The sequence below is a fragment of the Streptomyces sp. RKAG290 genome (genome assembly GCF_023701695.1).
Taxonomy (GTDB): domain Bacteria; phylum Actinomycetota; class Actinomycetes; order Streptomycetales; family Streptomycetaceae; genus Streptomyces.
Window position 1 is genome coordinate 6,026,900 of sequence record NZ_JAJOZC010000001.1, and the last position, 115,343, is coordinate 6,142,242.

General features: G+C 71.9%; 87 protein-coding genes and 11 pseudogenes (2 of these 98 running past the window's edge). 70 read left to right on the forward strand and 28 right to left on the reverse strand.

The genetic code is table 11. The annotated features are described in order from the left end of the window. Both LNW71_RS26655 and LNW71_RS26660 read left to right on the forward strand, forming a co-directional pair. Positions 1-120 carry the 3' end of a hypothetical protein gene (locus tag LNW71_RS26655; protein ID WP_374119454.1) on the forward strand. The gene continues 663 nt to the left of window position 1, outside the view, so only the last 120 of its 783 coding nucleotides appear in the window; the start codon falls outside the window, past its left edge; the stop codon is at positions 118-120. Between the two features lie 181 nt (positions 121-301). Continuing rightward, the gene (locus LNW71_RS26660) at positions 302-1,399 is read left to right on the forward strand and encodes a glycosyltransferase family 4 protein (RefSeq protein WP_250970529.1); all 1,098 of its coding nucleotides are present in this window, start codon (positions 302-304) and stop codon (positions 1,397-1,399) included. An 87-nt stretch (positions 1,400-1,486) separates the two neighbouring features. Here the strand turns inward: LNW71_RS26660 and LNW71_RS26665 are convergent. Beyond that, positions 1,487-3,111: pseudogene (locus LNW71_RS26665) on the reverse strand (PucR family transcriptional regulator). A 295-nt stretch (positions 3,112-3,406) separates the two neighbouring features. Here LNW71_RS26665 and LNW71_RS26670 point away from each other — a divergent pair. Next, the gene (locus tag LNW71_RS26670) at positions 3,407-4,261 is read left to right on the forward strand and encodes a sulfurtransferase (protein ID WP_250970530.1); all 855 of its coding nucleotides are present in this window, start codon (positions 3,407-3,409) and stop codon (positions 4,259-4,261) included. 223 nt (positions 4,262-4,484) lie between these two features. Here the strand turns inward: LNW71_RS26670 and LNW71_RS26675 are convergent, their stop codons facing one another. Continuing rightward, positions 4,485-6,287, reverse strand: coding sequence for a glycoside hydrolase family 15 protein (locus tag LNW71_RS26675; RefSeq protein WP_250972161.1), 1,803 nt, complete (start codon positions 6,285-6,287; stop codon positions 4,485-4,487). 406 nt (positions 6,288-6,693) lie between these two features. Here LNW71_RS26675 and LNW71_RS26680 point away from each other — a divergent pair, with 406 nt between their 5' ends. The 14 genes and pseudogenes from LNW71_RS26680 (at position 6,694) to LNW71_RS26745 (ending at position 22,321) form a co-directional block, all read left to right on the forward strand. Further along, positions 6,694-8,367 (forward strand): CTP synthase, encoded by a 1,674-nt coding sequence (locus LNW71_RS26680; protein ID WP_250970531.1) that lies wholly within the window; start codon positions 6,694-6,696, stop codon positions 8,365-8,367. A gap of 88 nt (positions 8,368-8,455) precedes the next feature. After that, positions 8,456-9,082, forward strand: coding sequence for an NUDIX hydrolase (locus tag LNW71_RS26685; protein WP_250970532.1), 627 nt, complete (start codon positions 8,456-8,458; stop codon positions 9,080-9,082). 194 nt (positions 9,083-9,276) lie between these two features. Further along, positions 9,277-11,340, forward strand: coding sequence for a tetratricopeptide repeat protein (locus LNW71_RS26690; RefSeq protein ID WP_250970533.1), 2,064 nt, complete (start codon positions 9,277-9,279; stop codon positions 11,338-11,340). Positions 11,341-11,483: 143 nt separating this feature from the next. After that, positions 11,484-12,599: an alanine dehydrogenase gene (gene ald / locus LNW71_RS26695; RefSeq protein ID WP_250972162.1), complete on the forward strand. Its 1,116-nt coding sequence runs from the start codon at positions 11,484-11,486 to the stop codon at positions 12,597-12,599. Between the two features lie 368 nt (positions 12,600-12,967). Continuing rightward, positions 12,968-14,085, forward strand: a pseudogene (locus LNW71_RS26700) (ParA family protein). Beyond that, the gene (locus LNW71_RS26705) at positions 14,082-14,678 is read left to right on the forward strand and encodes a hypothetical protein (RefSeq protein WP_250970534.1); all 597 of its coding nucleotides are present in this window, start codon (positions 14,082-14,084) and stop codon (positions 14,676-14,678) included. The pseudogene LNW71_RS26700 and the gene LNW71_RS26705 overlap by 4 nt, the downstream one beginning before the upstream one ends. A 176-nt stretch (positions 14,679-14,854) precedes the next feature. After that, complete coding sequence (locus tag LNW71_RS26710) at positions 14,855-15,988, forward strand: ScpA family protein (RefSeq protein WP_250970535.1); 1,134 nt, start codon at positions 14,855-14,857, stop codon at positions 15,986-15,988. Further along, on the forward strand, positions 15,985-16,632 hold the full coding sequence (scpB, locus tag LNW71_RS26715) for an SMC-Scp complex subunit ScpB (RefSeq protein ID WP_250970536.1): 648 nt from the start codon (positions 15,985-15,987) through the stop codon (positions 16,630-16,632). Before LNW71_RS26710 ends, scpB begins: the two co-directional genes overlap by 4 nt. Next, positions 16,632-17,903: a pseudouridine synthase gene (locus LNW71_RS26720; protein ID WP_250970537.1), complete on the forward strand. Its 1,272-nt coding sequence runs from the start codon at positions 16,632-16,634 to the stop codon at positions 17,901-17,903. The genes scpB and LNW71_RS26720 overlap by 1 nt, the downstream gene beginning before the upstream one ends. Before the next feature lie 131 nt (positions 17,904-18,034). Continuing rightward, positions 18,035-18,688, forward strand: a complete 654-nt coding sequence (pnuC, locus tag LNW71_RS26725; RefSeq protein WP_250970538.1) for a nicotinamide riboside transporter PnuC — start codon at positions 18,035-18,037, stop codon at positions 18,686-18,688. After that, on the forward strand, positions 18,685-19,764 hold the full coding sequence (locus tag LNW71_RS26730; RefSeq protein WP_250970539.1) for an AAA family ATPase: 1,080 nt from the start codon (positions 18,685-18,687) through the stop codon (positions 19,762-19,764). The genes pnuC and LNW71_RS26730 overlap by 4 nt, the downstream gene beginning before the upstream one ends. Further along, on the forward strand, positions 19,761-20,495 hold the full coding sequence (locus tag LNW71_RS26735; protein ID WP_250970540.1) for an NUDIX domain-containing protein: 735 nt from the start codon (positions 19,761-19,763) through the stop codon (positions 20,493-20,495). Before LNW71_RS26730 ends, LNW71_RS26735 begins: the two co-directional genes overlap by 4 nt. Further along, positions 20,492-21,514 carry an ADP-ribosylglycohydrolase family protein gene (locus LNW71_RS26740; protein WP_250970541.1) on the forward strand — a complete coding sequence of 341 codons (1,023 nt, stop codon included), beginning with the start codon at positions 20,492-20,494 and terminating at the stop codon, positions 21,512-21,514. The genes LNW71_RS26735 and LNW71_RS26740 overlap by 4 nt, the downstream gene beginning before the upstream one ends. 3 nt (positions 21,515-21,517) lie before the next feature. Beyond that, positions 21,518-22,321: a DNA polymerase beta superfamily protein gene (locus LNW71_RS26745; protein ID WP_250970542.1), complete on the forward strand. Its 804-nt coding sequence runs from the start codon at positions 21,518-21,520 to the stop codon at positions 22,319-22,321. Here LNW71_RS26745 and LNW71_RS26750 read toward each other — a convergent pair. Beyond that, the gene (locus LNW71_RS26750) at positions 22,310-23,023 is read right to left on the reverse strand and encodes a DNA polymerase beta superfamily protein (RefSeq protein ID WP_250970543.1); all 714 of its coding nucleotides are present in this window, start codon (positions 23,021-23,023) and stop codon (positions 22,310-22,312) included. The genes LNW71_RS26745 and LNW71_RS26750 overlap by 12 nt on opposite strands. A 102-nt stretch (positions 23,024-23,125) precedes the next feature. Here LNW71_RS26750 and LNW71_RS26755 point away from each other — a divergent pair, with 102 nt between their 5' ends. From LNW71_RS26755 to der, 8 genes are all read left to right on the forward strand, one after another. Further along, positions 23,126-23,557: a YidB family protein gene (locus LNW71_RS26755; protein WP_250970544.1), complete on the forward strand. Its 432-nt coding sequence runs from the start codon at positions 23,126-23,128 to the stop codon at positions 23,555-23,557. Positions 23,558-23,644: 87 nt separating this feature from the next. Continuing rightward, on the forward strand, positions 23,645-24,007 hold the full coding sequence (locus LNW71_RS26760) for a DUF1304 domain-containing protein (protein ID WP_250970545.1): 363 nt from the start codon (positions 23,645-23,647) through the stop codon (positions 24,005-24,007). Between the two features lie 4 nt (positions 24,008-24,011). Continuing rightward, positions 24,012-24,644, forward strand: a complete 633-nt coding sequence (locus LNW71_RS26765; RefSeq protein WP_250970546.1) for a TetR family transcriptional regulator — start codon at positions 24,012-24,014, stop codon at positions 24,642-24,644. Between the two features lie 54 nt (positions 24,645-24,698). Then, a complete protein-coding gene (gene aroH, locus LNW71_RS26770) occupies positions 24,699-25,061 on the forward strand; it encodes a chorismate mutase (protein WP_250970547.1) in 363 nt (120 codons plus the stop codon). Beyond that, on the forward strand, positions 25,058-26,143 hold the full coding sequence (locus tag LNW71_RS26775) for a prephenate dehydrogenase (protein ID WP_250970548.1): 1,086 nt from the start codon (positions 25,058-25,060) through the stop codon (positions 26,141-26,143). The genes aroH and LNW71_RS26775 overlap by 4 nt, the downstream gene beginning before the upstream one ends. 124 nt (positions 26,144-26,267) lie before the next feature. After that, on the forward strand, positions 26,268-26,984 hold the full coding sequence (cmk, locus tag LNW71_RS26780; protein WP_250970549.1) for a (d)CMP kinase: 717 nt from the start codon (positions 26,268-26,270) through the stop codon (positions 26,982-26,984). Beyond that, positions 26,981-27,646, forward strand: a complete 666-nt coding sequence (locus tag LNW71_RS26785; protein ID WP_250970550.1) for a lysophospholipid acyltransferase family protein — start codon at positions 26,981-26,983, stop codon at positions 27,644-27,646. The genes cmk and LNW71_RS26785 overlap by 4 nt, the downstream gene beginning before the upstream one ends. Positions 27,647-27,710: 64 nt before the next feature. After that, positions 27,711-29,180: a ribosome biogenesis GTPase Der gene (gene der / locus LNW71_RS26790; RefSeq protein WP_250970551.1), complete on the forward strand. Its 1,470-nt coding sequence runs from the start codon at positions 27,711-27,713 to the stop codon at positions 29,178-29,180. 124 nt (positions 29,181-29,304) lie between these two features. On the opposite strand, the gene LNW71_RS26795 is transcribed toward der, so the two are convergent. Together LNW71_RS26795 and LNW71_RS26800 are read right to left on the reverse strand one after the other, a co-directional pair. Continuing rightward, entirely contained in the window at positions 29,305-29,658 is a 354-nt protein-coding gene (locus LNW71_RS26795; protein ID WP_250970552.1) for a hypothetical protein, read from the reverse strand. A 137-nt stretch (positions 29,659-29,795) separates the two neighbouring features. Beyond that, a complete protein-coding gene (locus LNW71_RS26800) occupies positions 29,796-30,578 on the reverse strand; it encodes a hypothetical protein (protein ID WP_250972163.1) in 783 nt (260 codons plus the stop codon). A 660-nt stretch (positions 30,579-31,238) separates the two neighbouring features. Here LNW71_RS26800 and LNW71_RS26805 point away from each other — a divergent pair. Then, a complete protein-coding gene (locus LNW71_RS26805) occupies positions 31,239-31,454 on the forward strand; it encodes an I78 family peptidase inhibitor (RefSeq protein ID WP_250970553.1) in 216 nt (71 codons plus the stop codon). A gap of 160 nt (positions 31,455-31,614) precedes the next feature. On the opposite strand, the gene LNW71_RS26810 is transcribed toward LNW71_RS26805, so the two are convergent. Next, complete coding sequence (locus LNW71_RS26810) at positions 31,615-32,652, reverse strand: phosphatase PAP2 family protein (protein ID WP_250970554.1); 1,038 nt, start codon at positions 32,650-32,652, stop codon at positions 31,615-31,617. Between the two features lie 555 nt (positions 32,653-33,207). Between LNW71_RS26810 and LNW71_RS26815 the strand changes: the two are divergent. Next, positions 33,208-34,946: pseudogene (locus LNW71_RS26815) on the forward strand (MFS transporter). A 96-nt stretch (positions 34,947-35,042) separates the two neighbouring features. After that, on the forward strand, positions 35,043-36,254 hold the full coding sequence (locus tag LNW71_RS26820; protein WP_250970555.1) for an acyl-CoA dehydrogenase family protein: 1,212 nt from the start codon (positions 35,043-35,045) through the stop codon (positions 36,252-36,254). Positions 36,255-36,491: 237 nt separating this feature from the next. Here the strand turns inward: LNW71_RS26820 and LNW71_RS26825 are convergent, their stop codons facing one another. Beyond that, positions 36,492-36,935 carry a cell division protein SepF gene (locus LNW71_RS26825; RefSeq protein ID WP_250970556.1) on the reverse strand — a complete coding sequence of 148 codons (444 nt, stop codon included), beginning with the start codon at positions 36,933-36,935 and terminating at the stop codon, positions 36,492-36,494. Between the two features lie 367 nt (positions 36,936-37,302). Here LNW71_RS26825 and LNW71_RS26830 point away from each other — a divergent pair. Beyond that, positions 37,303-38,502: pseudogene (locus LNW71_RS26830) on the forward strand (DUF5685 family protein). A 7-nt stretch (positions 38,503-38,509) separates the two neighbouring features. Here the strand turns inward: LNW71_RS26830 and LNW71_RS26835 are convergent. After that, positions 38,510-39,451, reverse strand: coding sequence for an ABC transporter substrate-binding protein (locus LNW71_RS26835; RefSeq protein WP_250970557.1), 942 nt, complete (start codon positions 39,449-39,451; stop codon positions 38,510-38,512). A 495-nt stretch (positions 39,452-39,946) separates the two neighbouring features. Here LNW71_RS26835 and LNW71_RS26840 point away from each other — a divergent pair, with 495 nt between their 5' ends. The 8 genes and pseudogenes from LNW71_RS26840 (at position 39,947) to LNW71_RS26875 (ending at position 48,741) form a co-directional block, all read left to right on the forward strand. Then, a complete protein-coding gene (locus LNW71_RS26840; RefSeq protein WP_250970558.1) occupies positions 39,947-40,813 on the forward strand; it encodes an amino acid ABC transporter permease in 867 nt (288 codons plus the stop codon). After that, a pseudogene (locus LNW71_RS26845) lies at positions 40,810-42,641 on the forward strand (FAD/NAD(P)-binding protein). Before LNW71_RS26840 ends, LNW71_RS26845 begins: the two are co-directional and overlap by 4 nt. A gap of 174 nt (positions 42,642-42,815) precedes the next feature. Continuing rightward, on the forward strand, positions 42,816-43,568 hold the full coding sequence (locus LNW71_RS26850; RefSeq protein ID WP_250972164.1) for an amino acid ABC transporter ATP-binding protein: 753 nt from the start codon (positions 42,816-42,818) through the stop codon (positions 43,566-43,568). Positions 43,569-43,713: 145 nt separating this feature from the next. Beyond that, positions 43,714-44,781 (forward strand): LLM class flavin-dependent oxidoreductase, encoded by a 1,068-nt coding sequence (locus tag LNW71_RS26855; protein WP_250970559.1) that lies wholly within the window; start codon positions 43,714-43,716, stop codon positions 44,779-44,781. Next, a pseudogene (locus LNW71_RS26860) lies at positions 44,778-46,078 on the forward strand (NtaA/DmoA family FMN-dependent monooxygenase). Before LNW71_RS26855 ends, LNW71_RS26860 begins: the two are co-directional and overlap by 4 nt. Positions 46,079-46,082: 4 nt before the next feature. Continuing rightward, positions 46,083-46,882 (forward strand): annotated as a pseudogene (locus tag LNW71_RS26865) (DUF1684 domain-containing protein). Between the two features lie 252 nt (positions 46,883-47,134). After that, positions 47,135-48,034, forward strand: coding sequence for a S1 family peptidase (locus LNW71_RS26870; RefSeq protein WP_250970560.1), 900 nt, complete (start codon positions 47,135-47,137; stop codon positions 48,032-48,034). Positions 48,035-48,261: 227 nt separating this feature from the next. Next, positions 48,262-48,741: a hypothetical protein gene (locus LNW71_RS26875; RefSeq protein WP_250970561.1), complete on the forward strand. Its 480-nt coding sequence runs from the start codon at positions 48,262-48,264 to the stop codon at positions 48,739-48,741. Between the two features lie 30 nt (positions 48,742-48,771). Here LNW71_RS26875 and LNW71_RS26880 read toward each other — a convergent pair whose 3' ends face one another. Continuing rightward, positions 48,772-49,698 carry a DUF4231 domain-containing protein gene (locus LNW71_RS26880; RefSeq protein WP_250970562.1) on the reverse strand — a complete coding sequence of 309 codons (927 nt, stop codon included), beginning with the start codon at positions 49,696-49,698 and terminating at the stop codon, positions 48,772-48,774. A gap of 225 nt (positions 49,699-49,923) precedes the next feature. Here LNW71_RS26880 and fxsA point away from each other — a divergent pair, with 225 nt between their 5' ends. The 4 genes and pseudogenes from fxsA (at position 49,924) to fxsT (ending at position 57,892) form a co-directional block, all read left to right on the forward strand. Beyond that, complete coding sequence (fxsA, locus tag LNW71_RS26885; protein ID WP_250970563.1) at positions 49,924-50,091, forward strand: FxSxx-COOH cyclophane-containing RiPP peptide; 168 nt, start codon at positions 49,924-49,926, stop codon at positions 50,089-50,091. A gap of 74 nt (positions 50,092-50,165) precedes the next feature. Further along, a pseudogene (gene fxsB / locus LNW71_RS26890) lies at positions 50,166-52,405 on the forward strand (radical SAM/SPASM protein FxsB, inactivated metallohydrolase extension form). 233 nt (positions 52,406-52,638) lie between these two features. Then, a complete protein-coding gene (gene fsxC, locus LNW71_RS26895) occupies positions 52,639-53,973 on the forward strand; it encodes an FxsC protein (RefSeq protein ID WP_250970564.1) in 1,335 nt (444 codons plus the stop codon). After that, a complete protein-coding gene (fxsT, locus tag LNW71_RS26900) occupies positions 53,957-57,892 on the forward strand; it encodes an FxSxx-COOH system tetratricopeptide repeat protein (RefSeq protein ID WP_250970565.1) in 3,936 nt (1,311 codons plus the stop codon). The genes fsxC and fxsT overlap by 17 nt, the downstream gene beginning before the upstream one ends. A gap of 47 nt (positions 57,893-57,939) precedes the next feature. Here fxsT and LNW71_RS26905 read toward each other — a convergent pair whose 3' ends face one another. Then, positions 57,940-58,812 carry an alpha/beta fold hydrolase gene (locus tag LNW71_RS26905; protein ID WP_250970566.1) on the reverse strand — a complete coding sequence of 291 codons (873 nt, stop codon included), beginning with the start codon at positions 58,810-58,812 and terminating at the stop codon, positions 57,940-57,942. Between the two features lie 420 nt (positions 58,813-59,232). Between LNW71_RS26905 and LNW71_RS26910 the strand changes: the two genes are divergently transcribed. After that, the gene (locus LNW71_RS26910) at positions 59,233-60,318 is read left to right on the forward strand and encodes a S1 family peptidase (protein WP_250970567.1); all 1,086 of its coding nucleotides are present in this window, start codon (positions 59,233-59,235) and stop codon (positions 60,316-60,318) included. Positions 60,319-60,375: 57 nt separating this feature from the next. Here the strand turns inward: LNW71_RS26910 and LNW71_RS26915 are convergent, their stop codons facing one another. Next, positions 60,376-61,416 (reverse strand): DUF3533 domain-containing protein, encoded by a 1,041-nt coding sequence (locus LNW71_RS26915; protein WP_250970568.1) that lies wholly within the window; start codon positions 61,414-61,416, stop codon positions 60,376-60,378. Positions 61,417-61,522: 106 nt separating this feature from the next. On the opposite strand from LNW71_RS26915, the gene LNW71_RS26920 reads away from it, so the two are divergent. The 3 genes from LNW71_RS26920 (at position 61,523) to LNW71_RS26930 (ending at position 67,127) form a co-directional block, all read left to right on the forward strand. After that, positions 61,523-65,050 (forward strand): DNA polymerase III subunit alpha, encoded by a 3,528-nt coding sequence (locus LNW71_RS26920; RefSeq protein WP_250970569.1) that lies wholly within the window; start codon positions 61,523-61,525, stop codon positions 65,048-65,050. Beyond that, positions 65,047-66,045 carry a hypothetical protein gene (locus tag LNW71_RS26925; protein ID WP_250970570.1) on the forward strand — a complete coding sequence of 333 codons (999 nt, stop codon included), beginning with the start codon at positions 65,047-65,049 and terminating at the stop codon, positions 66,043-66,045. The genes LNW71_RS26920 and LNW71_RS26925 overlap by 4 nt, the downstream gene beginning before the upstream one ends. Before the next feature lie 188 nt (positions 66,046-66,233). Beyond that, positions 66,234-67,127 (forward strand): triacylglycerol lipase, encoded by an 894-nt coding sequence (locus LNW71_RS26930; RefSeq protein WP_250970571.1) that lies wholly within the window; start codon positions 66,234-66,236, stop codon positions 67,125-67,127. Between the two features lie 148 nt (positions 67,128-67,275). Here the strand turns inward: LNW71_RS26930 and LNW71_RS26935 are convergent, their stop codons facing one another. Next, the gene (locus tag LNW71_RS26935; RefSeq protein WP_250970572.1) at positions 67,276-68,316 is read right to left on the reverse strand and encodes a lytic polysaccharide monooxygenase; all 1,041 of its coding nucleotides are present in this window, start codon (positions 68,314-68,316) and stop codon (positions 67,276-67,278) included. A 204-nt stretch (positions 68,317-68,520) separates the two neighbouring features. Here LNW71_RS26935 and LNW71_RS26940 point away from each other — a divergent pair. After that, a pseudogene (locus LNW71_RS26940) lies at positions 68,521-69,998 on the forward strand (trifunctional class I SAM-dependent methyltransferase/NUDIX hydrolase/VOC family protein). A 36-nt stretch (positions 69,999-70,034) separates the two neighbouring features. Here LNW71_RS26940 and LNW71_RS26945 read toward each other — a convergent pair. Next, entirely contained in the window at positions 70,035-70,532 is a 498-nt protein-coding gene (locus tag LNW71_RS26945; protein ID WP_250970573.1) for a DUF402 domain-containing protein, read from the reverse strand. After that, complete coding sequence (locus LNW71_RS26950; protein ID WP_250970574.1) at positions 70,513-71,433, reverse strand: GNAT family N-acetyltransferase; 921 nt, start codon at positions 71,431-71,433, stop codon at positions 70,513-70,515. The genes LNW71_RS26945 and LNW71_RS26950 overlap by 20 nt, the downstream gene beginning before the upstream one ends. A gap of 69 nt (positions 71,434-71,502) precedes the next feature. Here LNW71_RS26950 and LNW71_RS26955 point away from each other — a divergent pair, with 69 nt between their 5' ends. Further along, the gene (locus tag LNW71_RS26955; protein WP_250970575.1) at positions 71,503-71,877 is read left to right on the forward strand and encodes a GntR family transcriptional regulator; all 375 of its coding nucleotides are present in this window, start codon (positions 71,503-71,505) and stop codon (positions 71,875-71,877) included. A gap of 242 nt (positions 71,878-72,119) precedes the next feature. Here LNW71_RS26955 and LNW71_RS26960 read toward each other — a convergent pair. Further along, a pseudogene (locus LNW71_RS26960) lies at positions 72,120-73,225 on the reverse strand (DUF5925 domain-containing protein). A 226-nt stretch (positions 73,226-73,451) separates the two neighbouring features. Between LNW71_RS26960 and LNW71_RS26965 the strand changes: the two are divergent. The 3 genes from LNW71_RS26965 to LNW71_RS26975 all read left to right on the forward strand — a co-directional run bounded on the left by LNW71_RS26965 (position 73,452) and on the right by LNW71_RS26975 (position 75,588). Further along, complete coding sequence (locus LNW71_RS26965) at positions 73,452-74,261, forward strand: SGNH/GDSL hydrolase family protein (RefSeq protein ID WP_250970576.1); 810 nt, start codon at positions 73,452-73,454, stop codon at positions 74,259-74,261. Positions 74,262-74,538: 277 nt separating this feature from the next. Beyond that, positions 74,539-74,802: a hypothetical protein gene (locus LNW71_RS26970; RefSeq protein ID WP_078598324.1), complete on the forward strand. Its 264-nt coding sequence runs from the start codon at positions 74,539-74,541 to the stop codon at positions 74,800-74,802. A 177-nt stretch (positions 74,803-74,979) separates the two neighbouring features. Beyond that, entirely contained in the window at positions 74,980-75,588 is a 609-nt protein-coding gene (locus LNW71_RS26975; RefSeq protein ID WP_250970577.1) for a TetR/AcrR family transcriptional regulator, read from the forward strand. A gap of 69 nt (positions 75,589-75,657) precedes the next feature. Here the strand turns inward: LNW71_RS26975 and LNW71_RS26980 are convergent, their stop codons facing one another. Next, the gene (locus LNW71_RS26980) at positions 75,658-76,494 is read right to left on the reverse strand and encodes an ABC transporter permease (RefSeq protein ID WP_250970578.1); all 837 of its coding nucleotides are present in this window, start codon (positions 76,492-76,494) and stop codon (positions 75,658-75,660) included. Continuing rightward, positions 76,491-77,468, reverse strand: coding sequence for an ATP-binding cassette domain-containing protein (locus LNW71_RS26985; RefSeq protein WP_250970579.1), 978 nt, complete (start codon positions 77,466-77,468; stop codon positions 76,491-76,493). The genes LNW71_RS26980 and LNW71_RS26985 overlap by 4 nt, the downstream gene beginning before the upstream one ends. 63 nt (positions 77,469-77,531) lie before the next feature. Here LNW71_RS26985 and LNW71_RS26990 point away from each other — a divergent pair, with 63 nt between their 5' ends. Further along, positions 77,532-78,242: a TetR/AcrR family transcriptional regulator gene (locus LNW71_RS26990; RefSeq protein WP_250970580.1), complete on the forward strand. Its 711-nt coding sequence runs from the start codon at positions 77,532-77,534 to the stop codon at positions 78,240-78,242. A gap of 10 nt (positions 78,243-78,252) precedes the next feature. Here LNW71_RS26990 and LNW71_RS26995 read toward each other — a convergent pair whose 3' ends face one another. The 3 genes from LNW71_RS26995 to hmgA all read right to left on the reverse strand — a co-directional run bounded on the left by LNW71_RS26995 (position 78,253) and on the right by hmgA (position 81,785). Then, on the reverse strand, positions 78,253-79,470 hold the full coding sequence (locus LNW71_RS26995; RefSeq protein ID WP_250970581.1) for a type ISP restriction/modification enzyme: 1,218 nt from the start codon (positions 79,468-79,470) through the stop codon (positions 78,253-78,255). A gap of 158 nt (positions 79,471-79,628) precedes the next feature. Beyond that, positions 79,629-80,429, reverse strand: a complete 801-nt coding sequence (locus LNW71_RS27000) for a GntR family transcriptional regulator (protein ID WP_250970582.1) — start codon at positions 80,427-80,429, stop codon at positions 79,629-79,631. A gap of 27 nt (positions 80,430-80,456) precedes the next feature. Further along, on the reverse strand, positions 80,457-81,785 hold the full coding sequence (gene hmgA, locus LNW71_RS27005) for a homogentisate 1,2-dioxygenase (RefSeq protein WP_250970583.1): 1,329 nt from the start codon (positions 81,783-81,785) through the stop codon (positions 80,457-80,459). Positions 81,786-81,908: 123 nt separating this feature from the next. On the opposite strand from hmgA, the gene LNW71_RS27010 reads away from it, so the two are divergent. The 8 genes from LNW71_RS27010 to LNW71_RS27045 all read left to right on the forward strand — a co-directional run bounded on the left by LNW71_RS27010 (position 81,909) and on the right by LNW71_RS27045 (position 94,025). Then, the gene (locus LNW71_RS27010; protein WP_250970584.1) at positions 81,909-84,077 is read left to right on the forward strand and encodes a right-handed parallel beta-helix repeat-containing protein; all 2,169 of its coding nucleotides are present in this window, start codon (positions 81,909-81,911) and stop codon (positions 84,075-84,077) included. Positions 84,078-84,307: 230 nt separating this feature from the next. Next, positions 84,308-85,126 (forward strand): cupredoxin domain-containing protein, encoded by an 819-nt coding sequence (locus LNW71_RS27015; protein ID WP_250972165.1) that lies wholly within the window; start codon positions 84,308-84,310, stop codon positions 85,124-85,126. A gap of 29 nt (positions 85,127-85,155) precedes the next feature. After that, positions 85,156-86,439 carry a hypothetical protein gene (locus LNW71_RS27020; RefSeq protein WP_250970585.1) on the forward strand — a complete coding sequence of 428 codons (1,284 nt, stop codon included), beginning with the start codon at positions 85,156-85,158 and terminating at the stop codon, positions 86,437-86,439. A gap of 241 nt (positions 86,440-86,680) precedes the next feature. Further along, positions 86,681-87,301: a TetR/AcrR family transcriptional regulator gene (locus LNW71_RS27025; RefSeq protein ID WP_250970586.1), complete on the forward strand. Its 621-nt coding sequence runs from the start codon at positions 86,681-86,683 to the stop codon at positions 87,299-87,301. Between the two features lie 161 nt (positions 87,302-87,462). Further along, positions 87,463-89,715 carry a molybdopterin oxidoreductase family protein gene (locus LNW71_RS27030; protein WP_250970587.1) on the forward strand — a complete coding sequence of 751 codons (2,253 nt, stop codon included), beginning with the start codon at positions 87,463-87,465 and terminating at the stop codon, positions 89,713-89,715. A 120-nt stretch (positions 89,716-89,835) separates the two neighbouring features. Beyond that, entirely contained in the window at positions 89,836-91,284 is a 1,449-nt protein-coding gene (locus tag LNW71_RS27035) for a citrate:proton symporter (RefSeq protein ID WP_250970588.1), read from the forward strand. 3 nt (positions 91,285-91,287) lie between these two features. Next, positions 91,288-92,544, forward strand: a complete 1,257-nt coding sequence (locus LNW71_RS27040) for an MFS transporter (protein ID WP_250970589.1) — start codon at positions 91,288-91,290, stop codon at positions 92,542-92,544. A gap of 128 nt (positions 92,545-92,672) precedes the next feature. Beyond that, positions 92,673-94,025: an ABC transporter ATP-binding protein gene (locus LNW71_RS27045; RefSeq protein ID WP_250970590.1), complete on the forward strand. Its 1,353-nt coding sequence runs from the start codon at positions 92,673-92,675 to the stop codon at positions 94,023-94,025. Between the two features lie 166 nt (positions 94,026-94,191). Here LNW71_RS27045 and LNW71_RS27050 read toward each other — a convergent pair whose 3' ends face one another. After that, positions 94,192-97,554 carry an AAA family ATPase gene (locus tag LNW71_RS27050; RefSeq protein WP_285802206.1) on the reverse strand — a complete coding sequence of 1,121 codons (3,363 nt, stop codon included), beginning with the start codon at positions 97,552-97,554 and terminating at the stop codon, positions 94,192-94,194. 241 nt (positions 97,555-97,795) lie between these two features. Between LNW71_RS27050 and LNW71_RS27055 the strand changes: the two genes are divergently transcribed. Both LNW71_RS27055 and LNW71_RS27060 read left to right on the forward strand, forming a co-directional pair. Continuing rightward, entirely contained in the window at positions 97,796-99,190 is a 1,395-nt protein-coding gene (locus LNW71_RS27055; protein ID WP_250970591.1) for an aldehyde dehydrogenase family protein, read from the forward strand. Positions 99,191-99,274: 84 nt separating this feature from the next. Beyond that, the gene (locus tag LNW71_RS27060; protein ID WP_250970592.1) at positions 99,275-100,354 is read left to right on the forward strand and encodes a Zn-dependent alcohol dehydrogenase; all 1,080 of its coding nucleotides are present in this window, start codon (positions 99,275-99,277) and stop codon (positions 100,352-100,354) included. Positions 100,355-100,455: 101 nt separating this feature from the next. Here the strand turns inward: LNW71_RS27060 and ppk2 are convergent, their stop codons facing one another. From ppk2 to LNW71_RS27075, 3 genes are all read right to left on the reverse strand, one after another. Beyond that, entirely contained in the window at positions 100,456-101,415 is a 960-nt protein-coding gene (gene ppk2 / locus LNW71_RS27065) for a polyphosphate kinase 2 (protein ID WP_250970593.1), read from the reverse strand. Next, entirely contained in the window at positions 101,342-102,367 is a 1,026-nt protein-coding gene (locus LNW71_RS27070; RefSeq protein WP_250970594.1) for a DMT family transporter, read from the reverse strand. The genes ppk2 and LNW71_RS27070 overlap by 74 nt, the downstream gene beginning before the upstream one ends. An 87-nt stretch (positions 102,368-102,454) precedes the next feature. After that, a complete protein-coding gene (locus LNW71_RS27075; RefSeq protein ID WP_250970595.1) occupies positions 102,455-103,120 on the reverse strand; it encodes a TetR/AcrR family transcriptional regulator in 666 nt (221 codons plus the stop codon). Between the two features lie 63 nt (positions 103,121-103,183). Here LNW71_RS27075 and LNW71_RS27080 point away from each other — a divergent pair, with 63 nt between their 5' ends. The 3 genes from LNW71_RS27080 (at position 103,184) to LNW71_RS27090 (ending at position 105,425) form a co-directional block, all read left to right on the forward strand. Further along, positions 103,184-104,335, forward strand: a complete 1,152-nt coding sequence (locus LNW71_RS27080; protein ID WP_250970596.1) for an acyl-CoA dehydrogenase family protein — start codon at positions 103,184-103,186, stop codon at positions 104,333-104,335. Between the two features lie 92 nt (positions 104,336-104,427). Next, a complete protein-coding gene (locus LNW71_RS27085; protein ID WP_250970597.1) occupies positions 104,428-104,718 on the forward strand; it encodes a YiaA/YiaB family inner membrane protein in 291 nt (96 codons plus the stop codon). 83 nt (positions 104,719-104,801) lie between these two features. Further along, on the forward strand, positions 104,802-105,425 hold the full coding sequence (locus LNW71_RS27090) for a TetR/AcrR family transcriptional regulator (RefSeq protein ID WP_250970598.1): 624 nt from the start codon (positions 104,802-104,804) through the stop codon (positions 105,423-105,425). Positions 105,426-105,477: 52 nt separating this feature from the next. Here the strand turns inward: LNW71_RS27090 and LNW71_RS27095 are convergent, their stop codons facing one another. Further along, a complete protein-coding gene (locus tag LNW71_RS27095) occupies positions 105,478-105,939 on the reverse strand; it encodes a MaoC family dehydratase (RefSeq protein WP_250970599.1) in 462 nt (153 codons plus the stop codon). A gap of 130 nt (positions 105,940-106,069) precedes the next feature. Here LNW71_RS27095 and soxR point away from each other — a divergent pair, with 130 nt between their 5' ends. After that, positions 106,070-106,570 carry a redox-sensitive transcriptional activator SoxR gene (soxR, locus tag LNW71_RS27100; RefSeq protein WP_250970600.1) on the forward strand — a complete coding sequence of 167 codons (501 nt, stop codon included), beginning with the start codon at positions 106,070-106,072 and terminating at the stop codon, positions 106,568-106,570. A gap of 72 nt (positions 106,571-106,642) precedes the next feature. Here the strand turns inward: soxR and LNW71_RS27105 are convergent, their stop codons facing one another. After that, positions 106,643-107,254 carry a hypothetical protein gene (locus tag LNW71_RS27105; RefSeq protein WP_250970601.1) on the reverse strand — a complete coding sequence of 204 codons (612 nt, stop codon included), beginning with the start codon at positions 107,252-107,254 and terminating at the stop codon, positions 106,643-106,645. A 230-nt stretch (positions 107,255-107,484) separates the two neighbouring features. Between LNW71_RS27105 and LNW71_RS27110 the strand changes: the two genes are divergently transcribed. Then, positions 107,485-110,325, forward strand: coding sequence for a penicillin acylase family protein (locus tag LNW71_RS27110; protein ID WP_250970602.1), 2,841 nt, complete (start codon positions 107,485-107,487; stop codon positions 110,323-110,325). 125 nt (positions 110,326-110,450) lie between these two features. On the opposite strand, the gene LNW71_RS27115 is transcribed toward LNW71_RS27110, so the two are convergent. Then, positions 110,451-111,728, reverse strand: a complete 1,278-nt coding sequence (locus tag LNW71_RS27115) for a DUF1343 domain-containing protein (protein ID WP_250970603.1) — start codon at positions 111,726-111,728, stop codon at positions 110,451-110,453. 184 nt (positions 111,729-111,912) lie between these two features. On the opposite strand from LNW71_RS27115, the gene LNW71_RS27120 reads away from it, so the two are divergent. From LNW71_RS27120 to LNW71_RS27130, 3 genes are read left to right on the forward strand one after another with little or no spacing between them, the layout of a single operon-like run. Then, positions 111,913-112,677: an SDR family oxidoreductase gene (locus LNW71_RS27120; RefSeq protein WP_250970604.1), complete on the forward strand. Its 765-nt coding sequence runs from the start codon at positions 111,913-111,915 to the stop codon at positions 112,675-112,677. Continuing rightward, positions 112,674-114,332 (forward strand): class I adenylate-forming enzyme family protein, encoded by a 1,659-nt coding sequence (locus LNW71_RS27125; RefSeq protein WP_250970605.1) that lies wholly within the window; start codon positions 112,674-112,676, stop codon positions 114,330-114,332. The genes LNW71_RS27120 and LNW71_RS27125 overlap by 4 nt, the downstream gene beginning before the upstream one ends. A gap of 39 nt (positions 114,333-114,371) precedes the next feature. Continuing rightward, the gene (locus tag LNW71_RS27130; RefSeq protein WP_250970606.1) at positions 114,372-114,965 is read left to right on the forward strand and encodes a TetR/AcrR family transcriptional regulator; all 594 of its coding nucleotides are present in this window, start codon (positions 114,372-114,374) and stop codon (positions 114,963-114,965) included. Here the strand turns inward: LNW71_RS27130 and LNW71_RS36575 are convergent. Beyond that, a pseudogene (locus LNW71_RS36575) lies at positions 114,904-115,248 on the reverse strand (LysR substrate-binding domain-containing protein); the annotation flags it as partial. The gene LNW71_RS27130 and the pseudogene LNW71_RS36575 overlap by 62 nt on opposite strands. A gap of 73 nt (positions 115,249-115,321) precedes the next feature. On the opposite strand from LNW71_RS36575, the gene LNW71_RS27140 reads away from it, so the two are divergent. Beyond that, on the forward strand, positions 115,322-115,343 hold the 5' portion of the coding sequence (locus LNW71_RS27140) for a hypothetical protein (protein ID WP_250970608.1). 143 nt of this gene lie beyond the right edge of the window; the window shows 22 of its 165 coding nt (coding positions 1-22); the start codon lies at positions 115,322-115,324; its stop codon lies beyond the right edge, outside the window.

The following is a 115,343-nucleotide window of genomic DNA, read 5'->3' on the forward strand; positions in this document are numbered from 1 at the left end:
GTCGCCGTCGCCGCGACCGCCGGCCGGCCCGGGCTCGCCGTGCACGCGGCGGCGCTCGTCGCGGCGGCGGTGCACGGCCACCGCGTCACCCGGCTCGCCGAGGCGCTGGGAAGGCGCTGAGTTCGGTGTCCGGGCGCGGTCATGGCCCGTGGATTGTTCACCCGTGCGAGTGGTGCGCCACGCCCGGTTTGTTGCGGTGCGCACCGGCGTCACGGTCCGGCCGTGCCGGAACGTGCGTACGGAACTGGCATCCTTGGCGGTGTACATACCGCCGACTCGGGAGCCCCGGGAGTCATTCAACGTGTCACAGCTGCGTACGGTCCAAGTGCTGGGCGGCGGCAGTGCGGGCAGCAGCGCGCATGTCAGCTCGCTGGCTGCCGGACTGGTCGCGAGAGGCGTGCAGGTCACGGTCTGCGCGCCGGCCGAACTGGACCGCGCCTACGATTTCTCCGCCACGGGTGCCCGCTTCGCCTCGGTGCCCAGGCGCAGTGATCCCGCCGCCGTCGCGGCGCTGCGGGCCGCCTGCGCCGGCGCCGATGTCGTCCACGCGCACGGACTGCACGCCGCCGTACGGGCCACGCTGGCGCTCGGTGGCCGCCGCGTCCCACTGGTCGTCACCTGGCACACCAGGGCGCACGCCGAAGGCGCACGCCGACAGGTGCTGCACCTGCTGGAGCGAAGGGCCGCCCGGGCGGCTGCTGTTGTGCTGGGCACCTCGTCGGACCTGGTCGACCGGGCCCGGCAACGGGGAGCGCGTGACGCCCGGTTCGCGCCCGTCGCCACGCCCGCACCGCGTGTCCCCATGATGCTGCCCGACGGCAAGGTGCGCGCCGAACTCGGAGCGGTGGAGCGGCCGTTGATCCTCGCGGTCGGCAGCCTCGTGCCGCAGCACGGCTACGGCACCCTGCTCGACGCGGCCCGCGTGTGGCGCCGGCTCGACCCCGTCCCCCTGCTGGTCATCGCGGGCGAGGGGCGGGAGCGGGCAGCTCTGCAGCGCCGGATCAAGGCCGAGGACCTGCCCGTCTCGCTGATCGGCAGCCGCACCGACGTCACCGAACTCCTGACCGCCGCCGACCTGGCCGTGCTGCCGAGCCGCTGGGAGTCCCGCTCGCTGCTGGCGCAGGAGGCGCTGCGGATCGGTGTGCCGCTGGTCGCCACGGCGGTCGGCGGAGTGCCCGAACTCGTGGGCGACGCCGCGGAACTCGTGCCGTACGACAACGCGGAGGCGCTCGCCCGCACCGTGGTCCGGCTGCTCGGTGATCCGGTGGCGCGCCAGCGGCTGTCCGCCGCGGGCCTCGTGCAGGCGGCGAGTTGGCCGACCGAGGACGACACGATCGCCCAAGTCCTCAGCGTGTACGACGAGTTGGTCCAGCCGTCGGCGGTGGCCCGCAACCGCTGACGCGGGGCGTCCGGAGCGCGGCTGACGGCAACGCCGCGAGGTGCGGTGCCGGGGCACGCGAGCCCGGCGTGATCCGAACGAGAGGCCTCAGGAGGCGTGGCGGCGGGCCCGCAGGGCCAGGCTCAGGGCCAGCACCGCCTGCGGGTCGTCCAGATCGGTGCCGAGCAGCTCACCGATGCGGGCCAGCCGGTTGTACAGCGTCTGACGGTTCAGATGCAGTTCGCGCGCCGTCTCCGCCTTGCGGCCCGCATGCGCCAGGTACGTCTCCAGCGTGGGCAGCAGCGGCGGGCGCGAGGTGCGGTCGTGCTCGCGCAGCGGGCCGATCGCCCGCTCCACGAAGGCCGCCAGGTCCGGGTGGTCCCGCAGCCGCCAGAGCAGCAGATCGATGTCGAGGCGCCGGGCGTCGTACCAGGGCCGGTCGCTGAGTCCCTGCGCAGCCGTGGCCGTCTCCGCCGCATGCCGCAGCCCCGCGCCGGCCGTCCCCCAGCCGCCCGCCACCCCGACCACGACGACCGGGGGATGGGAGCCGGCCCGCTCCAGACCGGCCCGCTCCACCCCGGCCCGCAGTGCCGCGGCCACCCGGTCGGCCACCGCGGTGCGCTCCGTCTCGGTCCGCAGCCCCAGCAGCAGCGGCACCCGGCCCTCCACCGGCCGCACGCCGAGCAGCACCGGCACTCCCACCGAGGACAGCTCCTCCAGGACCGCGCGCGCCAGCAGCGCCCAGTTGCCCGAAGGGGACAGCTCGGGGGCCAGCCGCATCACCACGGGCAGCAGGGGCATCTCGCCCGGCTTGAAGCCCAGCACCCGGGCCTGCGCAGGCGCGTCATCGGGTGCGATCCGGCCCTCGGCGAGATCCGTCAGGAAGTCACCGCGGCCGCGCGCCGCGAGCTCCTCCTCCTGACGGGCCTGCATCAGCACCACGGCCAGGATGCCCGCCGCCCGCTCCGCCGCCATCCGGTGCACCGTCACCAGCGGCCCGTCCACGGCCAGCAGAACCAGCCGGGCCCGTACCGAACCGGCCCCGGGCCGCCGCCCGGCACATCCACCAGCACCGCGCTCGCCGGCGGCGACTCGCGGGCCGCCCGGCCGCCGCGCATCCCGTCCCACACCTGGAGCGGGTCGGCCGAGACCGGGCCGGACTCGGTGCCAGCCGCGTACAGCAGCTGGCCGTCGGCCGTCTCCAGGAAGACCGGATTGGCCGTGAAGTCCGCCAGGATGCCCAGGACCTGCGGCACGCCGCCCCCGCCGAGCAGCGCGTGCGTGCAGCGCCGGTGGACCTCCTCGGCCTGCTGCAGGAGCGCGTAGTGACCGTTGACGATCTCGGTGTGGACCTCCTCCGTCACCGTCACGAACGGCACCTCGCGGTGCAGCTGGACCAGCGGCAGCCCGGCCGCACGCGCGGCGTCCACGATGGACGCGGGCAGCCTGCTGAAGCGCGGGCCGAGCTCCACCACCAGGGCGGCGATGCCGCGGTCGGCGAGCCTGCGGACGAAGGCACGCTGTTCGGCGGGGCGGGTGCCGAGCCCCAGACCGGTGGTGAGGAGCAGCTCCCCGCCCTTGAGCAGCGAAGCGATGTTGGGGACCTCGCCCGCGTGCACCCAGCGGACCGTACGGCCGAGCCGTTCGGCGCCGGACACCACCTCCGGAAGTCCGCTGCGCAGTCCCGGCAGCTCAAGGGCTCGCTGCACGGTGATGCCGCCTTGGGTCTCCACTGGCTCTGGCCTCGCGCTTCGGTTCGGTCGGATCGGGCGGTCGCCCTGATCAGGAAGGTACCGGCCCCGGACGCAGTCGGCGCCGGTGGGGCAGCACGACCGCACCGCCCGCTCAATCCACCGTACGGGCCGCTGTTGACAGGCGCCGAGTGCCGCTGCGATCTTGAAAATCCTGTGCGGTGCACACACGAGGGACCGCACCTCGGGGACTGGGGGAACAGTGCGCGACGAAGCTCCGCCTCACACGGACCGGACGGATCACGACGGTGCCGCGGTACCCGGCCGAGAGGCGCCCGTGACCGGTCCTGCGTCTCTTCGGCCGCCCGGTCCGCTGGTCGACCCGGCGTGGCTCGCCGAGCGGCTGGGCGCGCCGGGGCTGCTGGTGCTCGACGCCTCGGTCGGTGCCCACCGGGACTCCGGGCAGCGGATCCCGGGGGCGCGGCCGTTCGACATCGACGGTGCGCTCAGCGATCACACGGTCCCGCTGCCCCACGCGATGCCCGGCGCGGACCGGTTCACCGAGGAGATGCGCTCCCTCGGCCTGCACGCCGGAGACACCGTGGTCGTCTACGACGGGGCAGGCGTCTACTCCAGCGCCCGGGCCTGGTGGATGCTCCGGGCGATGGGCTTCGACCGGGCGGCCGTGCTCGACGGTGGTCTGCCCGGCTGGTCCGGCGCCGGACTGCCGCTGGAGAGCGGTGCGCCCACGGCCGCAGCGGAGCGCGGTGACTTCACGGCCGCGCCGCGCGCGGGGCTGATCGTGGGCGCCGACGAGGTGGCGGACGCCCTGGCCGACCCGGCCTGCGCCGTCTTCGACGCCAGGACCCGGGAGCGGTTTCTCGGTACGGCCCCCGAGCCGCGTGCGGGGCTGCGCGGCGGCCATATGCCCGGGGCGGTCAGTCTGCCGTTCGGCGAGATCCAGCGGGAGGGCCGGATGCGCCCGGCGGGTGAGCTGCGCGACGCGTTCGCCGCGCGGGCGGACGGCCGTGAGCGGCTGTTCTTCAGCTGCGGGTCGGGTGTCACCGCCTGCGTGCTGACACTGGGGGCAGAGCTGGCCGGATACCGCGAACTGGCGGTGTACGACGGCTCCTGGAGCGAGTGGGGGATGCCTTCGGAGCGGCCTGTCGTGACGGAGCCGGAGGACGGCTGACAGCCGGTGGAGGTTGCTGTGACGGGGCCGGGAGAGAGGCTGACGGCCAGTGGGGGCGTCGTAACCGGCCCGGAGGACGGCTGACAGCCGGTGGGGGTTGCTGTGACGGGGCCGGGAGAGAGGCTGACGGCCAGTGGCGGCCGGCGTCGGCGGGGCCGGTGCGTGTCCCGGCGGCCCCGCGGGCCCGCCGCGGTGAGCCGTCCGGCTCACCGCGGCTTCGCCGTCACCCCACGTACGCCCCGCTCGCCGTCAGCCGCAGTGCCGTGTCGATCAGCGGCACGTGGCTGAAGGCCTGCGGGAAGTTCCCCACCTGCCGCTGCAGCCGCGCGTCCCACTCCTCGGCCAGCAGGCCCAGGTCGTTGCGCAGCGACAGCAGCCGCTCGAAGAGCTGGCGGGCCTCGTCGACCCGGCCGATCATCGCCAGGTCGTCCGCCAGCCAGAACGAGCACGCCAGGAACGCGCCCTCGTCGCCCTCCAGACCGTCCACGCCCGCGTTCTCGCCCGAGGTCGGGTAGCGCAGCACGAAGCCGTCCTCGGTGGACAGCTCCCGCTGGATCGCCTCGATCGTGCCGATGACGCGCTTGTCGTCCGGCGGCAGGAAGCCCATCTGCGGAATCAGCAGGAGCGAGGCGTCGAGCTCCTTCGACCCGTAGGACTGGGTGAAGGTGTTGCGCTCCTTGTCGTAGCCGCGCTCGCACACGTCGCGGTGGATGTCGTCGCGCAGCTCGCGCCACTTCTCCAGCGGCCCTTCCGCGTCCCCGGCCTCGATCAGCTTGATCGTCCGGTCGACCGCCACCCAGGCCATCACCTTCGAGTGCACGAAGTGCCTGCGCGGACCGCGCACCTCCCAGATGCCCTCGTCCGGCTCCTCCCAGTGCTTCTCCAGGTACTCGATCAGCTTGAGCTGGAGGCCGGTGGCGTAGTCGTTGCGGGTCAGGCCCGTCATGTGCGCGAGGTGCAGCGCCTCGGTGACCTCGCCGTACACATCCAGCTGGAGCTGGCCCGCGGCGCCGTTGCCGACCCGTACCGGGCCCGATTGCTCGTAGCCCGGCAGCCACTCCAGCTCGGCCTCGCCCAGTTCCCGCTCGCCCGCGATCCCGTACATGATCTGCAGGTTCTCGGGGTCGCCCGCGACCGCCCGCAGCAGCCACTCGCGCCAGGCGCGGGCCTCCTCGCGGTAGCCGGTGCGCAGCAGCGAGGACAGGGTGATCGCGGCGTCACGCAGCCACGTGTAGCGGTAGTCCCAGTTGCGTGAACCGCCGATGTCCTCGGGCAGGGAGGTGGTCGGCGCGGCGACGATGCCGCCGGTCGGCGCGTACGTCAGGGCCTTCAGCGTGATCAGCGAGCGGACCACGGCCTCGCGGTAGGGCCCGTGGTACGTGCACTGCGCGACCCACTCCTGCCAGAAGTCCGAGGTCGCCTCCAGCGCGCCCTCCGGGTCCGGGAGCGCGGGCGGTTCGCGGTGCGAGGGCTGCCAGCTGATGGTGAACGCGATCCGGTCGCCGGGGGCGACGGTGAAGTCGGAGTACGTCGTCAGGTTCTCGCCGAAGGTCTCGGCCGGGGTGTCCAGCCAGACCGAGTCGGGGCCCGCGACGGCGACCGTACGGCCGTCCACCTTGTGCACCCACGGCGTGACCCGCCCGTAGCTGAAGCGCATCCGCAGTTCCGAGCGCATCGGCACCCGGCCGCTGATTCCTTCCACGATCCGGATCAGCTGCGGGGCGCCGTCACGCGGCGGCATGAAGTCGGTCACTCTGACCGTGCCGCGCGGCGTGTCCCATTCCGATTCCAGGATCAGTGAGTCCCCGCGATAGTGGCGGCGGTCCGCCGACGCGGGTTCCGCGCCCTCCGCGCGGGCCGGCCCGAGGCGCCAGAAGCCATGCTCCTCGGTGCCCAGCAGTCCCGCGAAGACGGCGTGTGAATCGAAGCGGGGCAGGCACAGCCAGTCTGCTGTGCCGTCCCGGCAGACCAGGGCAGCGGTCTGCATGTCTCCGATGAGTGCGTAATCCTCGATGCGCCCGGCCACGTGCATCTCCAGTCGAACGGCCATGTCGCCCCGTGGGGCGCTTACTACGGGTCAAGAGGTCGTTGCAAGGGGTTGATGTGGGGGAACCTGCGAGCTCATACCTCGCCCGGAGCGAGTGTCCGAGCAGGATACGACGCACCTGAGTGATCCGCGCGACGGTCCCACCAACAGGGATGAGCCGAACGGGTGGGGCGTGAGAGACGTGCGGTGATTGTGTGTGGCGACTGTGCCGGGTGTGGCCGGAAGCAGGCTCCCCTCGTCGCTGATACCCTGGTAGCCCGTGGACCGGTGGTCGTCCGCAACAGCAGACGAGGCCCCCGAACCGCAGCGACGGCACCTCCGGAATCTCCGGACGGCAACGCCGGTACGCACCTCACGATCGCGACCACGGGAGCCCCCTTTGGCTATGCAGCCCACATCCACGACGACCAAGCACATCTTCGTCACCGGGGGTGTCGCCTCTTCCCTCGGCAAGGGTCTGACTGCCTCCAGCCTCGGTGCCCTGCTCAAGGCGCGTGGCCTTCGGGTCACCATGCAGAAGCTCGACCCGTACCTGAACGTCGACCCGGGCACGATGAACCCCTTCCAGCACGGTGAGGTGTTCGTCACCAACGACGGTGCCGAGACCGACCTCGACATCGGACACTACGAGCGCTTCCTCGACGTTGACTTGGACGGCTCCGCCAACGTCACTACAGGCCAGGTGTACTCGCAGGTCATCGCCAAGGAGCGGCGCGGCGAGTACCTCGGTGACACCGTGCAGGTGATCCCGCACATCACCAACGAGATCAAGCACCGCATCCGCCGGATGGCCACCGACGACGTCGACGTCGTCATCACCGAGGTCGGCGGCACGGTCGGCGACATCGAGTCGCTGCCGTTCCTGGAGACCGTGCGCCAGGTGCGCCACGAGGTCGGCCGGGACAACGTCTTCGTCGTGCACATCTCGCTGCTGCCCTACATCGGCCCGTCCGGCGAGCTCAAGACCAAGCCCACCCAGCACTCCGTGGCGGCGCTGCGCAACATCGGTATCCAGCCGGACGCGATCGTGCTGCGCGCCGACCGCGAGGTGCCGACCGCCATCAAGCGCAAGATCTCGCTGATGTGCGACGTCGACGAGGCGGCCGTGGTGGCCTGCCCGGACGCCAAGTCGATCTACGACATCCCGAAGGTGCTGCACTCCGAGGGTCTGGACGCCTACGTCGTGCGCAAGCTCGACCTGCCGTTCCGCGACGTGGACTGGACCACCTGGGGCGACCTGCTGGACCGCGTCCACAACCCCGACCACGAGGTCACCGTCGCGCTGGTCGGCAAGTACATCGACCTGCCCGACGCCTACCTCTCGGTCACCGAGGCCATCCGCGCCGGCGGCTTCGCCAACAAGGCCCGCGTCAAGGTCAAGTGGGTCGCGTCCGACGACTGCAAGACCCCGGCGGGTGCCAAGAAGCAGCTCGGCGACGTGGACGCCGTCTGCATCCCCGGCGGTTTCGGCGAGCGCGGCGTGATCGGCAAGGTCGGCGCCATCCAGTACGCCCGTGAGAACAAGGTGCCGCTGCTCGGCCTCTGCCTCGGTCTCCAGTGCATCGTGATCGAGGCGGCGCGCAACCTCGCCGAGATCCCCGACGCCAACTCCACCGAGTTCGACGCCGCCACCTCCCACCCCGTCATCTCGACGATGGAGGAGCAGCTGGCCTACGTCGAGGGCGCGGGCGACCTGGGCGGCACCATGCGGCTCGGCCTGTACCCGGCGAAGCTCGCCGAGGGCTCGCTGGTCCGTGAGGCCTACGACGGCGAGCCGTACGTGGAGGAGCGTCACCGCCACCGCTACGAGGTGAACAACACCTACCGCGCCGAGCTGGAGAAGAAGGCCGGTCTGGTCTTCTCCGGCACCTCCCCGGACAACAAGCTCGTCGAGTACGTCGAGTACCCGCGCGAGGTCCACCCCTACCTGGTCGCCACGCAGGCGCACCCGGAGCTGCGCTCCCGCCCGACCCGCCCGCACCCGCTCTTCGCGGGCCTGGTGAAGGCGGCCGTGGCGCGTCAGACGGCAGGCAAGTCCGAGGCCACGCCGGGCAAGTAGCGGAGCCTTTCGCAGGCGATACGGTTGACCGGGGTACGGATCCTGAAGGATCCGGACCCCGGTCACTGTTTTTTGTGGGAGGACGTAGATGGGTTTCCAGGACACGCCCGAGGAGTGGCCGGTCACCGCGACCGAGACTCCCTTCCGGGGCAACAAGACCAGCGTCCGCACCGATGACGTGGTGATGCCCGACGGCACGGTCGTGCACCGCGACTACCAGGTCCACCCGGGCTCGGTCGCCGTGCTCGGGCTCGACGACGAGGGCCGCGTGCTCGTGCTGCGCCAGTACCGCCACCCGGTGCGCCACAAGCTGTGGGAGATCCCGGCCGGACTGCTCGACATCCCCGGTGAGAACCCGTTGCACGCCGCGCAGCGCGAGCTCTACGAGGAGGCGTACGTCAAGGCCGAGGACTGGCGGGTGCTGACCGACGTCTACACCACGCCCGGCGGCTGCGACGAAGCCGTACGGATCTTCCTCGCCCGGAACATCTCCGAGGCGGACGGCGAGCGTTTCGAGGTGGCCGAGGAGGAGGCCGACATGGAGCTGGCCCGGGTGCCGCTCCAGGAACTCGTGCGGGGCGTGCTCGCCGGGGACCTGCACAACAACTGCCTGGTGGTCGGCGTGCTGTCGCTCGCGGCGGTGCTCGCCGGTGACGGCGTCGAATCGCTGCGGCCCGCCGAGGCGCCGTGGCCCGCCCGGCCGTTCGAGGCCTGACGGACCGTCGGTCATTACGGGGAGCCGCCCGCGCGGCCGCTCTCCGGACGTCCTCCGATCGGAAAAGATGCTGATCCGATCGGAGGACGTACCCGCCGCGCTCCACCCGATTCGCCCACCCTCCTGAACTACGCTCGGAATGCCCTGACCGGAGTCCCGGCGGGCGAAGCGTGCAGCGAAGTGGAGCGTGGCCCGTGACGCATCAGGCGGTGGACACCAGCGACCCGGCCGAGGCAGCGGGTACCGAGGAGCCGGCCGCCTTCGAGCCCTCTCAGTTCTTCGGGCGCGAGCGCGAGTTGAAAGAACTCAGAGCCGACATCGAACGCGCCGGTCTCGACACCATGGCCGGCCGCAGGAGCGGACGGGCCCGGGTCCTGCTGATCGCCGGACGCCCCGGTTCCGGCCGCACCGCACTGGCCGGCGAACTCACCCGCCTGCTGCTCGGCACCGGCGACTACCCCGACGGCCTGCTCCGCGTCCGGCTCACCGAGCCCGGCGGCGCCCCGGTCCCCACCGAACGCGCCGCCCGGGACCTGCTCGCCCAGCTGGACGTGGTGGGGCCGCCCGGCGCGGACCAGGACGAACTGTCGGAGATGGTGCGCGAGGCCCTCGCCGTACGCCGTGTCCTGCTGCTGCTCGACGACGCGCCGGACGCCGAACAGGTCGACCCGCTGCTCCCGGACAACCCGGACTGCCTGGTCGTCGCCACCGCGCAGGGGCCGCTGACCGGCATCCCCGGGGTCCGGCCCTGCACCATCGGCGGGCTGGAGGCCGGCCCGGCGGTCCAGCTGCTCGCCCGCACCATCGGACAGGTCCGCATCACCGTCGATCCGCGGACCGCCGAGACGCTGGCCGAGGAGTGCGGCGGCCAGCCGGCCGCGCTGGTCATGATCGGGGGCTGGCTCGCCACCCACCCGACCGCCTCGGTGGCCGACGTGGCCAAGCAGCTGGCGGAGCTGCCGGACGACGCCGAGCAGTCCACCGGCGCCCGACCGCTGGCCCGCGCCTTCCGGCTGGTCCACGACTCGCTGCCGCCGACCGCCGCCCGGATACTGCGGCTGCTCTCCCTCGCCCCCGCCGGACTCGCCGACGCCCACACCGCCTCCGCGCTGGCCGGCTGCTCCGTCTCGGCAGCCCAGACCACCCTCGACGACTTCGTACGTCTTGGGCTGCTGCGCACCGACCGGAACCGGCAGCCGCAGTACGAGGTGCCGGGCTGCCTCGCCCCCCTGCTGGGGGCGCTCCTGGAGGACCGGGACCGCCCGGCCGAGATCCAGCTCGCCCGGGCCCGGATGCTGGAGCGGGCCGTGCGCCGCCTCCAGTCCTGCCGGGCGGTCACCGAGCCCGAGGGCTCCCCGGCCCGGCGCAAACTCGCGGGGCTGCCGCGCTCCCTGCGGTTCCCGGGCCCCGAAGCGGCCGCCGAATGGCTGCGGATTCGCCGGCCCGCGCTGCTCGCCTCCGCGAGGGCCGCTGTCGAGGACGGTGAACTCGACACCCTGGCAAGGCGGTTGGTGGCCGCGCTGGTGCGGGCGCTGGCCGCGCACGAGGGCACCGAGGCGGCCGCCCCCGAGCTGTACGGCCTGCACAGCCTGGTGCTGGCGGTCGCCGAGCGCCGCGAGCTGCCGCGGGAGCGGGCGGCGGCCCTGCTCAACCTCGCCGACCTGGACGCCGGGACCGGCCGGACGCGGGAGGCGCTGACCCGCTACCGGGCCGCGCTGGACGCCGGACGGGCCGCCAAGGACCCGTACGCCACCGGGCGCGCGATGGAATCCGTAGGCGGCGCCTATGCGGAACTGGGTGACTTCCACCGGGCCTCCGACTGGTACGGCCGGGCACTGGCCCAGCGGCTCACCCAGGGCGAGCGGGCGGACGAGGCGCGGCTGTACGGGCGGCTCGGCACCGTCCACACCTACGCCGGCCGGTACGGCGAGGCGCTGCGGAACTGGCGGGCCGCGGCGGCCGGCTATCGCAGGCTCGGTGACCTGCCCGCCCAGGCCCGGGCGCTCAGCGAGGTCGCCCGGGTGCAGGAGTACGCGGGCCGTCCGCAGGAGTCGCTGCAGACCTGCCGGGAGGCCGTGGAATGGGCGCGGCAGGCCAAGGACGTACGGCTGCAGGCCGCGCTCGAGCTGCGGCTGGCCGACACGCTGGACCGGCTCGGTGACCCCGCTGCCGCGGGGCTGCACAGGGGTGCAGCCGAGAGATTGCTGGGCGAGGAGAGCGCAGCCTACGAAATCCGTGGTGCTTCGACAGAAAATTAATGCTTTGTAAGGCTAGACAGCGAGAAGCCCTTCATTAGACTGGCTCTGCCGCGGGCGTTCGCGGTGTCTCCATTTACGCTGCGTCTATCCGGGTATGTATTGCTATGTCCGGGTAGCCCTCTGAGCCAAGGACCGTGATCGACGTGAAGGTCGGCATCCCCCGCGAAGTCAAGAACAACGAGTTCCGCGTGGCGATCACGCCTGCCGGTGTGCACGAGCTCGTCCGCCACGGCCACCAGGTCGTCATCGAGGGGAACGCCGGAGCCGGCTCCTCCATCACGGACGAGGAGTACGTCGCCGCCGGCGCGCAGATCCTGCCCACCGCCGACGAGGTCTGGGCCACCGCGGACCTGCTCCTCAAGGTCAAGGAGCCGGTCGCCGAGGAGTACCACCGCCTGCGCAAGGGCCAGACCCTGTTCACGTACCTGCACCTCGCCGCCTCCCGCGCGTGCACGGACGCGCTGCTGGAGTCCGGCACCACCGCCATCGCCTACGAGACCGTCGAGACGGCGAACCGCGCGCTGCCGCTGCTCGCTCCGATGTCAGAGGTCGCGGGCCGGCTGGCCCCGCAAGTCGGCGCGTACCACCTGATGCGCTCGGTCGGCGGCCGCGGTGTGCTGCCCGGCGGTGTCCCGGGTACGGCGGCCGGCCGTGCCGTCGTCATCGGCGGCGGCGTCTCCGGCTGGAACGCCACGCAGATCGCCGTCGGCCTCGGCTTCCACGTGACGCTCCTCGACAAGGACATCAACAAGCTCCGCGAGGCCGACAAGATCTTCGGCACCAAGGTGCAGACGGTCGTCTCCAACGCCTTCGAACTCGAGAAGGCCGTCGTCGAGGCGGACCTGGTCGTCGGCGCCGTGCTGATCCCCGGCGCGAAGGCCCCGAAGCTGGTCACCAACGAGCTCGTCGCCAAGATGAAGCCCGGAAGTGTACTTGTCGACATTGCAATTGATCAGGGCGGTTGCTTCGAGGACTCGCACCCGACGACGCACGCCGAGCCGACCTTCATGGTTCACGACTCGGTCTTCTACTGCGTCGCCAACATGCCGGGCGCGGTGCCGAACACCTCCACGTACGCCCTCACCAACGCCACGCTGCCCTACATCGTGGAGCTCGCGAACCGCGGCTGGGTCGAGGCGCTGCGCCGTGACGCCGCACTCGCCAAGGGCCTCAACACCCATGACGGGCAGGTCGTTTACCGTGAGGTGGCCGAGGCGCACGGCCTCGCCCACGTCGAACTGAGCGCCCTTCTCGGCTGAGGGGTCAACACCCTTCGTCAACCTCGTGCGTCCGGCCGGACCTTGCCGAGCAAGGTCCGGCCGGACGCATGTCGGGCCTCCCGGGAGCCCCGCGCAACTCGCCTCGAACGTAACCCTTTAACCGTTTCGTGCACCCGCGAAAAGCGCGCCCGAGGGGCTGTGCGCCCTTGACAGAGGGGTGTTCGATTGCCGACACATCGGGCCGGGTCCGGCGGATTGTGTTGCTGCGGACCGGTGACACGCCATAGAGTCGCCAATCGTCGGCATGGTGCCACGCTGACCTATCGATAAGTTTCCTGGTCACGTCCAAGGAGGTAAGACGACTTGTGAATGAGTCGACATTTACTCCCGGGGGTGTTCAACCAGGGATGCCTGCACGGGGCCAGAGCCCGAACGGGCTGGAGGCTGTCGGCTCCGTCGCTGTCCGCACCTTCGCCACCCACCAGCACATGACGACAGCCCCCAGATGATGGACGGCCTACACGTGAACGCCATGGCCGGCAACGAGAGTGGCCGGGACACCGCCCACTTCGCCGACTTCGACGAGGCGCCCCAAGGGCGTTTCTACGACCCCGACGCCGAGTACGAGCCCGACCCGGAGTACGCGGCCACGCTCGCGCCCGATGCCGCGCGGCAGCGCCGCGAGCGGATCGGTCCGACCGGCCGGCCCCTGCCCTACTTCCCGATCCCGGGCCCGCTGACCGACCACGGCCCCGCGAAGATCATCGCGATGTGCAACCAGAAGGGCGGCGTCGGCAAGACCACGTCGACCATCAACCTGGGTGCCGCGCTCGCGGAGTACGGACGGCGTGTCCTGCTCGTCGACTTCGACCCGCAGGGAGCCCTGTCGGTCGGTCTCGGCGTCAACCCGATGGAGCTCGACCTCACCGTCTACAACCTGCTCATGGAGCGGGGCATGGCGGCCGACGAGGTGCTCCTGAAGACCGCCGTGCCCAACATGGACCTGCTGCCGAGCAACATCGACCTGTCGGCCGCGGAGGTCCAGCTGGTCAGCGAGGTGGCCCGGGAGTCCACGCTGCAGCGCGCCCTGAAGCCGCTGATGGCCGACTACGACTACATCGTGATCGACTGCCAGCCTTCGCTCGGCCTGCTCACCGTGAACGCCCTGACCGCCGCGCACAAGGTGATAGTGCCGCTCGAGTGCGAGTTCTTCGCGCTGCGTGGTGTGGCACTGCTCACCGAGACCATCGAGAAGGTCCAGGAGCGGCTCAACCCGGAACTGGAGCTCGACGGCATCCTCGCCACCATGTACGACTCCCGTACGGTGCACAGCCGTGAGGTCCTGGCGCGCGTCGTCGAGGCCTTCGACGATCACGTCTACCACACGGTCATCGGGCGCACGGTGCGCTTCCCGGAGACCACGGTCGCCGGTGAGCCCATCACGACGTACGCCTCCAACTCGGTCGGTGCCGCCGCCTATCGCCAGCTCGCCAGGGAGGTGCTCGCCCGGTGTCACGCCGAGTGAGTCTGCCCGGGGCCGACGAACTGTTCCGTACCACCGGGGGGATGGGGCTGCAGTCCTCGTCCCCCGCGGAACGGCGGCGCAAGGCGAACGGCGAAGCCCGGGTGCCGGCTCCGGCCGGCGAGAAGGATTCCGGGGCCGAGGCCCCGGGCACGGGTGCCGAGGCCCCCGTGGGCACGGCACCCTCGCAGGAGGAACACTCCGCGGCGGACGCCGACGCCGGCGACTCGCGCAGCCGCGGCGGCGGTGAGAACGACCGGATGGCGGTGGCCGCACAGGCCGCGCGCCGCCCGCAGCCGCCGTCCTCGCAGGAGCCGGTTCCGGCACCTGTCGTCCAGCAGCAGCGCCGACGCGGTGGCGGCCGCGGGGCGAACCGGCGGCCCAGCGGCCGGGAGCGCCACGACGAGAAGATCACGGTCTACGTCTCGGCCGAGGAGCTGATGGACCTCGAACACGCGCGGCTGGTGCTGCGCGGCGAGCACGGGCTGGCCATCGACCGCGGGCGCATCGTCCGTGAGGCGGTCGCCGTCGTCCTCGCGGACCTGGAGTCGCGCGGCGACGCGAGCATCCTCGTACGGCGGCTGCGCGGCCGCTGACCGGTGCGACGCCGGTAGCCTGCCCCGGAGGACCGCCGCCGGGCGGTCCGGCCCCTAGGGCCTCTCGTTCGGATCATGCCGGGCTCGCGTGCCCCGCTCCCCGGTCCGGCCTGATCCGAACGAAAGACCCTAGGGCCGCCGTCCGTCGCCCGTGTCCCGCCGCACCCTGGATCTCCATGCCATCACCCGACGAGCCCGCCCGCACCTCCCGCCGCCCACTGGGCCGCGGGCCGGGGGGCAGGCCCGCGCCCGGGTGGGCGGAGGACGACGGTGCGGGGGCCGGCCCGGCCGCCCCTGTCCGGCCCGCCCCCGAGGCGAGGGAAGCGTCCCTGGACGCCCCGGAAGCCCCGGAATCTCCTGAAGCCGCAGAAGCCCCGGAAGCCGCAGAACCCCCACCGGCCCCGGAAGCGCCGACGGCCTCTGAAGCTCCTGAAGTCCCAGAACCCGCACCGGCCTCCGAAGCGCCGACGGCCCCCGTGGCCCCCGTGGCCGAGGACGGGCGGTTCACTGTCCGGCTGGCGAACTTCGAGGGGCCCTTCGACCTGCTGCTGCAGCTCATCTCCAAGCACAAGCTGGATGTGACCGAGGTCGCACTGTCCAAGGTCACCGATGAGTTCATGTCCCACATCCGGGCCATGGGGCCGGACTGGGACCTGGATCAGACGACCGAGTTCCTCGTCGTCGCGGCGACCCTCCTCGACCTCAAGGCCGCCAGGCTGCTGCCCACCGCAGAGGTGGAGGACGAGGGGGACCTGGCGCTGCTCGAGGCCAGGGACCTGCTCTTCGCGCGGCTGCTGCAGTACCGCGCGTACAAGCGCATCGCGGAGATCTTCAGCGCCCGCCTCGAATCGGAGGGCCGCCGCTTCCCCCGTACCGTCGGGCTGGAACCGCACCATGCCGCGCTGCTGCCCGACGTCGTCATCAGCATCGGGGCCGAGGGTTTCGCCCGGCTGGCCGTGAAGGCGATGCAGCCGAAACCCCGGCCGCAGGTCTACGTCGACCACATCCACGCCCCGCTGGTCAGCGTGCGCGAGCAGGCCGGGATCGTGATGGCGCGGCTGCGGGAGGCGGGGGAGATCAGCTTCCGGGCGCTGACCGAGGACGCCCCGGACACCCTCACCGTCGTGGCCAGGTTCCTCGCGCTGCTGGAGCTCTACCGGGAGAAGGCCGTCGCCCTGGACCAGGAGGAGGCGCTCGGGGAGCTCATGGTGCGCTGGGCCGGGGGAGCGGGGGCCGAGCCCATCGTGACGGACGAGTTCGACCAGGAGGCGCAGGCCGTGCAGGACGTGCAGCAGGATGTGAAGGCATGAGCGAGCAGGACGTCACCGGTTCCACCGTCGCGGATCTCGATCTCAAGCCGGCCCTGGAGGCCGTCCTGATGGTCGTCGACGAGCCCGCCACCGAAGAACACCTGGCCAAGGTGCTGGAGCGGCCCAGGAGGGCCGTCGCGGACGCCCTGCGCGAGCTGGCCGACGAGTACACCGTGCAGCGCCGCGGTTTCGATCTCAGGCTGGTGGCGGGGGGCTGGCGCTTCTATACCCGCCCGGAGTACGCGGCAGCGGTCGAGGGCTTCGTCCTGGACGGCCAGCACGCCCGTCTCACGCAGGCGGCACTGGAGACCCTCGCGGTGGTCGCGTACCGCCAGCCGGTGAGCCGTTCACGGGTCTCGGCGGTGCGCGGAGTGAACTGTGACGGGGTCATGCGGACCCTGCTGCAGAGGGGTCTGGTAGAGGAAGCGGGCGCGGAACCCGAAACAGGTGCGATCCTGTACAGGACGACGAACTACTTTCTGGAGCGAATGGGCCTGCGTGGCCTGGATGAGCTCCCGGAGCTCGCGCCCTTCCTCCCCGAGGCGGACGCGATCGAGGCTGAGACGCTAGAGGGTGTGCCGTCGTTCGATCCGGACGCACCGGACACCCCGGATACTCACGCAGACGACAAGACGGATTTTTGATGCGAAGCAGTGGCAGGAACAGCGGAAGCGGCAGCACCGGCGGCAGGAGCGGCGGCAGCGGCGGCGGCAGGAGCGGTAGCGGCAGCACCGGCGGCAGGAGCGGTGGCGGCGGCAGGAGCGGTGGCGGCAGCACCGGCGGCAGGAGCGGTGGCGGCGGCGGGGGCAGGAGCGGCGGCGCCAGGAACAACAGCGGCACCGGCAGGAACAGCAACCCGAACCCCCGGGTCTCCGGCTCCGAGCGTGACGACAGCCAGGAGCAGCGCCCCCGCCGCCCCAGGCCCGAGGAGCGCCGCTACGACGTGGGCAACGACAAGCCGGGCGGCGACGGCGGCACCCGCAAGGGCCGCGGCGCAACGGCCCGCGGCGGCGCCAAGGGCGGCCCGAAGGCGGCGACGCCCGGCTCCGCCAGGAGCGGTGGCCAGCGGCGTGCCCCCTACGGCGCCGCGTCCCGCCCGCGTGAGCTCGACGCCAAGATCGAGCAGCGCAACCGCGACAGGTACGCGGACAAGCCCTCGGTCCAGACGCCCAGGACCAACCCGGGTGCCGAGCAGGAGGGCGAGCGGCTGCAGAAGATCCTGGCCCGTGCCGGGATGGGCTCGCGCCGCGCGTGCGAGGAGCTGATCGAGCAGTCCCGCGTCGAGGTGAACGGCGAGATCGTCGTCGAGCAGGGCATGCGCGTCGACGTGCAGAAGGACGAGATCAAGGTCGACGGCCTGACCGTGGCCACCCAGTCGCACCTCTTCTTCGCGCTGAACAAGCCCGCCGGCGTCGTCTCCTCCATGGAGGACCCCGACGGCCGTCAGTGCCTCGGCGACTACGTCACCAACCGTGAGACGCGCCTCTTCCACGTCGGCCGGCTGGACACCGAGACCGAGGGCATCATCATGCTCACCAACCACGGCGAGCTGGCCCACCGTCTCACCCACCCCAAGTACGGCGTGAAGAAGACCTACCTGGCCGCCATCCAGGGACCGCTCCCGCGCGACCTGGGCAAGCGGCTCAAGGACGGCATCCAGCTGGAGGACGGGTACGCCCGCGCCGACCACTTCCGCGTCGTCGAGAACACCGGCAAGAACTACCTCGTCGAGGTGACCCTCCACGAGGGCCGCAAGCACATCGTCCGCCGGATGCTGGCCGAGGCCGGCTTCCCGGTCGAGCGGCTCGTCCGGACGTCGTTCGGGCCGATCCCGCTGGGCGACCAGAAGTCGGGCTGGCTGCGCCGGCTCACCAACACCGAGGTGGGCATGCTGATGCGCGAGGTCGGTCTGTAGACCGCCCACCCCACAGCACACGGCCCGCGGCCGGTTCCTGCACTTCGTTTTCTCGAAGAGGAACCGGCCGCGGGCCTTTTGCTACCTGCGTTCGACCCTTTATAGTCATAGTGACTATTAAGGAGGCGGGAGTGAGTCTCGCGGACATCCTCGATCCCCTGCAGCAACCCCTGGTGACGGTCCTGGACACCCCGGTCAGCTGGACCGAGGTGCTGGGCTTCGGCAGCGGGGCGCTGTGCGTCTGGCTCGTGGCCCGCCAGCACCTCGCCAACTGGCCGATCGGCATCGCCAACAACCTCTTCTTCATCCTGCTGTTCACCCAGTCCGGTCTGTACGCCGACGCCGGCCTCCAGATCGTCTTCATCGCCCTTGCCGCGTACGGCTGGTGGACCTGGACCCACGGGGGTGGACCAGGGACGAACGGCCTGCCGGTGCGGAGCACCACCCGCACCGAGTGGCGCCTGCTGCTCGCGGCAGGGGCGGTGGGGACATTCGCGCTGACCGTCCTGCTGGACCGGGCCACCGACTCGACGGTGCCCTTCTGGGACGCCCTGACGACCGCGCTCTCGCTGGCGGCGACGTACGGGCAGTGCCGAAAGCTCGTCGAGTCGTGGTGGCTGTGGATCGCCGCCGACGTGGTGTACATCCCGCTCTACGCGTACAAGGAGCTCTACCTCACGTCACTGCTGTACCTCGGCTTCCTGACGCTGTGCCTGATCGGCCTGCGCAACTGGCGGCGTGATCTCACCGTCCGGCGGCGCGAGCCCGTGGAGGTCATGGCATGAAGCGTTTCGCGCACGGGCTGGTGCTCGGCAAGTTCTACCCGCCGCACGCCGGCCACCACCACCTCGTCCGCACCGCCCAGGACCGCTGCGAGCGGCTGACCGTGCTGGTCTGTGCCGCCTCGGTGGAATCCGTCCCGCTGGAGGACCGGGTCGCCTGGATGCGGGAGGTGCACCCGGACGTGACGGTGGTGGGCGCCGTCGACGACACCCGGATGGATCTCCACGACCCGGCGGTCTGGGACGCCCACATGGCGGTCTTCACCGGGGCCGTGCCCGAACCCGTGGACGCCGTCTTCACCTCGGAGTCGTACGGGGACGAACTCGCCCGCCGCTTCGGCGCCGAGCCCGTCTGCGTCGACCCCGGACGCACGGTCTTCCCGGTCTCCGGCACCGCCGTCCGTGAGGACCCGGCCGGCTGCTGGGACTTCCTCGAACCCCCGGTGCGGGCCGCGCTCACCCGGCGGGTCGTCGTGCTGGGCGCCGAGTCCACCGGCACCACCACGCTGGCCCGCGCCCTCGCCGGCCACTACCGCAGGCGCGGCGGCATCTGGGCACTCACCGGATACGTCGCCGAGTACGGGCGCGAGTTCAGCGAACAGAAGCTGGCCGCGCTGCGCGCCCGGTGGCCCCGGGCCCAGTGGGAGGACGTCGCCTTCACGACCGAGGACTTCCCGCTGATCGCCCGGACCCAGAACGCCCGGGAGGAGGCGGCTGCCCGCACCGGTTCCCCGGTGCTCATCTGCGACACCGACTCCTTCGCCACGACGGTGTGGCACGAGCGGTACGTCGGCGGCCGCAACCCGCTCGTCGAGCAGACGGCCGACCGGGTCACCCATCACCTGTGGCTGCTCACCGACCACGAGGGCGTCGCCTTCGAGGACGACGGGCTGCGCGACGGCGAGGAGTTGCGGCCCTGGATGACCGACCGCTTCCGGGCCGAACTCACCCGTACCGGCCGGACGTTCGTCGAAGTCACCGGAAGCCGCCAGGAGCGCCTGGCCACGGCCGTGGCGGCGGTCGACGCCCTGCTCGCCGAGGGCTGGGACTTCGCCGCACCCCTCCCGGAGCGGCGATGAGCGCCGCCGCCCCCGAGGGCTACGACCCGTACGCCTTCGAACCGTTCGCCGTCACCGTCGACCTCGCGGTCTTCACCGTCCGCGACACCCGGCTGCACGTCCTGCTCGTCGAACGGGGCGAGGACCCGTACAAGGGCCACTGGGCGCTGCCGGGGGGCTTCGTGCTGCCCCGCGAGTCCGCCGGGACCGCGGCCCGCCGCGAGCTGGCCGAGGAGACGGGGCTGAGCGAGGACACCGTCGCGGGCCTCCACCTGGAGCAGTTGCGTACCTACAGCGACCCGGACCGCGACCCGCGGATGCGGGTCGTCTCGGTGGCGTACGCCGCGCTCGTACCCGACCTGCCCGAACCGCGCGGGGGCGGCGACGCCGCCAGCGCCCGCTGGTGGGACACCGGGGGACTCGGCGTGCTCGCCTTCGACCACGACCGGATCCTCGCCGACGCACAGTCCAGGATCGGCGCCAAGCTCGAGTACACCTGTCTGGCCACCGCGTTCTGCCCGCTCGAATTCACCCTGGGGGAGCTCCAACAGGTGTACGAGACGGTCTGGGGCGTCGAGCTGGACCGGCCCAACTTCCGGCGCAAGGTCCTCACCACGCCCGGCTTCGTCCAGGCCGTGGAGGGATCGCCGCGCCGCACCGGCGGACGGGGAAAACCGGCCGCCCTCTACCGGGCGGGTGCCGCCACCGCCCTGCACCCCCCACTGCTGCGACCGGAAGGAAGAAGCACGTGATCGTGACCAGGACCATCACCAAACAGGCAGCCACCGGGGCACTGACCGGGCTCGCGCTCGGCGATGCGCTGGGCTTCCCGACCGAGTTCAACAACGTCCCGTCGATCCTCGCCAAGTGCGGGCCGTGGCGCCAGATGCGGCTGCCGAAGCCGGCCGTCGTCAGCGACGACACCCAGATGACGCTGGCCCTGGGGCGCGGCATCCGTACCGCCATGGACCGCGGACTGCTCACCCCGCTGCGGCTGGTGCGCCCGGTGCGCGAGGAGTTCGTCGACTGGTACCACTCACCCGACAACAACCGCGCCCCCGGGCGCACCTGCATGACCGCCTGCCGGATGCTCGACAGCGACCGGGTCTGGCAGGAGGCCAGCCAGACCGGTTCCAAGGGCTGCGGCGCCAACATGCGGGTCGCGCCCGTCGGACTCGTCCCGGGGCTGAGCGACGAACAGCGCGCCGGAGCGGCCCAGTTGCAGGCCGCTCTCACCCACGGGCACCCGACCGCCCTCGCCGCGTCCGACCTGATGGCCCGCGCGGTGTACCTGCTGGCGCAGGGCGCGGAGCCGCTGGGACTGATCGGCCAGCTGCGCAGCTACGCGTACGAGAACAGCGGCCGCTACCTCACGCGCTGGCTCGGCGACCTCTGGCGGTACGCGGGCGACTCCTCGCCCGAGCTGTACATCCAGCGGGGCTGGGACGAGTGCCTCACCGCGCTGGCACGCGTCCAGGACGCGCTGCGCGACCCGTCCCCGGAGACCGACCCCTGCGAGGCGACCGGCGACGGCTGGATCGCCGAGGAAGCCCTCGCCACGGCCCTGCACTGCTTCCTGCTCTTCCCCGACGAACCCGTCACCGCCCTGCGCCGGGCCGCCTGCACCCGGGGCGACTCGGACTCGCTCGGCTGCCTGACCGGTGCGCTCGCCGGGGCGCACCTGGGGTCGGGGGCCTGGCCCAAGGAGTGGTCGGAGCGGATCGAGTACCGCAGCGACCTGCTGTCACTGGGGGCGCTCTGGGACGCTTGAGCCATGCGTACGCACACCTTGCACCTCCAGGAGGCCGGGCTGCCGGTCACGGACTTCGGTCCGGTCCTCGCCGAGGAGCCCCACCCCCTGTTGTTCGCCACCGTCTCCGGTGCGCACCTGTACGGATTCCCCTCCCGGGACTCGGACGTGGACCTGCGGGGGGTCCACCTCCTGCCCGCGGCGGATCTCGTCGGGCTGCGCGAGCCGGAGGAGACGCGTTCGCGGATGTGGGTCAGGGACGGGGTCGAGATGGATCTCGTCAGCCATGACCTGCGCAAGTTCGTCCGGCTGATGCTGAAGCCGAACGGCTACGTACTGGAGCAGCTGCTCTCGCCGCTGGTCGTGCACACGAGCGCCCTGCACGGGGAACTGGCTGCCCTGGCCCCGGGCGTCCTCACCCGCAACCACGCCCACCACTACCGGGGCTTCGCCAACACCCAGTGGCGGCTCTTCGAGAAGACCGGCGAGCTGAAGCCGCTCCTGTACACCTTCCGGGCGCTGCTCACGGGCATCCATCTGATGCGCACGGGCGAGGTCCTGGCGCATCTTCCGACGCTCCTGACCCGGGTGCAGGCGCCGGCCTGGCTCCCCGGACTGATCGCGGCCAAGGCCGAGGCCGAGCACGCGGCCGCCGGCGGCGTGGACGGTGCGACGGCGGGCCGGGAAGTCGAGTCGCTGCACCTGGTGCTCGACGAGGCGCAGGCGGCCTCGGAACTCCCGGACGGGGCGGGCGGGTCGGACGCCCTGCACGACCTCGTGGTGCGGGCGCGCCTGGGCTCGGTGCCGGTCCAGGCCTCAGCCGGCTGAATCCGCCTCGGCCGCCAGCGCCGAAGCCCGGCGGGTGCGGGTCAGGAAGTCCTCGACCCGCGCCCGGTCCGGCTCCGCAGGCAGCGGGGAGGCGGCGGCGGCCTCGTCGTTCTCCTCGGCAAGTCTCGTCATGCGCCGCTCGACCTCCGGCCAGGCGACCTCACCCCGCTTGACCGCCAGCAGTTCCTCCCGGGCCGCGCCCACGTCGATGGTGAGCTCGCCGGTACGCAGCAGATCCCGGCCGCCGGCCAGTAGCCGCAGCAGATGCATGGCGTGCTTCCAGCGCGGCGCCCCGTACTGCCGTACGTCCGCGTCCAGCTTCCGGCGCTGCCCCAGTGCATAGCGTACGAAGGTCAGGTGCGCCTGCCGGGACAGGAACGCCCCGCGCAGCGAGAGCAGTTCACGACCGGTCGCGTCGGCCTGTTCCACCAGGGGCGAGTGCAGGCACTCCAGCACGTTGGGGTTGGCCCGCAGGGCCAGCTCGCAGAAGCGTTCCAGCTCCCAGGAGAACTGCTCCTCGGCGGGTCCCTCGACATGCGTCGGAGGCTTGTCGAACCGCCAGAAGGACGGGGTCGGCGCGAGGAAGACCCCGCGCCGGTCGGTGTCGCTGCCGTCCGTGGCGAGCCCGAAGGCGCGTGAGCCCATCACACAGGAGTAGACCGTGTGGTCGCGGACGAGTGCCTCGGCAGTGGGGACGGTCATGCGGGGAGGCTACGCCAGAGCGGGCGGCCCCGTCCGAGTGGCAGCGCCCCCCGTCCTGTCCGACATTGTCGATAAATCATTCCTCCTCGGAAAGGCAGAACCATGGCGGGAAACGACCTCGGCAGCCTGCTGGGCAGTCTGTTGGGTGGCGGTCGGAGTGCTGGTTCCGGTGGCGCGGGAAACATCCTCGGATCGCTGCTCGGGGCGCTGGGCGGCAGTAAGGGCGGTGCCGCCGGCGGCTCCGGCAACGCGCTCGAAGGGCTGATCGGCATGCTCACCAAGTCCGGGCTCACCGACCAGGCGCAGTCCTGGGTCGGGACCGGGGAGAACAAGTCGGTGAGCGGGGCGCAGATCGCCGAGGCGCTGCCGGACGAGACGCTGCGGAAGGTCGCCCAGGAGGCCGGCGTCTCCCCGGAGCAGGCGGCGGACGAGATCGCCCGCTCGCTGCCCGTGACGGTCGACAAGCTGACTCCCGCCGGAGAGGTGCCGAAGGGGGGCTCGATCGAGGACCTGGTCCGGGAGCAGCAGCTCTGAGCCGGGCGTCCGGGCCGGCCGGCACCGCATCGACTTACTGTACAGTTGTCCAGGAAATCGATGCGGAAGGTCGTCAGGTCGTTCACCATGCAGACAGCAGCCCAGGTGCTGGTCGCGCTCGTCGCGCTGATCCACGCCTACTTCCTGGTCCTCGAAATGTTCCTCTGGGACACCCCGCGCGGCCGCAGGGTCTTCGCCACGACGCCGGAGTTCTCCCGGGAGAGCGCCCCGCTGGCCGCGAACCAGGGGCTCTACAACGGGTTCATGGCCGCCGGGCTCGTCTGGAGCCTGATCGCGGGCGACCCGGTCGCCCGCCCGGCACAGATCTTCTTCCTCTGCTGTCTGGCCGTCGCGGGCGTGTACGGCGCCGCCACCGTCAACCGGAAGATCCTCTTCGTGCAGGCGGTCCCCGCCGGAGCCGCCCTCGCGCTCGTACTGACGGCGGGCTGAGCCGGTGGCTCCCGCGGTGACCGCGGGCAGCGGCGACCCGCGTACCGCCCGCACCCGCGGCAGGCTCCGTGCGGCGCTCCTGGCGGCGTGCGAGGAGCAGCCGCTCGACCGGGTCAGTGTGTCCGAGGTCGTCCGCCGGGCCGGGGTCGGGAGGGCCACCTTCTACCTGCACTACGCCGATCTGCGCGCCCTCGCCGTGGACGCCTGCGCCGAGGTCGTCCGGCTGGCCGTGGAAGCCCTGCACGCCTGGGGCGACGCACCTGCGCGGCCCGACGCGCCGCCCGCGGAACTGGCCGGCCTGCTGGGCGCCGTCAGGGACCGTGCGGAGGTCTACCGGAGCCTGCTGGGCCCGGGCGGCGGCGGGCCGCTCGGCGAACTGCTGCACGAGGAGCTCAGGTCCCGCAGCCTCGCTGAACTCAGGCGCCGCCGCCCGGCGGGGACCGGAGCCGAGGTGACCGCCGCCGCCGTCGCCGGACTGTTCTGCGGGGTCCTCGCCGACTGGGTGCACGCACGCATCGACGCCACCCCCGCACAGCTCGCCGCGAGGGTCTGGCGGATGCTGATCGCCGTGCACGCCGCCGCCGCGTCTCACGGACAGGGCACCCCGGCAGCCGGCGGCGCCTCCCCTCTACGCTGAAACGCAAGCGCACCAAGCGGTACGAAGCAGCGGTACACGAGCAAGGAGCACGACGTGGCGGTACGAGCGGTCCGCGGAGCCGTCCAACTGGAGCGGGACGAGGCCGGACACATGGACGAGCAGGTCAGCGCCCTCCTCGCCGCTGTCCTGGAGCGCAACGACCTCGTCGCGGACGACCTGATCAGCATCTGGTTCACGGCCACCCCCGACCTGCACAGCGACTTCCCGGCCGCCGCCGCGCGCGGCATCGGTATCGTCGACGTACCGCTGATCTGCGCCCAGGAACTGGACATCGAAGGGGCGATGCCCCGGGTGGTGCGGATCCTCGCCCACATCGAGACGTATCTTCCCAAGTCCGAGATCGCCCACGTCTACCTCGGCGCCACCGCCGCCCTTCGCAAGGACATCGCCCAGTGAGAACCGCCGTCGTCATCGGAACCGGCCTCGTCGGCACCTCCGCGGCCCTCGCCCTCGCCGGGCGCGGCATCAAGGTCCACCTCGTCGACCACGACCCGGAGTCGGCCCGCACGGCGGCCTCGCTCGGCGCCGGCACCGACGAGGCGCCCGAGGGCCGGGTCGATCTGGCGATCGTCGCCGTCCCGCCGGCCCACACCGCGACGGTGCTCGCCACCGCCATGCGCAGCGGCGTCGCCCGCGGCTACCTCGACGTCGCGAGCGTCAAGGGCGGCCCGCGCCGCGAACTGGAAGCGCTCGGCGTCGACCTCACCCCGTACATCGGTACGCATCCGATGGCCGGCAAGGAGCGCTCGGGCCCGCTCGCCGCCACCGCGGACCTCTTCGAGGGCCGCCCCTGGGTCCTCACGCCGACCCGGGACACCGACACCGAGGTCCTCAACCTCGCGCTGGAACTGGTCGCGCTCTGCCGCGCCGTCCCGGTCGTGATGGACGCCGACGCCCACGACAGGGCCGTCGCCCTCGTCTCCCACACCCCGCAGCTGATCTCGTCGATGGTCGCCGCCCGCCTGGAGGAGGCCGACGAGACCGCGGTACGCCTCTGCGGGCAGGGCATCAGGGACGTCACCCGGATCGCCGCCTCCGATCCGCGGATGTGGGTGGAGATCCTCTCCGCCAACCCCGGACCCGTCGCCGACGTCCTCGCCGGGGTCGCCACCGACCTGGAGGAGACCGTACGGGCACTGCGCGGGCTGCAGTCCGCCGACGAGGACAAGCGGCGCGAGGGCACCGAAGGCATCCAGGACGTCCTGCGCCGCGGCAACGCCGGCCGGGTCAGGGTGCCCGGGAAGCACGGCGCGGCCCCCGCCTCGTACGAGGTCGTCGCCGTCCTCATCAGCGACCGGCCGGGCGAACTGGCCGGGATCTTCGCGGACGCGGGCCGGGCCGGGGTCAACGTCGAGGACGTACGGATCGAACACGCGACCGGTCAGCAGGCGGGCCTGGTCCAGCTCATGGTCGAGCCCAGCGCCGCCCCGGCACTGAGCGCCGCGCTGCGCGAGCGGGGCTGGTCGCTCCGGCAGTGACCCTTGGGGCACGGGGCCGGGAGGCACTTGTCCACAGGGGTGGTCGGGCCCGCGCCCACACTCGGTAACCTTGTGCGGGGCGGGTTCGCGCGTCCCGCCCCGCCCACCCCCGTGTACCAGGAAGGTGTCCACCACCGTGGAAACCGTAAGCACCGCCGCCCGGACCGCCCCGGCCGCAGTGATCGTCGCCATCGACGGGCCCTCCGGCACCGGCAAGTCCAGCACGTCCAAGGCCGTCGCCACCCAGCTCGGCCTGAGCTATCTGGACACCGGTGCCCAGTACCGGGCGATCACCTGGTGGATGCTGAACAACGGCATCGACGTGCACGACGCGGTGGAGGTGGCGACCGCGGCCGCCAAGCCGGTCATCGTCTCCGGCACCGACCCCACCGGCCCGACGATCACGGTCGACGGCGAGGACGCCTCCGGCCCGATCCGCACCCAGGAGGTCACCTCCAAGGTCAGCGCCGTCAGCGCGGTCCCCGAGGTGCGCGCCCGGATCACCGAGCTGCAGCGCACCATCGCCGAAGAGGCGGGCAAGGGCATCGTGGTCGAGGGCCGGGACATCGGCACGACCGTGCTGCCCGACGCCGACATCAAGATCTTCCTGACCGCTTCGCCGGAGGCGCGCGCCGCCCGCCGCAGCGGCGAGGTGAAGGGGTCCGATCTCGCCGCCACCAAGGAGGCGCTGATCAAGCGGGACGCCGCCGACTCCGGCCGCAAGACCTCGCCGCTCGCCAAGGCGGACGACGCGGTCGAGGTGGACACCACCGAGCTGACCCTTCAGCAGGTCATCGAGTGCGTCGTCACCCTGGTAGGGGAGAAGCGGGCCGCGAAGTGAGCCCAGTCACGGGCGCGCCCACGCTGCGCGGAGCGGCGGTCGGGCGCGGGATCGGGATCGGGCTGATGTACGGGCTCTTCAAGCCCCGTGTGCTCGGTGCGTGGCGGGTCCCCGCCTCGGGACCCGTCATACTCGCGGTGAACCACTCGCACAACATCGACGGGCCGATGCTGATGGGCACCGCGCCACGGCCCGTCCACTTCCTGATCAAGAAAGAGGCGTTCGTCGGCCCCCTGGACCCGTTCCTGCGCGGAATCGGTCAGCTGAAGGTGGACCGTACGATCGCCGACCGCACCGCCATCACCCACGCCCTCGGCGTGCTGGGGGACGGCGGGGTGCTCGGGATCTTCCCCGAGGGCACCAGGGGCGAAGGGGACTTCGCCTCGCTGCGCGCCGGGCTCGCGTACTTCGCCGTACGCAGCGGGGCGCCGATCGTGCCCGTGGCCGTACTGGGAAGCACCGGGCGCGGCAGCCGGCTGACATCGGCACTGCCGCCGCTGCGCAGCCGGGTCGACGTCGTCTTCGGCGACGCCTTCGAGGCGCAGGAAGGCGGCGGGGGCAGGCGGACGCGGAGCGCGCTCGACGAGGCGACGCTGCGCATTCAGGGCAGGCTGACCGGCCACCTGGCGCAGGCCAGGCGCCTCACCGGGCGCACTGAGTAAGACTTGAGTAGTGGACCGCGTGCTGCGTGGTCCATCGATGATGATGCAAAGAGGAACGGACTTCATGAACGACCAGATTCACTCCGGCGGCTCGGACCACGAGCACGGAGCGCTTGGCGATGCCGAGTACGCGGAGTTCATGGAGCTCGCCGCGCAGGAGGGCTTCGACCCCGAGGACGTCGAGGGTGCGATCGGGGAGGCCGGTCACGGACCGCTGCCCGCTCTCGCCGTCGTCGGCCGCCCCAACGTCGGCAAGTCGACGCTGGTGAACCGGATCATCGGCCGTCGTGAGGCCGTGGTCCAGGACAAGCCGGGCGTCACGCGTGACCGCGTCAGCTACGAGGCCGAATGGGCCGGCCGCCGCTTCAAGGTCGTCGACACCGGCGGCTGGGAGCAGGACGTGCTCGGTCTTGACGCCTCCGTCGCCGCCCAGGCCGAGTACGCGATCGAGATGGCCGACGCCGTCGTCTTCGTGGTCGACTCCACCGTCGGAGCCACCGACACCGACGAGGCCGTCGTCAAGCTGCTCCGCCGCTCCGGCAAGCCCGTCGTGCTCTGCGCCAACAAGGTCGACGGACAGAGCGGCGAGGCGGACGCCACCGCGCTCTGGTCGCTCGGCCTCGGCCAGCCGCACCCGGTCTCCTCACTGCACGGCCGCGGCACCGGCGACATGCTCGACGCCGTCCTGGAGGCCCTTCCCGAGGCCCCGGCCCAGTCGTTCGGCACCGCCGTCGGCGGACCGCGCCGCATCGCGCTGATCGGCCGCCCGAACGTCGGCAAGTCCTCGCTGCTGAACAAGGTGGCCAACGAGGACCGTGTCGTCGTCAACGAACTGGCCGGCACCACCCGTGACCCGGTCGACGAGCTGATCAACCTCGGCGGCATCACCTGGAAGTTCATCGACACCGCCGGCATCCGGCGCCGGGTCCACCTCCAGGAGGGTGCGGACTACTACGCCTCGCTGCGCACCGCGGCCGCCGTGGAGAAGGCCGAGGTCGCCGTGATCCTGATCGACTCCAGCGAGTCGATCAGCGTCCAGGACCAGCGCATCGTCACCATGGCCGTCGAGGCCGGGCGCGCGATCGTCGTGGCCTTCAACAAGTGGGACACCCTGGACGAGGAGCGCCGCTACTACCTGGAGCGCGAGATCGAGACGGAGCTCGCGCAGGTCGCGTGGGCCCCGCGGGTCAATGTCTCGGCCCTCACCGGCCGCCACATGGAGAAGCTGGTCCCGGCGATCGAGACCGCGCTGGGCGGCTGGGAGACCCGTGTTCCCACGGGCCGGCTGAACGCCTTCCTCGGCGAGATCGTCGCCTCCCACCCGCACCCCGTGCGTGGTGGCAAGCAGCCCCGCATCCTCTTCGGCACCCAGGCGGGCACCAAGCCCCCGCGCTTCGTGCTCTTCGCCTCCGGCTTCCTGGAGCACGGCTACCGGCGGTTCGTCGAGCGCCGGCTGCGTGAGGAGTTCGGCTTCGAGGGCACTCCGATCCACATCTCGGTGCGGGTCCGCGAGAAGCGCGGCCGCAACAAGTAGGCAACCGGTGACGCCGTCCGGAGCGTGAGCTCCCGGACGGCGTCCAGGGGCTCACCGAGCCCCGGACGCGAAGGAGCCCCTGGGCCACTCGGAGAACGAGTGGCCCAGGGGCTCCTTCGTGCGGTCAGGCTCCCCGTGAGCCCGGCGGCAGCGCGGCCTGTACCCGCCCCGCGTGCCGCCCCACCCGCTGCCACGAGCCCAGGCTCCCGGTGTGCGTGCTCGGGCTGTTGCTGCCGTGTCCGGCGGCCCCGCCCGCTCCACCCGACGCACCGGCTCCGCCGTGCCCGGAGTGGCCCGAGTGGCCGCTCAGCGGGGCGCGCGAGCCGAAGAGCCCGCTGCCGAAGGCCGGAAGCCCCAGACTCTCCTCCCCGCTCCGATCACCGGGCAACGCCCTGAACGACCGGCGGTACTCGGAGTACAGCGCGTCGTAGATCGGGGTGTGGGACGGGGCGCCCGATGGGTCCTGCGCGGGACGCATGGCAGGGATCGGGCTCGGGCGCTGGTGGGAGGGGTCGTATGAGTGCACGTATGTGCCAACGACCCCGCCGTCCGTCGGATGCGGCCCCGCGGGAGAAATAGCTGTTCGCCGTCGGTGTACGGGGCGCACGGACATGATCAGGTCCCGGCCAGCGGCATCGCCGCGGCGACCAGGAACCCGCCGGCCGACGCCTTCTCCAGCGCGTCGCGCAGCAGGTCCTCACGCGGCTGCTGGCCGATCGAACCGGCCGGAGCCGCGTAGACCAGTACGGTCTGCGACTTGTTGGCCGCGGTCCGCCAGCCCTCGGTGACCTGGAGCGGCGCGTGCGCCTGCCACCACGCCACCGGGGCGCCGCCGCCCGTGCCCGGCTGGAGCACCGCGTGCAGCTGCCCCATGGCGAGCAGGATCGACCAGCCGTGCAGCACCTCGGGGACCTGGTCCATCCGCTGGACCGGGGAGAAGCCCTGCTCCAGCAGCAACTGGAGGAACTCGTCCCCGCTGCTGCCGTCCGTGCCGGGGCGGGCGATCGCCCCGGTCGGTTCGACGACCAGGGCGGGGTGCAGCTCGTCGTCGATCAGGACGAGGCCGCTGGTGATCCCGAGCACGGCCTGGTCGGGCGTCAGCCGGGCAGGGCCCTCCGGCTCGCTGCCGGTGATGCTGCGCACGGCGCCCTGCAGCTGCTCCTCGGCGACCTGGACGACCTGCGAGGGGATGCAGGTGGCGTGCGCGAAGGCGAGGACGGCGGTCTCTTCGCCGACGAACAGGACCGTGCTGGTGCGCTCCTGCTCGGAGTCGCCGGGGGTGCGGCAGGAGGTGCAGTCGTAACTGCCGGGGGCGTTGTCGCCGACGAGCAGCCGGTCGGCTTCGGCGTCGCCGATCTCGGCGCGTACGTCCTCGCTGACGTCGAGCATGCGCGGCACGGGTGGCTCCTCGAACTCGGTACGTGCGCCGGGCGGTTCCCGGCTCATGAAGGAGACAACGGGCGACCGGCTGTCGGGGTCACGCGAGAAGGCGAACAGAATCGAACCGGACGAGCCGGTCGTGCGCGATACCAGGACAAGCCGGGCAAGTGCGCAGCGGTTCGTCCCGTCGGCGCCGGTGGACGGGCCGGTCTTCGCGCCGCCGGACCACGGGTCCGGGACGGCTCCGGGCGGCGGCGCCCGGAGCGGCTGTCCCGGTGCCGGAAAACAGGGGATTCGGGTCGTCCGTTATACGGGCAGAAGCGTACGGACGGACCGGTCCGATGGTGTGGATATCGTGAGTGCCAGATAAGGGTGCCATAAGGAAGGGTGAATTCCCGATGGTGCTCCCGTTTACGGAAGGTCATTCCGGAGGGATTTCGGCGGGCGCCCTGAGGGAGGTATTCCGCTTCGTTTCCGGCCCTCTCCGCTGATCGTTCTCGGGCCTGTGTGATTACTGTGCGTCCGCTTATGAATCGCACGTTCGCGCGAGGGAGTTCGAGGCGAACACGTGTGGTGATCCTGTGACACAAGCGTGACCGGTGAGGGACGTGCGGATGCCGTGCGGCCGGTCGGGGCCCCGGCTTCCGCCGGCGTCCGGGCCCGCCTACGGTGAGAGGTATGGCACCCATACCGACTCCCTCCGTCCAGCCCGACGACGTACCCGGCGCCTATGCCGGCCTCACCGCCGAAGCCGCCGAACGGCGTGCCCGGGAGCGTGGCTGGACCACCGTCAGAGCCCTGCCGCCGGGCACCGTCATCACCATGGAGTTCCTGGGCGGCCGGATCAACTTCGAGGTGGACGACGGCGTCGTGAAGCGCTGCTGGGTGGGGTGACATCCCCGCACCGCCGCGGACACCCCTGAGCGCGGCCCCGTCACCGGGGGCGCCTCTCACCCGCACGAGCGAAGGCCCCGACCGGAGTCGGGGCCTTCGCTCGTGCGGGTGAGGCTGTCGCGGGGCGGGCTGTGCGTACCGTCCCCGCTGCCGGTCCGGGTCAGCTGCCGGCCACCGGCCGGGCCGGAGCCGTACCGCCGCGCGGTGTGCGGTCCGCGTGCGGCGGGCGGCGGCTGCCTGCCGGGGTGACCGGGGGCCGTTCCGAGCGCGCCCCGTGGCTCTGGTGCGCGGGAGGCGCGGTGTGGGCGCGCGGACGGCCGCCCGCGGCCGCGACGGCCGCCTGGCGTCCACCCGCGGTGACCGGCTCGCGGACCGGGTTCTGTGCCGAGGCCTCGCCCACGGCCGGCTGTCCGGCGGGTACCGGCCGGGGGGTGCCGGCGGTGACGGGCGGGGAGGGTACGAGCCTGCTGCGCGCCCCGAGCCGCTCGCGGGCGGCGAAGATCCAGCTCTCCGCCCGGGTGATCAGCGGTTCGACCCACGGCAGGCCGAGCAGGATGAGCAGCCCCGCCGCCCAGCCCAGGACGACGTCGCTGAGCCAGTGCGTACCGAGGTAGACCGTGGTCAGGCCGACCCCGAGCGAGACGATCGCGGACATCGCCGACAGGTAGCGCCTGGCCCGCGGGGTGGCAGCCAGATAGGCGAGGATTCCCCAGGTCACGACGGCGTTGGCGGTGTGGCCGGACGGAAATATATCGCCGCCGGCGAAGAGTTCGGCCGAGCCGATCTGGGTCGCGTAGTGCGGGCCGAGCCGGCCGAGGCCGATCTTGACCGCCCCCACCGTCACGTTGAGCAGCAGCAGAGAGGCGCCGAGCGTCAGCAGGGGCCGCAGGGTGTGCTGGCGCCAGGAGCGCCAGCCGAGCCAGCAGGCGACCATGACGGCCGTGGGTCCGCGCTGGCCGAGCACGACGTAGTAGTCGAGGAAGGCATGGATGCCGGGCCACTGCTGGTACGGCCGGAAGAGCATGACCTTCCAGTCCAGGGTCACCAGCCAGGACGACATGAGCACGGCAACGACGATGGCCAGATAGAACGCCAACGTCCCGCCGAAGAGAGCGATGCGGTGACGACTCATCCGCGGTGTCTCTATCTTCGGCGGTTCCGGCTCCCGGTCCAGACGGGCAAAGATGTCGGTACGCACCCAATCGACGTTACAGCGAGTGAGTGGGTGACTTGGCCGATCCGGCCGCTTTGTGATGACGATGTGATGTGGACTATGTCTCAGTCCGGCTCGCATTCCCGGGCGTCCGCAGAATCCCGGGTCGGTTCCGTTCCATTACTTCGGCGCCTGGTCCGAAGGGCTTTTTGGATATTGGCAGAAAAGCGCAAGGGATGCCGGAGTGCATTTATCCGCGCCTTCGGGGGAACGGAACGGACGGTGTCGGTCCGGTTACTGGACGCCTTCGCCGGGCGCCCGGTGAGCGGTCCGCGCCGCGGCGGACCCCGTTGCCCGCACCGCGAAACGGCAGGTCGTGGCAGGTTATGAGGGCTCCGTGAGGCACGGCGGGGCGGGTCCGCGCGGTGGCGTACGTCACACCGGACGGTACTTCCGGCTATGAGATGGGCCACGTGTGGCCCTGCCGAACTCGCGTACGCTGACGGATCACTCGCCCGTCGATGCCGGGCCAGGAGGGACAGCGGACGCTGAATCCCCAGTGGGCCTGCCGAGCGCGAGGAACCTTTGGGAGGTAGATGCATGTCCGGGACGACCACAGCCCGAATCCGTCTGCGCGCAGCCGCCGACGGTGCCAATCGATGGGTCGTCCTGGTCGTCCTCTGCCTCAGTCTGCTGCTCGTCGCACTCGATGCGACGGTGCTGCACGTCGCCGTCCCCGCCGTCACCGAGGACCTGCGGCCCAGCGCGGTCGGCCTGTTGTGGATCGTGGACGCGTACCCGCTGGTCTGTGCCTCGCTGCTGATCCTCTTCGGCACTCTCGGTGACCGGGTCGGGCGCCGACGGGTCCTGCTGCTCGGCTACGCCCTCTTCGGGGTCGCGTCCGCCGTCGCCGCCATGGCCGACAGCGCGGGGGTGCTCATCGCGGCGCGGGCCCTGCTCGGCGTCGGCGGCGCGATGATCATGCCGGCCACCCTGTCCATCCTCCGCCAGGTCTTTCCCGACCGGCGTGAGCGGGCGATGGCGATCGGTGTGTGGACCGCGGTCGCCGCGGTCGGCGCCGCCATCGGGCCCGTCATCGGCGGCTTCCTCGTCGAGCACTTCTGGTGGGGCTCGGTCTTCCTGATCAACATTCCGCTGATGGCCCTGATCCTCCCCTCGGCCGCCTCCTGCTCCCGGAGTCCCGTGGCAGTAGCGACGGCCCCTGGGACGTGTTCGGCGCGCTGATGGCCGCGGCCGGCGTGCTCGGCGTCGTCTGGGGGGTGAAGCGCGCGGGCACCGGCGAGGGGCTGCTCGGGCCGGCCACGCTCGCGCCCCTGCTGGCCGGGGGCGCGCTGCTGGCCGCCTTCGTCCGACGCCAGAAACGGCGCACCCATCCGCTGATCGACATCGGGATGTTCGCCAGGCCCGCCTTCTCCACGGCCGTGGGCTGCATCGTCCTGGCCATGCTGGCCCTGGTCGGCCTGGAACTGATCGCGGTCCAGTACCTCCAGCTCGTCCTGGACCTCAGCCCGCTGGAGACCGGCCTGCGGCTGCTGCCGCTCACCTTCGCCGCGATGGCCGCGGGCGCCACCGGTTCGTCCACCCTGCGCCGTATAGGGCCGCGCCGGATGGTCGGCTGGGGCTTCGTGCTGACGGCCGTCTCGGTGCTGATGCTGACCGCCATGGGACAGCACGACCGGCCCGGCCTGATGGCCGTGGCCTTCGTCGTGCTCGGCTTCGGCCTCCAGTCCACGCTCTTCGGCGCGTACGAGTCGATGCTCAGCGAAGCCCCGGCGGACCGGGCCGGTGGCGCGGCCGCGATAGGCGAGACCTCCTACCAGCTGGGCGCCGGCATGGGGATCGCGCTGCTCGGCAGCGTCATGAACGCCGCGTACACCCCCGGCCTCGCACGGCTCCCCGAGGAGGGCGTGCCCGCCCCGGCCGGCGCCGCCGCCTCCCACTCGCTCGGCGAGGCCTACCAGGTGGCCTCGCAGCTCGGCGGCCCGCTCGGTGAGGTGCTGCGCTCCACGGCCCGGCACGCCTTCATCAGCGGGCTGCACATCACGTTGCTGGTCAGCGCCGGTCTGCTGCTGCTCGGGGCGCTCGCCGCGCTGCGGCTGCCGCGGGTGATGGAGTGTCCGCCGCTGCTCTGTGAGCCCCGTGCGGCCGCGGACGACCGCCAGGCGCTCGACGCCCGGGAGGCGGCGGACTCCCGCGGCCACCGGAGCGTCGCCGGCCACCGCGAGGCGACGGACCGGGACCGGCCCGACGTGCTGCTTCCGGTACCCGGCCGGCGGCGGCCCGCCGAGGCGACCGGCTCTGGACGCGCGGCACACTGAGTCGTAACGTCAGCACGACGCCGTAACTAACACTGCTAGTTTTCGGCGTCCCCGTACCGACCTCAGTACCGTGCGAGCCGCCGGAGGCACCCCCTCATGTCCACCGCTCCGTCCTCGAAACTCCCGCCCTTCGACCCCCGCGACCCGATCGGCATCGACGACCTCCTGGGCGCCGAGGATCTCGCGATCCGCGACACCGTCCGGGCCTGGGCCGCCGACCGGGTCCTGCCGCACATCGCCGAGTGGTACGAGAACGGCGAGCTGCCCGGCATCCGGGAGCTGGCCCGGGAACTGGGCTCGCTCGGCGCCCTGGGCATGTCCCTGCAGGGGTACGGCTGCGCCGGCGCCACCGCCGTCCAGTACGGACTGGCCTGCCTGGAACTCGAAGCGGCGGACTCCGGTATCCGCTCGCTCGTCTCGGTCCAGGGCTCCCTCGCCATGTACGCCATCCACCGCTTCGGGTCGCAGGAGCAGAAGGAGCAGTGGCTGCCCGGCATGGCGGCCGGCGAGATCATCGGCTGCTTCGGCCTGACCGAGCCGGACCACGGCTCGGACCCGGCAGGCATGCGGACGTACGCCAAGCGCGACGGCGCGGACTGGGTGCTCAGCGGCCGCAAGATGTGGATCACCAACGGCTCGGTCGCCGGGGTCGCCGTGGTCTGGGCGCAGACCGACGAGGGCACCGCGGGCGCCGGCATCCGCGGATTCGTCGTGCCGACCGACGCCCCCGGATTCTCCGCGCCCGAGATCAGGCACAAGTGGTCCCTGCGGGCCTCGGTCACCAGCGAGCTGGTCCTCGACGAGGTGCGGCTGCCGGCCGATGCCGTACTGCCCGGGGTCACCGGCCTGCGCGGACCGCTCAGCTGCCTCAGCCACGCTCGTTACGGCATCGTCTGGGGAGCCATGGGCGCCGCACGGGCCAGCTTCGAGGCGGCCGTCGACTATGCGAGGACCCGTGAGCAGTTCGGTAAGCCGATCGGCGGCTTCCAGCTCACCCAGGCCAAGCTCGCCGACATGGCCGTCGAGCTCCACAAGGGCATCCTGCTCGCCCACCACCTGGGCCGGCGGATGGACGCGGGCAGGCTCCGCCCGGAACAGGTCAGCTTCGGAAAGCTGAACAACGTGCGGGAGGCCATCGAGATCTGCCGCACCTCGCGCACGATCCTCGGCGCCAACGGGATCTCGCTGGAGTACCCGGTGATGCGGCATGCGACGAATCTGGAGTCGGTGCTCACCTACGAAGGAACCGTGGAGATGCACCAGCTGGTACTGGGCAAGGCGCTCACCGGTCTGGACGCGTTCCGGTAGACCGGAACGACGACCGGACCGATCCGGTGAGCGCCCCAGGGGCTGTCCCGTAGCCCCTGGCAGGCGCGGCCGCCGCTTCCCCGAGCCCTCGGCCGCGTTCGAGCGGGTGAGGCCCCGCTCCCGCCGCGTTGTCGCGACGTCCGGTCACATCCCGTGCGCGGACGTCCCTCCTCGTTGCGAGGCACCGCATCCGACGCGGCGCGCCGATCCGCCAGGGGCTACGGGACAGCCCTTGGCTCAGCTCTGGTTGAAGAAGCCGTCGGCCGGCCGGCCGTCGGCTTCGCCGTTGACCACCTGGGTGTCGGCGGGGGTGAGCAGGAAGACCCGGGTGGCCACGCGGTCGATCGACCCGCGCAGTCCGAAGATCAGCCCTGCGGCGAAGTCCACCACGCGCTTGGCGTCGGCGGAGTCCATGGACGTGAGGTTCATGATCACCGGGACGCCGTCCCGGAAGAGCTCACCGATGCTCCGGGCGTCCCGGAAGCTGTCCGGGGTCACGGTGGCGATCCTGCGGCCCGTCTCCTCGGCAGCCTCGGAGGCCACCCGCACCCGCGGGTCGGTCACCCAGGCCTGACCGGTCCCGGTCCGTGCACCCTCGGAGTACTCGTCGTCGTCGTAGTACCGCTCGTCGTTGTCCTCTACGAGGCCCAGCCAGGCACTCGCCTTGCGCACCGATCCCATGGACGCCTCCTCTCACCGCGGTTCCTTGGCGTTCCGCATCTCTTTCGTATCCCTATGGTCGTCCATGATGCGGATCGTGCGCCAAGGGGATAGGCGGCGCGCAGGGCATTCGTGACGGTACTGGTGCAGAGGATGTGGCGATTCGTCAAGGTTCCTCCTGTAAAAGGGCCCTGGAGAAAGAAAATATGATGCTCCCGTCCGTACGGGTGACATGGGGGACGTACGGGTGAACGGGATGCTCGATACGATGCACGTCGCGCACGCGCCCGAGTGCGGCGCACAGGTGAACGACTCCCGGGGGACGGCCGTGTTCGGAATAGTCAGGCCCTGCACCCACCGCCTGTCGGAGGGGCTCAGGGCCGAGTGGATGGCACATCTCTGCGGGCTCTGTCTGGCACTTCGCTCGGACCACGGACAGTTCGCCCGGGTCGTCACGAACTACGACGGCCTGATCGTCTCGGTCCTGACGGAGGCTCAGGCGGAACGCACCCCCGCGCAGCGCCGCACCGCGGGCCCTGTCCGCTGCGCGCCATGCGCACCGCGCCGGTCGCACGGGGCGAGGGGCCAGGCTGGCGGCCGCCGTCTCGCTGGTGCTGGCGTCGGCGAAGGTGCGGGACCACGTCGCCGACCGGGACGGCCTGTTGAAGCGGCGTCCGGTGGCCGCGGCGGCGCGCAGGGTGGCGGCGGGCTGGGACCGGGCCGGCGCGCGCACCGGCGCACAGCTCGGATTCGACACCGCGGTGCTGGTCGACGCCGTCGACCGGCAGACCGGCATCGAGCTGCTCGCCGGGCCGGGCACCCCGCTGCTGACGGTCACCGAGCCGACCGAGACCGCCACCGCCGCGGCCTTCGCGCACACCGCCGTTCTCGCGGGCAAGCCGCAGAACACCGGGCCGCTGGCCGAGGCCGGACGCCTCTTCGGGCGGCTCGCGCACCTGCTGGATGCGGTGGAGGACCAGGAAACTGACGCGGCGTCGGGTGCCTGGAACCCGCTCACCGCGACCGGCACCTCGCGCACCGAGGCCCGGCGGCTCTGCGACGACGCGCTGCGTGGCGTACGGCTTGCGCTGCGTGACGCGGAGTTCGCCGACGACGCACTGGTCCATGTGCTGCTGGCGCACGAACTGCGGCGTTCGGTGGACCGGGCGTTCGCCACGGACGTCTGTTCCCATCAGGCGGGGGCCTGCTGCCCGAGGGGCTCGCGGCGCCGGGCCGGGCCGGCCACCCGTCAGGAGAGCGCCACTCAGCGGCCTTCGGGCCGCCGCCGGGCAATCCGTACGCCCCCTCCGGCCCGGGAGCTCCCTTCGGGCCGCCGCAGCCGCCGCCGGAGCCCCCGCGCGACCGGCGGGGGCTCCTGGTGGGCTGCCTGGTGTGGGCGGGTCTCGCCTGCACCTGTCAGATGTGCTGCGGTACCTTCGACGATCCGTGGAGCCGTCAGCGGCGCGACGGCCTGTGCAACGACTGCGACTGCAGTGACTGCTGCGATGCCTGCGACTGCTGCAGCAACTGTGGCGATTGCTGTGACGGCTGTGACTGCTGCGACTGCGGTTGCGACTGCAGCTGCTGACTGCGGATCACTTGATCTCGGGCGGCGAGATCTGCGAGGTCTTGATCGCCGAAGCGCCGATGCCCCACTTCTTCAGGATGCGGTCATAGGTGCCGTCCGCCTTGAGGCTGTTGACCGCGGCCTGGAAGGCGGGCGCCAGCGGGGTGCCCTTCTTGAACGCGAAGCCGACGTCGAGACGCTTGAACTCGTTGAGGAAGCGCACGCCCTCCTGCTGTTTCACGGCGTACCGGAGCCCGTTGATGGTCGACATCACCACATCGGTCCGCCCCTGCTGCAGCGCGGTCCAGACCGCGGCCAGGTCGGAGTACGTCTTCACGTCGTACGGCTTCTTGCCGGCCTCGGAGCACCGGTGCCGGTTCTCCTCCAGTGTCACCTCGAACGTGGTGCCCGCCGCGGTGCCCACGGTCAGCCCGCAGAGCTGGGTCAGATCGGTGACCTTCTTGAGCTTGCTGTCGTCACGGGCCGCGAAGCCCTGCCCGTCGTTGAGGTAGGTGACGAAGTCGATCGTCCGGCGGCGCTCGTCGGTGACCCCGAAGTTGCCGGTGCCCACGTCGTACTTCCCGCTGCCGAGCGCGGGCAGGATCGCCTCGAAGGCGGCGACCTCCCGCTCGGGCTTCAGCCCGAGCACCCTGGCCACGGCGTCCGCGAAGTCGATGTCGGTGCCGGCCAGCGTCCTGCCGTCCTCGAGATAGGTGGCACCGGGCGGGGTGCTGACGCTGGAGGCGATCTTCAGGGTGCCGGAGGAGCGGACCGCCGCCGGCAGCAGGCCGGCCGCGGCCTTGTTCTTCTTCACCCCCGACACGACGTCGGCCGTGGGGATCGCACCCTTGGCGGCGGGGCCGGCCGCGCCGGCGGGCGCGCTCGCCGGGTCACCGGAGCCGCATGCGGTCAGAGTCAGGGTGGCCACGGTGATCAGGGCGAAGGCAGCGGTGTGCCGGGTACGGGGCATCGCAGAGGGTTCTCCAGTTCGGACGGCCGTGGCCGCGCGCGGGCAGCGCGCGGCGGCCCACGGCCGGGGGCGGCGGAAGACAGGGGTGCGGCCTGGGAAGGCTCAGCGTGAGGGGAGGGTGATGCGCTGTCGTGTACGAGAGGGCACGCGGGGAGAAAGGCTCAGGCGCCGGTCACGGCGCGGAAAAACGCGTCAGACGCAGGGGGTCAGCTCAACAGGAACAGGACCACACGCGACCGAAGTCGATGTGGGAGCGCTTGACCAGCCACTTCTGCGAATGCATGGCCCAAGTGGAACAGGCATCCGGTGGTCCGTCAACTGCCCGAGACGTATGGCTCACAGTGTGGACAGGCTTGACATCCCGTGGCGAACAGCGCTTACCTCGGAGTCGGATCGCGCTGAGGGGCCCGGTCCGACTCGTCTCCGCGCTGTCGTATTCCTTTTCGTGCCGAGGGCACGCCCCGTGTTCGATCGCAGCATCCACGGAGCCCTCGCATGTCCGCGCACACAGACACCCTCCCGCCGGCTGTTCCGGCCCCGTCCGCCGAAGACAACGATGCCGACCGGCTGCGCATCGTCCCGGTACGCCGAACAGGCCAGTGGACAGCGGCCGTTGCCGTCCTGGTCCTGCTGGCCCTCGCACTGAACTCCGTCATCCGCAACGACGCCTTCCAGTGGGACGTCGTCGGCGACTACTTCGCCACCACCGCCGTGCTGCGCGGCCTCGGGCTGACGCTCTGGCTCACCGCGCTCGTCATGGTGCTCGGCTTCGCACTCGGGACGCTTCTCGCCGTCCTCAGGCTCTCCGCCAACCGCGTTCTGCAAGCCGTCGGCTGGGGCTACGTCTGGCTCTTCAGGTCCACCCCGATCCTGGTCCAGCTGCTGTTCTGGTTCAACATCGGCGCGCTCTACCCGGAGATACTCGGCGTCCGTACGGTCAACCTCCTGGGCCCCGTCACCGTCGCCGTCATCGGCCTGACGCTGCACGAGGCCGCCTACGCGGCGGAAGTCGTCCGCGGCGGCATCCTCTCCGTGGAACGCGGACAGCTGGAGGCCGCGCAGTCCCTGGGTCTCGGCCCGTGGCGGCGGTTCCACCGGATCGTGCTGCCGCAGGCGATGCGCTCCATCGTGCCGCCCGCCGGGAACATGCTGATCGGCACCCTCAAGGGCACCTCGATCGTCAGCATCATCGCCGTGCAGGACCTGCTGTACTCGGTCCAGCTCGTGTACCACCGCACCTACCAGGTCATCCCGCTGCTGCTGGTCGCCACCCTCTGGTACGTCGCGGTGACCTCGCTGCTCAGCGTCGGCCAGCACTACGTCGAACGGCACTACGCCCGCGGCACGTCGGACGCCCGGTGAGCGGCCGGCCGGCGCTGGTCGTCATCGGGGCGGGACCGCGCGGCACCGGTCTGATCGAGCGCATCGCCGCCAACGCCGCCCTGTACGGGGACCGCCCGCTGGACCTCCACCTCGTCGATCCGTACCCGCCCGGCGGGGGCAGGATCTGGTGCCACGACCAGTCGCCGCTGCTGTGGATGAACTCCATGGCCGAGGACGTCACCATGTTCACCGACGACACCGTCCGCCAGGAGGGGCCCGTACGGCCGGGGCCCGCGCTCGACGCCTGGGCGGCGGACGTGCGCGAGGGGCGGACCGAGGCGACCGGAGAGGCGGCCGAGCCGGCCCTGCGCGCGGAGATCGAGGCGTTGCAGGGCCAGGACTTCCCCAGCCGCCGGCTGCAGGGCGCCTACCTGCGCTGGGTGTACGAGCAGTCGCTGGCCGCACTCCCGCCCTCGGTCACCGTCCATGAACACCGCGGCCGCGCACTGCGCGTCACCGGCCCGCGCGACGGCAGCCAGCACGTCCTGCTGGAGGGGCGCGCCGAACCGCTCGTCGCCGACCTCGTGGTCCTCACCATCGGCCACCTGGATGCCGAACCGGACGCCGAGCAGGTGGAGCTGGCCGGGTTCGCGGACCGCAACGGCCTCGTCCACCTGCCGCCCGACTTCACCGCCGACAGCGATCTGAGTGCCCTGCCCGCGGGCGAACCCGTCATAGTCCGGGGCTTCGGACTCGCCTTCATCGACCTGATGGTGCTGCTCACCGAGGGCCGGGGCGGACGGTACGAGAACGGCGAGTACGTGCCCTCCGGCCGGGAGCCCGTCCTGCACGTCGGATCGCGGCGCGGTGTCCCGTACCACTCCAAGATCGGTTACGGCTGGCAGGGCGAACGGCCCCCGCTGCCGCGGTTCCTCGACCCCGAACGGACCGAGGAACTCCTGAGCCGGGCGGAGCCGCTCGACTTCCTCCGCGATATATGGCCACATGTCGACAAAGAGCTCGGTCATGCCCACTACCACCGGCTCTTCACCGCTCACCCCGAGCGCACCACCGCCGACCGGACCGCCTTCGAGGAGAAGTACGCGGCCGCCGAGGCGGGCAGCGACGATCTGCGGGCCCTGATCGCCGCAGCCGTACCTAACCCCGCCGACCGGCTGGACATCACGGCGCTCGACCGGCCCCTGGACGGGGTGCGCCATCCCTCGTACGAGGCACTCCAGGAGGCGACGCGCGACTACATCGCCGCGGACCTCGACCGCCGGCACGATCCCGGGCACAGCGAGGATCTCGCCGTCTTCCTCGGGCTGCTCTCCGCCTACGGCCAGTTGATCCGGTTCGGCGACATCGGCGGCTGGTGGCACGGCTTCTTCAGCTATCTGGCCTCCGGCCCGCCGGGCCCCGGCTGCGGCAACTGCTCGCGCTCTCCCGGGCCGGCGTCGTCCGGTTCCTGGGCGCCGGGATGACGGTCGAGGCCGACGAACGGCAGGGCGTGTTCCGGGCCGGCAGCGCCACCGTGCCGGGGAGACGGATCGAGGCTCGCGCACTCGTCGAGGCCCGGCTGCCGGACCCCTCGCCGGAACGCACCCGCAGCGCACTGCTCCGCTCGCTGCACGAGGACGGCGCCGCGTCCACCGCCACCGGACTGCTCGCGGTCGACCCCGGCGACGGCCGGGTCCTGGACCGCGAAGGGCGCCCGCACCCACGCCGCTTCGCGCTCGGCCCGCACACGGCGGCCCGCGCGGGCGGCGCCTTCACCCGGCCGCGCACCGGCGGCGCCGCCTTCGCGCAGAACGACGCCACCGCACGCGCCGCCCTCACCTTCCTGCGTGACCGAGAAGGCTGTTGAAGGACCCGGCCGGTCCGCGCGGCACAGCCCCGCCGCCCGCTCCCCGCCCCTGCCGACACCCCGTCCACCATCCCGCGCGTCCCGTCCGAACCGCCGAGGAACCCCATGACAACGACCAGCCGCCCACCGGAGACCGCTCCGCCCGCCGTGCCCGCCGAGGCCCCGGCCGATGCCATGGTCGAGATCCGCGGCGTGCACAAGAGCTTCGGCTCCCTGCACGTCCTGCGCGGCATCGACCTGTCCGTGCGCCCCGGTGAAGTGACCGTGATCCTCGGTCCCTCCGGCTCCGGGAAGTCCACCCTGCTGCGCACCGTCAACCACCTGGAGAAGGCGGACCGGGGCTCGATCACCGTCGACGGCGACTTCGTCGGGTACCGCAGGAAGGGCGACAAGCTGTACGAACTCCCCGAGCGCGAGGTCCTGCGCCGCCGCACCCGGATCGGCTTCGTCTTCCAGAACTTCCACCTCTTCCCCCACCTCACCGTCCTGGAGAACGTCACCGAGGCCCCGGTCGCCGCGCTCGGACGCCCGAAGAAGCAGGCGGCCGCCGCCGCGCACGAGCTCCTGGACCGCGTCGGCCTGGCCGACAAGGCGGGTGCCTACCCCCGTCAGCTCTCCGGCGGCCAGCAGCAGCGCGTCGCCATCGCCCGGGCGCTCGCCCTCGAACCGAAGCTGCTGCTCTTCGACGAACCCACCTCGGCGCTCGACCCCGAACTGGTCGGCGAGGTCCTCGACGTCATGAAGGGCCTGGCGGGCCGGGGCACCACGATGATCGTCGTCACGCACGAGATCGGGTTCGCCCGCGAGGCCGCCGACACCGTCGTCTTCATGGACGAGGGACGGATCGTCGAACAGGGCCCGCCCGCCGATGTCCTCGACCACCCGCGGCACGAGCGCACCCGCGCCTTCCTCTCCAAGGTCCTGTGACCCGGAAGCCCGAGGTTCCGCGCCCCGGAACGAACCGCAAGGTCCCGCGCCCCGTGACCCGGAAGCCCGAGGTCCCGTGCCCCGGACCGAAACACAAGGTCCCGTGACCCGGAACCGCATCCCAACCGTGCCGAAAGGGCCCCCCATGCCTCCGACCCGCCCCCTCCACCTGGCCGCCGAGATCGGCGGCCCGCCCCGCTACGACCCGGCGCACTACACGGGCCTGGCCCAGCTCGCCGAGCGCGGCGCGCTCGACTTCGTCACCCTCGGCGACTCGTTCGCCCGGCCGGGACCCGACGCGCTCTCCGTGCTCTCCCGGGTGGCGCCCGAAACCCGCCGGATCGGACTCGTGCCGACGGTCACCACCACGCACACGGAGCCGTTCCACGTGTCGTCCGCCGTCGCGACCCTGGACTGGGTGAGCCGCGGCCGGGCGGGCTGGCAGGCCGATGTGTCGACGACCGGGGCCGAGGCCCGGCTGTTCGGCCGCCGCCCGGCCGCACCCGCCGCAGACCTGTGGCGGGAGGCCGGCGAGGTCGCGGACGTCGGCGCCCGGCTCTGGGACAGCTGGGAGGACGACGCCGAGATCCGGGACGCCGCCACCGGACGCTTCATCGACCGCGACAAGCTGCACTACGTCGACTTCGAGGGCGCCGACTTCAGCGTCCGAGGACCGGCCATCGTGCCCCGGCCCCCGCAGGGCCGCCCGGTCACCGTCGTCGACGGCACCGCGGACCCGGCCCGGGAAGCCGCCGCGCGCCACGCCGACGTCGTGCTCGTACGGGCCACCACGCCCGAGCGGACCGCCGAGATCCGGGGCGACGTGCGCCGCCGCGCCGCGGCCCACGGACGCGACCCCGACACCCTGCGGGTGTTCGCCGCGCTCACCGTCGACCTCGGCGACGCCGAATCCGCCCCGGAACCCGGACTGGAGAGCGGACCGCCGCTCGCCGCGCAGGGCACGTACTACCGGGGCGGCCCGGTCGACCTCGCCGACCTGATCACCCAGTGGCACCGCGCCGGAGCCGTCGACGGCTTCCACCTCACGCCGATCACCCCCGGACGCGACCTGGAGCGGATCGTCAACGGCACGGTGGCCCTGCTCCAGCACCGCAGCCTGTTCCGCACCTTCTACCCCGGCGGCACCCTGCGCGAGCACCTGGGCCTGGCCCGCCCGGCCAACCGGTACATCCTCCAAGGAGAACGGGCATGACGACCGCCCCGAAACAGATGCATCTCGCCGCGCACTTCCCGGGTGTGAACAACACCACCGTCTGGACGGACCCCCGGTCCCGGAGCCAGATCGACTTCTCCTCCTTCGAACATCTCGCGCGCACGGCCGAACGCGGCCTGTTCGACTTCTTCTTCCTCGCCGAGGGGCTGCGGCTGCGCGAGCACGGCGGGCGCATCCACGACCTGGACGTGGTCGGCCGCCCCGAGTCCCTCACCGTGCTCAACGCGCTGGCCGCCGTCACCGAGCGGCTGGGCCTCGCCGCCACCGTCAACGCCACCTTCAACGAGCCGTACGAACTGGCCCGCAGACTCGCCACGCTCGACCACCTCAGCGCCGGCCGGGCCGCGTGGAACGTCGTCACCTCCTCCGACGCCTTCACCGGTGAGAACTTCCGGCGCGGCGGCTATCTCGACCGGGCCGACAGGTACACCAGGGCTGCCGAGTTCGTCGCCACCGCCCGCGAACTGTGGGACTCCTGGACGCCCGAAGGCGCCCCGCGGCCCTTCGCCCACCACGGTGAGCACTTCTCCGTCGAGGGCGAGTTCACCGTCCCGCGCTCCCCGCAGGGCCACCCCGTCGTCATCCAGGCCGGGGACTCCCCGCAGGGCCGCGAGTTCGCCGCGTCCGCCGCCGACATCATCTTCACCCGGCACGGCACGGCGGAGGCGGGCCGCGCGTTCTACGCCGACGTGAAGGCACGGCTGGCGAAGTACGGCCGGGAACCCGACGAACTGAAGATCATGCCCGGCGTCGGCTTCGTGCTGGGGGACAGCGACGCCGAGGCGCAGGAGAAGGCGTCCGAGATCCGCCGCCGGCAGGTCTCGCCGCAGAACGCGATCCTGGCCCTGGAGCAGGTCTGGGCCGGGACCTCTCCTCGTACGATCCGGACGGGCCGCTCCCCGAGAGCGACCCGGTCCCCGACTCGGAGCTGGTCCAGGGCCGGGTCAGACACGGCGACCCCTTCGCGGTCGCGGCCCGCTGGCGTGCGCTGGCGCGGGACAAGGGGCTGTCCATCCGGCAGACGGTCATCGAGACGACGGGCCGGCAGTCGTTCATCGGCAGCCCGCGGACCGTCGCGGCGCAACTGGCCGAATTCGTCGCCACCGGAGCCGCCGACGGCTTCATCCTCGTCCCGCATCTCACCCCGGGGGGCCTCGACGACTTCGTCGACGACGTCGTCCCGCTCCTCCAGGAACGCGGTGTCTTCCGCTCCGCGTACACCGGTTCCACCCTCCGGTCGCACCTCGGGCTCGCCGAGCCCGTATGGAAAGGTTGACTTCATGAGCACGGATGCACAGCAGCAGGCAGCGCGGGACTGGGACCACTGGCGCCAGGAGCGCACCGCCACGGTGTCGGCACCGTACGGGCCGCTCGCCCTCACCGGTACGCACTGGCTCTCCGACTACCCGGAGGGGCGAATTCCGGCCGTTCCGGGGCAGTGGCGCGAGGACGGCGACGATCTGGAGCTCACCGCCGGTCCCGAGGACGGCCTGACCGTCGACGGGAAGCCCTTCACCGGGCAGGTCCGGCTCGGTGCCGACCGCGGCCCGATCGACGGGTCCCGGGTCGCGCACGGCGAGCGGCGGCTGGTCGTGCTGAGCCGCGAAGGCCTCTGGGCGGTGAGGGACTTCGATCCGCAGTCCACGGCGCGGCGGGCCTTCCGCGCCATCGAGGCCACGCCGTACGACCCGCGCTGGGCGCTGCCCGGCACCTTCCGCCCGTACGACACCTCGCGCACCGTCCAGGTGGCGAACGCCGACGGTGTCGAGCGCGGGCTCGGTCTCGGCGGGGAGATCGCGTTCGAGGTGGACGGGTGGAGCGCACTCTCCAGGTCGCCGTCGAGCACGACGGCTCGCTCTGGGCGGTCTTCGCCGACGCCACCAGCGGGGACACCAGTTACCGCTTCCGCTTCCTGCGGCCCGCAGCGCCGGCCGCCGACGGCACGGTGACGGTCGATCTGAACCGGGCGCTGCTGCCGCCCTGCGCCTTCGCGGACCACTTCATCTGCCCCTTCCCGCCGCCCGGCAACACGCTCCCCATCGCCGTCGAGGCGGGGGAGCGCAACCGGATCGACGGCTGAGGCATCGCCCGATACCTTCCGTTTCCGGCCCCGGCGGCCGCCTGCCGCCGGGGCCGGACGCATGCGCGCCCGACGGAGCTCAGGCCAAAAGGCCCTCTTGCGCGAGAAGTTGACGCCTTGAATACTCCCGAGCAGCGCTTGTCAGGAGCACGGCAGTTCCGGAATGCGGACAGCTGCCCGTGCGAATGACTGCGCCTCACGGGTCCGGCCACCCCACGGGCGGACCCCCGCCCCCCTCGGGAGGAATGACAAGTGAGGAACAAGCGCACCACCCCCCTCAGCGGCACCGCGAGACGCAGCAGGGCTGTCGCCATTGCCGCAGGTCTCGTAGCTGTCGCCGCGCTCGCCGCCCCCAGCGCACAGGCCAGCTCCACCGGAACGTACAGCGCCACCCAGCTCTCCGCCGCAAGTGACGCCGTACTCGGCGCCGACGTGGCCGGCACCGCCTGGAGCGTCGACCCCGCGACCAAGAAGCTCGTGGTCACCGTCGACAGCACGGTCTCCGCATCGGAGATCCAGCAGATCAAGGACTCCGCAGGCACCAACGAGGGCGCCCTGCGTATCGAGCACACCTCCGGCACGTTCCGCCCGCTGCTCTCCGGCGGCGACGCGGTCTACGGGCCGGGCTTCCGCTGCTCCCTCGGCTTCAACGTCCGCAGCGGCAGCACCTACTACTTCCTGACGGCAGGTCACTGCACCGAAGGAAGCCCGCCGTTCTACACCAACTCGTCGAACACGACGAGCATCGGCCCCACGGCCGGGACCAGCTTCCCGACCAACGACTACGGCCTGGTGCGCTACGCCAACGCCTCGGTCAGCCACGAGGGCACGGTGGGCAGCGTCGACATCACCGGTGCCGCCAACGCCACGGTCGGGATGTCCGTCACCCGCCGGGGCTCCACGACCGGCATCCACAGCGGCACCGTCTCCGCGCTCAACGCCACGGTCAACTACGGCGGTGGCGACGTGGTCTACGGCATGATCAAGACCAACGTGTGCGCGGAGCCCGGTGACTCCGGCGGTCCGCTCTACTCCGGCTCCAAGGCGATCGGTCTCACCTCGGGCGGCAGCGGCAACTGCAGCTCCGGCGGGACGACGTACTTCCAGCCGGTCACCGAAGCGCTCAGCGCGTACGGCGTCAGCCTCTACTGACACCAGGGCGGCCGGTTCCGGCCCCCGGAACCGGTCCCTGCCTCGAAAGGGCAAGTCGAACACGCCGAGCCCCGCCCGAATTCGGGCGGGGGCTCCCGCTGACCCCGCGGCTTTTGAGAGGATGTGGCACAGGACGGTCGCGCAGGAGCAACGGGGGCGGACGCTGTGCCTTCCGGAGGGATGCCCTCCGGGAACCCCCGGCAGAGACCACAGGGGGTTCCAGGTCCGTGAAACGCATCGGAGTGACCGGCCACCGCAGCATCCCGCAGGAGGCGCAGGCCCATGTGCTGGCCGCGATGCGGGCGGCGCTCCGCGGATTCGACGGATCGGTGGAGGCGTTGTCCAGCCTGGCCGTGGGGGCGGACCAGCTCTTCGCCGACCTCGCGCTCGCCCATGGCGCCGCGCTGACCGTGGTCATCCCCAGCGGCGACTACGAGGCGTGTTTCGCCGAAGGTGCCGAACTGTCCCGCTACCTGAGCCTCAAGGCCCGCGCCGTGCGGGAGGTCCGGCTGGACTACCCGCACTCCACCGACGAGGCCTACTACGCCGCCGGCGCCTACATCGCCGACCACTGCGACCGGCTGCTCGCCGTCTGGGACGGCCGGCCGGCCCGCGGCCTCGGTGGTACCGGCGACATCGTGACGTACGCCCGCACCCTCGGCCGCCCGGTCACGGTGATCTGGCGTGACGGGGTCGAGCGCGCCTGACCGGCCGTCGCCGGCCGGGTGCCGCAGCCGTCACATCTGGTGCCGGGCCAGCCAGTCGGTGTGCTGGGGGGAGACGATGCGCTCGGTTTCGAACACCGCCCGCGGCCACTGCCGCTCGGTCAGCGTGGTCTCCATCGCGACCTGCATCGATTCCAGATCCTTCTCCACCAGGGAGTGGGCCGAGATCAGCGGGTGGTGCCGGCGCATCTCGCACCAGGCCAGACAGGCCGCGGCGGCGGCCGAGAGCACCCCGGTCAGCGCGAACGACTGGCCCACCGAGAACGCCCTGAACACGGCGAGGACCAGCGCGAGCGCCGTCAGCGCGGCAATGGTGCTCGACCAGACCACGGTGGCCCGCCGGGACACCTCCTGGCGCCTGCGGTACCAGGAGCGCTGTTCGATCAGCCGGTCCCGGACATAGGTCTCCTTGCGCACGGTGAATGCCTTGCCCCGTAATGCGTGCATGGAATCGGTGATGAGTCCGCCGGAATCGGCGGTCCGGTCCCGGGGATCCGACCAGCCGACCTTGCGGAGCTCCTGCAGCCCCTCTTCGAGGCGATTGGCGAACACCGCCTCCGGGTGCTGGGTGCCGGTATCGAAAGGTGAGCCGTGCACGGAGTAACGCCAGCACATCGATTTGATGAACTCGGCCGCGGAGCGATTAAGTTGCCAATGCGACTTTGCTTTCCGCCGGGAGGTGAGGTAGGTCGTGATCAGGACACCGAGGTAGGCCAACGCCGCCGCGCAGTCGGTGAGTTGGAGCGTCCCCGCGACCTCGGCCCGCCAGGGCAGCGCGGCCGGTACCGTGCCCGCGACCAGCAGGATCAGCTGCCCGCGGGTGGTGTTTATGGCCTCCCGCTGGCGGGCGACCGCAATGGCGTCCGTGTGGTGAAAGAGCTCCGGCAGATCAGCGTTCCTGAAGACCATGCTCTGCAGTGGTCCGGGAATCGCCGTCATGTTCACTCCCGTCTGCGGTTATGTGTCACCCTGATGGCGGAACCTGTAGTTCCGCATACTCCTGGCCGGTCCTGTGTGACGCTCTTGTTCCAAGTGGCCGTCCTCAGTTGCCAACCGAGGTCATGAGAGTAAAGTCGTGCCGCCGGGCACTGCAATGGTGCAGGTACCCACGTGGGTTTCCTGTCCGGAACCATTCCATCGGAACGAATCCCCTCAAGGACGGCCGTGAAGACCTCTGAATCCCCCCTCTCCTTCGCCGTTGCGAAGAAGAGCCGTGTGCCGCTTGCCGCGATCGACGCCCGTGGTGGCGAGGCCGCCAGGAAGCTCGGTCGGGTGCATGCTGCCTCCGCCGGTCGCCCCACCCAGGCATCCACCTTCAACTCCTCCCTCTGACCTCGTATTCCGGAACGCTCCTCCAGGTCGGTCGGTCTGCCGGATCACCCTTCCGGGCTGGCTAGACTGGTGGAATGACAGGACCCCTGGTCCCTTTCCGTGAAGTGGTTCTCAAGGTTCACAGCAGGTGTGATCTTGCCTGTGACCATTGCTATGTCTACGAACATGCCGATCAGAGCTGGCGAACCCGTCCGAAAACAATCTCTGACGAAGTCATTTTCCGGACTGCTCAGCGCCTGGCTGAGCATGCCAAGACACACGCACTGCCCTCCGTGTCAGTAATCCTGCACGGAGGGGAGCCTCTGCTGGCCGGCCCCGCCCGGCTGCGGCGCATCTGTGAAGAGCTCACCTCGGCCTTCGACGGCATCGCCGCCCTGGACCTGCGCATCCACACGAACGGTCTGCAGCTCAGCCCGCGCTATCTCGACCTCTTCAGCGAGTACGACGTCAAGGTGGGCATCTCCCTCGACGGCGACCGCGCGGCCAACGACCGGCACCGCCGCTTCGCCGACGGGCGCAGCAGCCACCCCCTGGTACTCAAGGCCGTCGAGCTGCTCCGGCAGGAGCGCTACCGCCATCTCAACCTCGGCCTCCTGTGCACCATCGACATCCAGAACGACCCGCGCGCGGTCCTCGACGCGCTCACCGCACTCGAACCGCCGCTCATCGACTTCCTGCTTCCCCACGCCACCTGGGACGACCCGCCGCCCCGCCCGGACGGATCGCCCACCGCCTACGCCGACTGGCTCCTCGCGGTCCACGACCGCTGGCAGGAGCAGGGGCGCCCGGTGCCGGTGCGGATCTTCTCCTCGGTCCACTCCACGCTGAACGGCGGGCCCAGCCTCACCGAGTCCCTCGGTCTCGCCCCACGGACCTCGTGGTCGTGGAGACCGACGGGAGCCTGGAGCAGGTCGACTCGCTCAAGAGCGCCTACGAGGGCGCGGCAGCCACCGGATTCGACGTCTTCACGCATGCCTTCGACGAGGTCGCGGCGCACCCAGGGGTGCGGGCAAGGCAGCTCGGTCTCGAGGGCGTCAGCGAGACGTGCCGCCGATGCCCCGTCGTACGCTCGTGCGGAGGCGGCCTGTACACCCACCGCTACGACTCCGCGGGGCCCGGCGAGGGATTCGACAACCCGTCCGTGTACTGCCACGACCTCGCCGCCCTGGTGCGCGGCATCGAGGCCTGCACCCCGGCGGACGACGTGGCGCCCGCGGTGGCCGGTCCCGGTGAACTGCTCGCGGCCCAGGAGGATCTCACCCGCACCCTGCTGGCCCGGCTCCACGCGGAGCTGGACGGCCGGGGCGGTGAGCGGTGGGCGGCGGCGTGGGAACTGGCGGCAGCCCTCGACGGCTCGGCGCAGGGTTCCCATGGCCTGGACCACGTACTGGCCCACCCGTACACCCGCACCTGGCTGCTCGACGCGCTGGACGCGTTGCACGAGGACCGGCCGGGAGCCGCGTCGGACGCGGCGGACAGCCTGCCGGCGCGACTGGCGGCCGCGACTGTGCGGGCGGGTCTGGACCGGTGGGTGCCGGTGCCCTACCGGGACGGCGGGCTGGTACTGCCCACCCTGGGCCGGCTGGCCGTCGGCGGCGCGGGGGAGCACGGTACGGCGCGGGTGCGTGCCGTCGAGGGCGGGTTCCTGGTCGGCCGGGACGGCGGGGGACGCGCTGAGCGGCGGATCGCATGGCCCGCCCCGGCGGCACCCGGCTGGCTTCCGGTGCGTGGTTACGCCCTGCCCGGCGCCCCGTCCGGCTTCGTGATCGACGACCTCGACCCGTACCGCGACTGCTTCGGCGCAACCGCCGCGGCCACGCCCGACGCCACGCGGGCGGCCCGCCTGGCCGCCGCGCTCACCGAGGCCTGGGCGCTGATCGAGGAGCGGGCTCCGGAGTACGGGGCGCGGTCCGTCGACGGACCGCTGACGCTCACTCCGCTGACCGGCCCGGCGCCGGGCGAACCCGCCGTGGGCCGGCACGGATACGGCGCACTGGGCATCGGGGCGGACGAGAACGCCGGCACGCTGGCGCTCGCGCTGCTGCGCGGAGTACGCCGGGCCAGATTCCGGGCACTTGTGGATGTCACGGATCTTTACGCGGCGGACGGCTCCTGGGAACATCGAATGCCCTGGGGGGAAGAATTGGTTCCGTTTTCCCGGCTGCTGGCCGGCACGTATGAACGGCTGGCGCTCGCGTCATTCGACCCCCGGTATCGGGACGGCGTACCGCAGGCACTCGACACGCTGGAGGGAGCGGCCGAACTCACCGTCGGCGGGAAACGGCTGCTTGCCCTGATGCGAAAAGAATTCTGAATCTCGAATTCCGGTTCGGGAAGGCCGTGCGCAGAGTCGGGACAACCGGGAGGAACGGGCGCAGACCGAATTCGATCAAGGGGGTGATCGATAGGACCTGGGCACAGATGACTGAAAAGTGGCGTTGAATGACCGAACGCCATGGGGTGGAGCAAGGTCCGCTCCGGAATGATGAATTCGCTCGCATTCTCTTCACTCCTCGGGTGCGGGTGCTCACACAGGACGGGGGTCGTGTGCACGCGACGACGCAGCAGCGAGCGGCGGACCATCGGCCGTACTTCTTCTTGAGTTACGCCCACACACCGGGGTACGGCGGTGGCACGGACCCCGATATGTGGGTCGAGCGGCTCTTCCAGGATCTCTGCGGCCATGTGATGGCCATGACCGATCTGCCCGCCGGAGCACCGGCCGGGTTCATCGACCGCGAGATACGTTCCGGCGAGGGCTGGTCGGAACGGCTCGGCGAGGTGCTCGCCACCTGCCGGGTGTTCGTCCCGCTGTTCTCGCCGCGCTACTTCGCCAGCGAGATGTGCGGCAAGGAGTGGTACGCCTTCGCCCAGCGCGCCATCCACTACCGGGCCCGCTCCAACCAGTCGGCCGAGGCGATCGTCCCGGCGCTCTGGGTGCCGGTCCCGCCCAGCCAGCTCCCCGGGCCGGCCGAGCGATTACAGTTCAACCACCGTGATTTCGGGGACCGTTACGTCAGTGACGGGCTGTACGGCCTGATCAAACTCAGGCTCTTCGCCGAGGACTACGAGCGCGCGGTGTACGAGCTCGCCAAACGCATCGTCAGCGTCGCCGACACGGTACGGATCGGCACCGGCCGGCCCGTCGACTACCGGCTGGCCCCCAGCGCCTTCGGCTCGACGGGCGGCGGAGCCGGCGGCCCCCGCCCGATGCAGGTCACCATCGCCGCCGCCACCCGCCACGATCTGCCCGAGGGGCGCAACGCCGACTACTACGGCGACAACCCGCAGGACTGGAACCCCTACCACCCGGACGCCGCACGCCCCCTGGCCTACGTCGCCGAGGACCTGGTGCGCTCCCTCAACTACCAGGCCACTGTGGCCTCCTTCGACGAGGAGTCCGGTCACCCGGGAGGCAAGCAGCCCCCGACCACACCGGAGATCCTGCTCGTCGACCGCTGGGCACTGCAGGACGAGGACAGGTGCCGCCGGCTCGCCGCCTTCGACGCGGAGAACCGTCCCTGGGTGACGATGGTCGTCCCGTGGAACCGCGACGACCACGAGAGCAGGGCCGCGGAGGCCGAGCTGACCGAGAAGCTCGAACGGACCATGCCGACCAAGATGCGCCAGGGGCGGGCCTACTGCCGCGCCGCCGCCAGGGGCGTACCGAGCATGGAGGCCTTCGGCCAGATCCTGCCGCAGGTGGTCGAGGTCGCCGCCCAGCAGTACCTGAGACACGCGGCCGTCTATCTGCCCGCCGCCGGCGGCGGCGGACACACCGAACGCACGCGGCTGATGGGACCGATGGCGCAGACCCAGTACATCCCCGAGACACATGACGCTGCGACGGACGTGGAGGACACGGATGACGGCCAGTCGTGACGGGCGCATCGTCACCTTCTACTCGTACAAGGGCGGTACCGGGCGCACCATGGCCCTGGCCAACACCGCCTGGATTCTCGCCGCGAACGGCAAGCGGGTACTGGCTGTCGACTGGGACCTGGAGGCCCCTGGACTCCACCGGTTCTTCCACCCGTTCCTCGACCCGTCGACCCTCGGCGCCACCACCGGTGTCATCGACCTGATCACCGAGTACGCCTGGGCCGCGACCAGCCCGGTGCAGCGGGCGGACGACTGGCACCGGGACTACGCCCGGATCCAGCCGCACGCGGTCTCGCTCACCCCCGAGGCGCTCGGCTGGGAGTTCCCGCAGGGCGGAACGCTCGACTTCGTCTCCGCCGGACGGCAGAACCGCGAATACTCCGCGACCGTCTCCACCTTCGACTGGGACAACTTCTACGACCGCCTCGGCGGCGGCCACTTCTTCGACGCGCTGCGCGACGACATGAAGGCCAACTACGACTACGTCCTCATCGACAGCCGTACCGGTCTCAGCGACATCGCCGACATCTGCACCGTCCATCTGCCCGACATGCTCGTCGACTGCTTCACCCTGAGCGACCAGTCCATCGACGGCGCCGCCTCGGTCGCCCGGCAGATCTCCGAGCGGTACACCGGCCGCCCCATCTCCATCTTCCCCGTCCCGATGCGCATCGACGAGGGCGAGAAGGAGAAGGCGGACGCCGGCCGGGCGCTGGCCCGGCTGAAGTTCGACCGGCTGCCGCGCGACCTGTCCGGCGACGAACTTACCGCGTACTGGGGAGCGGTGGAGATCCCGTACCGTCCCTACTACGCGTACGAGGAGACGCTGGCCACCTTCGGGGACGAGGCGGGTCTCAGCAACTCGCTGCTCTCCGCCTTCGAGCGGCTCACCTCCGTCATCACCGACCAGCAGATCACCTCGATGCCCCCGGTCGGCGAAGAGGTACGGCTGCGCATCCGCGACGCGTTCACCCGGCGCAGGCCGGCCCTGCCCGCCGATCTCTTCCTCAGCTACGTGGCGGAGAACCGGATGTGGGCCGACTGGATCGAGTCCGCGCTCACCCGGGCCGGCTTCCGGGTCGTGCCGCGCGACGTGTCCGCCGAGCGGGAGCCCCGGGAACCGGCGGCCGCCGCCGCCGAGAACGCCACCAGGACCGTGGTGCTGCTCTCCAGCGCCTACCTCAAGTCGCAGCGAGCGGTGGGCCTCTGGGAACGCGCCGTCGCCGATGACCCGGGCGGCGGCCGGCGCCATCTGGTGCCGCTCAGGGTCGGGGACGTACGGCTGTCCGCGCCCTATATCGACCGCAACCCCGTCGACCTGTTCCGGCTCGACGAGGTGCACGCCACCGCCGCGCTGTTACGGGCCCTGGACCGGCCCGTCCAGATCACCGACGGCGTCTCGCCCGGACCGCGCTTCCCCGGCACCGTCCCGCGGATCTGGAACGCACCGCCGCGCAACCCCGGATTCACCGGCCGCTCCCTGGTCCTGGAGCGGATGCGTGACCAGCTCGGCGGCGGCATGGCCGTCGTGCTGCCGCAGCCGCAGACCCTGTACGGACTCGGCGGCGTCGGCAAGACGCAGGTCGCCCTGGAGTACGTGCACCGGTTCATGGCCGACTACGACCTGGTCTGGTGGATATCGTCCGAGCAGACCGACGACGTGGTCGCCGGACTCGCCGAGCTCGCCGTCCGGCTCGGCGCCCAGGGCGGCGACGACATGGCGGCCGCCTCCCAGGAGGCCGTCGACCTGCTGCGGCGCGGTGTGCCCTCGGACCGCTGGCTGCTGGTCTTCGACAACGCCGACGACCCCGAACGGCTCCGGCGCTACTTCCCGCAGGGCGGCTCCGGGCACATCCTGGTCACCTCCCGCAACCAGGCATGGTCCCAGCACGGCGACGCCCTGCCCGTCGACGTCTTCCTGCGCGAGGAGTCCATCGAACACCTCCAGCGCCGGGCGCCGGGGCTGAGCGACGAGGACGCCGCCCAGGTGGCCACCGCGGTGGGCGACCTGCCGCTCGCCGTCGAACAGGCGGCGGCCTGGATCGCGGAGACCGCCACCCCGATCGACACCTACCTGGAGCAGCTGGCCCAGCAGGCCCCGGAGGTCCTGGCGCTCAACCAGCCGGCCGGTTACCCCGAGCCGGTCGCGGCGACCTGGAACATCTCCATCCAACGCCTCAAGGAGCGCTCGCCCGCCGCGGTGCGGCTGCTCCAGCTCTGCGCCTTCTTCGCCCCCGAGCCGATCTCGGGAAACCTCCTGTACAGCAAGGAGATGATCGAGGCGCTGAAGCCGTACGACGCCTCGCTCCAGGAGAAGCTGGTGCTGGGCCGGGTCATCCGGGAGATCGGCCGGTTCGCCCTCGCCAAGGTCGACCAGGTCTCCAACTCCATCCAGGTGCACCGGCTCGTCCAGGCGGTCATCCGGGCGCAGCTCAGCGAGCAGGAGCAGCGGGACGCCCGGCACGCCGTCCACCGCATCCTGGCGGGCGCCAGGCCCGATGACGACGAGCCCATCGACAACCCAGCCAACTGGCCGCAGTTCGCCACCATATGGCCGCACCTCGGCCCGTCCGACGCCCGCAACTGCCAGGAGCCCGAAGCGCGCAGGCTCCTGATCGACCGGGTGCGCTACCTCTGGAAGCGCGGAGACTTCAGGACGGCCACCAGCCTCTGCGAGGAGCTGCGTGAGATCTGGCGCCGGACGCTGGGGGAGCGGGACATCCAGTACCTCTACCTCTGCTTCCACCTCGCCAACATCTACCGCTCGCGCGGGCGTTACGTGGAGGCCATGGAGCTCGACGAGATCACCCTGACGACCCAGCGGGAGGTGCTGGGCGCGGAGCATCCGCACACGTACATGAGCACCAGCAGCCTGGCGACCGACCTCGGCACGCTCGGCGAGTACACCAGGGCGATCGAGCTGGCGACCGAGGCCACCGAGGGGTTCAACCAGATCTTCCACGACTCGCACCCCAGGGCCCTGGCCGCGGCCAACAACCTGGCGTTCACCCTGCGGTCCATCGGGCAGTACGCCAAGGCCCGCGAGATCGACCAGGACGTCTTCGACCGGCGCCGGGAGGTGCTCGGCGAGGAACACCCGTACAGCCTCTCCTCGGCCATGAACCTGGCGCGCGACCTGCGTGACGTCGGGCGGTACGAGGACTCCGTAGGCATCCTCAGCCGCACGTACGACAGCTACAAGGCCACGCTCGGCCGGTCCTTCCCCGGCACCCTCAGCGCGGCGAAGGCGCTGGCGGTGTCGCTGCGCCGGGCGGGGCGGCTGGAGGACGCCCGCCGGCTCACGGTGGCGACCCGGGCCCGCTACCGGGCCAAGTACACCTCCGCCAACCCGGAGTCGCTGGCCTGCGATCTCAACCTGGCGGCGGACCTGTTCGCGGCTGACGAGGCGGCCGAGGCCAGGGACACCGCGCGGGAGGTCGTCGACCAGTACATGAAGGTGCCGGGTGAGAAACACCCGTACACCCTGGCCGCCCTGAACAACCTGGGCGTCTACCTCCGGGGGGCCGGCGCCTCCGAGGAGTCGGAGCAGGTGCTGACCAGGGTGGTCGCCTCGATGCGGGAGGTGTACGGGCGGGAGCACCCCAACACGCTGTTCAGCGTGATGAACCTGGCCAACACCACGGCCGACCGGGGCGAGCTGGAACTGGTGCTGGAGACCGAGCGGCGGCTGATCGGGCAGTTCCGGGTGGCCCTGGGAGCGCATCACCCGGAGACCCTGGCCATGAAGTCGAACATGGCGGTCACGCTCGACGCGATGGGACGCAAGGACGAGGCGCTCCAGATCAGGACGGAGACGGTCGACGAGCTGGCCAGGCAGCTGGGTGACGACCATCCGCTCACCCGGATCGCCCGGGACGAGCGCCGGTTCCAGCGCGAACTGGAACCGCTCGCGGTGTGAGGAAAGGGGAGCGTCCGGCCGCCGCCGGACGCCCCCCTTCCCGTTGCTCAGGCAGCCGTGTCCAGCAGCCAGGTGAGAATCCTCGGCAGCGCGTGCAGCGCGTCGAAATGCGCGGCCGCCGGTTCCACCACCACCGTGGAGCCGGCGATGCGGCTCGCCAGCCAGCGGGTGTGCCCGACCGGTGAGAAGACGTCCTTCTCGCCGTGCCACAGCAGCACCGGACCGGTGATGTCGGCCGGGTCGAACCCCCAGGGACGGCTGAACGCGAGCGCGTCGTCGATCCAGCCGTACGCGGAAGTGCGCAGCCCTTCCCGGTAGTTGCGCAACAGCATGGACCGGACGCCGGCGTCGTTGACCACCAGCCGGTCGGAGTCGGTCAGCTCCCGGCGCAGATCGTCGATGAGCCGGACCGGGTTGTTCCTGATCACCGCGGACCGCGAGATGAACGACTCCGCGAGCCCGTCCGGGTCGGCGGCCGCCGTGGTGTACGCCAGCACATTGGAGGCGGCCATCCCGTCGAACCAGTCGAGTCCGTCGGCGTCCCAGGGGGCCAGGCCCACCAGGGCGGCGGTACGGGTGACCCGCTCGGGCATCAGCGCCGCGCAGGCCAGAGCGTGCGAGGCGCCGCCGGACCGGCCGACGACGGCGAACCGGTCCAGCCCGATATGGTCCGCGATGGCCCGTACGTCCTCCACCGCATCGGCGACGCAACGGCCGGGCTGCCGGTCGGAGTCGCCGTACCCGGGCCGGTCGTAAGTGATCAGCTGTGTCTTGCGCTGGTACAGCACCATGCCGCGCGGAGCCGGACCGAGCCTGCTGCCGGGCATCCCGTGCAGCAGGAAGACCGGTCTGCCGCGAGGATCCCCCAGACGCTCCACCACCAGTTGCCGTCCATCGGTTGCGCGCACCCGACTGCGCACTCCGCGCCTCCTTGGTTCCGTGCGGGCACGACGTGCCCGGCTTTCCCCGCACCATTCGATGATGACCTATCAAGCTCCGTACGGGGACTACGCGTTGACGGAAACCGGTCGGCCACGGAGAGGACGTACCGGTGCGGGCGTGCCGACCACGCCGAGAACCGGACCCGCAGGGGCGAATACCGGACAGGACTAGTCCTCACCCGCTGCTGACCGGATGGTTGCACGGGGTGTTCGCAGCCGGAATCGACAAGGCGTGACCTCCGGTAAGTGAAGGTGCCGAGGTCGAACCGGTGGTGCCGTGTGTGCGTCCTGAAGTCGGCCTTGTGTGCTATCGGCCTGCTCGGAATAGTGGGCGCCCAACATCCTCCGCTCACGGTCGGACCCCACTTCCTCCGTGCGCGGCCCCACAGGAGGTCGAAGTTGAAGCATCGACGCATATCCAGGAAGCGCGCAGTGCTGGCCGGGTCGGCGGTGGTCGCCCTGGTTGCAGCAGGAGCGACGTTCCAGAGTGCGAACGCCAGTGACGGTGTACCGGAGGTCACCGCACGGACTCTCAACGCAGTCGCGGCCGGAAAGCTCGCCACCGGCCTCGGGAAGGAACTGGGCGGCGACGCGGCCGGCGCGTACTACGACGCCAAGTCGAAGCACCTGGTGATGAACGTGGTCGACCAGGCCGCCGCCGAGCAGGTGCGGCAGGCGGGCGGCAAGGCGAGAGTCGTGCAGAACTCGCTCGCCGAGCTGAAGTCGGCCCGGCAGACCCTGGCCGGCAAGGCCACGATCCCCGGCACCTCATGGGCCGTCGACCCGGTCAGCAACCAGGTCGTCGTGACCGCCGACCGTACGGTCAAGGGCGCTGCCTGGCAGAAGATCAGCTCGGTGGTCGAGGGGCTGGGCGGCAAGGCCCAGCTCAAGAAGTCCGCCGGGGAGTTCAAGCCGCTCATCGCGGGCGGCGACGCGATCTGGGGCGACGGCGGGCGCTGCTCGCTCGGCTTCAACGTGGTCAAGGGCGGCGAGCCGTACTTCCTGACCGCCGGGCACTGCACCGAGGCGATCTCCAGCTGGTCGGACTCCCAGGGCGGCGCGGAGATCGGCACGAACGCGGGCTCGGAGTTCCCGGACAACGACTTCGGCCTGGTGAAGTACACCTCGGGCACGGCGCACCCCAGCGAGGTCGACCTCTACAACGGCTCCACCCAGCCGATCACCAAGGCGGGCGAGGCGACCGTCGGGATGACGGTGACGCGCAGCGGCTCCACCACCCAGGTGCACGACGGTGAGGTGACGGGGCTGGACGCCACGGTCAACTACGGCAACGGCGACATCGTCAACGGGCTGATCCAGACGACGGTCTGCGCCGAGCCCGGCGACAGCGGCGGTTCGCTCTTCGCCGGCGACACGGCGATCGGCCTGACCTCGGGCGGCAGCGGCGACTGCTCCTCGGGCGGCGAGACGTTCTTCCAGCCGGTGCCGGAGGCGCTGGCCGCGTTCGGGGCGGAGATCGGCTGACCGAAGACGGGTGCGCCGGGACAGCGCGGCGCACCCCGCACCCGGTCCGGCTCTGAATCAGCCGGACAGGGTGGAGCCCGCGTGCGAAGCCGGAGGCGAATCCGCCTCCGGCTTCCTGCGCATCGCCATCAGGAGGGTGACGGCCGTGCCCGCCACCGCCCACGCGGACAGCACCAGCAGCGGTCCGGTCACCGCGTTTCCCTTGAAGTACGCGATCGAGCGCGCCACCCAGGTCCCGGCCCCCGGCGGCAGCGCGGGGCCGATCGCCCGCCAGAAGTCCGGCAGCATCGGGAGCGGGAAGGCGCCGCCCGCGCTCGGGTTGCCCGCGATCACCACGAGCAGGACGGCCAGGCCGATGCCGACGATGCCGGTGAGTGCCTGCAGGGCCAGTGTGATCATGCCGACCGCGAAGACGGTGAGCGCGCCCAGGCCCGACAGCCCCCAGAAGCTTCCGGGCAGGGCCCCGAGGATCGGGCCGATGATGATCGCGCCGCCGATTCCGCCCGCGATCGAGTACAGCGCCATGACCCCGGTCCGGATCACCGCGCGCTGACGGTTGGCGGGGCGGCTGCCGGCGCTGATCGCCAGGATCGAGGCGCAGAGGTAGCCGCCGACGCACCAGCCCACGACCAGGTAGAAGGACGAGAGTCCGTCGAAGTCCTGGTCCGATGCCGGGGCCACGTCCACGGAGCGGACCGTGCGCCGCTGGGTGAGATCGACCTTCGCGATGATCTTCGTCAGCGAGTCGGCCAGGACGGTGCCCCCGCCGGAGGCGACCAGCACGGTGTCGGTGGTGCCCCTGGGGCTGACGATCACGGCGCCGTCGATGTCACGGTCGAGGATCTGCCGGCGGGCGGTGGCGACGTCGCTGACCGCGCGGGGGTCCAGCGGACCGCCGGGGAGATCCTTCAGTTCGGTGACGAGGCGGGCCGACATCTGCTGGGGTGCGACGACCCCGAAGGGGACGTCCGTCGGCTTCGGGTTGTGCAGCGCGCCGACGTAGGACGCGATGAAGAGCAGTTGCAACGCCAGCACGCCGATGACGAGCAGTGCGGCCCGCGGAGTCACGGCGTTCTTCACCTCGTCAGCGAAAGTCATGCCCCCACCGTCCGGGGTGGCCGTCGCTCACGCAGTCGGGGCCGGGCCGAATGGCTGAGAGGGTGGCCCGGACTCGGGTATCGCACGAATGTTCGAAACTTGGTCTATGGTGGAGAGCGAGGGGGTGGCGTACGGATCGGTCCAGGAGGTGCAGGTGCCCGGGTTCACGCATCTGCATACCGTTTCCGGGTTCTCCCTGCGGTACGGGGCCTCGCACCCGGAGCGGCTGGCGGAGCGCGCCGCCGAGCGGGGGATGGACGCCCTCGCGCTGACCGACCGGGACACCCTTGCGGGGACGGTCCGGTTCGCCAAGGCCTGCGAGCAGGCCGGTGTGCGGCCGGTCTTCGGGGTGGAGCTCGCGGTGGCCCCCGCCGGGCGCGCGGAGGGCGACGGGCGTACGCACCGGCTGCGGACCCCGGTCCGCGGCGGTGCCTTTGTCGACGAATCCGCACCCCGGGTCACCTTCCTCGCCCGCGACGGCGCGCAGGGCTGGGCCGAACTGTGCCGCCTCGTCACCGCCGCCCATGCCGCCGTTCCCGACGGCGGCCGGCCCCTGGCCGAACGGTCCGTGCTGCCCGCCGAAGGGCTCACCGTGCTGCTCGGCCCGGCCTCCGAGGTGGGCAGGGCGCTGGCCGCCGGCCGCCCCGACCGGGCCGCCGCCCTGCTCGCCCCCTGGCGGGAGATGTACGGCGACGACCTGCGGCTCGAAGCCGTGCACCACGGCCGTGACGGCACCGGACCCGGTTCGCTGCGGCTCGCCGCCCGCACCGTGGGCTTCGCCGCCGAACAGGGCATCCGGGCGGTACTGACGAACGCCGTCCGGTACGCCGACCCCGGGCAGGGGCCGGTCGCCGACGTGCTCGACTCGGCGCGCAGGCTCGTCCCCGTCGATCCGCGCCGCGCCCCCCTCGACAGCGGTGAGCGCTGGCTCAAGGACGCCCGCGCGATGGCGGCGACCGCCGAGCGGATCACCTCCGCTGCCGGACTGGGGCCGGACGCCGGGGCGCGGCTGCTCGCGGAGACCCGGCACACCGCCGACGCCTGCGCCGTCGACCCCGAGGGTGACATCGGCCTCGGCTCCGTCCACTTTCCCGAGCCGCATCTCGTCGGTGCCGGCCGCCGCACCGCGCAGCGGGTGCTGACCTCCCGCGCCACCGCGGGCATGGTGCTGCGCGGCTACGACCGCAGACGCGACTACTGGGACCGGATGCACCACGAGCTGGACATCATCGCCCACCACGGCTTCGCCTCGTACTTCCTCACGGTCGCCCAAGTGGTGGACGACGTAAGGGAGATGAATATCCGGGTGGCCGCCCGCGGCTCCGGGGCCGGCTCCCTGGTCAACCACCTCCTCGGCATTGCCCACGCCGACCCGGTCGAGCACGGCCTGCTGATGGAACGCTTCCTGTCCAAGCGCCGCTTCGTGCTGCCCGACATCGACATCGACGTCGAGTCGGCCCGCCGCCTCGACGTCTACCGCGCGATCATCGGCCGCTTCGGCGCGGAGCGGGTCGCCACCGTCGCCATGCCCGAGACCTACCGGGTGCGGCACGCCATCCGGGACGTCGGTGCCGCGCTCTCCATGAACCCGGCCGAGACCGACCGGCTGGCCAAGGCCTTCCCGCACATCCGGGCCCGCGACGCCCTCACGGCCATGGAGGAACTGCCCGAACTGCGCGAGGTGGCACGGGAGAAGGAGAAGTACGGGCGGCTGTGGGAGCTGGTGGAGGCGCTGGACGCACTGCCGCGCGGCATCGCCATGCACCCGTGCGGGGTCCTCCTCTCGGACGCCTCGCTGCTGCGCCGCACCCCCGTCATGCCCACCAGCGGCGAGGGCTTCCCGATGGCGCAGTTCGACAAGGAGGACGTGGAGGACCTCGGGCTGCTCAAGCTCGATGTACTGGGCGTACGGATGCAGTCGGCGATGGCGCACGCGGTCACGGAGGTGAAACGGGCCTCGGGGCGGGAGGTGGACCTGGACGCCGTGCCGCCGGGCGACCCGGAGACGTACCGGCTGATCAGGACCGCCGAGACGCTGGGCTGTTTCCAGATCGAGTCGCCCGGCCAGCGCGACCTGGTCGGCAGGCTCCAGCCGGCCACCTTCCACGATCTGGTGGTCGACATCTCGCTCTTCCGGCCCGGACCGGTCGCCGCCGACATGGTGCGTCCGTTCATCGAGGCCCGGCACGGCCGCGCGCCCGTCCGCTATCCGCACCCCGACCTGGAGAGGCCGCTGCGCGAGACGTACGGAGTGGTGGTCTTCCACGAGCAGATCATCGAGATGGTCGACATCATGACCGGCTGCGGCCGGGACGAGGCCGACCGGGTCCGGCGCGGGCTCTCCGACCCCGAGTCGCAGGGCCGGATCAGGCTCTGGTTCGCGCAGCACGCGGCGGCGAGGAAGTACGGCGCCGAAGTGATCGCCCGCGCCTGGGAGATCATCGAGGCGTTCGGCAGCTACGGCTTCTGCAAGGCGCACGCGGTCGCCTTCGCGGTGCCGACGTACCAGTCGGCCTGGCTGAAGGTGCATCACCCGGCTGCCTTCTACGCCGGGCTGCTCACCCACGACCCCGGGATGTACCCGAAGCGGCTGCTGCTCGCGGATGCCCGGCGGCGCGGGGTGCCGGTGCTGCCGCTGGATGTGAACCGGTCGGCGGCGGTCCATCGAATCGAACTGGTGTCCGGTGACGGGGTGCGGGGGGAGGTCTGGGGACTGCGGCTGGCGCTCTCGGACGTCCACGGGATCAGTGCGGCCGAGGTCGCCCGGATCGAGGCCGGGCAGCCCTACGCCTCGCTGCTGGACTTCTGGCAGCGGGCCAGACCGGGCAAGCCGGCCGCCGAACGGCTGGCCCAGGTCGGCGCGTTGGACGCGTTCGGCGCCAACCGGCGCGATCTGCTGCTGCACCTGTCCGAACTCCACCGTGCCCAGCGGGGCGCGGGCTCCGGCGGCGGCGGGGGCGCGCAGCTCCCGCTCGGCGGCGGGCACCGGACCGGCTCCATCGGCCTGCCCGACCTCAACGAGGCGGAACGGCTCAGCGCCGAGCTCGGCGTGCTGAGCATGGATGTATCCCGCCACCTGATGAGCGATCACCACGCCTTCCTGGAGGAGCTCGGCGCGCTCTCCGCCAAGCGGCTGCGCGAGGCGCGGCACGGGGAGACCGTGCTGGTCGCGGGCGCCAAGGCGGCCACCCAGACCCCACCGATCCGCTCCGGCCGCCGGGTCGTCTTCACCACCCTGGACGACGGTACGGGCCTGGTCGACCTGGCCTTCTTCGACGACAGCCACGCCGCCTGCGCGCACACCGTCTTCCACTCCTGGCTGCTGCTGGTGCGCGGGGTGGTCCAGCGGCGCGGGCCGCGGAGCCTGAGCGTGGTCGGCGCCGCCGCCTGGAATCTGGCCGAGCTGGCCGAACTGCGGCGTACCGGTGGACTCGACGCGGTCGCGGCCCGGCTGGCGCAGGCGCCCGAGCCGCAGGCGTCCGGCCCGGAGAAGGAGGAGGCGCCCGACGAGGGCCGCCGGATCCGAATGCCCACCGGATACGAGATGAACCCGTGGTCCGACCTGCAGCCGCCCGGCGAGGGGACGCCCACCGGACGGAAACTGTGGCACCAGAGCCCGGGGAGCGCGGGATGAGCGAGCAGCCCGGCATCCTCTGCCTGCGGTTCCGCCAGGTCGGCGGCGGGGAGCCGGACGGCGCCGGCTACCCGGGACTGCTGGCCCTCCTCGGCTCCTTCACCCCGGTCGTCGAGGCGGCGCCGCCCGACGGGGCGCTCGCCGATGTGCGCGGCGCGCTGCGCTACTTCGGGCGGGACGTCGCCGGCCTCGCCGCGGTGATCCGGGTCCGCGCGCTGGCCCTGCACGGCGTGGACTGCGCGATCGGGGCCGCCGAGAACCCGATGCTGGCACGGATGGCGGCGCGGCGGGCCGCGCCCGGGAAGACCTTCGTGGTGCCCGTCGGCGGGGCCGCCGCCTTCCTCGCGGACCGGCCGGCCGCCGCGCTGGACGGCGTCGGGGCGGCGACGGCCCGCACCCTGTGCGGGTACGGGCTCGACTCCGTCGGCCGGATCGCGGCCGCCCCGCTCGGCACCCTGCAGCGGATCACCGGGGTGCGGACCGGGCGCGAACTGTGGGAGCGGTCGCAGGGCATCGACCGTACGGCGGTGGTGCCGAACGCCGCCGCCAGGTCGGTAGCCGCCGAACGGACCTTCCCGCGCGACGAGCTGGACCGGGAGCGGCAGCGGCGTGCGCTCATGTCGCTCACCGAGGAGCTCGGGGCGAGGATGCGCGGCGAGGGACAGGTGTGCCGTTCGCTCGCGGTCTCCGTGCGCTACGCCGACCGGACCGGTTACTCGACGCTGACCCGCAGCCGTACGCTCCGCGAGGCCACCGCCCACTCCGCGGAGCTCACCGCACTCGCGTACCGGATCCATGACTCGTTCGCCCTGCAGCGGGCCCGGGTGCGGGGGATCGCGCTGCGCGCCGAGGGACTCGCCGACGCCGGGCGGGCCGCGCACCAGCTGACCTTCGACCCGGTGGACGAACGGGCGCGGCGGATCGAGGCGGTCGCGGACCGGCTGCGGGCCCGGTTCGGGCCCCAGGCCGTGATGCCCGGGCGACTCGCGGCCTGACCTGACCGCCGGGGGCTGTCCTGAAGCTACGGTTACTCCCGCGTCAGTTTTTACCGACGCGTAACTTCCCACCCCACCTTACTCATGCGTAATTTGGCATGAGCACATAGAGCGTCGTCAGAACTTGTGGTCCGGGCCGCAGGGTGCACAGACATCGCAACTCCCTTGAGCCGCAAGGAGACCACACGATGCTGCCCTGGATCCGTGCACCGCGCACCCCTCGTGCGCGGAGAACCCTCGCCGCACTGCTCCTCGCCGTCGCCGCAGTCGCCACCCCCACGGCCACTGCCGCTGCAGCCGCCCCCACCGCCGCCACAGCCACTTCGCGTGGCTGGAACGACTACTCCTGCAAACCCTCCGCAGCCCACCCCCGCCCCGTCGTCCTGGTCCATGGAACCTTCGGGAACTCGGTCGACAACTGGCTCGTCCTGGCCCCCTACCTGGTGAACCGGGGCTACTGCGTCTACTCGCTCGACTACGGGCAGCTCCCCGGTGTGCCGCTCTTCAACGGCCTGGGCCCGATCGACAAGTCGGCCGGTCAGCTCGCCACCTTCGTCGACAAGGTGCTCGCCTCCACCGGGACGTCCAAGGCGGACATCGTCGGCCACTCCCAGGGCGGCATGATGCCGAACTACTACCTGAAGTTCCTCGGCGGGCAGTCCAAGGTGAACGCCATGATCGGGCTCGCGCCCGACAACCACGGCACCACCCTCCTCGGCCTGGCGAACCTGCTGCCGTACTTCCCGGGCGCCGGGGGCCTGCTCAACTCCGCCACTCCCGGACTCGCCGACCAGGTCGCCGGCTCCCCCTTCATCACCAAGCTCAACGCGGGCGGCGACACCGTGCCCGGCGTGCACTACACCGTCATCGCGACCAGGTACGACGAGGTGGTGACCCCGTACCGGACGCAGTTCCTGGACGGACCGGACGTGCACAACGTCCTGCTCCAGGACCTGTGCCCGGTCGACCTGTCCGAGCACGTGGCGATCGGGACCATCGACCGGGTCGCCTACCACGAGGTGGCGAACGCCCTGGATCCGGCGCACGCCACCCGCACCACCTGCGCCTCGGCAGTCGGCTAGGCCCTCTCGTTCGGATCAGGCCGGATCATGCCGGGCTCGCCTGCCCCGGTGCCTGATACGGCCTGATCCACACCCGGCGGCCCAAACAGGACCGGACGGCCCTGGGCAGATCCGGACGGCCCCGGGAAGCCCGGGGCCGTCCGCTCGCTCAGCGCCCGTGCCGTCCGGTGGAGGCGGCCCGGCGCCGCACCGAGGTGAACAGTGCGGCCGCGCCCAGGGCGAGCGCGGCCGCGCCACCCATCGTCAGGTACGCCGTGCTGCTGCTGCCACCCGTCTCGGCGAGGTTCGGCCCCGCCGCGGCGGGTGCGGCGGACGCGCTGTCCGGCTCGGGGGCGTTGGCCGCCGCGTCCGGCGTGCCGGCCGCGGCGGTGACCTTCGCGCCCGTACCGGCGTCGCCGTCACCGTGACCGCCGTGCTCGACGGACGACTTGGCCTCGCCCTTCGTGATCTCCTGCTCGGACGGGGCGGACGCGGACGGGGCCGGAACCGCGGCGACCGACCCGCTGCCCTCCTTGTCGCCGTCGGCCGTACCGCTTGCGGCCGTGCCGTCGAACATCACGTCGGAGCAGGCGTAGAACGCCTCCGGTGAGTCGGAACGCTGCCAGACGGTGTAGATCAGCTGTCGTCCCGCGCGCTTGGGCACGGTGCCGTCGAAGACGTACGACCCGTCCACCAGCTTCGGGTCGGCCACCTCGACGAACGGCTTCTCCTCCAGGTCCGACCACTTCAGCGGCTTCGCCGGGTCGTAGCCGTCCGCGGTCATGTACAGGGCGAAGGAACCCTTGTGCGGGGCGGTGGCGCGGAAGCGGAAGGTGTGGCTGCCCGCAGCCAGCTTCGTCGCCGGCCAGTCCGCGCGCGGCAGATCGAGTCCCTTGAACTTGTCGTTGCCCGCGCTGCACAGCTTGCCGTCCGGGATCAACTGACGGTGGTTGCCGGCCGCGTTGGCGATGTTGACCCCGTTCCAGTCGTACAGCGCCTGGGTGCCGCCCGCCGCGACCGCTGCCACGCACGCCGCGGACCGCGGGTTCTCGGGGCCTTCGGCGAAACAGGCCGAGACGCGGCTGACCGGGTCCGAGAGCGAGCCGTGCGCCGAGGCCGGGGCCGCGGTCAGAACGCTCAGTGCGAGGGGTGCCGCTGCGAGCGCGGCGATACCGGCGGCCTTGCGACGGGCGGGGGTGATGACGGCCATGGTGGTGGTGCTCCTTCGGCTGTCCACGTCTGTGGGGGGTGTCCGGGAAACAGCAAGCTAGCCGCTGTCCGGCCGCGTACCGGCCCCGGAAAGGGCCAGGTGGCGATCGTTATGACGGGCTTAAGGAGCCACTCAGAAGCGATTAAGTCCGGCCGTCCTGGACCGACTTCCGCGACTGTCAGTGGCAGCTGGCACGATCGGACCATGACGACGATCGACTGGGACTCCGCCGCCGACTCCTTCGACGAGGAGCCCGACCACGGGCTGCTCGACCCGGTGGTCCGGCACGCCTGGGCGCGGCGGCTGGAGAGCTGGCTGCCCCGCGAGCGGTCCGAAGTGCTCGACCTGGGGTGCGGCACGGGAAGCCTGGCGCTGCTCGTCGCCGGGCAGGGACACCGGGTGACCGCAGTGGACCGCTCGCCGCGCATGGTGGAGCAGGCGCGCGCCAAGCTCGCCGGGACGGGGACCGGGGTGCTCGTCGGGGACGCGGGCCGGCCGCCGGTCGGCAAGCAGCGGTTCGACGTCATCCTGGCCCGGCACATGGTGTGGCTGCTCCCCGACCCGGAAGCGGCGCTGCGCCACTGGTTCGGCCTGCTGCGGCCCGGCGGGAGGCTGGTACTGATCGAGGGCGTGTGGAACGGGGTGGGGCTGTCCGCCGAGCGGCTCACCGCGCTGCTCGCCCCGTTCACCGAACGCATCCACCATGAGCGGCTCTCCGGCGACCGCGACCTGTGGGGCAAGGAGGTCGACGACGAGCGCTACGCCCTGGTGGCGCGCGCCGAACCGCCGCGCCGGCACTCCGAGGTCGTCGATGTGCACCTGCTCCTCAGGCGAGGCCCCGAGGTCCTGCTCGCCCGCCGGTCCGGCACGGGGTACGCGGACGGGCTGCTGCACGCCCCCTCCGGACACGTGGAGGACGGTGAGGACGTCCGCGAGGCCATGATCCGTGAGACGTCCGAGGAGATCGGGCTCGCGCTCGACCCGGACGAGCTCCGCATGGCCCTGGTCATGCAGCACCGCGGGCCCGGCGGGAATCCGAGGACCGGCTGGTTCTTCGAGGCGGAGTACGACCCGGCCCGGCAGCCGTACAACCGCGAACCGGACAAGTGCTCGGAGCTGGCCTGGTTCCCGCTGGACGCCCTTCCGGACGACATGGTCGCGTACTGCCGCGCCGGACTGGACGGATACCGGGCGGGGGAGCGCTTCCTGATCCACTGGCACGAGGACGGCGACGCCGTCGCGTACGAACCGCGCGGACCCCGCCGCGCGGTTCCGCTGCCCGCCGGCGGGGTCCGCAGCGGCCGGATCCACCACATCGAGCTGTGGGTGCCCGATCTGGCGGCGGCCGCGGCGGGGTGGGGCTGGCTCCTCGGCGAGCTGGGCCATGTCCCTTACCAGCAGTGGGAACACGGGCGCAGCTGGCGGCGGGGCGACAGCTATCTGGTGATCGAACAGTCACCCGACCTGGCCCCGGAGCGCACGAGCGGCGCCGTCCGGGCCTCAACCACCTGGCGTTCCAGGTGTCGGACCGGGCGGCTCTCGACGCGCTGGTGGCCCGTGCCCCGGACCACGGCTGGCGGCTGCTCTTCGCCAACCGTCATCCGCATGCGGGCGGCGAAGAGCACGTGGCCGCCTACCTGGAGGACGCGGCGGGGTACGAGGTGGAGCTGGTGGCCGGCTGAGCGGCCCGCGCCGGCGGGGACCGTCGGGCGGCGCCCTCAGCTCAGCAGGCCGGCGAAGCCGTCCGCCGTACGGGCGAGCCGTTCCAGCTCGTCCAGTGCCCGCAGCGCGGCCGTCGCCGCCGCCGGATCGCGTTCGGCCAGACCGCTCTCCTCGAACTCGTCCTCGTCCAGGCGCAGTACGCGGGAGCGGTCCGCCGAGACCCACAGATCGAGATCCAGGTCCTCGACGACCAGTTCGCCCTCGCGCAGCACGGCGGGGCGGGTCACATCGCAGTACCAGCCCTTGAGTTCACCCATGCCGGTGCGGACCTCCTTCACCGCGAACCAGGCGTCGCGCCAGTAGTGCTCGGTGAAGACGTCCCCCGGCTCGAACCGTACGAAGCCGAAGTCACGGACCCCGGGGGCGGCCCAGGGTGCTCGCACGGTCACCCGGGTGCCGTCGTCGCCGAGCACGGCCGCCGGGTACCTGATCTTGGTCTTCCCCGCCTTGACCAGGACGACCGTCAGTTCGGCATCAGCCGAGCCTGCGGACATGGCGCACCTCCGTGGCGCAGATCTCGTAGCCGAACCAGCGATTGATCGCCAGCATCGGACCGTTGTCGGCGTCGTTGCCGGTGTAGGCGTCGGTGCAGCCGGCGCCGCGCGCCCGGTGCAGCGAGTCGTTCTTGGCGAGCTTCGCCAGCCCCCGGTTGCGGTACGCCCGCCGGGTGCCGGTCATCCCGGACCAGTAGCGGCCCGTACCGTCGGTCTCCGCCACGCTGAAAGCCGCGACCTCGCCGTCGGCAGTCACCACCGAGGTGAGGTGGTGATCCAGGCCGGGGCTGCGCCAGATCTCGTCGAGCCACTCCTCGTAGCCCGACAGCAGGGCCGGCGTGTCGCTGGGCTCGTCCGCGGTGGTCTCGGCGTCCGCCTCGAAGAGCGGGCGCGGGTCGTCGGCGAAATCGGCGGCGGTCCGCAGCTCGACCCCGGCCGGCAGGTCCTGACGGGGCGGCAGCGTGCCGTGGGCCAGATCGAGGTGGAAGAAGTGCGCCGGGCGGCTCGGCTCGTAGCCGCGGCGCTTGGCGAACGCCAGGTCGTCCGGGGTGTCCAGCACCCAGGTGTAGACCGAGGTCGCACCGGCCAGGGCCAGATACTCCTCGGCCGTGCGCAGCAGCAGTGTGCCCGCGCCACGGCCGGTCCGTTCCGGATGGATGTACGGGTTGCAGAACGCCTGTCCGGGCTCGGGGCTCTCATGGGCCAGGCCGACCTGGGCCGTCCCGATGAGCTCGCCGTCCTCCTCCGCGACCAGCAGGCGGTAGCGCTTCGCGGGGGCGGCGTTGGCCAGGTCGAAGACGACCCGCTCGGGTGTGGTGACCATGAACGGGAGCGCCGCGCGCCGCACCCGCACCCAGCCCTCGGCGTCGGCGGGCCGGAAGTCGCGCACGATGACAGTCATGCGCCGGACCGTACCCGGAGATCCGGCCCGGTCGCCCCCGAATTTCCGCCGGTGGGGGAGAATCGGGCCGTGACTCTGAAGATCTCCGTTGATCCGGATGCCGGCACCGCCCCGTACGAGCAACTGCGTACGCAGATCTCCGAACAGGCCCGCTCCGGCGCGCTGCCGGTCGGCTACCGGCTTCCGACCGTACGCGGCTTCGCCGAGGAACTCGGTCTCGCGGCCAACACGGTCGCCAAGGCGTACCGGGCGCTGGAGGCCGACGGGGTGATCGAGACGCGCGGGCGCAACGGGACGTTCGTCGCCGCCGCGGGCGACGCGGCCGACCGCCATGCGGCGGCCGCGGCGCGGGAGTACGCGGAGCAGGTGCGGCGGCTGGGCGTGTCGCGGGCACGGGCCTCGGCGTTGGCGGAGGACGCGGTGCGGGCGGTGTATGCCGGATAGGCGGGGGCGGGGGCGGTGGCGGTGCTTGGGGGCCGGGTCGTCCGGCTGGGCGCTTCGTCCTCAATCGCCGGACGGGCTTGATCTTGGCCGCCGGCGGTCAGGTTTGTCCTCAACCGCCGGTCTTGGCCGCTGTCCGGCGGTCAGGTTCGTCCTCGAACGCCGGGCCGGCTGAAGCGATGTCCCCCATCGCCGGACGGGCTCGGGTGTGCGCCCCGTTCGCCTGACGTGCGGCTGTTCGGGGCTCAGAGGTACAGGCCCGCGTCCGCGCCCGAGTCCTGTTTGGGGACCGATGCGGGGGTGGTGCCGCGGCGCAGGGCGTACAGCTCCGCCAGCGTGGCGCCCTCGTGGGAGCCGTCCCGGCCCAGGCCCTCGTCCGTGCCCAGCCAGGACACCGACTCCTTGCGGGTCAGTGGGCCCACCTCGATCCTGGCCAGGCAGCGGCCCGGCCTGACGACCGCCGGGTGCAGGCGTTCCAGGTCCTCGTTGGTGGTCACCCCGACGAGCACGTTGCGGCCTTGGCCCAGCAGGCCGTCCGTGAGGTTCAGCAGCCGGGACAGCGCCTGGCCGGCCGTGTGCTTGGCCTCGCCGCGGATCAGCTCGTCGCAGTCCTCCAGGAGCAGCAGCCGCCAGCGGCCCTTCGCGGTGCCGTCGTCCTCGCCGATCGCGATGTCCATCAGATAGCCGACGTCGTTGAAGAGCCGTTCGGGATCCAGCACGCAGTCGACCTGGCACCAGTCCCGCCAGGACCGGGCCAGGGTGCGCAGCGCCGAGGTCTTGCCGGTGCCGGGCGGGCCGTGCAGCAGGAGCAGCCGGCCCGCGATGTCGTCCGGGGTGACCTTCATCAGCCGGTCCATGGCATCGGCCACCGGTGCCGTGTAGTTGGGGCGGACCTCGTCCCAGGTGCCGGCCGCGATCTGCCGGGTCGTGCGGTACGGGCCGCGGCGCGGTGACACGTACCAGAAGCCCATCGTCACGTTGTCGGGCTGCGGCTCCGGCTCGTCCTGCGCGCCGGCCGTGGCCTCGTCGAGCATCTTCCGGGCCAGCTCGGGGTGGTCGCGGTGACCGTGACGTCGGCGCCGCGGTTCCACCGGGAGATCAGCAGCGTCCAGCCCTCGCCCTCGGCCAGAGTGGCGCTGCGGTCGTCGTCGCGGGCGGCGCGCAGCACCTTGGCGGCCGCCGGCAGCAGCGTCGCCCCGGTTCTGACCCGGTCGAGGGAGGAGCTGTGCGAGTACGGCTGCTCGCCCGTCGCGAAGCGGCCGAGGAACAGCGCGTCGACGACGTCGGACGGGGAATCGCTGTCGTCGACGGTGAGCCGGATCGGCAGAGCGGACTCAGGGTTGGCAGACATGGCGCCCATGATCCGGCACGGGGGACCCGGCGCACCCAGGTTTCGCAGGCTGCCTCCGCTTCGCGAGTCGCTGACGAGGCGTGCCGGAGGCCGGGATGACGCATCCTCAGGAGTCCGCGGGGAAAAGCTCATCCGATCGACTTGGCATGGACACTTCCGGAATGGCTGTCGCTGCTGCTACCACGGACATGGCAGAGATCCTGCTGGTCGGTCCAAGGGAGGTTCCATGAAAATGTCCAGACTCGTGGCGTTCTCGTCCTCGCTCCTGCTCGGCGCCGTCATCGCCCTGACCGGGGCAGCCACCGCGAACGCCGCACCGTCCGTCCAAGCCGTCGACTATGTGGCCCTCGGGGACTCGTACTCCTCGGGGGTCGGCTCTGGCAGTTACATCAGCTCCAGCGGTGACTGCAAGCGCAGCACCCTCGCCTACCCCTCGCTCTGGGCCGCCGCCCACTCGCCCGCCTCGTTCGCCTTCACCGCCTGCTCGGGAGCGCGTACCGGTGATGTGACAGCCGGTCAGCTCGCACCGCTCAGCTCCTCGACCGACCTCGTCTCGATCTCCATCGGCGGCAACGACGCGGGATTCTCCGATGTCATGACGACCTGTGTCCTCCAGTCGGAGTCCACCTGCCTCAACCGGATCGCCACCGCCCGCGCATATGTGGACTCCACGCTGCCCGGCAAACTCAACTCCGTGTACGACGCGATCAGCGCCAAGGCCCCGTCCGCCCATGTAGTCGTCCTCGGCTACCCGCGCTTCTACAAGATCGGGGGCAGTTGCGTCGTCGGTCTGAGTGACAAGGTGCGCACCGCCATCAACGGCGCCGCCGACTACCTCAACGCGGCCACCGCCAAGCGTGCCGCGGACCACGGCTTCACCTTCGGTGACGTCGCGGGGAAGTTCACCGGGCACGAGATCTGCTCGGGAAGCGCCTGGCTGCACAGTCTCAACTGGCTCGACATCGGTGAGTCGTACCACCCCTTCGCCGCCGGCCAGTCCGGGGGCTATCTGCCCGTCCTCAACTCGGCCGCCTGACCGGGCGCGTACGCCCGTACGCCGTCCGCTTCGACAGTCCGCCGTACGCAGGTCCCGCAGGCCGGGGTCTGCGTGCGGCGGGCCGGCCGTGGATCGGCCCAGGAGGTCCGGTGGTTGATGCTCTGTCCAACTCGCCCTGGAATCGGGCGGATTCGGTGACCGGTCGTCAACCTCCGTATGTGTGTGCTCAATCCTGTGCCCGGGATACACGAGTGTCGCCGCGGGGGATAGGGTTAACCTGCCCGGGCCGGGTGCCCTCGTACGGGTGGGGAGTGACATGGAACAGATAACGATGCGGAGCAGGCCGCGAGTGCCTGCCATCACATGCGGGAGCGGTGCGACGAGTTCGCGCCTCGACCGCCATCTTGCGGTGCTGGGCGGCCCTGCCGTCCCGCAGCGCGAGTCCGCGGAGGCGACGCTGCTGATGCTGGAGCTCACCTCGCGCGACGCCGCGCACACACGCCGGAGCAGGAGTGCGCGGGTCTCGCTCTTCGCGCCGCTGCGACGACTGCGACGCTCGCTCTTCGGCAGCCGCCGCTGAGCTGACGGCCCTGGTCCCGCGTATCGCGCTGCTGCCCGCTCTTCCGTCACCCCGGAGCCGGCAGTGGCGCGTCGCCATGTCCGCGTGCGGCCCTCGACGGGGCAGTGATCGCACGCCGCTCGGCGGTGGAGTGGGTGTCGAGGTAATTCGGTGCCGAAGTACTTCTAGACTGGCGGTATGCCCGAGAAGCGAGCCGCGCGCCTGAGCCCCGACGAGCGAAGGGCGCAGTTGGTGTCGATTGGCGTGGACATGCTCGCCGACTGCTCGCTGGACGAGCTCTCCACCGACGATGTGGCGCGCCGCGCCGGTATCTCCCGGGGACTGCTCTTCCACTACTTCGACTCCAAGCGAGACTTCTACCGCTCCGTGGTGCAGCGGGAGTGCGACGACTTCGCCGCAGCCACGGAACCGGACTCCTCGCTGGAGCCCGTCCCCTGGCTGCGGTCGTTCATCGCCGGATTCGCCACGTACGTCACGGAGCACCGCAGGGTCTATCTCGCGCTGGTCCGCGGCGCCGCCGGCAGCCATCCCGCCGTGGAGGACATCGTCGAGTCCACCCGCGCCACCCTGGCCCGGCGGGTCGAGGAGGGGCAGCGCCGGCTCGGGATGCCGGACTCGCCGCGGCTGCTCGTCGCGGCCCGGGCCTGGATGGCCTTCGCCGAGGAGGCCGTCACCAGCTGGCCGCTCGACGAGCCGGACGCCCTCACGGAACTCGGCGCCTTCCTGGAGTCGAGCTTCATCTGCCTGCTCGGTGCCCTGGACCGGCCGGTCGCGCTGCCGGGCTGAGGGTCGTCGGACCCGTCAGATCCGTCGGTGCCGTTGGTGCCGTCAGACCCGTCTGAGCTGTCAGCCCAGTCACTCGCCGCCGCGCGCGTACCGGCGTACGGACAGCGGTACGGCGACCGCGAGCAGCGCCGCCGACCAGAGCAGCGTTCCGGCCACCGGGTGGGCGACCGGCCAGGCGGCGTCGGCGGCCGGTGCGGCGTTGCCGAAGAGGTCGCGGGCGACCGCGGCGACGGCGCTGATCGGGTTCCATTCCGCGAGGGTGCGCAGCCAGCCCGGCAGGTTGCCGGTCGGGATGTACGCGTTGGAGAGCAGCGGCAGGATGAACGTGGCGGCCCCCAGCTGGCCGGCGGCCTCCTCGTTACGGATCAGCAGCCCCAGCCAGCAGCCCACCCACGCGGTGGCGAACCGGAACAGCAGCAGCAGCCCGAACGCGCCCAGCGCGGCGGCCGGGCCGCCGTCGATCCGCCAGCCCACCGCGAGCCCGACCAGGATCAGCGGGACCATGCCGGCGGCCGAGGTCAGCAGATCGGCCGCGGTCTGTCCGAACGGCACGGCGGCCCGGCTCATCGGCAGGGCGCGGAACCGGTCCATCACGCCCCGGTGGCAGTCCTGCGCGGACTGGAACATCCCCGTCATGATGCCGTTCGCCGCGGTCGCCGCCAGCAGCCCCGGGACCAGGAAGGCGCGGTACTCCTGGCCGGGCATGGCCAGGGCGCTGCCGAAGACGTACCCGAAGAACAGCAGCATGTTGATCGGCATGGTCTGGGTCAGGATCAGCACGCCCGGCGCCGCCTTGATCCGCTGCAGATGGCGGCCCAGCACGGCCAGGCCGTCCGCGAGCGGTGTGCCGGCGCTCTGCCTGGTGTACGCGGCGGGCCGCTCCGTCACGAGTGCGCTGCTGCTCATGCTGCCGTCTCCTTCGGTGGCGGGGCGGTGCGGCCGGTGTCGCGGCCGGTCAGGCGGAGGAAGACCTCGTCGAGGGTGGGCGGCCGCAGACTCGCGTCGATCACCGCCGCGCCCGCCGCGTCCAGCTCGCGGACGATCCGGGGCAGGGTGAGCGTGGGGTCGCAGGCGACGGCGCCCACGGTGCGGCGTCCGTGGTCGAGGACCGGCTCGGCGCCCGTCAGCCGGTCCAGGACGGCGGCGGCCGGGGTGAGCGCCGACGCGTGGGCGACGACCACTTCGGCGTAACTGCCGATGAGTGCCTTCAGCTCGGCGGGGGTGCCGCGGTGGGCCGCCCGGCCGCTGTCGACGAGCACGATGTCGTCGGCCAGCTGGTCGGCCTCCTCCAGATACTGCGTGGTCAGCAGGACGGTGGTGCCGCTGCCGGTGAGCTCCCGTACCGCCGCCCAGATCTGGTTGCGGCTGTGCGGGTCGAGCCCGGTGGTCGGCTCGTCCAGGAACAGCACGTGCGGCCTGGACAGCAGACTGGCGGCGAGATCCAGCCGCCGCCTCATCCCACCCGAGTAGGTGCGGGCCGGGCGGTCGGCGGCGTCGGTCAGCTCGAAGCGTTCGAGGAGGCCGTCGGCCCGGGTGCGTGCGGCCTCGCCGCGGAACTTGAGCAGCTTGGCGAAGAGCCGGAGGTTCTGCCGGCCGGACAGCTCGCCGTCGACCGAGGCGCTCTGCCCCGTGACGCCGATCGCCGCCCGCACCGCGCCGGCCTCGCGCACCACGTCGTGACCCGCGACCCGGGCGCTGCCTGCGTCGGGTGCGGTCAACGTGGTGAGCACCCGGACGGCGGTGGTCTTGCCGGCGCCGTTGGGCCCCAGCACTCCGCAGACGGTGCCCTCGGCCACGGCCAGATCGAGGCCGCGCAGCGCGTGGACGTCGCCATAGCGCTTTTCCAGACCTTCACTAAGTACGGCGTACGTAGTTGTCATGCCCCAACCGTAGCGCACTACGTACGGTGTACGTAACTACCATGGTGGTCGAGGTGATGATCAATGGTGGGGCGACCCGCTGTACCGGAAGTGATCTGGGCGCGTCCGGAGCGTGCCGGCCGAGGTCCCAGGCCCGCGTTCAGCCGTGCGGACATCGCGGCGGCCGCCGTGCGCATCGCTGACGCGGACGGCCTTGACGCGGTGTCGATGCGGAAGGTGGCGGCCGAGCTCGGCTGCGGCACGATGTCGCTGTACAACTACGTGCCCCGCAAGGAGGACCTGCACGAGCTGATGCTCGACGCGGTCAGCGACGGGTACGAGTTCGCGGAGCCCTCCGGCGACTGGCGCGCCGACCTGCTGGCCCTCGCCCACCAGACCCGCGGGATGATGCACCGCCACACCTGGGTGCCCCGGCTGATGTCACCCGTGTACGGATTCAGCCCGAACGCGCTGCGCTACCTGGAATACGCGCTGAGCTGCCTGGACGGGGTCGAGGCGCGGTTCGGCGAGAAGATGGAACTCATCGCCATGGTCAACGGCGTGGTCACCACCTACACCGCCAACGAGATCGCCACGGCGGAGCGCAGCCGGTCGCTGCCCTGGTCCGAGGAGCAGGAGCAGGCGGCCCGCACCGGGTATCTGATCAGCCAGATCATGACCGGGAAGTATCCGCGGATGGCGGCCGGATTCGCCGAGGACTCCGGGCCGATCGACCTGGACGGGGTGTTCGACCGGGCGCTCGCCCGGGTGCTGGACTCGTTCGACAGCCAGTAGGGCGCCGGGCTCACAGCAGCGCGAACTGGCCGTCCGGGCCCTCCTCCTGGTGGTCGAGCACGGACGCGGGCCGCCGGGCCGCGGCCGCCACCGGCAGTACGCCCGCGGCCCGCAGCTCATCCACGCCGATCTCCGGACCGTGCGCCAGCTCGTCCTGCCGGGGCCGCAGTTCGGCGAGGAGGGCGAGCAGTGCGATCAGCTCAAGGAGCTCCGAGGTCCACTCCTGTGGCCAGCTCCGTGGCCGGACGGCCTCCAGGCCGGCCGCCCCGGCCACCGCCGCCCGCCGCTCGAACCACAGCTCCAGCATCCGTACGCCGCCCACCCGGAACTCCCACGCCCCCGCGGGCACCGGCGAGATGCGGCCCGTGCCGAGGGCGAGCACTCCCTCGTCGGGGTCGTACGACAGGGCGGACGGCGCGGGCGGCACCGCGGCCCGCACATAGGGGCGGCGTCCGCCGGGCAGCCGTGGGCGTGCCCCGCCCCGGGCGCCGCGCAGCTGGAGCCGCAGCAGTTCCTGGCCCAGCTCCACCCCCGCCGACCAGCGCGCGGTGTCCGCGGGCAGTGGCACCACGCAGCCGGCCGGGGAGTGCCGGGCCGCCGCGAGGACCCACGCCAGCACGGACTGCGGGGCTACCGCGTCGCCGTGCCGGCCGCGCAGCAGGTCGAGCAGCCCGGGGGCCAGGTTGGGTTCGAGGCCGCCGGGGCGCCGGTACAGCGGGCGGATCCGGCCGGGGCGGCCCGCGGGGGAGTGCCCGTCGGGAAGCAGCGCCGTCACCGACAGGGCGGGGCCGGTGTCCTGGGGCACCCGGCCGTGCTCGACGGCGAAGAGCTGGTGCGCGTCGGCCACCCGCCACAGTTCGGGACGGGCGGCGTCTATCAGCCGGTGGTCGGGGAGCAGCCACTGCTCGTCGAACGGCCCGTGCAGGATCCGCACCGGCTCCGGGCACGGCCCCGGCTCGCGGGCGAACCGGCCGGTTCCGGTGGCCTGCCCGGGCAGTGCGGCCACCGCGGTCTGCGGGGTACGGGAACGCGTGGCTCCGAACAACTGCTCGCGCTCGGCCCCCTCGGCCCGCGCCAGCCGCTCCCAGCGGGCCCTGAGGGACGCCGCGTCCGGGGCCGTCACCCAGGGGCGTCCGGTGCGCAACGGCCGTACGGACCAGGGCATGAGGTCGTCGAGGAGCGGGCTGCGCGGACCCTCGCCGGAGCCGGCCGCTGCCGGTGCTGCCACCGTGTCGTCCTCCCCGTCGCCACGTCTGCCGCCTTCCCAGGCATCGTAACGGCGCCGCCGGAGCCCGCGTCAGTGCGCCTGCGCGGTGGACCGGCAGGGGGCCGGCGGGGGGATCGGCCGTGGCGTCAGCCCGCCTGGGCGGTGGACCGGCCGTGGCGTCAGTGCGCCTCGACCGTCACCGAGAAGGAGAACCGGTCGCCCCGGTAACGGATCTGCGCCACATCCACCACCCGGCCGCTCTCCTCGTACGTCACGCCCGTGTAGTACAGGATCGGGCTGAGCAGCGGGACCCGGAGCAGGTCGGCGGTGACCGGGTCGGCGAGCCGGGCCTCGACCGTGTCGGTGATCCTCGCGATCCGGATGCCGACGCGGTCACGCAGCACCTTGGTCATCGGCCAGCGGTCGAGATCGGCGGGGTCGATCCCCGCCGCGACCTCCGGATGGATCCAGTTCTGCGCCCAGTTGGTGGGTTCGCCGGTCTCGCCCTCGCTCCGCAGCCGCCGGTAGCCGACCACCTCGGCGCAGCCGGGGAAGTGCTCGGCGACATCGCCCGGCACGGCGAGCGGGCCGTGGTCGAGCACGGTCGTCAGCTCGCCCGACTGCTGGGCGACGATCGCGTCGATCGACCCGAGCAGCCGGACCGGCGACACCCGGCGGGCGCGCGGCTCGATGAACGTGCCGCGCCGCCGGTGCCGGCTGATCAGCCCCTCCGTCTCCAGCTCCTTCAGTGCCTGGCGCATGGTGAGGACGCTGACGCCGTAGTGCGCGGCGAGCTGTTCCTCGGTCGGCAGCCGCAGGGTGGCGTCAGGGGCGCGGCCCAGTATCGAGGCCCGCAACGACTGCGAGACCTGGTACCACAGCGGCAGCTTGCGGTTCAGGACCAGTGAGTCGGGCGCGAAGGCGGCCCCCTGGGGCGCGGGGGGCTTCAGAGGGGTCTGCGGCACCTTGGTCACCTGCATTCGTCGTCGCTGGGGCACGGGGCCTCGTCACGGCCTGAAGTTGCGGCTCAGACCCTGCCACACGTCGTCGTAGCCGTGCTGGAGATGACCGGCGGCCGCTGCCTGTCCGGTCGCCGTGACGGGCCAGCGGGTCTCGAACATGAAGGCCAGGCCGTCGTCGATCCGCTGCGGCTTCAGCTCCGCCGCGCTCGCCCGGTCGAAGGTCTCCCGGTCCGGGCCGTGCGCCGACATCATGTTGTGCAGCGAGCCGCCGCCGGGCACGAAGCCCCCCTTGCCGGCCGTCTTCGCGTCGTAGGCGCCCTCGATCAGGCCCATGTACTCGCTCATCACGTTGCGGTGGAAGTACGGCGGCCGGAAGGTGTCCTCGCCGACCAGCCAGCGCGGCGCGAACACCACGAAGTCGACCCCGGCCAGACCCGGCGTGTCCGAGGGCGAGGTCAGCACCGTGAAGATCGACGGGTCGGGGTGGTCGTAACTGATCGAGCCGATGACATTGAAACGGCGCAGGTCATAGACGTACGGAGTGTGGTTGCCGTGCCAGGCGACCACGTCGAGCGGCGAGTGGTCGTACGTCGCGGACCAGAGGTTGCCGCAGTACTTGTTGACCACCTCGACCGGGCGCTCCACGTCCTCGTACGCGGCGACCGGCGCGAGGAAGTCGCGGGCGGCGGCCAGGCCGTTGGCGCCGATCGGGCCCAGTTCGGGGAGGACGAAGGGCTGGCCGTAGTTCTCGCACACGTATCCGCGGGCCGTGGCGTCGAGCAGCTCGACCCGGAATCGGACGCCGCGCGGGATCAGTGCGACGTGGCCCGGTTCGGCGCGCAGCAGGCCCAGTTCGGTGCGCAGCAGCAGGCCGCCCTGCTCGGGGACGATCAGCAGTTCGCCGTCGCTGTCGCTGAACACCCGGTCCGTCATGGCGGAGTCGGCGTGGTAGAGGTGCACGGCCATCCCGGTCCGCTGCCCGGCGTCGCCGTTGCCGCCGAGCGTCCACAGGCCGGACAGGAAGTCCGTACCGGGCGCGGGTTCCGGGAGCGGGTCCCAGCGCAGCCGGTTGGGATCGGGGACGGACTCGGTGAACGGGGCGGTGCGGACGCCGCCGTTGTCGATCCGCACGAACGGCGGGTGAACCGCGGAGGGGCGGATGCGGTAGAGCCACGAGCGGCGGTTGTGGGCGCGCGGCTCGGTGAAGGCCGAGCCGCTCAGCTGTTCCGCGTACAGCCCCAGGGGTGCGCGCTGCGGTGAGTTGCGGCCGTGCGGCAGTGCCCCCGGTACTGCCTCCGAGCTGTGCTGATTTCCGAAACCGGTGGAATGCTCGAGCCCTTCCGCCGTCTTCCTCGCCTGCTCGATGCCGCTCATGTGTGCTCCCGGGTGCCGAAGGAATCCTATGTACAACCGTAGGAATCGAAAGGTGGCGAGTCAACGGCATTCGTGAGGCACAGGGGGGTTTCAAAAGATGAACAATGCTCTACTCTCCGGCACATGTCGTGGACACGGAAAGTTCTGGTGGTCCTGGCGGCGCTCCTGGCCGCCCTCCTCGCGGCCCCGGCCGCCCAGGCGCACGAGGAACGGCCGGTCACCCTGCCCGACGGAACCGGCAGCGTCCCCCTGTACCGCACCGGCGAGCCGGACCTCCTGGTCTGCAAGAGCGACCGGGCCGACTTCGTACGCCGCACGGCCGGCTTTCCGGACACCCTGCGGTCCAGGAACCTCAAGCTCTTCGACCGGTGCCAGAAGTCCGGCTACCGCCATCTGCAGCAGGCCGTCGACGCGGTCACCCGCCCCGGGACGAACATCGCCGTACTGCCCGGCCTGTACGAGGAGGAGCCCTCGCTGCCGGCGCCGAAGGGGGAGTGCGCCCGGCTGAAGGCGCCCAACTCCCAGCTGGGCTACCAGATCCTGAGCTACGCCCAGCAGGCGAAGTGCCCGCACAACCAGAATCTGGTGGCGATCCTCGGCAAGCAGGACCTCCAGATCGAGGGCACCGGTGCGGAGCGCACGGACGTCGTCATCGACGCCAAGTACCGCAAGCTCAACGCGATCCGGGCGGACGGCTCCGACGGCGTCTACTTCCGCAACTTCACCGCCCAGCGCACCACGTTCAACTCGCTGTACGTCCTGGCCCAGGACGGCTTCGTCATCGACGACGTGCTGACCCGGTGGAACGACGAGTACGGCTTCCTGACCTTCGCGAGCGACCACGGTCTCTACAAGAACTGCGAGTCCTACGGCAACGGCGACTCCGGCATCTACCCGGGCAGCGCGTCCGACATCAACGACGCCCACGGCTACGAGGTCCCGCGCTACTCGATCGAGATCACTGGCTGCCGCAGCCACCACAACATGGTCGGCTACTCCGGCACGGCGGGGGACTCCGTATACGTCCACGACAACGAGTTCGACCACAACATGGGCGGCGCCTCGATGGACAGCGCCTTCCCCGGCCATCCGGGGCTGCCGCAGAACCACGCCCGCTTCGAGCGCAACCTGATCCACGACAACAACGCCGACTACTACCCGTACGTCGCCGACGGCACGTGCGCCAAGCCACCGGTCGAGCGCGGCTACGAGAGCGGGGTGGTCTGCCCGCAGATCTCCATGCCGCCGGGCACCGGCATCATCACCGCGGGCGGCAACTGGAACATCTACGAGAACAACTGGGTCTACGGGCAGCAGCGAGCCGCCTTCTTCCTGAGCGCCGTCCCCGCCTTCATCCGCGGGGAGAACGCCCTCGGCAAGCAGACCGACACCTCGCACCACAACCGGTACGCGAACAACCACCTGGGCACGGACAGGGCGGGCAATCCGCGGCCCAACCGCACCGACGTGTGGTGGGACGGCCAGGGCGACGGCAACTGCTGGCAGTCGGACGCGGGCCCGTCCACGCCGCGCTCGCTGCCCGCCTGCGGGTCCGAACGCGGCGCCGTCACCGGCCGCACCGACCGGCTGGCGGGCGAGCCCGTCAAGCTCGCCCAGCTCCTGGTCTGCGCCGACTACAACGTGCAGGCGCGCAGGCTGCCGGCCGGCTGCGACTGGTACGGCGCGCGCGGCATCGAGCGGATCGAGGTGCAGGTCGCGCTGGGAATCGCGGTGGTGCTCGCGCTGGTCGGCGGGGTGCTGTGGTGGCGCAGGCTGCGGACGAGCAGGCTCGCCGCGGCGGCCACGGTGCTCGGCGTCATCGGCCTCGGTCTGGACGTGGCCGGCTCGACGACGGGACTCGCCTCCTCCTACCTGCCCGCCGTCGCGCTGCTGCTGACCGGGCTCTGGTGGACGGGCATCGGGCTGGTGCTGCGGCGGGAGCGGCCGGGGCTGGGCTGGACCACGGTGGTGCTGGGCGCCCTCACGCTGCTCGACGCGCTGGACAAGGGCGTGTTCATGATCCCGTGGATCCCGCTGAGCCCCGCCTGGGCGCGCGGGCTGCTCGGGGTGGTCTGGGTGCTCTGGGCCGTGGTGGCCGCCGCACGCCATGGGGAGCCCGGCGCCGGACCTGACACCGGACCGGACACCGGACCTGACGCCGATGCGGATGCCGATGCGCATGCGGATACCGGCGTGGATGCCGACGCGGACGCGGGTGCCGTCGCCGCGCCGGACGGCACATCGGCGTCGCCCGCCTCAACTCCCGCTGCCTCGGACGGAGACCTCTCGTGAAACGGCTCCGCGAGCAGGTGTGGGGGTGCCCGGGGCAGGTCCGCGGGTACGAGCAGGGCTGCGGGGACGGGCGGGGCTGCGGGGACGGGCGGGGCTGCGGGGACGGGCAGGTCCGCGACCCGGACCAGCGCCCGGCGCCCCCGACCACCCCGGCGCAGGCTTCCGCGCCGACGACCGCCTCGGTACCCCCCTCCGCGTTGCGTATCGCCCCGTCGGTGACCGCCCGGTGGGTGCGGACCGGGCGCAGGGGCGCCCTCTCCGTGCTCACCGCAGTCGTCCTCGTGCTCGGTGCGGCCGCCTGTGGTGGGCGGGCCACCACCCACCACAAGCCCGGCACCAGCCATGAGCAGGCGACCGGCAGCGTCGGCCGGCTCCTGGCCGCGGACGACGGTTCCGGTCACCGGCTGCGCCAGGTCGACGCCCAGGACGCGCCCGAGGTGACCGTCGCCGTGCGGCCGGACTCGGAGGACGGCTGGAACGTCCACCTCTCGGTGGCGAACTTCCGCTTCACCCCGGACAGTGTGGGCGGCGGCGCACTCCTCGGAAGGGGCTACGCCCGGCTTCTCCTCGACGGCCACCCCCTCGCCCGGGTGTACGGCGCCTGGTTCCACCTCCCGAAATCCCTGCTCCGCAGCGCCGGGGGCGGCACCGAACTCACCGCCCGGCTCTACGCCGACGACCACACCGCCTGGGCGGTGAACTCCGCCCCGGTCGAGGCCACTGCCCCGCTCACCACCACCCCCGCTCCCGCCTCCGCAGCCGCCTCCGGCGCCGCCGAGCCCGACCCCGGCAGCACGCTGGAGATCTCCGTCCGTGACGGCAAGGTCAGCCCCGCGCCGGGGCGAGCCGAGATCAAGAAAGGCCGGACCGTGCGGCTCCGGGTGCGCAGCGACCGCGACGACACCCTTCACGTGCACGGCTACGACAAGGAGGCGCGGCTGCCCGCGGGCAGGACCGTCACCCTCACGTTCACCGCCGATCGCACCGGGCTCTTCGAGGTCGAGACGCATGAGTCCGATCTGCTGCTGACCCAACTCGTCGTACGGTGACGGCCGGTCCGGAGGACCGGGTCCATGGCGTGAGCGTCCTCGCCCATGGCGTCGGTGCCCAGCACGACCTTCCCCTCTCGCCCTTCTACGCGTTCGCGGGCGCCTTCGCCGCGCTCTTCGTCTCCTTTCTCGCGCTCGGTCTGCTCTGGTCCGCCTCCCGGTTCCGCGGCGACCTGGCCGGGCGGCCACTGCCGGTCGCCGTGCAGCGCGCGGCCGATGCGCGCCCCACCCGCACCGCGGCCCGCGCACTCGGCCTGGCCGCCGCACTCCTCGTCGTGCTGAACCTCCTGCTCGGCCCGGACGACCCGGACCGCAATCCGGCGCCCGGCGCCGTCTACGTACTCCTCTGGGTCGGGCTGGTCCCGGCCTCACTGCTGCTCGGGCCCGTCTGGCGGTTGGTCAACCCGCTGCGCACCCTGCACCTTGTCGGCTGCCGGGCGCTGGGGCGCGACCCGGCCGCCGGCCGCGCCCTTCCCGTACGCCTCGGGATGTGGCCCGCAGCGGCCGGCCTCCTCGCCTTCACCTGGCTCGAACTCGTCGCCCCCGACCCCGCGTCACCCACCGCCCTGCTGCTCTTCCTCGCCCTGTACGGCGCCGTCCAGCTCACCGGCGCCGCCCGCCACGGCGCCCGCTGGTTCGACCATGCCGATGCCTTCGAGGTCTATTCGGGGCTCCTCGCGCGACTCTCCCCGCTCGGCCGCCGCCCCGCCGACCGCCGCCTCGTCCTGCGCTCCCCGTTCAACGGACTCGATGCCACTCCCCAGCTCCCCGGACTCGTCGCCACCGTCTGCGTCATGCTCGGATCCACCGCCTACGACGGCTTCTCCGACGCACCCGCCTGGATCACCACCGTCCAGACCTCCCCGTGGGGACGCACCACCGCGGCCACTCTCGGCCTCCTGGGTGCCGTCGCCCTCGTCGCCACCCTCTACGCGCTCTGCGCCGGTGCCACCCGGCTGCTCTCCGGTCAACTGCCGCACCCCCTCACCGCCTTCGCGCACTCACTCGTCCCGATCGCGCTCGGATATCTGGTCGCCCACTACTTCACACTCTTCGTCACCGAAGGTCCACGTACGGTCATGCTGGCACTCGGCACTGACAATCCCGCCCCGGTCGATTCGCCCCTCGGTCCGGGCGGCGTCGCCACCCTCCAGGTCCTCGCGATCGTCCTCGGTCATGTCCTCGGAGTCATCGCCGCCCACGACCGCTCCGTGCGGCTCTTCCCGCCCGGACGGGCCGTCGCAGGCCAACTCCCGCTGCTGGTGCTGATGATCGCGTACACCCTCGGCGGGCTGACCCTGCTCATCGCCTGAGTCCCGCGTGCAGCCCGCCCGCTTGTGGACCAAGGCTTGAGCGCCCTCCCGGCGCCGCAGACCTGACGGCATCCCGTTCGTCGTCCCGGGTCGGAGCGTCCCGGGTCGGAGCGTCCCGGGGAGGGACGTCCCGGGGAGGGACGTCCCGTCCCGGCGCGTCCCGCTCACCCGCCCCCGAATCCTGCGCGCACCCAGCGCACCCAGCGCACCCTTACGCCCCGCGGAGGAGGCCCACGGCATCATGGAGCCCGTGCCCCATGCGAACACGAACCTCCGTCGCGCCCCCGTGCAGCAGCGCAGCGCCGAGCGCCTCGCCCGGATACTCGACGCCTGCGCGGAACTCCTCGACGAGACCGGCTACGAGCAGCTCTCCACCCGCGCCGTCGCCGTACGTGCCGAGGTCCCCATCGGTTCCGTCTACCGGTTCTTCTCCAACAAGCGCGCGCTGGCCGACGCCCTCGCCCGCCGCAACCTGGACAGCTACGCCGAGCGCATCACCGGCCGACTGGCCGCCATCCCGCCCGCCGACTGGCGCCGTGCCATCGATGCCGTGCTGGACGAGTACCTGGCGATGAAGCGCTCCGTCCCCGGCTTCGCCCTGGTCGACTTCGGCGCACCCGCACCGGACGAGGACCCGGCGGACGACGCCAACCAGCGGGTCGCGGGCCGGCTCGCCGACCTCCTCTCCGGGTACCTGGGCCGTGCCGCCGACGAGGATCTGCTGCGCGCGATCCTGGTCTGCGTGGAGGCCACCGACGCCCTGCTCAAGCTCGCCTTCCGCACCGACCCGTCCGGTGACCACGCGATCGTCACCGAGACCCGGGCGCTGCTCCACGCCTACCTCGCACGGGTGCTGGACTGAGACCGGCCGGCGAGACGGCCGGAACAGGGGCGGCGGGCGAGCACGGGCGGCCGGGCAAACCCTTTGCCGCAACACCTCCCCAGCATGCGTACCGGTCGGTATGCTCGGCCGTGCTTGCCCACGTACGCGCGCCACCGCTGTCGCCGCCCCGGGGAGGGCCCATGTCGCAAGACCCCAGCAGCACCCGCACCGCCCTGCGCATCTGCCCCCTCTGCGAAGCCACCTGCGGACTCACCCTCACCATCGAGGGGACCAGGGTCACGGGTGCCCGTGGTGACCGGGACGACGTGTTCAGCCAGGGCTTCATCTGCCCCAAGGGCGCGTCCATCGGCGGCCTCGACGAGGACCCCGACCGGTTGCGCACCCCGCTCGTCCGCAGGGACGGCGTGCTGACGGAGGCCAGTTGGAGCGAGGCGTTCGACGTGATCGCCCGTGCCCTGCCGGCCGTCACCGCACAGCACGGCCCGCAGGCCGTCGGCGTCGTACTCGGCAATCCCAATGTGCACACCATGGCCGGCGCCCTCTACCCGTCCGCACTGCTCGCGGCCCTGCGGACCCGGGCCCTGTTCACCGCGAGCACCCTGGACCAGATGCCCAAGCACGTCTCCAGCGGGCTGCTCTTCGGCGATCCGAACAGCATCCCGGTGCCCGACCTCGACCGCACCGGCCATCTGCTGCTGCTCGGAGCCAACCCGCTCGAATCCAACGGCAGCCTGTGCACCGCCCCCGACTTCCCCGGAAAGCTCAAGGCACTGCGCCGCCGCGGCGGCAGCCTCACGGTCGTCGATCCGCGCCGCACCCGCACCGCGCGGCTCGCCGACCGGCACGTCGCCATCCGCCCCGGTACCGACGCCCTCCTGCTCGCGGCCGTCACCCACGTGCTCTTCGAGGAGAAGCTGACCGACCCCGGCGCCCTGGCGGACCACGTCCAGGGAATCGAGGAAGTCGCCGAAGCGGTGCGGGACTTCACGCCGGAGGCGGTGGCCCCCGCCTGTGACGTGGCCGCCGACACCATCCGCGCCATGGCCCGGGAGCTCGCGGCCGCCCCCACCGCCGCCGTCTACGGCCGTATCGGCAGCTGTACCGTCGAGCACGGCACCCTCGCCAGCTGGCTCGTCGACGTCCTCAACATCCTCACCGGCAACCTCGACCGCCCTGGCGGCGCCCTCTTTCCCCTCTCCGCCACCGCCCGCGCCCCACGGCCCGCCGCCCCCGGCAAGGGCTTCGCCCTCGGGCGCTGGACGAGCCGGGTGTCCGGGCACCCCGAGGCCAAGGGCGAACTGCCCATCTCCGCACTGGCCGAGGAGATCGGGACACCGGGGGAGGGTCGGATCCGCGCGCTGATCGTCCTGGCCGCCAACCCCGTGCTCTCGGCGCCCGACGGCGACCGGCTCGACCGGGCACTGGCCGACGGCCTCGACTTCATGGTGAGCGTCGACCCGTACCTCAACGAGACCTCCCGCCATGCCGACGTGGTGCTTCCGCCGCCGCCGCCCTCGCAGAGCGCCCACTTCGACTTCGCGTTCAACACCCTCGCCGTGCGCAACCAGGTCCGCTACACCCGCCCCGCCGTACCCCTGGACGCGGACAGGATGGACGAGAGCGAGATCCTCGCCCGGCTCGTCCTGGCCGTCTCCGGGATGCACGGCGCGGACCCGGCCGCCGTCGACGCGATGATCATCGACCGGGCCCTCGGCAAGACTGTCGCGGACCCCCATTCGCCCGTCCACGGGCGCAGCCCGGCCGAACTCGCCGCCGCGCTCACCGGCCGCACCGGACCGGAACGCCGCCTCGACCTGATGCTCCGCCTCGGCCCGTACGGCGAGGGGTTCGGCGCCGACCCCGACGGCCTCACCCTGGACCGGCTGCTCGCCCACCCGCACGGCATCGACCTCGGCCCCCTCGCTCCCCGTGTCCCGGAGGTCCTCACCACCCGCAGCGGACGCGTCGAGCTCTTCCCCGCACCCATCGCCGCCGATCTGCCCAGGCTGCGCAGCGCCCTCGCGGGCCGCGGGGACCCCGACGCACTCGTCCTCATCGGCCGCCGCCATCTGCGGTCCAACAACAGCTGGATGCACAACGTCGCCGCGCTCTCCGGCGGCTCCAACGTCTGCACCCTCCAGGTGCACCCCGACGACGCGGCCCGCCTCGGGCTGGCCGACGGTGCCGCGGCCACGGTCACGGCGGACGGCGGTGAGCTGACCGCCCCGGTCGAGATCACCGACGGCGTACGGACCGGAGTGGTGAGCCTCCCGCACGGCTGGGGGCACAGCCGCCCCGGCACCCGGATGTCCGTCGCCGCCGCACAGCCCGGCGTCAACGTCAACCAGCTGCTCGACGGCACCCGGCTCGACCCGCTCTCCGGCACCGCCGTGCTCAACGGCATCCCCGTCACGGTGGCACCCGCGCGTTGACCTGGGGTTTTGCTCGTATTGCTCGCATGTCAACGTCTTGTTAACGCCGCATGGCGCGTCCTAACGTCATCCGAACCGCCGGCTCCGGTGGCAGTTCAAAGGTGAACGATAGGTACCCACATGCTGACAATTCTCGGCTTCGCCATGATCGCGACCTTCCTGGTCCTGATCATGATGAAGAAGATGTCGCCGATCGCGGCGCTCGTCCTGATCCCCGCGCTGTTCTGCGTGGCCGTGGGGCAGGGTGCGAAGCTCGGTGACTACGTCATCGACGGCGTCGGCAACCTCGCCCCGACCGCCGCCATGCTGATGTTCGCGATCGTCTACTTCGGCGTGATGATCGACGTCGGGCTCTTCGACCCGATCGTCCGGGGCATCCTGCGCTTCTGCAAGGCCGACCCGATGCGGATCGTCATCGGTACGGCGGTGCTCGCCGCGATCGTCTCGCTGGACGGAGACGGCTCCACCACCTTCATGATCACCGTCTCGGCGATGTATCCGCTCTACAAGCGCCTGAAGATGAGCCTGGTCGTGATGACCGGGGTCGCCGCCACGGCGAACGGTGTCATGAACACCCTGCCGTGGGGCGGTCCCACGGCCCGTGCCGCCACCGCGCTCAAGCTGGACGCGAGTGACATCTTCGTCCCGATGATCCCGGCGCTCGGCGTCGGACTGCTCGCCGTGATCCTGCTGGCCGTGGTCCTCGGCCGGCGCGAGCGCAAGCGGCTCGGCACGCTGACCCTCGGCGAGGCCCTGGCCGACGAGACGGTCACGGAGTCCGAGACGGTTCTCGTCACCGCCGGCGGCGGCGCTGACCGGCTGCGCAAGGGCGCCGGCGGAACCGGTACGGGGGGCACGGACGGCGAAGAAGCGGCGGACGACGAGAAGGAGGCGACCGACGGCGAGGAAACGGCCGATGGCGACGGCTTCAAGGGCTTGGACCCCCACCGCGCCACCCTGCGTCCGAAGCTCTACTGGTTCAACGCCGCACTGACCGTCGTGCTGCTCGCCGCGATGATCATGGAACTGATGCCCATCCCGGTGCTCTTCCTCCTCGGTGCGGCCCTCGCCCTCACCGTCAACTTCCCCCACATGCCCGACCAGCGTGCCCGGCTCGCCGCCCACGCCGACAACGTCCTCAACGTCTCCGGCATGGTCTTCGCCGCCGCCGTCTTCACCGGCGTCCTGTCCGGCACCGGCATGGTCGACCACATGGCCGACTGGCTGGTCGGCGCGATCCCCGACGGCATGGGTCCGCACATGGCGCTCGTCACCGGTGTGCTGAGCATCCCGCTCACGTACTTCATGTCCAACGACGGCTTCTACTTCGGTGTCGTGCCCGTGCTCGCCGAGGCCGGTGCCGCGCACGGCGTCTCCCCGCTGGAGATCGCCCGTGCCTCCCTGGTCGGCCAGCCCCTGCACATGTCCTCCCCGCTGGTGCCCGCCGTCTACGTCCTGGTCGGCATGGCCAGGGTCGAGTTCGGTGACCACACCCGTTTCACGGTCAAGTGGGCCGCGATCACCTCGCTGGTCGTGCTCGGCGCCGGACTCCTGTTCGGGATCATCTGATCCATGACCGACACCACCGGGCCCGGCCGGAGCTGGCTGCTGCGCCTCGTCATCGCCTTCGCCTTCGCGCAGGGGGCGGTGTCGATGGCGCGGCCCGCCGTCTCCTACCGGGCCCTGGCGCTCGGCGCCGACGAGCGCGCGATCGGTGTGATCACCGGTGTGTACGCGCTCCTCCCGCTCTTCGCCGCCGTCCCGCTGGGGCGCCGGACGGACCACGGCCGGTGCGCGCCCCTGCTGCCGCTCGGTGTCGTCCTGATCGCGGGCGGCTGCGCCCTCAGCGGCCGGGCGGGCTCGCTGACCGCGATGGCGGCCTGGAGCGGCGTCATGGGGCTCGGCCACCTCTGCTTCGTGATCGGTGCGCAGTCGATCGTCGCCCGGCAGTCCGCCCCCGCCGAACAGGACCGGAACTTCGGGCACTTCACCATCGGCGCCTCCCTCGGACAGCTCATCGGCCCGATCGCCGCCGGGTACCTGATCTCCGAACGTGACGGCGCCATGGCACGTACGAGCGCGCTCGCGCTGCTCGTCGCCGCAGCTGTCGCCGCCGTCTCCTTCGGCTCGCTCTGGCGCATAGAGCACCGCACCGCCCCGGCCGCCCGCCGTGCCCCGCCCGGTGACAAGGTCCCCGTCGGGCGCATACTGCGGGCCCGCGGGGTCCCGGCCGGGATCTTCATCAGCCTCGCCGTGCTCTCCGCGACCGACATCCTGACCGCCTATCTGCCCGTCGTCGGCGAGCACCGCGGTATCGCCCCCGCCACCATCGGCCTGCTGCTGAGCCTGCGCGCCGCCGCCACCATCGCCTGCCGGCTGGTGATGACCCCGATGCTCCGGGTGCTGGGCCGCCCGCTCCTGCTCACCGTCACCTGCCTGCTGGCCGGACTCCTCTGTGCCGGCATCGCCCTGCCCGTCCCCGTCGGCGCCCTGGGCGTGATGCTCGCCGTCCTCGGCTTCTGCCTCGGCGTCGGCCAGCCGCTGTCGATGACCACCGTCGTCCAGGCCGCCCCCGCCGCCGCCCGCTCCACCGCGCTCGCCCTGCGGCTGACCGGCAACCGGCTCGGCCAGGTGGCGGCGCCCGCGTCCGCCGGACTCGTCGCCGGGGTCGCGGGCAGCGCCGCACCGTTCGTGATGCTGGGCGCGCTGCTGCTCGCGGCGGCGGGACTGGGGGCACGCGGAGGGCGAGGGCGTCCGTCCGCGGGAGGCCAGGACGCGCTCGCCCCGGACGTCCCCGCCCGGCCCCGCCTGAACCGGAACCCCACCTGACACTTCCAGCTCGTCGGCCCCAGTACGCGCAACCTTTGCGCGAGTCATTCCCTCACCCCGCGCAGTGGGTTAATTTCAGGCCACTGCCGCTCCCCACCGCTCCACATCACCCTTCCGGGCGGAACCACATGACTCGCGCCATCACACTGCACAACGTCAGCAAGGCGTACGGGCGTTCCTCGCGCGCCGTCGACCGTCTCTCCCTCTCCATCGACCCCGGCGAGTTCCTCGTCCTGCTGGGCCCGTCGGGATGCGGCAAGTCGACAGTGCTCCGCATGATCGCCGGCCTTGAGGACGTCACCGAGGGCGACATACTGCTCGACGGGGAACCGGCCAATCATCTGTCGCCCCGCGAACGCGGAATGGCCATGGTCTTCCAGAACTTCGCGCTCTACCCGACCATGACCAACCGGGCCAACATCGGCTTCCCGCTGAAGCTGGAGAACCCGCGCCACGACCACAGCGAGCGCATCGAGAACACGGCCAGGATGCTCGGGATCGAGAGCGTCCTGGACCGCTTCCCCGGCCAGTTGTCCGGCGGCGAGCGCCAGCGGGTCGCCATGGGCCGGGCCATCTCGCGCCAGCCCTCCGCCTTCCTGATGGACGAGCCGCTCTCCAACCTCGACGCGAAGCTCCGCAACCATCTGCGGGCCGAGATATCCCAGCTCACCAAGGAGCTCGGCGTCACCACGGTCTACGTGACACACGACCAGGCCGAGGCGATGTCGCTCGGCCACCGGGTCGCCGTGATGCGGGGCGGAGTGCTTCAGCAGGTCAGTCCGCCGCGCGAGGTGTACGCCCTGCCGGAGAACGTGTTCGTCGCGGCCTTCATCGGCACCCCGCGGATCAATCTGCTGCAGGCCGTCGTCCACGCCCCCCTGGAGGGGCGGATGTCGATCGACCTCGGCCGCCAGCGTCTTCCGCTGCCCGAACCGCTCAGCGCCGACCACCAGTTGCTCCGCATCCAGCAGGGCCGCCGGATCATCGTCGGACTGCGCTCCGAAGCGGTCAGGATCGCCCCGCCCAGCCAGGCCCGCCCCGGCGAGGTCGCGCTCAGCGGCATCGTCGAGCATGTCGAGTACCAGGGTCACGAGGCGCTGGTCCACCTCAACACCGGCTCACAGCCCGCCGTGGTGCCCGACCTGGAATCGGCCCGCCCGGAGCGCGGCGCCCCGCGCCGACGCCGCAGCGCCGAAGGCGGGGTCGGGGTGCTGGAACGGCTCAGGGAACGCGCTACCGCGCACATCAGCGGCCCTGTCGCCGTCCTGGACGAACCGGCATCCGAGTCCGCCCCGGTGCACAGCCCCGACCGCCCCGCGATCACGGCAAGCGACCTCGTGGTGCGCACCGGCCCTGACATGCGGCTGCGCACCGGAGGCCAGGTCCCGCTCCTGGTCGACCTGGCGCACCTGTACGTCTTCGACCACCAGGGCCGGCGGATCTGCCCGTTGCCGAGGGACGTCCCGGGCCTGGACATGTAGTCACCTCGGCGGAGTCCGTCCGGGCCTCGGCGTCCCTCCGCTGGAAGACCCGCCCGGTGGCCTGGCTCTGGGGTCCGGTGGCCGTGCGGTCCGGTGGCTCGCCGTGCGGTCCGGTGCCGTGCGGCCCCGCGAACCTCGGGTCCCGCGGCCCGAGCCCCCGCCGCCCTCAGCCGACGGTCGGCCCGCCCGGCACCCGGGCCCTGTCCACCCGGAACGCCCCGGCCGGATAGGGGAGTTCGGCCGCCAGCGCCGCCGCCCGGTCGAACTCCTCCTGGGCCGCGCCCTGCTGCCCGCTCGCCGCCAGCGCGGCCCCGAGCACCGTACGCGCCTCGGTCTCCGCCAGCCGCTCGCCGACCTGTTCCGCGCGGGCGGTCTCCTCGGCCGCGCGGCGGGCCGCCGCCTCCGGGTGCCCCGAGAGCAGCTCCGCCCAGGCCGCGAGATGGGCGGTGCCCGGACCGCTGTCCCGGGTCAGCAGGGCGAAGGCCTCGCCCGGACTGCCCTCGCGGACCAGGAGTTCGGCCCGCGCCGTGCGGACCTCGTGCACCGCCTGCCGGTCCGCCTGCGCCTCAGCCACCCGGCCGGCCTGGGTGAGCAGTTCCGCGGCGCCCTCCTCGCCGGTCCGGATCCGGACCCGGGCGAGGGCGGCCAGTGCGTACGGGGTGCACCAGGTGGTGCGCGACTCCGTCTCCCGTACCGCTGCCTGCGCGTGCTCCCGCGCCTCGGTGAACTCCCGCAGCAACAGGTGCAGTTCGGCGAGATTAGCGCGCTCGAAGGCGACCGCGGTCGGATCACCGGTGTGCTCGGCGAGCTTCAGGGCGCGCTGCCCCATGGAGACGGCCTCGCCGAGCCGCCCCGACCTGCGGGCATGCTCCCGCAGCACCGAGAGCGTCGTGACCAGCAGCTCCTGGTCCCCGTACGCCTCCGCGTGCGGCAGCGCCCGGTCCGCAGCGAGCCTGGCCTGGTCGAACCGGCCGGCGAGACCCAGCGAGGTCGCCTGCATCGCCAGCGACTGGGCGAGCAGCCCCCGGCGCCCGCTGCCCCGCACGCTGTCCGCGGCGTCCTGTGCGATACGGGCCGAGGCGTGCGCGGCGTCGTACCGTCCGGTGACGAACCGCAGTCCGCCGGCGGCCAGATGGTGCGTGGCCACGGCCAGCGGCGGGGTGCGCGGGCCGGGTGGATAGGTGCGCAGCAGCTCCTCGCCCTCCTCGGTGCCCCGGTACTTCACCAGCACCTGGGTGAGCCGCGCCGCGGCGAGTACCTGCCCGTCCTCGTCCCCCGCCGGACCATGTCGTCCAGCGCCTCGCGCAGCACCGCTGCCGCCTCCCGGTAGCGGGCCATCCGGCGCAGGACGGCCCCGCGATCGATCGATCCGGGCCTGGGCCGCGTCGGCCGCCGACGCGTCGAGCCGGCTGGTCAGTTCGGCGTAGTAGCGGTCCGCGGTGTCGTTGGCGCAGAGGGCGGCCGCGCGTTCGGCGGCCTGTCGCAGATATCCGGTCGCCCGCGGGTCGTCTGCGCGGGTCAGCTGCGCGGCCAGGGTGTCGACGGCGTCGGGACGGTGACGCAGCACAGCCTCGGCGTACGCCGAGTGCAGCTGGCGGCGGCGGGCCGTGGACAGGCCGTCGTAGCAGGTCAGGCGCACCAGCGGATGACGGAAGGCGAGACCGGGCAGCGACCTGCCGCCCACCGTCACCGGCCGTTCGGTCACGACCGAGGCCGTCACTGCCGCGTCCACGGCGTCGGTCGCCTCGGCCGGTGAGAGCGGCGGGTGCAGCCCGTTCCCGGCCACGTCGAGGATCTCGGTGAGCGCCGCACCGCCGCCGGTCACCGAGATCGCCTCGACGACCCGACGGGTGGCGGGCCCCAGCCGGGCCAGCCGCGCGGCCACCAGCTGGCGCACCCCCTCGGGAGCGCTCAGGGCGGCCGGGTCCGCGCCCTCGTGGACGGTGCGGGCCAGCTCCAGAGCGAAGAGCGGATTGCCCAGCGACAGCTCCCACACCCGGTCGAGACCCGTCACGGCCCCCGCGTCCCGGGCGATCGCCAGACACTGCGCGCGGTCCAGCCGTCCCAGTTCGACGGTCTCGGCGAGCCGTCCGCCCACCAGGGCCTCCAGCGCCGCGCGGCGCGGGTCGCCCGCGTCGAACTCCTCGCCGCGGTAGGTGACCATGAACCGCCACCGCGCCCCGGTGGTCGCCGCCCGCCGGGCCAGGTGGCTGAGCAGCTGGTACGACCCGGCGTCCGCGGCCTGCAGATCGTCCAGTACCAGCAGCACCGGGGCGGTCGCGGAGAGATCGCCGAGCAGTCCGGCCGTCGCCCGGAACAGCCGGTCGCGTTCCTCCTCCGGGCTGCGCTCCCGGCCGGCCCCGATCTGCCCCAGCGAGGGCAGCAGCGCGGCCAGTTCGGGGTACTCGCCACCGATCCGGGCCCGCTCCGCCGGTGGCCGGTCGGCCAGCCAGGCGTCCAGCGCCTCGACGAAGACGCCGTACGGGGTGTGGCCCTCGGCGTCGTGACCGGCGCCCCACAGGACGGTGGTGCCCGTGCCCGCCGCCGCACGGGCGGCCTCGCCCGTCAGCCGGGTCTTGCCCACCCCGGCCTCGCCGCCGACCAGCCGCACCGGCGGACCGTCCCCGGCGAGCAGCGTCCGCAGCGCGTCGTCGCGGCCGCGCAGCGGGGGCCCCGCCGGGGTACGGATCGCGGCAGGGAGCACCGGGGAGGCGGAGGCGGGCAGCACGGGCGTGGTGGCGTCCAGCGCCAGCAGGTGCAGCCGTTCGGTCGCCGGGCCGGGGCGTACGCCGAGCTCGGCGTCCAGCGCCTCCCGGCACAGGTGGTACTGGCGCACCGCCTGCCGCCGCAGCCCCTGGCGCAGACAGGCCTCGATCACCACCCGGTGGGCCCGCTCCTCGGCCGGTGCGGCTGCCAGCGCGAGCAGTGCGACCTCGGTCGCCGGCTCGTTCTCGCCGTCCGCGAGCCAGGCCTCGGCCAGGGCGAGCCGTACCCGGTCGTGCAGCGCGGCGAGCCGGGTGCGCCGGGCCTCCGCCCAGGCGGCGTAACGGTCCTCGGGCAGCAGCTCCCCGGTGAACGCCCCTAGAGCCGCGGCGAGCTCCGCGGTGGTGCCACCGGCCAGGGCGCGCTCGGCCAGGACCTCCGCCTCGTCCGCGTCGATCACGACGGTCAGCGGGTCGAGCCGCAGCAGGGTGCCCTCGCCGGTCAGATAGGACGAGGAGGCGCGGGGCGCGAGCTCCGGTTCGATGGCGCGGCGCGCGGCGTGCAGCGCGACCCGCAGGCTGCCCAGGGCCGCGTGCGGGTCGGAGTCCGGCCAGCAGATCTCCATGGCCTGCTCGCGGTGGAGGCTGTGGCCGGGGGAGACGGCGAGCAGTTTCACCAGGGAACGGGCACTCGGGCGCGGCCATTTGTCGGCGAGGGGGACACCACCGTCACGTTCCACCCTGAAGCCGCCGAAAAGGTGCACGCGCAGCACGGGCGGCCCGTCCGGGTTCCTGGGTGCCGTTTCGTGCGGATGTGCTGCTGCCATGAGACCAGTCACTTTAGTCACCGGTACCGGACTCCCGGCCAGGGTGCGGTGCCGGGATCATGGGGAGCCCGGTGCCCGCCGGGCGGCCAGGCCATTCCCCGGTGCCGGCCACCCCGTCGCGGAGCCGGCCACCCCGAATCCGGCGGCCGTGCGTGACCGGCGTCTCTGGCGCCTGAAAACTAACAGCGCTAGTTTGGGGCGCGGACGAGCTCGTCCGTCACCGTGCCCGGGAGGAACAGCCATGAAGGCCCACGACGGTATGTACATCGGCGGCGAATGGCGCCCCGCCGCAGGAACGGACACGATCGCGGTCGTCAACCCGGCGGACGAGCAGGTCATCGCTCACGTCCCGGCCGGCACGGCAGCGGACGTGGACGCCGCGGTAAGCGCCGCGCGCGCCGCCTTCCCCGGCTGGGCCGCGACCCCGCCCGCCGAACGCGCCGCCCGGATCGGCGCCCTGCGCGACGTCCTGGCCGCCCGCAAGGACGAGATCGCCGAGACGGTCACCGCCGAACTGGGCTCGCCGCTGCCGATGTCGCAGATGGTGCACGCGGGCGTGCCGGTGCTCGTCGCGGGCTCGTACGCCGAACTGGCCGCGACGTACGCCTTCGAGGAGCAGCACGGCAACTCCACCGTGCTGCTGGAGCCCGTCGGCGTGGTCGGTGCGATCACCCCCTGGAACTACCCGCTGCACCAGATCGTCGCCAAGGTCGCTCCCGCGCTCGCCGCGGGCTGCACCGTCGTCCTCAAGCCCGCCGAGGACACCCCGCTCACCGCGCAGCTGTTCGCCGAGGCCACCGCGGAGGCCGGACTGCCCGCCGGTGTCTTCAACCTGGTCACCGGCCTCGGCCCGGTCGCCGGACAGGCCCTCGCCGCGCACGAGGACGTCGACCTGGTCTCCTTCACCGGCTCCACCGCAGTCGGGAAGCAGATCGGCGCCACCGCGGGCGGCGCGGTCAAGCGTGTCGCGCTGGAGCTCGGCGGCAAGTCCGCCAACGTCATCCTGCCCGGCGCCGATCTCGCCAAGGCGGTCAACGTCGGCGTGGCCAACGTGATGTCCAACTCCGGCCAGACGTGCAGCGCCTGGACCCGGATGCTGGTGGACGGCGAACGGTACGAGGAAGCCGTCGCGCTCGCCGCGGCGGCCGTCGCGAAGTACGTACCGGGGGAGCGGGTCGGCCCGCTCGTCAACGCCAAGCAGCAGGCCCGGGTGCGCGGTTACATCGAGAAGGGCATCGAGGAGGGCGCCCGCGTCGTCGCGGGCGGACCCGAGGCGCCGCTCGGCACGGGGTACTACGTCAGCCCCACGGTGTTCGCCGACGTCACCCCCGAGATGACCATCGCCCAGGAGGAGATCTTCGGCCCGGTCATCTCGATCCTGAAGTACGAGGACGAGGACGACGCGCTGCGGATCGCCAACGGCACCGTGTACGGGCTGGCCGGCGCCGTCTGGGCCGCCGACGACGCCGAGGCCGTCGCCTTCGCCCGCCGGATGGACACCGGGCAGGTCGACATCAACGGCGGCCGGTTCAACCCGCTCGCCCCCTTCGGCGGCTACAAGCAGTCCGGCGTCGGCCGCGAGCTCGGCTCGCACGGCCTCGCCGAGTACCTGCAGACCAAGTCCCTCCAGTTCTGAGCCGGTTCCTGCCGCCGGATCCTCCGGCGAGTCTCCGAACCGGTTCCCACGAGTCCGCGTCACCGATCAGCAAGGAGCCAGTCCGTGGTCCGCGCCGCCGTACTGTCCGCCGTCGGAGCTCCGCTGGAGATCACCGACATCGCACTCCCGGAGCCCGGCCCCGGCCAGGTGCGCATCCGTCTCGCCGCCGCCGGGGTCTGCCACTCCGACCTCTCCTTGTCCAACGGCACGATGCGGGTGCCCGTCCCCGCCGTCCTCGGTCATGAGGGCGCGGGCACCGTCGTCTCCGTGGGCGAGGGCGTCACGCATGTCGCACCTGGCGACGGCGTCGTACTCAACTGGGCACCTTCCTGCGGAAGTTGCCACCACTGCGGGATCGGCGAGGTCTGGCTCTGCGCCAACGCCCTGGCCGGGGCGGCGAACATCCACGCCCGCACCGCCGACGGCACCGAGCTGCACCCCGGGCTGAACGTCGCCGCCTTCGCCCAGGAGACCGTCGTCGCCGCGAACTGCGTCCTGCCCGCCCCGGACGGCATCCCGCTCACCGACGCAGCCCTGCTCGGCTGCGCCGTGCTGACCGGGTACGGCGCGGTCCACCACAGTGCCCAGGTCCGCGCCGGCGAGTCCGTCGTCGTCTTCGGGATCGGCGGCGTCGGCCTCGCCGTGCTGCAGTCCGCCCGGATCGCGGGTGCCTCGAAGATCATCGCGGTGGACGTCTCCCCGGAGAAGGAGGAGCTGGCCCGGCAGGCGGGCGCCACCGACTACGTCATCGCCTCCGACACCACCCCCCGCGAGATCCGCGGGCTCACCGGCGGCCAGGGCGCGGACGTCGCGATCGAGTGCGTCGGCCGGTCCACCACCATCCGCGCCGCCTGGGAGTCCACCCGCAGGGGCGGCCGCACCACGGTCGTCGGCATCGGCGGCAAGGACCAGCAGGTGACCTTCAACGCCCTGGAGATCTTCCACTGGGGCAGGTCCCTGACGGGCTGCGTGTACGGCAACAGCGACCCGGCCCGCGATCTGCCGGTGCTGGCCGACCACATCAGGGCGGGCCGCTTCGACCTGTCGATGATGGTCACCGAACGGATCGCGCTGGACGGCATCCCGGCGGCCTTCGACAACATGATCGCTGGCAAGGGCGGCCGCGCGCTGGTGGTCTTCTAGGGGCCTCCGTCCGGGGCGGCCAGGCCCGGGTCAGGGAGCGGGGCCCGGCGCCGGGGCATGGCGGCCCGGCATGGTCCGAACCGGAGGCCCGGGGCCGGCTGTCAGGCCTTCGAGGAGTCCGGCGCCCCGGCCTCCGGCCGGTGGGCGGCGAGCCGCCGGGCCTCCATCTCGCCCTGCTCGAAGAGCCGGGAGGCCGGGCCCACGATCAGCGGGTCCGGCTCCCCGACCACCGCCGGGTCCTTGTCCGGGTAGTCGAAGCGGTGCAGCACGTGCCGCATCGCCTCGAGCCGGGCCCGCTTCTTGTCGTTGCTCTTCACCACGGTCCATGGCGCGTCCGCCGTGTCCGTGTGGAAGAGCATCAGCTCCTTGGCCTCGGTGTACGCCTCCCACTTGTCGAGCGACGCGAGGTCGACCGGACTCAGCTTCCACTGCCGCACGGGGTCGGTCTGCCGGAGCATGAACCGGTTGAGCTGCTCGTTGCGGGACACCGAGAACCAGAACTTGACCAAGTGGATGCCGTCGCCGGCGAGCATCTGCTCGAAACCCGGTGCCTGGTGCATGAATTCGAGGTACTCGCGGGTCGGGCAGAACCCCATCACCCGCTCCACACCGGCCCGGTTGTACCAGGACCGGTCGAACAGCACGATCTCCCCGGCGGTCGGCAGATGGGCCACGTACCGCTGGAAGTACCACTGGGAGCGTTCGCGCTCGGTGGGTGTCCCGAGCGCCACCACCCGGGCGCCACGTGGGTTGAGGTGCTCGGTGAACCGCTTGATGGTGCCGCCCTTGCCCGCGGCGTCGCGTCCCTCGAAGAGGATGACGAGACGTTCGTCGTGCTCCTTGACCCAGTGCTGGAGCTTGAGCAGTTCGATCTGCAGGGCGCGCTTGGACCTCTCGTACGCCTTGCGGCGGAGCTTCTCGGCGTACGGGTAGTCCTCGCGCCAGGCGTCACGCGCGCGGCCCTCGGGCGTCACCAGCACCCGGTCCTCAGCGGCCGGTCCCGCCGGCTTCCGCTTCTTCGTCCTCCTGGGGCCGGTCCGCTGCTCGGCTCTCCGCGTCATGACGGGGTCCTTCCATCGGCCGGCCCGGAATCCTGCGCGTCGCACCAGTCTGCGGACGCAGCCGGGAGACCGCCACCCCGGCCAGGCAGAGCAGGCCGCCGCCGACGGTGAGCAGCGCGGGCACCTCGTCCAGCAGCAGCCACGACATCAGCACCACGAGCGCGGGCACCGCGTAGGTCGTGGCGCCCATCTTCCCGGCGGTGGTGCGGGCCAGCGCGTAGGCCCAGGTGGTGAAGGCCAGGGCGGTCGGGAAGAGGCCCAGGTAGACCATGTTGAGCGTCGCGGACAGGGGTGCGTCGGACGCGTCGGAGATCAGCGCTCCGGAGAACGGCAGACAGGCCACCGTGCCGACCAGGCAGCCGAACGTGGTGATCTGCAGGGCCGAGCCGTGCCGCAGCGCGGGCTTCTGGCTGACCACCCCGGCCGCGTACGTCACGGCGGCCAGCAGACAGAGCAGCACGCCCAGGACCGAGGAACTCCCGTGCCCCGACATGGAGAGCCCCACCACCGCGGCGCCGGCGAAGGACACGGCCATGCCCACCACCAGCCGGCGCGGCAGTCCCTCGCCGAGCAGCCGGGCGCCGAGGAGCGCGATCAGCAGGGGCCCGATGTTCACCACCATGGCGGCCGTCCCCGCGTCCACCTGCTGCTCACCCCAGTTGAGCACCACCATGTACAGGCCGAACCACAGCAGTCCGGAGCCGATGATCCCTGGCCAGGCCGCCCGCGACGGCAGCCCCTCGCGCCGCAGGAGCAGGAGCGCACCCAGCGCCAGGGAGCCGGCCAGCAGCCGCCCGAGGGCCAGCGCACCGGGGGAGTAGGCCTCACCCGCGCTGCGGATGGAGACAAAGGCGGAGGCCCACAGCACCACGGTGGTGGCAGCGGCGGCGGTGGCCCGCCAGTCGCGGGGCGCCGCGTCGGTGGCGGCAGCAGGGGTGGGAGTCGTCGTCATGGGGCCGACGCTAAGCGGCGAACGGCTCGGCACCTACCGATTTTCCGCTACCCGGCCGGGCTTCGGTCCGGCGGCCGGGAGCCGGGGTCAGGAGCGCTGCGGCGCCGGCCGGGCTGGTGCCAGCTGTTCGTACTGCAACGCGAGCCCGTCGACCAGGGCCCGCAGCCCGGTCTCGAACGCTCCCTCGTCGACCTGCTGCCGTCGGTCGGCCAGCAGATGGGCCTGGCCGAGGTGCGGATAGTCGGCCGGGTCGTACGCCGTCTCGTCGTCCACGAACCCCCGGGCGAAGGAGCCGAGCGCCGAACCGGTGATGAAGTAGCGCATCAGCGCGCCGATGTACGTGGCCTGGGCGGGCGGCCAGCCCGCCCGGACCATGGCGCCGAAGACCGCGTCCGCGACCCGCAGACCGGCCGGGCGGCGGCCGGGGCCCTGGGCGAGCACCGGGACGATGTGCGGGTGCTCGGTGAGCGCCGCACGATAGGAGACCGCCCAGTCGTGCAGGGCCGCGCGCCAGTCGCGGGCGTCGGACTCGTCGAACATCGACAGATCGACCTGGGCGGAGACGGCGTCGGCGACCGCGTCCAGGATCTCGTCCTTGTTGCGGAAGTGGTTGTAGAGCGACGGCCCGCTGACCCCGAGTTCGGCCGCCAGCCGACGCGTCGAGACGGCGTCGAGCCCCTCGGTGTCCACGAGGGCGCTCGCCGTCGCGACGATGCGGTCTCTGCTGAGGAGGGGCTTGCGCGGGCGGGCCATGCGGCACATAGTAGGGCTCAACCGTAAAACTAGCAGTGCTAATTAAAAGTGGAGGGTCGCACGATGAACCTGGAGCTCAGCGAGGAGCAGGAAGCCGTCCGGCAGCTCGCCAAGGACTTCGTCGCCCGTGACATCGCGCCGCACGTCGTCGAGTGGGACCGGGCCGAGAGCGTCGACAAGTCGATCGTGAAGAAGCTGGGCTCGCTCGGCTTCCTCGGGCTGACCGTTCCCGAGGAGTACGGCGGCTCGGGCGGTGACCACCTCGCCTACTGCCTGGTGACCGAGGAGCTCGGCCGCGGCGACTCCTCGGTGCGCGGCATCGTCTCGGTCTCCCTGGGGCTGGTCGCCAAGACCATCGCCGCCTGGGGCGACGACGAGCAGAAGGGGCAGTGGCTGCCGCGCCTGACCGCCGGCGACGCGGTCGGCTGCTTCGGCCTCACCGAGCCGGGCACCGGGTCGGACGCCGGGAACCTGACGACGAAGGCCGTGCGGGACGGCGACGGCTACGTCATCAATGGCAGCAAGATGTTCATCACCAACGGCACCTGGGCCGACGTGGTGCTCCTCTTCGCCCGCACCAACGACACCCCCGGCCACAAGGGCATATCCGCCTTCCTGGTCCCCACCGACACCCCGGGCCTCACCCGTCGCACCATCCACGGCAAGCTCGGCCTGCGCGGCCAGGCGACGGCTGAGGTGGTGCTGGAGGACGTACGGGTCCCCGCCACCGCCCTCATGGGCCCCGAGGGCAAGGGCTTCTCGATCGCCATGTCCGCACTGGCCAAGGGGCGGATGTCGGTCGCGGCCGGCTGCGTCGGCATCGCGCAGGCGGCCCTGGACGCGGCCGTGGGGTACGCGGCAGAGCGCGAACAGTTCGGCAAGTCCATCGCGAGCTACCAGCTCGTCCAGGAGCTCATCAGCGACATCTCCGTGGACGTCGACGCCGCCCGCCTGCTCACCTGGCGGGTGGCCGACCTGATCGACCGCGGCGAGGACTTCGCCACCGCGGCCTCCCAGGCGAAGCTGTTCGCCTCCGAGGCCGCCGTCCGCGCCGCCAACAATGCCCTCCAGGTGTTCGGCGGCTACGGCTACATCGACGAGTACCCGGTGGGCAAGCTGCTGCGCGACGCCCGGGTGATGACGCTCTACGAGGGCACCAGCCAGATCCAGAAGCTGATCATCGGCCGTGCGCTGACGGGCGTCTCCGCCTTCTGAGGGCGCCGCTCCGCGCCGGACGGGCAGCCTGAGTACCGGACTGAGTACGCGGACGGATGTGGCGTGCGCCACGCCGTCCGATGCTGAGCGGCATGAGTGAGACGACATCGGTCAAACAGCAGAGCACCGCCGCCTTCTACGGCCAGGCCGTCGCGTCCTTCGGGGTGGCGATGGGTGCGGTGGCTCTCGGGATCTACTTCCTCGACGCGGACGCCTGGGTGCGCGGCTTCCTCGCCATCGGCGTCCTCTATCTGGTCACGTCCTGCTTCACCCTGGCCAAGGTCATCAGGGACCGGCAGGAGGCGGGCCAGCTGATCAGCCGGGTCGACCAGGCCAGGCTGGAGAAGATCCTCGCCGAGCACGACCCCTTCCAGAAGCTCTGACGATCTCACCCCGCGGACCCCTAAGCGCTTGCTCAGGTTCGAGGTATGGTGTGCGTCCTGCTGACTGAGAGGGGCTAGTGACGATGAGCACGGCGGAGGAGACCGACGGCGAGAACACGCCGTGGGCCGAAGTGACGCCAGAGGCTGCCCGGCGGCTCCTCGTCGCCGCCGTCGACGCCTTCGCCGAGCGCGGCTACCACGCGACCACCACCCGGGACATCGCGGGCCGCGCCGGCATGAGCCCCGCCGCGCTCTACATCCACTACAAGACGAAGGAAGAGCTGCTCCACCGGATCAGCAGGATCGGTCACGACCGCGCCCTGGCCGTCCTGGAGGCCGCGGCCGACAGCGAGGGCACGGCGGCCGAACGGCTCGCCGACGCCGTGCGGTCCTTCGTCCGCTGGCACGCCGAGCGGCACACCACCGCGCGCGTGGTCCAGTACGAGCTCGACGCCCTGGGCGAGGAGCACCGCACCGAGATCATCGAGCTGCGCCGCCGCAGCGACGCGGTGGTGCGCCGGATCATCGGTGAGGGCGTGACGGCGGGCGAGTTCGACGTTCCGGACGTGCCGGGCACGACGCTCGCCGTGCTCTCGCTCTGCATCGACGTGGCGCGGTGGTTCAACGCGCAGGGCAGCCGGACACCGGACGAGGTCGGCGAGCTGTACGCCGGCCTCGTGCTGCGCATGGTCGCGGCCAAGCGGTGACGTCTGCGCCCCCGGCCTCGGGGCCGGGGGCGCAGACGCGCGGTGGCGGAGCTCAGAAGTAGTACCGCGACACCGACTCGGCCACGCAGGCCGGCTTGTCGCTGCCTTCGCGCTCGATCGTGACGAGAGCGGTGATCTGCACGCCGCCGCCCGCCTCCTCGACGCTCTTCAGGACCGCCGTCGCCCGCAGCCGCGATCCGACCGGCACCGTGGAGGGGAACCGGACCTTGTTGGTCCCGTAGTTGATGCCCATCTTCATGCCCTCGACCCGCATGACCTGCGGTACCAGGGCCGGCAGCAGCGAGAGGGTGAGGTAGCCGTGCGCGATCGTCGTGCCGAACGGCCCGGCGGCGGCCCGCTCCGGGTCCACGTGGATCCACTGGTGGTCACCGGTGGCCTCGGCGAAGAGGTCGACCCTCTTCTGCTCGATCTCCAGCCAGTCGCTGTGTCCCAGCTGTTCACCCACGCCGTCACGCAGCTCCTGCGCGGACGTGAAGATCCTCGGCTCTGCCATGTCCCTGGTCCCTGCCTTCCCGCTCAACCATCCGTCGTCGGCGCTTTCTAAGCGCTTGCTCAGCATGGTTCGCGGGTGCGTTCCTGTCAACGACGAACCGGCCGGGAACGGGCCACGTAGGGTTCGAGGAGTGCCCCAGATCCCACAGACACTCCATGAACTCACGGTCGGCCAGCTCTCCGCGCGCAGTGGCGCAGCGGTCTCGGCGCTGCACTTCTACGAGGCCAAGGGCCTGATCAGCAGCCGCCGCACCAGCGGCAACCAGCGTCGTTACGACCGGGACGCGCTGCGCCGGGTCGCCTTCGTCCGCGCCGCCCAGCGGGTCGGCATCCCGCTGGCCACCATCCGGGACGCACTGGCCGAACTCCCGGAGGAGCGCACCCCGAACCGCGACGACTGGGCGCGGCTCTCCGAGGCGTGGCGCTCCGAGCTGGACGAGCGGATCCACCAGCTCGCCCGGCTGCGCGACCACCTCACCGACTGCATCGGCTGCGGCTGTCTTTCGCTGGAGACCTGTGTCCTGTCCAACCCGAACGACATCTCCGGCGACCGGATCAGCGGCTCGCGGCTGATGCCGGAGAGCAAGGCCGTGGGGAGCAGGGCCGTGCAGCGGCCCTCGGAAGGCAGCTGAGGCTCCCGGCCGTGATGTGTTGCCCGTCCGGCAGCCGTGCGTCGACGGACGCCGGGCGGGCCGCTCCGTTCCTCAGGCCACCGACGCCAGATCGCCCAGCCGGGTCCGCCGGGCCTTCGCCAGCGCCGCCTCGGTGAGCACGGGCTGCGGCACGACGATTCCGCATCCGGTACAGACCGGGCCGGACCCCGGCTCGCGGTCCGGCTCCTGGCGCCAGGCGATCCGGGCCTGCGCGCACACCGGGCAACCGGTGCCCGGCTCCGACTCCAGGGCCGAGATCAGCCGGACCAGCACCTCGGCCAGCGGAGCCGCCGGGTGGCGGGCCGGGTTGTCGCACCGCGCGACCCCGTTCCCGCCCCAGGTGCGCCGGTGCCAGTCGTCGAACGCGCCCGGCCGGCGCAGTCCGTCGTGCTTCTCCCGCCGGCGGCGCTCGGCGAACCCCGCCTCGTAACCCAGCCAGACGGCCCGCGCCGTCTCCAGCTCCTCCAGTGCGCGCATCAGCCGCACCGGGTCGGGGGCCCGGTCCTCGGGCCCGATTCCGTGCCGGGCACACAGGTGATCCCAGGTCGCCCGGTGGCCGTACGGAGCGAAGCGCTCCAGGCATTTGCGCAGCGAGTACCGCCGCAGTGCCAGGTCGCTCCGCGGATCGCGGACCTGTCTCGCAAGACTCCGGAAACCGGCCATTGCGCCGCCACCTCCGTCGCTCGTACTCGGTCGCCGGTACTTCGGCGTCAGGGAATGGACGTACAACTGCCCGGTTCGGCTCCATTCAAGGGTGCCGATGTCCGAAGAGTGAGATGACCGATCGTCATGTGACGGCATGTGGTGATTCGGAAAAGGTGACCGATGTTCACCTTACCGATGGGTCATACCGCCGGTAACCTCCGGCGCATCGGCCTCTCCGAGGAGCATGCATGCCCCCACGCACCGGCACTTCCGCCCGCACCGGCAAGTCCAGAGCCGCCACGATCGCGGCCGTTCTCGCGCTAGGAGCCTCCCTGCTGGCCACCGCACCCCATGCGGGCGCCGCCGAGCCGGACCCCGTACCCGACTACTGCCAAGGACAGTGTGACGACATCCTGCCGCCCGGCGAGAACGGCAACGCCACCCTCGTCGACATTCTCGGCAACAAGACACTCGGTACCCACCCCGCGCACAGCGACGACCAGCTCGACCGCTACGACGGGCTGGTGGCCGGGCACACCGGCCTCACCGACCAGAAGCTGACGGACTTCTTCAACGACGCCTCCTTCGGCGTCGCGAAGGACCAGGTGGAGTCCGTCACCTCGCCCCGCGCCGACGTCACCATCACCCGCGACAAGGTGTCCGGCGTCCCGCACATCAAGGGCACCACCCGCTACGGCACCGAGTTCGGCGCCGGATTCGCGGCCGGTCAGGACCGGCTCTGGCTGATGGACCTCTTCCGCCACATCGGGCGCGGCGAGCTGACCTCGTTCGCCGGCGGCGCACTGGCCAACCAGGGCCTGGAGCAGCAGTTCTGGCCGCAGGCCCCGTACACCGAGGCCGATCTGCAGGCCCAGGTCGAGTACATCAGGACCCATGAGGGCGCCCGTGGCGAACAGGCCATGGCCGACGCCCAGGCCTACGTGGACGGCATCAACTCCTACCGGGACAAGTCGAAGAAGGGCCGCTACTTCCCCGGCGAGTACGTCCTCACCGGCAAGATCGACGCCATCACCAACATCGGCGAGATCCAGCCGTTCCAGCTGACCGACCTGATCTCCATCGCCTCCGTGGTCGGCGGCCAGTTCGGCGGCGGCGGTGGCGGCGAGGTGCAGGCCGCGCTCTCGCTGCTGTCCGCCCAGCAGAAGTACGGCGTCGCCGAAGGCACCGAGGTGTGGGAGTCGTTCCGCCAGCGCAACGACCCCGAGGCCGTGCTGACCATCCACGACGGCACCTCGTTCCCGTACGCGAACAAGCCCGACAAGGCGGTGGGGACGGCCCTTCCCGATCCGGGCTCCGTCACCGCCGAACCACTGATCTACGACCGCAGCGGCTCCGCGGGCACCAACGCGAAGGCCCCGGTCAAGGCCCCTGCCGCACTCAAGAAGGCCCAGGGCATCTACGACGACGGAGTCATCCCGGAGGGCTCGCTCCCCGGCTCCGGCTCCGGCGCCCAGAAGCGCGGCATGTCCAACGCCCTGCTGGTCTCCGGCAAGAGCACGGCGAGCGGGAACCCGATCGCCGTGTTCGGCCCGCAGACCGGCTACTTCGCCCCGCAGCTGATGATGCTCCAGGAGATCCAGGGCCCCGGCATCAGCGCCCGCGGGGTCTCCTTCGCCGGTGTCGGCATGTACATCCAGATGGGCCGCGGCCAGGACTACGCCTGGAGCGCCACCTCGGCCGGCCAGGACATCACCGACACCTACACCGCCCAGCTGTGCGAGCCGGACGGCTCCACGCCCACCAAGAACTCCACGCACTACCTCTTCCACGGCACGTGCAAGGCCATGGAGAAGATGGAGCGCACCAACTCCTGGAAGCCGACCGTCGCCGACTCCACGGCCAAGGGCTCCTACCGGATGCAGGTGTGGCGCACCGACTACGGCATCGTCACCCACCGCGCCACGGTGGACGGCAAACCCGTCGCGTACACCACGCTGCGCACCACCTACCGGCACGAGGCCGACTCGATCATCGGCTTCCAGATGCTCAACGACCCGTCGTACGTGAAGGACGCCGCCTCCTTCCAGCAGGCGGCGAGCAGCATCGACTACGCCTTCAACTGGTTCTACGCCGACTCGCGCACCGCCGCCTACTACAACAGCGGCCTGAACCCGGTGCGTCCCGCCGGCGTCGACCCGGCACTGCCCATCAGGGGCGAGAAGGCGTACGAGTGGCAGGGCTACGACCCGGCCGCCAACACCACCGACCAGGCCCCCTTCGCCGAACACCCGCACTCCAGCGGCCAGGACTACTACGTCTCCTGGAACAACAAGCAGGCCGAGGGGTACGCCTCCGCGGGCTTCGGGCTCAGCGCCGTGCACCGGGCCGACCTGCTCGACGACCGGGTGTCGAAGCTGGTGGAGGAGGGCGGCGTGACCCGCGCCTCCCTCACCCGGGCGATGGCCGACGCCGCGCTCACCGACCTGCGCGGGGAGCAGCTGCTGCCCGAGCTGCTGAAGGTGATCCGCTCCCAGCCGGTCACGGACCCGGAGCTGAACGCGGCGGTCCAGCAGCTGGACTCCTGGCGGGCGGCGGGCGCCCAGCGCAAGGAGAGCAGCCCGGGCTCGCACGCGTACAGCTACGCCGACGCGGTGCGGATCATGGACGCCTGGTGGCCGAAGCTGATCGACGCGGAGTTCAAGCCGGGGCTCGGCGACGACCTCTACGGCGCGCTGACCGCCAACCTCGCCACCGACGAGTCCCCGGCGGCCAGCCACGGGCCGAGCGGAGCGCACAGCGGCTCGGCGTTCCAGTACGGCTGGTGGGGTTTCGCGGACAAGGACCTGCGCCAGGTGCTGGGGCAGCCGGTCAAGGGGCCGCTGGCCAGGACGTACTGCGGCAACGGCGACCTGAGCAGCTGCCGCGCGGCGCTGCTGTCCTCGCTGAAGCAGGCGGCGGCGCTGCCGGCGGCCGAGGTGTACCCGGCGGACGCCAACTGCAAGGCCGGTGAGCAGTGGTGCACCGACTCGATCATCCACCGGGCGCTGGGCGGGATCACGCAGAAGGCGATCCACTGGCAGAACCGCCCCACCTACCAGCAGGTGGTGGAGTTCCCGGCACACCGTTAGGGCCTGCCGTCCGGATCAGGCCGGGGCGCGCGAGCCCGGCCTGATCCGGACCGGGCGGCACCAGCCGCCCCGAAAGGGCTCACGGCCGGGCGGGCCCGCGTGCTGCGGGCCCGCCCGGCCGCACCTCACCGGTACTGCAGATACCGCTTGCGCACCGCACGGAACGCGGCGAGATCCGCCGCCCACGCCCCGACGACCTCATCCGTGTCCGCGCCCGCGTCGATCATCGTGCGGACCCGGGTGTTGCCGGTGAGCTTGTCGATCCAGTTGTCCGGCCGCCAGGCGAACCCGCTCCAGGTCCGCTTCGCCGTCACGAGCAGCGCGATCCCGGTGCGCACCGGGTCGAAGACCTCCCGGTCCTGGACGTGCAGCTGCACCCCGCCCACCGTTTTGCCCTCGAACTTGGAGAACGTCGGCGCGAAGTACGCCTCGCGGAAGGCCACCCCCGGCAGGTCCAGGGCGTTCGCCGCGGCGGCCCACCTGTGGTCGACACCCTCCGCGCCGAGCAGCTCGAACGGCCGCGTCGTGCCGCGCCCCTCGGAGAGGTTCGTGCCCTCGAAGAGGCAGGTGCCCGAGTAGACCAGCGCGGTGTCCGGCGTCGGCATGTTGGGGCTCGGCGGCACCCACGGCAGCCCGGTCGCGTCGAAGAAGTCCGAGCGCGACCACCCCGACATCTTCACAATCTCCAGCTCGGCCGGGCGCTCCGCCAGGAACTCTCCGTTGAACAGCAGGGCGAGTTCGGTGACCGTCATCCCGTGCGCCTGGGCGATCTCCCGGCGGCCCACGAAGGTGCCGAAGGCCGGATCGAGGACCGGCCCGAGCGCGGCCCGTCCCGTCACCGGGTTCGGCCGGTCCAGCACGACGAACTTCTTGCCCGCGAGGGCCGCCGCCTCCATGCAGTCGTACAGCGTCCAGATGTACGTGTAGAAGCGGGCGCCCGCGTCCTGGATGTCGAACACGATCGTGTCGACACCGGACGCCGTGAAGACGTCGGCCAGCGGCTGCCCGCTCTTGAGGTACGTGTCGTAGACCGGCAGCCCGGTCGCGGGGTCGTCGTACCGTCCCTCCGAGCCGCCCGCCTGCGCGGTGCCGCGGAAGCCGTGCTCGGGCCCGAAGACGGCGGTCAGGTTCACCCGCCCGTCGGGGTGCATCACGTCGACGATGTGCCGCACGTCGGAGGTGACCCCGGTCGGGTTGGTGACGATGCCCACCCGCTGGCCCTTCAGGAGCGCGTAGCCGTCCGCCGCCAGCCGGTCGAAGCCGGTACGGAGCCGGCCGTGGCCGCCTCCGTGTCCGTTGCCGTGCGAGGAGCGGGCGGCCGCGGGTCCGGCCGAAGCGGCGGTCGCGGCGAGCGCCCCCACCGCACCGCCGGCGGCCAGCAGTCCACGCCTGGACAGGCTCATTCGGCTACCTCCATGATCGCGATGTGTGTCATGGCCACGCACGCTAGCGCGCGGACCGGCCGCTGGGAACGAGCCGGACGGGACGGCTGTGCCCGGAGTGACGGACGAGTCGCTCCAACCCCTTCCGCGACGACATACCGACTGGTTAGTCTGCTGGGGCAGTCGGCTGAGAGAGGCGGGACCGATGAGTACGGTGCAGGGCGCGGGCGTAGTGGTCACGGGGGCCGGAGGCGGCATCGGAGCCGCGCTGGCCCGCAGATTCGCCGCCGAGGGCGCGCGGGTGGTGGTCAACGACCTCGACGAGGGCAGGATCAAGGCACTCGCGGAGGAGATCGGCGGCACCGCAGTCGCCGGTGACGCCTCACAGATCGTGGACGCCGCCCGGGACGCCCTGGACGGCACCGTGGACGTCTACTGCGCCAACGCGGGCCTCGCCTCGCCCGGCGATGTCTTCGCCGACGAGGAGGTCTGGGCCGCCGCCTGGGACGTCAACGTGATGGCCCACGTCCGCGCGGCCAGGGCGCTGCTCCCGGACTGGCTGGAGCGCGGCAGCGGCAGGTTCGTCTCCACCGCCTCCGCCGCCGGCCTGCTGACGATGATCGGCGCGGCCCCCTACAGCGTCACCAAGCACGGCGTGGTCGCCTTCGCCGAATGGCTCTCCCTCACCTACCGCCATCGCGGCGTCAAGGTCCACGCGATCTGTCCGCAGGGCGTGCGCACGGACATGCTCACCGCCGCGGGCTCGGCCGGGGAGCTCGTGCTCGCCCCCAGCGCGATCGAGCCGGAGGCCGTCGCCGACGCGCTCTTCGAGGCCATGGCCGAGGACCGCTTCCTCGTCCTGCCGCACCCCGAGGTCGCCGGGTACTACCGGGCCCGCGCCAAGGACACCGACCACTGGCTCGGCAACATGAACCACCTCCAGCAGAAGTGGGAGGGGACCGGCGCATGACCGATTCCATCTACGCGGCGAAGCCCTGGCTGCCGCTGCTCAGCGAGGCCCAGCGGGCCCCCGTCCACCCGGCCGAGACCCTGGTGCACGCCTTCCGGGACTCCGTGTCCCGGGCCCCCGCACATCCGGCGCTCGCCTACTTCGACGGGCGCCTCAGCTACCGCGAGACCGACGAGCTCTCCGACTCCGTGGCCGGGCACCTCGCCGCCCGTGGCCTGGAGCGCGGCGACCGGGTCGCGATCATGCTCCAGAACTCGCCGCAGTTCGTCCTCGCACTGCTGGGTGCCTGGAAGGCCGGGGCGACCGTCGTACCGCTCAACCCGATGTACAAGTCCGGCGAGGTCGGCCACGTACTGAAGGACGCCGAGGTCACCGCGCTGATCTGCTCGGACCGGGCCTGGGACTCGTACCTGCGGGACACCGCGGCCGCCGCCCCGACCGTCCGGATCGCCGTCACGGCCTGCGAGCTCGACTTCCAGTCGAAGAACGACGAGCGGGTGCTCGACTTCGCCCGGCTGGCGGCCGCCGAGGACGCCGACGACCTGGTCGCCGTCGCCGGGCAGGGCCTCGCGGCCCCGGCCGGCCGGGAGCTCACCGCCGCCGACGTGGCGCTGATCAGCTACACCTCCGGGACCAGCGGCACCCCCAAGGGCGCCATGAACTCCCACGGCAACATCATGGTCAACGCCGAGCGCCAGCGCACCGGCCACCCGATCGCGGAGGGCTCCGCCTACTTCGCCCTGGCCCCGCTCTTCCACATCACCGGCATGGTCTGTGAGCTGGCCGCCTGCCTCGCCAACGCGGGCACCCTCGTCCTCGCCTACCGCTTCCACCCCGGAGTGGTCCTCGACGCCTTCGCCGAGCACCGCCCCGCCTACACCGTGGGCCCCTCGACCGCCTTCATGGCGCTCGCCGCCACGCCCGGCGTGACGCCCGAGCACTTCGCGTCCTTCCAGGTGATCTCCTCCGGAGGCGCGCCGCTGCCGCCCGCGCTCGTCGAGAAGTTCCGGGAGGGCTTCGGCCCGTACATCCGCAACGGCTACGGCCTCACCGAGTGCACCGCGCCCTGTGCGTCCGTGCCGCCCGAGCGCGAGGCCCCGGTGGACCCGGTCTCCGGCACCCTCTCCGTGGGCGTGCCAGGCCCGGACACGGTCGTGCGGATCATCGACGAGAACGGCGCCGACGTGCCCTTCGGCGAACAGGGCGAGATCGCGGTGCGCGGCCCGCAGGTCGTCTCCGGCTACTGGCGGCTGCCCGAGGCCACCGCCGCCGCCTTCCCGGACGGGGAACTGCGCACCGGCGACATCGGCTTCATGGACCATGAGGGCTGGCTCTACGTCGTCGACCGCAAGAAGGACATGATCAACGCCTCGGGCTTCAAGGTCTGGCCGCGCGAGGTCGAGGACGTCCTCTACACGCACCCCGCCGTCCGCGAGGCGGCCGTCGTCGGTGTCCCCGACCCCTACCGCGGTGAAACGGTCCGCGCCTACGTCAGCCTGCGGCCCGGCGCCTCGGTCGAACCGGACGAATTGGGTGTGTACTGCAAGGAGCGGCTCGCCGCGTACAAGTACCCGCGCGAAGTCGAGATCCTGACCGAACTTCCGAAGACGGCAAGTGGGAAGATCCTCAGGCGGGAACTGCGTTCACCCCGCTAGAAACCGGTTCACGCACTGCACGGAAGGAAGGCGGCGGCTATGGCCAAGGCGATGGACGGGAGCGGCACCCCCGTTCCCCAGCGGCTGCTGGCCGCCGCCACCCGGCTCTTCGCCGAGCAGGGGTACGACCGCACCTCGGTCCAGGAGATCGTCGAGGCGGCCGGTGTCACCAAGGGCGCGCTCTACCACTACTTCGGCTCCAAGGAGGACCTCCTCCAGGAGGTCTACGCCCGGGTGCTGCGGCTCCAGCAGGAGCGCCTCGACGCCTTCGCGGACGCCGAGGCGCCCGTCGACCAGCGGCTGCGCGACGCCGCGGCCGACGTGGTCGTCACGACCATCGAGAACCTCGACGACGCCTCGATCTTCTTCCGCTCGATGCACCACCTGAGCCCCGAGAAGAACAAGCAGGTGCGGGTGGAGCGACGCCGCTACCACGAGCGCTTCCGGGCCCTGGTGGAAGAGGGGCAGCGCAGCGGGGTGTTCTCCACGGCCACGCCGGCGGACCTGATCGTCGACTACCACTTCGGCTCGGTCCACCACCTGTCCACCTGGTACCGGCCGGACGGCCCACTCACCCCGCAGGAGGTCGCCGACCACCTCGCCGACCTGCTGCTTCGCGCCCTGCGGCCGTAGCCGGCCGCGTCAGGACCAGCCGGCCGGCCGGCCCAGCAGCGCCTCCGCCGCCGGGTTGCGCGGCCGGGGCGCCCGGCCCACCAGCAGCACCGTCCGGCCGGGCTCGGGCTGCCGGATGGCCACGCACGGCAGCCCGGCGTCCTCGCCGATCCGGCGCGGCACGATCGCCACGCCGATACCCGCCCGCACGAGCCCGCACGAGATCGACGAGCAGCCGGATCTGGGTGACGTCGCAGGTGATCCGGCGCTCCGGACCGCAGTGCGCGGCCAGTCGCCGCAGCGCCACCGGCTCCGGCGCCGTCGCCTCGCGCATCCCTCTCTTGGACCGAACGGGCAGTCGGGGCGAAGCTGGATATATGGCGCACATCCAGCAGTCCA

Bases quoted from the DNA above. Each gene is read 5' to 3' on its own strand.
- LNW71_RS26925 (WP_250970570.1), top strand. From the start codon at position 65,047: ATGAGCGAGCAGCCCGGCATCCTCTGCCTGCGGTTCCGCCAGGTCGGC.
- LNW71_RS27035 (WP_250970588.1), top strand. From the start codon at position 89,836: ATGCTGACAATTCTCGGCTTCGCCATGATCGCGACCTTCCTGGTCCTG.
- LNW71_RS26945 (WP_250970573.1), bottom strand. From the start codon at position 70,532: ATGTCCGCAGGCTCGGCTGATGCCGAACTGACGGTCGTCCTGGTCAAG.
- LNW71_RS26685 (WP_250970532.1), top strand. From the start codon at position 8,456: ATGGGTTTCCAGGACACGCCCGAGGAGTGGCCGGTCACCGCGACCGAG.
- LNW71_RS26965 (WP_250970576.1), top strand. From the start codon at position 73,452: ATGAAAATGTCCAGACTCGTGGCGTTCTCGTCCTCGCTCCTGCTCGGC.
- LNW71_RS27095 (WP_250970599.1), bottom strand. From the start codon at position 105,939: ATGGCAGAGCCGAGGATCTTCACGTCCGCGCAGGAGCTGCGTGACGGC.
- LNW71_RS26880 (WP_250970562.1), bottom strand. From the start codon at position 49,698: ATGACGGCGATTCCCGGACCACTGCAGAGCATGGTCTTCAGGAACGCT.
- LNW71_RS27120 (WP_250970604.1), top strand. From the start codon at position 111,913: ATGAGTACGGTGCAGGGCGCGGGCGTAGTGGTCACGGGGGCCGGAGGC.
- LNW71_RS26935 (WP_250970572.1), bottom strand. From the start codon at position 68,316: ATGGCCGTCATCACCCCCGCCCGTCGCAAGGCCGCCGGTATCGCCGCG.
- LNW71_RS27000 (WP_250970582.1), bottom strand. From the start codon at position 80,429: ATGCAGGTGACCAAGGTGCCGCAGACCCCTCTGAAGCCCCCCGCGCCC.
- LNW71_RS26850 (WP_250972164.1), top strand. From the start codon at position 42,816: ATGGTCGAGATCCGCGGCGTGCACAAGAGCTTCGGCTCCCTGCACGTC.
- LNW71_RS27110 (WP_250970602.1), top strand. From the start codon at position 107,485: ATGCCCCCACGCACCGGCACTTCCGCCCGCACCGGCAAGTCCAGAGCC.
- LNW71_RS26985 (WP_250970579.1), bottom strand. From the start codon at position 77,468: ATGACAACTACGTACGCCGTACTTAGTGAAGGTCTGGAAAAGCGCTAT.
- LNW71_RS26820 (WP_250970555.1), top strand. From the start codon at position 35,043: ATGTCCACCGCTCCGTCCTCGAAACTCCCGCCCTTCGACCCCCGCGAC.
- LNW71_RS27125 (WP_250970605.1), top strand. From the start codon at position 112,674: ATGACCGATTCCATCTACGCGGCGAAGCCCTGGCTGCCGCTGCTCAGC.
- hmgA (WP_250970583.1), bottom strand. From the start codon at position 81,785: ATGAGCGGCATCGAGCAGGCGAGGAAGACGGCGGAAGGGCTCGAGCAT.
- LNW71_RS26980 (WP_250970578.1), bottom strand. From the start codon at position 76,494: ATGAGCAGCAGCGCACTCGTGACGGAGCGGCCCGCCGCGTACACCAGG.
- LNW71_RS27070 (WP_250970594.1), bottom strand. From the start codon at position 102,367: ATGACGACGACTCCCACCCCTGCTGCCGCCACCGACGCGGCGCCCCGC.
- LNW71_RS26755 (WP_250970544.1), top strand. From the start codon at position 23,126: ATGGCGGGAAACGACCTCGGCAGCCTGCTGGGCAGTCTGTTGGGTGGC.
- LNW71_RS26855 (WP_250970559.1), top strand. From the start codon at position 43,714: ATGCCTCCGACCCGCCCCCTCCACCTGGCCGCCGAGATCGGCGGCCCG.
- LNW71_RS27030 (WP_250970587.1), top strand. From the start codon at position 87,463: ATGTCGCAAGACCCCAGCAGCACCCGCACCGCCCTGCGCATCTGCCCC.
- LNW71_RS26950 (WP_250970574.1), bottom strand. From the start codon at position 71,433: ATGACTGTCATCGTGCGCGACTTCCGGCCCGCCGACGCCGAGGGCTGG.
- LNW71_RS26745 (WP_250970542.1), top strand. From the start codon at position 21,518: ATGCGTACGCACACCTTGCACCTCCAGGAGGCCGGGCTGCCGGTCACG.
- LNW71_RS27080 (WP_250970596.1), top strand. From the start codon at position 103,184: ATGAACCTGGAGCTCAGCGAGGAGCAGGAAGCCGTCCGGCAGCTCGCC.
- LNW71_RS27025 (WP_250970586.1), top strand. From the start codon at position 86,681: ATGGAGCCCGTGCCCCATGCGAACACGAACCTCCGTCGCGCCCCCGTG.
- LNW71_RS26805 (WP_250970553.1), top strand. From the start codon at position 31,239: ATGGCACCCATACCGACTCCCTCCGTCCAGCCCGACGACGTACCCGGC.
- LNW71_RS26760 (WP_250970545.1), top strand. From the start codon at position 23,645: ATGCAGACAGCAGCCCAGGTGCTGGTCGCGCTCGTCGCGCTGATCCAC.
- LNW71_RS27075 (WP_250970595.1), bottom strand. From the start codon at position 103,120: ATGGCCCGCCCGCGCAAGCCCCTCCTCAGCAGAGACCGCATCGTCGCG.
- LNW71_RS26710 (WP_250970535.1), top strand. From the start codon at position 14,855: ATGCCATCACCCGACGAGCCCGCCCGCACCTCCCGCCGCCCACTGGGC.
- LNW71_RS26750 (WP_250970543.1), bottom strand. From the start codon at position 23,023: ATGACCGTCCCCACTGCCGAGGCACTCGTCCGCGACCACACGGTCTAC.
- LNW71_RS27105 (WP_250970601.1), bottom strand. From the start codon at position 107,254: ATGGCCGGTTTCCGGAGTCTTGCGAGACAGGTCCGCGATCCGCGGAGC.
- LNW71_RS27010 (WP_250970584.1), top strand. From the start codon at position 81,909: ATGTCGTGGACACGGAAAGTTCTGGTGGTCCTGGCGGCGCTCCTGGCC.
- LNW71_RS27115 (WP_250970603.1), bottom strand. From the start codon at position 111,728: ATGAGCCTGTCCAGGCGTGGACTGCTGGCCGCCGGCGGTGCGGTGGGG.
- der (WP_250970551.1), top strand. From the start codon at position 27,711: ATGAACGACCAGATTCACTCCGGCGGCTCGGACCACGAGCACGGAGCG.
- LNW71_RS27085 (WP_250970597.1), top strand. From the start codon at position 104,428: ATGAGTGAGACGACATCGGTCAAACAGCAGAGCACCGCCGCCTTCTAC.
- LNW71_RS27090 (WP_250970598.1), top strand. From the start codon at position 104,802: ATGAGCACGGCGGAGGAGACCGACGGCGAGAACACGCCGTGGGCCGAA.
- LNW71_RS27040 (WP_250970589.1), top strand. From the start codon at position 91,288: ATGACCGACACCACCGGGCCCGGCCGGAGCTGGCTGCTGCGCCTCGTC.
- LNW71_RS26735 (WP_250970540.1), top strand. From the start codon at position 19,761: ATGAGCGCCGCCGCCCCCGAGGGCTACGACCCGTACGCCTTCGAACCG.
- LNW71_RS27055 (WP_250970591.1), top strand. From the start codon at position 97,796: ATGAAGGCCCACGACGGTATGTACATCGGCGGCGAATGGCGCCCCGCC.
- LNW71_RS27050 (WP_285802206.1), bottom strand. From the start codon at position 97,554: ATGGCAGCAGCACATCCGCACGAAACGGCACCCAGGAACCCGGACGGG.
- LNW71_RS26840 (WP_250970558.1), top strand. From the start codon at position 39,947: ATGTCCGCGCACACAGACACCCTCCCGCCGGCTGTTCCGGCCCCGTCC.
- LNW71_RS26990 (WP_250970580.1), top strand. From the start codon at position 77,532: ATGGTGGGGCGACCCGCTGTACCGGAAGTGATCTGGGCGCGTCCGGAG.
- LNW71_RS26915 (WP_250970568.1), bottom strand. From the start codon at position 61,416: ATGACTTTCGCTGACGAGGTGAAGAACGCCGTGACTCCGCGGGCCGCA.
- LNW71_RS27130 (WP_250970606.1), top strand. From the start codon at position 114,372: ATGGCCAAGGCGATGGACGGGAGCGGCACCCCCGTTCCCCAGCGGCTG.
- LNW71_RS26720 (WP_250970537.1), top strand. From the start codon at position 16,632: ATGCGAAGCAGTGGCAGGAACAGCGGAAGCGGCAGCACCGGCGGCAGG.
- fxsT (WP_250970565.1), top strand. From the start codon at position 53,957: ATGACGGCCAGTCGTGACGGGCGCATCGTCACCTTCTACTCGTACAAG.
- LNW71_RS27045 (WP_250970590.1), top strand. From the start codon at position 92,673: ATGACTCGCGCCATCACACTGCACAACGTCAGCAAGGCGTACGGGCGT.
- scpB (WP_250970536.1), top strand. From the start codon at position 15,985: ATGAGCGAGCAGGACGTCACCGGTTCCACCGTCGCGGATCTCGATCTC.
- LNW71_RS26970 (WP_078598324.1), top strand. From the start codon at position 74,539: ATGGAACAGATAACGATGCGGAGCAGGCCGCGAGTGCCTGCCATCACA.
- LNW71_RS26730 (WP_250970539.1), top strand. From the start codon at position 18,685: ATGAAGCGTTTCGCGCACGGGCTGGTGCTCGGCAAGTTCTACCCGCCG.
- LNW71_RS26835 (WP_250970557.1), bottom strand. From the start codon at position 39,451: ATGCCCCGTACCCGGCACACCGCTGCCTTCGCCCTGATCACCGTGGCC.
- LNW71_RS26975 (WP_250970577.1), top strand. From the start codon at position 74,980: ATGCCCGAGAAGCGAGCCGCGCGCCTGAGCCCCGACGAGCGAAGGGCG.
- LNW71_RS26920 (WP_250970569.1), top strand. From the start codon at position 61,523: ATGGTGGAGAGCGAGGGGGTGGCGTACGGATCGGTCCAGGAGGTGCAG.
- LNW71_RS26795 (WP_250970552.1), bottom strand. From the start codon at position 29,658: ATGCGTCCCGCGCAGGACCCATCGGGCGCCCCGTCCCACACCCCGATC.
- LNW71_RS26930 (WP_250970571.1), top strand. From the start codon at position 66,234: ATGCTGCCCTGGATCCGTGCACCGCGCACCCCTCGTGCGCGGAGAACC.
- ppk2 (WP_250970593.1), bottom strand. From the start codon at position 101,415: ATGACGCGGAGAGCCGAGCAGCGGACCGGCCCCAGGAGGACGAAGAAG.
- LNW71_RS26825 (WP_250970556.1), bottom strand. From the start codon at position 36,935: ATGGGATCGGTGCGCAAGGCGAGTGCCTGGCTGGGCCTCGTAGAGGAC.
- LNW71_RS26680 (WP_250970531.1), top strand. From the start codon at position 6,694: ATGCAGCCCACATCCACGACGACCAAGCACATCTTCGTCACCGGGGGT.